A 114233-nucleotide genomic window follows, 5' to 3' on the forward strand; every position below is an offset into this window, starting at 1 on the left:
TCGTACGCGGTGTCCACGCCCTGCGCGATGTCCGGGGACTGCGACCCGATGGACACCGACACGCCGCAGGAGGCGCCGTCGAAGCCCTTCTTCGAGGAGTCGTAGCCGATGTCGAGGATCGCCTCGCGCACCAGCTGGGCGATGGGCGCGTAGGCGGTGGTGGTGACCTCGCCGGCGATGTGGACCTGGCCGGTGGTGATGAGCGTCTCGACGGCCACCCGGGCCTGCGGGTCCTGGGCGAGGAGGGCGTCCAGGACGGTGTCGCTGATCCGGTCGGCGATCTTGTCGGGATGGCCCTCGGTGACGGACTCCGAGGTGAACAGACGTCTGGTCGCGGTGCGGGTCATGTCAGGCAGCCTTCACAAGGTTCGTCTCGGCCTCGCGGGTGGCGCGCACCCCGAGGAGGGACCGGTACAGGAGCAGCGCGGCGACACCCGCGGTGGCGTACAGCAGGCTCATGCCGACGGCGGGGACGAAGGCTCCGAGCGTGACGCACAGGGCGGCGACGAGCAGGCCGACGCGCGCGTTGAGGGCGTAGGCGGCCATGTACTTGGTGCGTGCCCCGGGATCGATGAGGTCGGCCAGCAGGGCCTGGCGCACCGGGACGCTGGCGATCTCGCCGACGGTGAGCAGGACGGCGGCGGCGATCAGCACCCAGCCGGAGTTGCTGACGGCCCAGATCATGTAGCCGACGGTGAAGACGACGATGCCGCCGTACAGCCGGGTGCGTTCGCCGACCCTCCCCAGGAGGGTCTTGGCGGCCAGGATGAGGGCGACGACCAGGGCGGCGTTGACCGCGCGCAGGACGCCGAGGATCGCCGTGCCGTCGACGTCGAGGCCGAAGGACCCGAGGGAGAGGAGGGTCTGGCGGGGGAACTCGTCGGCGAGCCGGACGGCGATGTAGTAGCCGATCTGCATCTCGACGGCCGCGATCAGCGCGGCGGCGGCCAGCTGCCGCAGGAAGATCCGGTCGCGGGCGACGGCGAGATAGCCGCGGACCATCGCGGCCGGGCCGGACGGGCCGGGAGCACCGGTGGCGGGGGCGGTCTCGCTGATCCACCGCCACATCACCGCCGTGGTCAGCAGGCAGAGGACGGCGGCGCCGGTCAGCAGCTGGAGGAAGTGCCCGTCGTACAGGAAGCCGCCGAGCAACGCGCCGACGGTGAAGGCCAGGTTGATGGACCAGTAGTTGATCGTGTAGACGAGCGGGCGGTTCTCGGGGGTGGAGACGTCCACCATCATCGCGTCGGCCGCCGGGGTGGCCAGCTGCGAACAGCAGGTGTTCAGCAGGAACAGCCCGAAGGTCGCGGGTCCCGAGCTCCACCAGGGCGAGTTGGCGAGGGCGAGGAGGGCGAAGGTGACGGTGGCGCCGAGTTCGCCGGCCACCATGACCGGGCGCCTGCCGTGGACGTCGGCCAGGTGGCCGCCGAGGAAGTTGGCCGCGATGCCCGCCGCCGCCACGCAGACCGTGAGGGCACCCGCGACGGCGGCGCCGTACAGCCCCGCGAGGTGGATGACGAGCAGCGGCATCAGCATGATCGAGAGAAGCCGCTGGACGAAACCGACGCCGAGGCGGAGGCGGATGTTGGGGTGCAGGGAGCGCAGGGTGAGGGCGGACCGCGCGTCGTCCGCCGCTTCCTTCGCCTCCGCCGTGCTCATCGCAGGCTCCGCGGCGGTCGGATCTCGTCGGCGAGCCGGCCCCCCTTGCCCCAGTGGTCGGGAGCCACGTCCCGGATGATCACGGTGACGGCTTCGTCGGGGCAGCCGGAGACCCGGGTGACGACATCGGTGATGCCGGCCACGAGGTCTCTGCGGCTCTCCCGGTCGTTGCCCTGCCACCAGTTGACGGTGATCACCGGCATGTCAGCGGTCCTTTTCTGCAGAAGACGACAAAGAGCGCGGAATACTTTTCCAGGGTGCGGGCACAGGAGCGGCGGCTCGAGAATCTCCCGCCGTCCCCGGGTCGGCAAGCGGCGATCGCGCAAGCGGCACGACTTGAACAAGTCGTGGATTTCCTCGGGCCTTTTTCCCGTGGTAGCGGACGTCGAGTTGGTGAAGTCGCGGCGCAATTCCTGGATGTCTTGCCGTCGATTTCCGGCCGTGGTGTGATCAGCGCCGTCCTGCCCGGCCGGTCCCGTCCGATCGCCGCCGGGCGTTCTCCCGTGACGGGACGGCCCGGCGCGCCCGATGCCCGCGCGGCCCCGCCCGTCACGGGAGCACTGGGCTCCCGACCCGCTCGGAAGGAATGCTGGTGTCCCTCTTCGACCTACGCAGGATCGGCGGCAGGATCGGCGCGGAGGTGATGGGCGTCGACCTCTCCTCCGAGCTGTCGGACGCCGTCTTCCGGCAGATCCACGACGCGTTCCTGGAGCACAAGGTCCTGTTCTTCCGCGACCAGGACATCACCGACGCCCACCAGCTCGCCTTCGCCGCGAGGTTCGGGCCGCTCACCGCCCCGCATCCGATGATGCGGACGATCGACGGCACCCCCCAGGTGATCCCGGTCGACGGGGAGGACCAGCGTGCCGACCACTGGCACACCGACGTCAGCTTCACCACCGCCCCGTCGCTGGGCACGAGCCTGCGCAGCGTGGTGCTGCCGCCCTACGGCGGGGACACGATGGTCGCGAACGCGGCCGCCGGGTACCGGGACCTGCCGGCGGAGCTGCGCGCGATAGCGGACGGCCTGTGGGCCGTGCACACCAATCACGCGGAGCAGCCTCGGCTCGGCACCGAGCGCGGCGAGAAGGTCAGGGAGGCCTTCCTGGCCCGCCGCTTCGAGGCCGCGCACCCGGTGGTGCGGGTGCATCCCGAGTCCGGTGAGCCGAGCCTGTTCCTCGGCGGTTTCGCGCAGTGGCTGGTCGGGATGACCCCGCGCGAGTCGCGGCCGATCATCGACGTGCTGCAGTCGTACGTGCGGCGCCCGGAGAACACCGCGCGGTGGTCCTGGCGCCCCGGCGACGTGCTGATCTTCGACAACCGCGCCACCCAGCACTACGCGGTCAACGACTACGACCGCCATCAGCGGGTGCTGCACCGGGTGTCGGTCGACGGCGACGTGCCGGTCGGTCTCGACGGCAAGCGCAGCTACGCCCTGCGGGAGGGCGAGTGAGCACCGGGCCCGGGCAGTTCGCCGCGCGGCTGCGCCGCCGGGAGCCGATGGTCGGCTACTGGATCGCCCTGGACAACCCGGCCGGGACCGAGCGGATCGCCGGTCTCGGTTACGACTACGTCGGCGTCGACGGCCAGCACGGCGTGCTGCACCAGCCCGGCTGGCAGGCGGCGATGCTCGCGGTCGACGCCCGCGGCCGGTCCGCCGGGGTGATCCGGGTGCCGTCGCCCGACCCGGTCGCGATCGGCGTCGCCCTGGACACCGGGGCGCGCGCCGTGATCGTCCCCATGGTGGAGACCGCCGAGCAGACCAGGACCGTGGTCCGGGCCTGCCGGCACCATCCGGCGGGCACCCGCAGTCTGGGCGGTCCGGTCCGGGCCGAGGTGCGGCTCGGGTCGGTGCCCGCCGAGATCGACGAGCAGGTCGCCTGCATCGTGATGATCGAGACGGCGGCCGCGCTGAACGACCTGGAGGCCATCTGCGCCACCGAGGGGCTGGACGCGGTGTACGTGGGCCCCGCCGACCTGTCGGCGGCGCTCGGGGCGCGCTTCTTCGGCGATCCGGCGGCCGCGGACGCGCTGGAGGCGGCGCTGGTGCGGATCAAGGACGCCGCCCGTCGCAACGGCATCGCCTGCGGCATCCACGTCCTGGACGGCGAGAACGCCGCGAAGCGGCTCGCCGAGGGCTTCACCTTCGCCACCGTCTCCAGCGACATCACCCACCTTCAGCAGGCCGCCGCCGCACATCTGGCCGCGGCCCGCGGTCTCGGCACGGTCTGACCGCGCGGGACAGGAGAGGGGAAACCGTGACGACAGAGCTCAGCACGCCGGCACCGGCCGGGCCGGCGGGCGCACCGGCCGGGTCGGTGGACGACCTGGTCGGGCGGACGCCGCTGCTCGACGTGCCGCTGCCCGGACTCGGCGCGTCGGTGCGGTTGCTGGCCAAGCTGGAGACGGCCAACCCGCTGTCCAGCGTGAAGGACCGGGCCGCGCTGTTCATGATGCGGGCGGCCGAGGAGGCCGGGCTGCTGCCGCCGACCGGCGGCACCGTCATCGAGTGCTCCTCGGGCAGCACCGGCATCTCGCTGGCCGCGCTGTGCGCCCGGCGCGGCCACCGCTGCGTCATCGTGATGCCCGACAACGCCACCGAGGAACGCCGCCTGCTCCTGCGCGCGCTGGGCGCCGAGGTGCACCTCGTGCCGGCCGGGGACGGGCTGATGGCCGCCTGGGCGTACGCCGAGGAGCTGCAGCGGACCGTGCCCGGCTCGTGGGTCCCGCACCAGGACCGCAACCCGGCCAACCCGGCGGCGCACTACGCGACCACCGGACCGGAGATCTGGCAGGTCCTCGGCGACCGGATCGACGTGCTGGTGTGCGGGGTCGGCACCGGCGGCACCCTCACCGGCACCGCCCGCTACCTGAAGGAGCGCACCGCACTGCACGTGGTGGCCGTCGAACCGGCCCGCAGCGCCGTGCTGTCGGGCGGCCCGGCCGGGCCGCACGGCATTCCCGGCATCGGCGCCGGGTACGTCTCCGAGATCACCGACCTGTCCCTGGTGGACGAGGTCGTCGCGGTCACCGACGAGGCGGCCGCGGTGACCACCCAGGAGGTCACCCGCGCCACCGGCGTGCCCGTCGGCGTCTCCTCCGGGGCCGCCGCCTGGGCCGCCCGTACCGTGACCGCCCGCTCCCGCTGGGCGGGCGCGACGGTCGTCACCGTCTTCCCCGACAGCGGGGAGCGCTACCTGTCGACGGCCCGCTGATCCGTCGTCTCCTCACGAAAGACAGGCAGACATGTGTCGGATCTTCGGTTACTTCAACGCGGCGGCGACGCCGCACGAGATGCGCGCCGTCGCCGCCCTCCAGCGGCACGGGGGCCCGGACGCCACCCGGACCGCGCGGGCCCCCGGCTGGGGCCTCGGCAGCAACCGGCTCGCCGTCGTCGACCTGGACGGCGGGGAGCAGCCCTACGGCCGGGACGGCCGGGTGCGGGTCGTGTTCAACGGCGAGATCTACAACCACGAGGAGCTGCGCGCCCGCCTGGTGGCGCGGGGCCACGACGTCCCCGACCGCTGTGACGGCTCGGTGCTGCCCGCGCTGTACCTGGAGTACGGCGAGGGGTTCACCGACCACCTCGACGGCATGTACGCGCTGGCGCTGGTCGACGAGCGCGGCCCGGTGCCGCGGCTGCTGCTCGCCACCGACCACATCGGGATGAAACCGCTGTACCTGCGGTGGGACGCGGCGGGGCGCTCCCTGCGCTTCTCCTCCGAACTGCCCGCGCTGCTCGGCTTCGGCGGGATCGGCGCCCGGGTGCGGGAGTCGGCGCTCGACGCGTACCTGGCGACCAGGACGCCGTTCGGCACGCGGACCGTGTACGAGGACGTGGACGTCCTCCAGCCGGGCACCACCTGGGTGTGCGAGCTCGGCGGCACCCCCCGCGTGCGCCGGCGGTCCGCCGACGCGGCCGGGGAGCCGGTGCCGGACGGCTTCACCGCGGCCCGGCGGGTGCGCAGGACGTTGCGCGCGGAGGTCGGCCGGCTGCTCGTCGCGGACGTGCCGGTGGCCCTGATCACCTCCGGCGGTCTGGACTCCAGCCTGGTGACGGCGCTCGCCGCCGAGCGGGGCCCGGTGGACACCTTCAACATCGCCTACCGGGGGGCGTGGCCGTTCGACGAGCGGCACTTCGCGCGGGAGGTCGCCGAACGGGCCGGGGCGACGCACCACCAGGTGGAGATCGACCCGGCGGACTTCCCCTCGCTCCTCCAGGACACGGTGTGGCATCTGGGCCAGCCGAACGCCGACCCGATCGCGCTGAGCACGTACGCGCTGTTCCGGGCCGTGCGCGAGGCCGGTTTCACGGTGGCGCTGACCGGTGACGCCGCCGACGAGGTGTTCGGCGGGTACGAGCGGATGCGGGTGGCGGCGGAGCGGTCCGCCGCGGGCGAGGAGTGGGCCGCGGGATACCTGGACGCGCTGTCCGCCGCCCCGGCCGCGCTGCGGACGCGCCTGTACACCGCCGACTACCGGGCCCACGCCGCGGCCGATCCGGCACTGCCCTCCGGTGTCCTGGCCGAGCTGCTCCACGGTCCCGGCACGGTCCTGGACCGGATCACCCGGTTCGAGCTGGAGCAGCGGCTGCCCGCCTACCACCTGCGCCGGGTCGACCACTTGAGCATGGCGTCCTCGGTGGAGGCGCGGGTGCCGTTCTGCCAGCGGTCGGTGGTCGCGCTCGGCCGGGCGCTCGCGGACCACCAGCGGATCCAGGGCGGACAGGTCAAGCGGACGCTGTACGCGGCGGCGGCGGGGCTGCTGCCGGAGCGGGTCCTCACCCGCCCCAAGCAGCCGTTCACACTGCCGGTGACGGCGATGCTGCGGCCGGGCACCCCGCTGTGGGAGCACGCCCGGGACCTGCTGGCGGCGGACCGGCTCGCGCAGCGGGGCCAGCTGGACGGCGCGGCGGTCGAGGCGCTCTTCACGGCGCAGGCCGAACGGCCCGACGACGGCGCCGCGCTCGCGCTGTGGGCGCTGCTCGCCTACGAGGTGTGGCACGAGCAGTTCCGCCGCCCGGGGGCCCTCCCCGGGGCCTCGCCGGTGCTGCCGGACGCGCCGCGGACACTGGCGGTGGCGGCGTGATCGGCCATCTCGCGTACGCGGCGGGCAGTCCCTGCCCCACCTTCGTGCTGGACGCCGGACGGCTGCCGCGGGACGACGAGGCGCTTCTCGGGCACCTCGCCGAGGCCCGCCGCTACCTGGTGTCGGCGGGTGGCGCGCACGTGCTGAAGATCGCGCTGGTGGAGCCGTCCGCGCACCCGATGTTCGATCTGGACTACCGGTTCGTGCAGGCGCTGCCCGGCGCCCCCGACCGGTTCGACCTGCGGGGTTCATGCGGTCATTCGATCCTGTCGGCGGTGGTGGCCGCCGCCCGCTCGGGGATGCTGCCGCGGCTGGTGCCGGGGGCGCGGATCCGGGTCCAGGTGCTCAACAACGGCGACAGCGTGGTGTGCGAGGTCGACCGGGTGGAGCGGGACGGGGCGGCCTTCACGGTCACCTTCGTCCAGTCGGCGCCGGTGCCGTTCGGTGAGCTGCTGCCCGCCGGGGCCCCCCGCACGCCGCTGTCGGCGGGCGCCGACCGGACCGAGGTGTCGCTGGTCGCGAGCGCCAACGCGTACGCCTTCGTGGACGCACGCGAGCTCGGGGTTCCCGACCGGGCCGCGCTGTTCGGCGCGGGCGACGAGCTCCTCGGCCGGCTGGAGGCGCTGCGCGCGGCGGCGGCCGGCCGGCTGGGCTGGCCGGCCGACGGGGCCTTCCCGAAGATCGCTGCGGTACTGCCCGCCGAGGACGGCGGGATCGCGGCCCGGGCCGTGACGGTGCCGGGCTGGCATCCGTCGATCGCGCTGACCGGGGTGGTGTGCCTGGGGACGGCCGTACGGATCCCGGGCACCGTGCCGTGGCGGATCGCCCGCGAGAACGGGGCCGACACGGGACCGCTGGAGATCGTGACGACGGGCGGCCGCACGGCCGTCACGGCGGTCACGGCGGCACCGGGTGCGGCCGACGGCGAGGGCGCCCTGCTGTGGGCGACCGTCGCGCGCAAGAGCGTCACTTTCCAGGGTTCGTTCGTCCTGACGCCCCTGAGCCATCTGCAATTCGAGGAGGTCGCCCAATGCCTGGCGTTGTCGGGGGCGGCATGAGACCGCTGTTGACGGCCGAGCTGCGCGCCCGGTTGTCCGAATCCGCCGACACGACCGATCCGGCGGGTGAGCCGGACCGTCAGGTGCTGGCCCGGCTGCGCGCGAGCGGTCTGCTCGGCACGGCCGTGCCGGTCCGGCACGGTGGTGCGGGCGGGGACGCGGTGGCGGTCAACCGGATCGTCGCGGAGATCGCCGCCGTCAATCCGTCGGTGGCGATCGTCGCGTTCCAGCATTTCGCCGTGAGCGCCCGGATCGCCGAGTGGGGTACCGAGGAGCAGCGGGAGCGCTGGCTTCCGGGGCTCGCCGACGGCAGCGTGCTGGCGGCCTCGGCGTGGAGCGAGACGGGTGCGGGGGCGGCCAAGCGGAACCTGTCGAGCACCGGGACGCGGCTCGCCGACGGCCGGTGGCGGCTGGACGGCTCGAAGGCGTTCGCGACCGGCGCCGGGGTGGCCGACGTCTACCTGGTGCTGGTGCGGACGGCCGCCGAGGAGCCGCCGGCGGTGCCGGGCGGGTACGGATCGGACGGACAGACCTTCTTCCTGGTCGGGGCGGACGCCCCGGGCGTGGTCCCGGAACTCGGTTTCGGGCTCGCCGGGATGCGCGGTTCGGCGACCGGACTGGTCGCGCTGGACGGCTGCGTGGTCGCCGACGGCGACCGGCTCGGCCCCGCCGGCGGGGCCGCCTCGGTGATCGCGGGGGTGCGGGAGTCGGGCGCCAGCCTGGGCGCGGTGTCGGTGGGCATCGCCCAGGGCGCGTTCGACCTCGCCGTGGGGCACGCGGAGCACCACGGGCTGCTCGCGCTGCCGACCGTGCGGCACCGGCTGGTGGATCTGGCGACCCGGCTGGAGGCGGCGCGGGCCGTGGTGGACCGGGCGGGGGCGCGTACCTCGGCCGATCCGGGTCTGACGACGCTCCACAGCAAGCTCCACGCGAGCGTGGCGGCCGAGGAGATCTGCCTCGACGTGGCGCGGATGCTCGGCTCGGCCGGGTACCGCGACGGCGCGCGGATCGTGCGGCTCCTGGCCGACGCGCGGGGCATCGCGTTCATGGGTCCGACCAACGACCTGTGCCGGGACCTGGTGGCGGCGTCGTGGACGGGCTGAGCGCGGTGCCCGACCTCGTGGTCAGCGGCCGCAGGCTGGTGACGCCGGACGGGGTGCGCGCGGGCCATGTGCTGATCGCCGGCGGGCGGATCACCGCCGTGACCGGCGTGGACACCGCGCCGGCGCACGTCGAGCGGATCGACGCGGGCGACCACTACGTGCTGCCCGGTCTCATCGACTCCCACGTGCACTTCCGCACGCCGGGTCTGACGTACAAGGAGGACTGGGAGCACGGCAGCCGGGCGGCGGTCCGCGGCGGTGTCACCACCGTGATGGACATGCCGAACACGGTGCCGCCGACGCTCGACCCGGCCGCCGTGGCCGAGAAGGCCCGGCTGGTGGCGGGCCGTTCCCTGGTGGACCTGCGTTTCCACATCGGGCTCGACCCGGCCAGGCCCGAGCTGCTGGCGGAGCTCGATCCGGCGGTGGCGACGAGCGCGAAGGTGTTCATGGCGGGCCACCACACGGCGCCGACGGTGGTGCGCGATCCGGTGGTCCTGGAGCGGGCGTTCGCCGCGGCGGCCGAGGGCGGGGTGCAGCTGGTCCTGCACGCCGAGGACGACGGCCTGTTCGCGCTGCTCGACGCCTGGTGGGGCGATCCGGGGAGCTATCTGGAGTACGAGCGCCGTCGGCCGCGCACCGGCGGCATCGTCGCCGTCGCGAAGGTCGTCGAGCTGGTCCGGCGGTACGGCACCGCCGCGCACATCCTGCATCTGTCGAGCGCCGAGGAGGCCGACCTGGTCTGCGCGGCGCGGGCCGCCGGATACCCGGTGACCTTCGAGGTCACCGGCCACCACCTGTCGTTCACCGACCAGGACACCCGCAGGCTGGGGGCGCGCACCCGGCTCTCGCCCTCGATCCGCGGTCAGCTGGACCAGGACCGGCTGTGGCGGGCGCTGGTCGAGGGGCAGGCCGCGACGCTGGGCAGCGACCACGCGCCGCACACCGTCGAGGACAAGACCCGTTCGGTCGCCGACTCGCCGCCGGGGCTGCCCGGCGTGCAGGAGCTGGCGGTCGCCGTGTGGACGGGGATGCGCCGCCGCCGTCCCGACGAGGATCCGGACGTGGCGGTGACCCGTCTGGTGCGGCATCTGTCGCAGCTGCCCGCCGAGCTGTTCCGGCTGCCGGGCAAGGGGCGGATCGCACCGGGCGCCGACGCCGACCTGGTGGTCTTCGCGCCGGACACGCCGTGGATGCTCTCGGCGCACGACGTGGAGAGCAAGTGCGGCTGGTCGGCCTACGAGGGCTGGACGTTCACCGGCCGGGTCGAACGCACCCTGCGGGCCGGGCGGACCGTGTGGGACGCCGCGTCGGGGACGTTCGGCGCGTACGACGGCCGGCTGCTCGGGGCGGCCCCGGCCTTCGGGGACACGTGCCCCGGAGCCGCGGGCCCCGGGGACACGGGGCTCCGGTCCGCGACGACCTGGGACACGACACCGACGGCGGCGCTCGCCGCACGGGAGGGATGACATGACCAGAAAACGGTCCGTGGTGGTGGCGGGCGGCGGGATCGGGGGCCTCGCGGCGGCCGCGGGCATGGCCGCGCGCGGCCTCGACGTGACCGTCGTCGAACGGACGGGAAGGATCGGCGCCAGGGGCTCGGGGCTCGTCCTGTACCCGAACGGGGTGCGCGCGATCGACGCGCTGAGCGCACGTCTCGGGGCCCGGATCCGCGACGTCGGCCACGTCACCCGGCGCGACGAGGTGCGGATCGTGATGGAGGCGGACGGCACGGTGCTCGCCGAGGAACAGGTCGGCACGTCGACGGCGGCGCTGGGCGCCCCGCAGATCCCGGTGCTGCGCACGGCGCTGCACCGGGCCCTGCTCGACGAGGCGCTCTCCGCCGGGGCCGCCGTCCGCCTCGCCACCGCGGTGACGGGCTACATCACCGGCCCCGACCAGGTCACCGCCGTCCTCTCGGACGGGCACACCATCGACTGCGACGCGCTGATCGGCGCCGACGGCATCCATTCGGCGGTCCGGGCCCAGATGCTGGACGACGGGCCGCCGCACTACCGCGGCTACACCTCGGTGCGCGGCCGGACCGACGGCTCGGCGCTCGGCGCGCGCGGGCACGTGGTCAACGGCCGGGGCATCCAGCTGTTCGTCGCACCGGTGGGCGGCGACACCCTCTACTGGACCGCCAAGATCACCGCGCCGCCGGGGGTGTGGCCGGCACGGGGAGCGGACGGGGCCCGGGCGGCGCTGCTCGAGGCCATGGACGGCTGGTACCCGCCGGTCGTCGACCTGGTGCGCGAGGCCGTTCCCGAGGACATCGTCGTCACCGACATCCATGACCGCGACCCGGTCGACGGCTGGGTCGACGGCCGGGTCGCGCTGCTCGGGGACGCCGCCCATCCGATGGTCCCGGCCCTCGGCCAGGGTGCCAACATGGCCCTGGAGGACGCCCTGGTGCTGGCCGAGGCGCTGGCCTCGGCCGCCGAGGTGCCCGACGCGCTCGCCGACTACGCCCGCGAGCGCACGCCGCGCGCCGGGGCCGTCGTCCTCGCCTCCCGCCGTCAGGGCTCCCTCGACCAGGGCGCCGACCGGGCGGCCGAGGAGCGCCGCAACGCCCACGTCCGTTCCGCCGGCCGCAAGGACGTGGCCCTCACCGACGTCCTGGGCTGGCGTCCCAGGGCCCGGGAAGCCGAACGGCCCGCCGGGCCGGCCGCTCCGATGACCCCCCTCCGTCCGAAGAAAGGGCCCTTCGCCATGCCGGCACCGCACATCGTCCTGATCAGCGGATCGCTGCGCCGGGGATCCACCTGCGACCGGGTGGCCGACTGGTGCGCGGAGCGCTGCGCCGAGCAGGGCGCCTCCGCGCGCGTGTTCACCGGATCGGAGATCGACTTCCCGGCGTACCGGCCGGGCCTCGGCGCCTCGCACGCGGCGGTGGCCGGGTTCCTCGACGAGCTGCGGGCCGCCGACGGGGTCGTCCTGGTGTCGCCGACGTACCACGCCACCGTCTCGGGGCTGCTGAAGAACGCCCTCGACTACGTCAACGACCTCGACGGTCCGGTGCCGTACCTGGAGGGGAGGCCGATCGGCACGGTCGCGGTCGGCGCGGCGGCGCAGGGCGCGGTCTCGACGCTGACGACGCTGCGCACCATCGGGCACGCGCTGCGGGGCTGGCCGACGCCGGTGGGGGTGGCCGTCGACCGGGTGCCGGCGGCCGACGCCCCCGGCGAGGAGCCCGCGCCGGACGCGGCGCGGCTGGTGCAGATGGTGTCCCAGGTGGTGTGGCTGGGCGGCGCGCGGGCCGCCGAGCGGAAGACGGTCCTGGGGGCCGTCGCCTGAGCCGGCGCGAGGACCGGCGGGACCTCCCGGCCGGAGCGGCCGGGAACGGCGAGGAAGCCGAAGAGAAGCACAGGGAAGCACAGAGAGAAGGAGAGGGTCCGATGTCGTCGTCCCCCGAGTCCGGCGAGTTCCACCCGTTGCGCGTCCCGCTCGGGCCGGTCTGGCGTGACGCCAACGTCCGGTCGGGGCCGTCCCTGGACAGCCCCGTGATCCGGCTGCTGCTGCCGGACGCGGCCGTCGGCTACGAGGCCGAGGGCTGGTCGCCCGGTGACGAGGTGGTGGAGGACCAGCACCGGGACGGAGTGATCACCAGCGCCATCTGGTTCCGGCTGGCGATCGGTGGCTGGTCCAGCGCGGTCAACTTCGAGCCGGAGACGGTCGCGGTGGTCCTGGCCGACGCCGCACCCTCCCCGATCGGGAGCCAGGCTCCCTGACGGGGAGTCGGGTGCGGCGGCGCCACGGACCGCGCGACGTCGTCAGCCGGCCGGTGCTCAGGCGAAGGTGATCCGCTGGCCGCCGCCGACGCCCTGGGAGTCGCCGAGGCCGACCTGGCAGGCGGTGACGCCGCAGTCGACCGTGCCGGACGGGGTGCCCGCGGCACCCTTCACGGCCTGGAAGACCTTGTGCACGGTGAACTGGGTGCTGAGCTTGCCCTGGGCGTCCGCGGTGACGTCCACCACGGTCGCCGGGTCACAGCCGTAGTCGCCGGAGGCGACGATCTCGCACTGGGCGACGTGGTAGACGGCGCCCGGGGTGAGACCGGTGCCGGTGACGGTCACCGTGGCGCCGTTCGCGAGGCCGCTGGCCGGGGTCACGGAGACCACCGGGGCCGCGGCCATCGCGGCGGGCTGGAAGGCGACGGCCAGGCCGGTGGCGAGGGCGGCGGTGGCGCCGACGCGAGCGATGAGGCCGAGCTTGTTCTTGACGGTCATGCGAGAACTCCAGGAGGTGAGAAGGAGGGAAGCGGCCGCTCCTCTTCCGGCGGCCACCAACGAATTTAGCGATCTTGGGGGTCCCCCACATCTTCGAGGTTGCTTCATGCAACTCACTCAAAACGGTGCACAGTTGAGCGATACGGCTACGCGGCGGCCGTCGTCGCGCCGGAAGCCCAGCCCCGCAGCCGCACCCGGTCGGACTTTCCGCTTCCGGTCCGCGGCAGCCGCGGCATCACGCGGACCGCTCGCGGACGGGCGTGCGGGGGGAGCGCGCGGCGGCACGCCTCGGCGACCCGGGCGGCCACCGCCCGGTGGTCGGGATCCGCGCTCTCCACGAACGCCCAGACGGTGTCACCCCGGTCGCCGCGGTCGCCTCCGCCCCGGACGCCCACGACCGCCGCGTCCAGGACCCCGGCCGCGGCCCGTACCGCGTCCTCGACGACGGTGGGGGCCACGGTCTCGCCGTGCACCAGCAGCACTTCCTTGATCCGGCCGCGGACGGTGAGCCAGCCGTCGGCCGTGACCGCACCCGTGTCGCCGGTGCGCAGCCAGCCGTCGGCGGTGAACGGGGCGCGGTCGAGGCCGCCGGTGGCCGGGTCGAGGTAGCCGAGCATCAGGCTCGGGCTCATCACCTGGATCTCCCGGTCGGGGCCGTCGAGCCGGGCCCCGACACCGTCGAGGAGCCGCCCGACGGTACCGGGGCGCAGGTCGCCCGGGGCGTTGAGAGCGACGTTCGGGCCGGCCTCGCTGAGGCCGTAGCCGTCGTGCAGGGGCGCCCCGGTGAGGGCGAGGAAGTCGGCGTACAGGGCGGGCGTCAGCACGTCGCCGCCGCAGCCGCGGATCCGCAGCCCCGCGAGCAGCCGGGCCGCCTCCGGGTCGCGGGTGGCCTCGGCGGCGAGCATCCGGTACATGGCGGGCACCCCGTCCAGCGAGGTGATGCCTTCGGTCGCCAGCCGGTGCAGGGTGGTGCGCAGGTGGAAGCCCGACTCCGCGTACAGGTGGGCGCCGGTGGCCCGCCACACCCGCAGCACGCTGTAGCCGTAGGCGTGCCGCAGCGGCAGCGGGAGCAGCAGCCGGTCGGCGTCGGTGACCCGCATCCGGGCGGCGGTGGCCCGCCCCTGGTGGGCGAGGGCGGCGGCCGGGACGGCGACCGCCTTGGGGTCGCCCGAGCTGCCCGAGGTCCAGAAGACGGCGGCGACCTGGTCCGGTACGTCGAGCGGTCGCACGGCCCCGGCCGCGACGACGGGCACCCCCGAGCCGGTGGCGCGGATCCGGGCCGCCGGGGCGATGTGCCGGGCCGGGGCGGTGCCGTCGAGCAGCAGCGGGGCCCCGACCGCCTCGGCGGCGAGCGCGGCGACGACCGCGGCGAGCGGATGGTCGCAGGCGAGCGCCACCGCCCGCCCGGGCCCCGCCCCGGCGGCACCGAGCCCCCGGGCGACCCCGTCGACCAGCCGGGCCAGCCGGTCCTCGGGGACGGCCTCGCCGTCGACGCTCAGGCGCGGAAGGGCTCGGGAGGCCGAACGCGGCGCGCGCCGGGTGGAGTGGCCGGCGGCCGGGTCCGGGAGCGGGGCGGCCGGTCGGCCGGTGGTCGCGGCGGAGCCGTCAGGGGCCGGAGCGGGGGTTCCGGTGCCGACCGGTCCGGGAAACGGGCGGGGGCGGGCGGTCATGCCGCCGCTCCGGACGACGGGGACCCGGGGGCATCGGGAGCGGCGAAGACCCGGCGTACGCCCACCGGGACGTCGGCGTCGTGGACGGGGACCGTGATGACGGTGAGCCGGCCCTCGGTGTGCGCCTCGGACGCGGCGGCGAGCGCGGCGGCGAGTTCCGCCGGTGTCGTGCAGCGCACCGCGTCGCCGCCGAGGGCGCGGACGGCGGCGTCGGTGTGGGAGGGGGCGGTGAACCGGGTGAGGGCGTCGGGGGCCCGCTCCTCGGCGCGGACGAACCGGGGCCAGCCGTAGCCGTGGTTGTCCAGGACGAGCACGGTGAGGCCGAGCTTCAGTTCGGTCGCCGTGGGCAGCGCGGCGAGCCCCATCTCGAACGCGCCGTCGCCGCAGACCAGGACGGTCCTGCGGGCCGGGTCGGCGGCGGCCGCGCCGACGGCCGCGGGGAGCCCGAACCCGACCATGGTCTGCTCGCCGGGCGCGACGACCCGGGCCCCGTCGCCGACGGAGACCACCGGCCAGTGGTAGCCCCACATGTCGTGCAGCCCGTTCTCCTGGACGAGGGTGGCGTCACGGCCCACCGACTCCTGGAGCAGCCGCAGCGCCCCGGACACGGTCAGGCCGCATCCGTCCGTGCCGCCGGTCGCGTGACGGGCGCGCATCTCCTCCCGCACGGCGGCGATCCCCTCCCTGCGGGCGGCCAGGGCGGTCGCCTCCGGCGGCTGCGCCCGAAGGGCGTCCGCGAGCTGGCCCGCGACCACGGCGGCGTCGCCGAGCAGGGCGGCTTCGGGTTCCAGGGCGGCCAGGAACACCGCCGGGTCCACGTCGACGTGGACGAGGGTCTTGTCGTCGAGCCCGTCCCAGCCCGTCCGGGCGGTCTCCTCCAGGCGGGAGCCGATCGCGAGGACGACGTCCGCCTCGGCGAGCAGCCGGTCCGCTGGCGGCGTGGTGTAGAGGCCCACCAGGCCGCAGGCGAGCGGGTGTTCCTCGTCGAGGACGCCCCGCCCGGCGGCGGTGGTGAAGACCGGCGCGCCGAGCAGTTCGGCGAGCCGTCGCACGGCGGATCCCGCGCCCGCGGGCTTGCAGCCGCCGCCCACGACGACGACGGGCAGACGGGCGGCGGCGAGCAGCGCGGCGGCACGGCGGACCTCCTCCGCGTCGGCGGCGAAGCGCAGGCGGCGCACCGGCGGGGCGGGGCGGCGCTCGGGTGCCGGGGCGCGCAGCACCTCGTCCGCGATCTCGACCAGGACCACGCCGGGGGCGCCGTTGACGGCGAGGTGGACGGCGCGGCGCAGCGCCCAGGTCAGCTGGCGCGGGTCCTCCACCAGGAAGGTCCACTTGGTCAGCGGTGCGGCCATGGCGGCCTGGTCGGTGTGCTGGAAGGCGCCCCGGCCGATGCCGAGCGCGGGTACGCGGGTGGTGACGACGACGACCGGGGCGCCCAGCGAGTCCGCTTCGAGCAGGCCGGTGAGGGCGTTGGCGAAGCTCGGGCCGGAGTTGACGGCGAGGACGGCGGGACGTCCGGAGACGGCGGCGTGGCCGATCGCGGCGCAGGCGCCCGCCCGCTGGTCGCGGACCTTGACGACGCGCAGCCCGTCCACGGTCCCGGCGGCGTCCATCAGGCCGGGTTCGTCGGACGGCAGGCCGACGACGAGGTCGCATCCGGCGTCCGCGAGCGTTTCGGCGACGACGTGCCAGGGACGGTTCTCGGTGGTCGCGCTCACGGGGCGGCTCCTCAGCGGTTCGGTGGAACGGGGGCGCGCGTACGGGCGCGGGCGCGGGTGCGGGGCGTCGCGGCGGCCGGCGCGCGGGCGGCCGGAGGGACGGACGGTCAGGGTCCGGTGCGGCCGCGGGGGCGGGGACCGGTGCCGGCGGCGGGCGGGCCCGCCTCCGCGGACAGCAGCAGGGGGCGGCCGGTCACGGTGCCGTGGCGCCGGACGTTCCCGGCCAGCGGGCCGTAGCCGCCGAAGGGGCGGTTGCCGTCCTCGACGTCGAAGGTGACGCGCTCCTCGCAGACCACGCTGGTGGCGAGGCGGGACCTCCCGGCGAGGGCCGGTTCGCCGAACACCGAGACGTACATGCCGCGGGCGGTCTCCTCGGCGGAGCCCAGCCAGCGGGCGACCTGGCCGGGCGCGTCGTACGCCATGGTGAGGACGACGGGGGAGAAGAACTCCGGCGGATGGAAGTCCTCCCGCCACGGCAGGTGCAGCAGCGTCGGCTCGACGGTGTGCCGGGCGAGGTCGGTCCGGCCGCCGCGGACGGTGAACTCGCGGTGCGCGGCGAGGAAGGCGGCGGCGTCCTCGACGGCGTCCGGGTAGACCAGCGGGGCGACCCGGGCGGCGGGGTCGCGCCGGTCGCCGATCCGGATCCCGGCCAGCGCGTCGGCGAGCCGCGGCAACAGCGCGCGGACCTGTGAGCGGTGGACGAGGACGAGGTCGGTGCACAGGCAGTCCTGGCCCGAGTTGTACAGCCGGGCGTCGAGCACGGCGCGGCACACGGCGTCGGGGTCGGCGTCGGGTCCGACGACCACGGGGTTGGGCCCGGAGCCGAAGGAGAGCAGCAGGGTCGTGGCCGGCAGCCGGGCGGCGACGGCCGCCCCGTTCTCCGGGCGGCCGGTGAAGACGACCGCGTCGGAGCGCGCGCAGTCGGTGAGGAACTCCCGCTGGGTGCAGGGGGTCATGACGATCCGCCCGGTGCCGAGCCGGCGCAGCGGCGGGCCGAGGATCTCGTGGACGGCGAGCGCGGCGCGGGCGACCCGGGCCGAGGGGCGCAGCCGGATCTCTCCGGTGTAGAGCGAGGGGACGACGCCGAAGAGCACGTAGGAGTAGAGCAGGTTGTTCGACGGGAGGAAGGCGGCGAGGCGGCCGAGCCGCCGGGGGGAATTGCGGAGCAGTTCCCAGGGGGCGCCCGCCAGTGCTCTCAAGGAGCGCAGTATTTCGTCTCCTGCGGCCTGGGCGGTGGCGACCCCGGTGAGCACGGTGAACAATTCGTCGCGGTTCCGCAGAAGCACGTCGACGACTTTCGGAACGATGTCGGCCGCGGTGGCGTGAACCGACTCCAGGAAATCTGCCGTTCGACTGTGGTGTCGCGGCGTGAGTGCGTCCACGCTCGCCCCGATGACGCCGCTGTGCATGCGACCACCCCTTCGCACCCGCCCTGACCTTCGGGTTTGCTCGCCGAAGCCTCTCGCGGGCGACCGCTCCGACGCATCTCGGTTCGTGCTGCGTTCAGCCGTGTTCAATCGCGGAGAGGGCCACCGAGCATTCTCGGAGAAGGACGTCACAGCTTTGGCAAGTAGCATCTCGGACTACGCCGGGAACCCCCCGTACCGGCGCCGGAATCCGGTCGGCCAGAGGAGAGGAGGAGTGCTGTGAATACCGGAGAATTCCGTTCCACCGCATTCCTTTCGCTGTCTGTACCGGATTCCGGGACCCGCCCGTCGGGAGGCCGCCGCCGACAGCGGCCCGCCACGGGCTCCCGGACGCTCCGGCCCGACCGCCGGACCCGATTCCCCGAGGACGGGAGGCACCGATGACCCCGCACGGGCAGCTCACCGTCAGACGCCCGGCCGACATCCCGCCGGACAGCCTGGTCCGCCTGATGCGCACGCACGAGAAGAACCTCACCGGAGTGGCCACGTACACCCGGGAAGACGCCCTTCGGGCGGCCGGGCACCCCGGCTGCGAGGAGAACAGCTGGTGCCTGACCGGCCCCGGCGACGAAGTGATCGCCTGGGCGGCGCTGACCCCGCGCGGCGACGAGCTCGACGCGGTGCTGACCGCGTTGCCCGGCCGGCACGGCGTGAGCGCGGCCCGCACCCTGCTGTGCCTGCTCCTGGACCGGGCCGACGAGCTCGTCCTGGAGGACGGCAGACCGTACTCCGTCACCGTCGGCGGCGTGCTGCGCGGCGACCAGGTGGTCCCGGCGGTGCTGAAGGAGGCGGGTTTCGTCCGCGGCGCCACGACCGGCCAGTACGCCATCGACCTGACGGCGGACGCGCTGCCGATGGTGCTGCCCGACGGCGGTTCGCTGCGCGCGGCCGACCTCGACGACCCCGGCGACCTGGCGGTCCTGCACGCGCTGCATCTGCGCCGCGCGGTCCGGGGTCCCAGGACCGAGGAGCCGGCGGCCTTCCGCGCGGCACTGCGCCGGGCGCGGGACGACGGTGCGGCGGCTCTGCTCCTGGAGGTGTCCGGCCGCCCGGCCGGTCACGTCCTGACGCAGGGATCCGGCGACCAGGGCCGGATCCTGGAGGTCGCGGTCGCCCCGGCCTTCCGCGGGCTCGGCATCGGCCTCGCCCTGCTGACCGCCGGGTTCGCCGAACTGCGCGCCCGTGGCGCCGTACGCGCCCTGGCCACGCTGGAGACCGGCGACGTGCACAGGGCCGAGGCGTTCGTGCCCGTCTTCAGCGTGACGGGCGCGCGTTCCCTCACCCGTTTCCGGCTGAGCCTCACCTGACCCCTCCGGCGGCCGCCCCTGCGGCCGTCGGACGCCTCACCACCGCGGGGACGCACTCCCGACCGAGTCCGTCCCGATGTCTGACACGACGATACCGACCCGCCCCCGCGCCGGAAGACGTCCGCCGGGACTCGGCGCTTCTTCGTGAAGTCGCCGCCCCGCCGGACGGCGACGGCCCCGTGCCGAGTCACCGAACAGGCCCAGAACGGAGCCCCCGACATGACCCCCACCGGCGCATCCAAGCGGCTGCTGATGGTGATGCCCTACAGCCAGTTCGTCCGCAAGGCCGCCGAGGCGGGCTTCGAGGTCTGGGCGATCTGGGATCCCTCGCTGCGCGAGCGGGAGTACCTCGACGAGGTCGCCGAGCACGCCAGGGAGCTGCTGCTGACCGACTTCTCCGACGAGGAGGGACTGCGCACCCTGATCGCCGCGACGGTCCGCGTGCACGACATCGGCCACGTGCTGCACCTCGGCGCGGAGGAGTCGATGCCCCCGGTCTGCGCCGAGGCGGAGGCACTCGGCGTCTCGCCCAACCCGGCGGCCGCGATCGGGGTGCTCAACGACAAGGCCGCGATGCGCGGACTGCTCTTCGCGCACGGCCTCTCGGCGGTGCGCTCCGTCTCCGTCGCGACCGCCGACGAGGTGTCCGGCGCGCTGGCCGGCCTGCCGCTGCCCGTGGTGGTGAAGCCCGCCCGCGCCTCCGGAAGCCGGGGCGTCGCGCTGATCCGCGACGCGGCCGACCTCGACGAGTGGACCGACCGGGTCTCCGCGGCCGGGCTGCCCGGCCCCTACCTGATCGAGGAGTACCTGCAGGGGCCCGAGTTCAGCGTGGAGACCCTCTCCGCCGACGGGGTGCACCACGTCATCGGCATCACCGCCAAGCACACCACGGGCGCGCCGTACTTCGTGGAGACCTCGCACGTCCACCCGGCACCGCTGACCGACGCCGAGCGGACCGCGATCCACGCGGTCGTCATCGGTCTGCTCGACCTGGCCGGCTACCGCTTCGGTCCGGCGCACACCGAGGTCATCCTCACCGACCGGGGTCCGCGCGTCGTCGAGTCGCAGACCCGGCTGGGCGGGGACCGCATCCCGCTGCTCATCGAGACCGCCTCCGACTACGACATCGAGGCCGCGATCTTCCGGACGCTGGCCGGCGAGCCGGTGGAGCCGCCGCGGCCGAGGCACACCGCGTCCGTCGGCTTCTTCCTGCTGCCCGCCGGAGAACTGCGGTCGGTGAGCGGACTCGACGCGATCCGTGCCCTGCCCTACGTCCAGACGCTGCACTTCCCCCACTCCCCCGGGGACGACCTGCCGCCCACCACCAACTCGTTCACGCGCCACGGATACGTCGTCGTCGACGCCGAGTCGCCCGCCGAGGCCGCCGACCGGATCGCCCGGGTCCGCGGGCTGCTGCGCGTCGACGTCCGCGAGACCGCCCTGGCCGCCCCGAAGGGAACCCACCGATGAGCACCGCCGACCACACCTCCCCCGTCCCCTCCCCCGCCCCGGTCCCGGCCGCGCCGACCGGCCGGAAGACCGTGCTGCTGATCGGCGGCGTCGACGCCCATGTGGAGCGGTACGTGGCGCTCGGCGTCACGACCGTGCTGATCCAGCACCCGGACAAGGTCACCGAGTACCAGACCCGGGCCGCCGACGTGCTGCTCGTCGTCGACTACACCGACTGGGACACCGTCCGGCCGTTCGCCGAGGCCGCCCGCGCCGTGTACGGGGTGGACGCCGTCGTGTCGCTGACCGAGCCCGGGGTGACCCCGGCGGGCCGCCTCGGCGACCTGTTCGGACTGACCGACGGACGGCGCCACGAGGTGAGCCGCCGGATGCGCGACAAGTCGCTGATGCGCCGGCACCTCGCCGAGAACGGGCTTCCGGCGCCGCACGCCGCGCTCGTGGAGGGCAGGGAGTCGCTGGACGCGTTCGGCGAGCGGGCGGGCTACCCGTTCATCGTCAAGCCGGTGTCCACCACCGCGGGCTTCGGGCTGCTGCGCGCGGAGAACCGCGCGGACCTCGACCGGGTGTGGGCGCGGATCCGGGAGATGGACGGCGGCCGCACCGACCGCGGCTCCACCATGTTCACCGTCGACGGCTTCCTGATGGAGTCGTACATCGACGGGCCCGAGTTCAGCGTCGAGGCGCTGAGCTTCGCGGGCCGCCACGTCGTCGTCGCCGTCACCGAGAAGCTGACCAGCCAGGAGCACTTCGCCGAGCTCGGGCACGCGGTGCCCGCACGGCTCGACGCGGACGACCGGACGGCACTGACCGACGCGGTCGAGGAGTTCCTGACCGGGATGGGCGTCACCGACGGCCCCAGCCACACCGAGATCCGGCTCTCCTCGCGCGGCCCCCTCGTCATCGAGTCGCACAACAGGCTGGGCGGCGACAACATCGTGGAGCTGGTCGAGGCCGCGTACGGCATCGACATGATCGCGTACGGCACGGCTTGGCCGCTGGGCCTGGTCGAGCCGCTCACCGCCTCCCCCGAGCCGAAGGGCGCCGCGGTGATGCGCGTGGTGCTGCGCGAGCCCGGCACCGTGACGGCCGTCGCGGGCGTCGACGAGGTCAGGGCACGGCCCGACGTGATCGCCGCGCAGGTCAACGTGGGCCCCGGTGACACCGTCCGGCCGCTGCGCGACAACTGGGACCGGCTCGGCAGCGTCGTGGTCACGGCCGCCGACACCGACAGCGCGGTCGAACTGTGCGAGCGGCTGGCCGGCGAGTCCATCCGGATCGACGTCGAACCGGCCGCCGCAGCGGCCCCGGTCCTGGCCGCCTGAGCGACGGCCGCGCCGAAAGGAGCCGACCCCATGACCGAGGAAAACGGACTGCTGCGCACCCTGGCCGAGGACCTCTCCGTCGTCGTCGCCCGGGACCCGTCCCTCACCAGCCGCCGCGAGGCGCTCGGCCACACCGGACTGTCCGCCGTGTGGGCCCACCGCGTGTCACACCGGCTGTACGGCCGCGGGATGCGCACCGCGGCACGGACCGTCGCCCGGATCTCCCGGCGGCGGACCGGAGTGGAGATCCATCCCGGCGCGGTGCTGGGCCGACGGGTGTTCATCGACCACGGCGCGTCCGTGGTGATCGGCCAGACCGCCGTCGTCGGCGACGACGTGACGATCTACCAGCAGGTGACGCTGGGCGCGGTGGGCTGGTGGGCGGACAACCACCGCCCGCCGGGCGCCCGCCGCCACCCCGTGGTCGGCGACGGCGTGATCCTCGGCGCGAACGCGACCGTGCTCGGCCCGGTGACCATCGGCGACCGCGCCCTGGTCGGGGCGATGGCCACGGTCACCGAGGACCTGCCGCCGGGCGCCCGGGTGTACGCGGCCCGCTCCGTGGTCCGTCCGGCGCCGGGACCGCGGGCGGTGCCCCCGCTCGGGGCCGGTCCGGTGCCGGCGGCCCGTACGGGCGCCGCCGGTCCCGGCGTCCCGCCCGTCTCCGGCGGGCCGGCGGGCGCCGCCGCGGGCGACCGGCCGCCGCTGTCGGTCTCCGACGCCGTGCGGGAGCTGGCCTCGGCGGGCTCCTGGTGACCCCCGCGGCCGCCCCGGCACCCGTCCCTTTCCCGCTTCCCCCCTCTTCCCGTCCCCCGTCCCCCATTCCTGGAGCCTTCCGGTGACCCCCGATCTCCTCATCGCACCCACCGGGCGGCGCGTCGCCGCCGGTCTCGAAGAACTCGTCGGCAACACCCCGCTGGTCCGGCTCGCCGTCCCCGACGCCGCTCCCGGCGCCGAGGTCCTCGCCAAGATCGAGTCGACCAACCCGTTCGCCAGCATCAAGGACCGGGCCGCGCTCTCGATGCTGCGCGGCGCCGAACAGCGCGGTGACCTCGCCCCGGGCGGCACCGTCGTCGAGGCGACCTCCGGCAACACCGGGATCGCGCTCGCCGCCCTGAGCGCCCTGCGCGGCTACCGCTGCATCGTCGTGCTGCCCGACAGCGCCACCCCCGAGCGGATCGGGCTGCTGGCCGCGCTCGGCGCGGAGATCGTGCAGACGCCCAGCGCCGAACGGTTCGCCGGGGCCATCGCCAAGGCGGAGGAGATCGAGGCCGCCACCCCCGGCTCCTGGTACGTGCGCCAGCACGACAACCCCGACAACGTCCTCGCCCACTACGAGTCCACCGGACCCGAGATCTGGGCCGACACCGGCGGTCGGGTCGACGTCCTGGTCGCCGGGGTCGGCACCGGCGGCACCCTGACCGGCGCCGGGCGCTTCCTGCGCGAGCGCAACCCCGCCGTGGAGATCGTCGCGGTGGAGCCGGAGGGCTCCCCGGTGCTCTCCCTGGGATACGCGGGCACCCACCGGATCCCCGGTCTGAACGGCGGCTTCGTCTCCCCCACCACCGACGTCACGCTCATCGACCGGGTGCTGACCTGCTCCGACGACGAGGCGCTGGACACCGCCCGGGCGCTCACCCGGGAGCAGGCGCTGTTCGCCGGACTCTCCTCGGGCGCGGCCGTGCACGGCGCGCTCCGGCTCGCCAGGGATCCCGCCTACGCGGGCCGCACGATCGTCACGATCCTGCCGGACACCGGCGAACGCTACGTCAGCATCTGGAACGAAGGGGCCTCCTCATGACCACGCTCGTCCTGCACCGCGGCTCGCTGCGCGCCAACCCGTACGAGCGCTGGCTCGCCGACCACGGCGAGAAGATCGTCCTGCTGGGCTCGGCCGAACAGCTCGCCCTGTTCGGCGAGGAACTGCCCACCGAGGCCCCCTACCTGCACGCCGAGGCGCTGGCCGACTACGACACCGGCGCCCATGTGGAGCGGCGGGCAGCCGAACTCGTCGAGGAGTTCGGCGTCACCGACATCGTGGCCTGCCAGGAGTTCGACATCCTGCGAGCGGCCGCGCTGCGCGAGCGCTTCGGGCTGCCGGGCCAGCGGCCCGCATCGGCCCTGGTGTACCGCGACAAGTGGGAGATGAAGAAGCTCGCCACGGCCGCGGGGATCCCGGTCGCCGCACACGCGCTCCTGCGCTCGGCTCCGGAGCTCGACGCCTTCGCCGACGCCCACGGCCTGCCCGTCGTGGTCAAGCCCCGTCAGGGACTGCTGTCCGTCGGCGTGTCCGTGCTGCGCACGCGCGAGGAGCTCGCCGACTGGGTGCGGGGCGCGGAGCTGCTGCGTCCCGACGGCGAACCGGAGTGGCTGGCCGAGACGTTCGTCGAGGGCTCCATGTGCCACATCGACGGCACCGTCCTGGACGGCCGGATCGCGACGATGTGGCCGTCGCAGTACCAGTACGCGCTGGCCGACTTCCGCGACCGCAAGGGACGGGTCGACATCGCGCTCGACACCGCCGACCCGCTGGCGCGCCGGCTCGTCGCGTTCGGCGAGCGGATCCTGGAGGCGTTCGGCGGCCCCGAACACTTCGCCTTCCACATCGAGGTGTTCCACACCACCGACGGCGAACTGGTGCTGTGCGAGGCGGCCTCCCGGGCCGGGGGCGCGGGCGTGCGCGACGTGCAGCGGGCGCTGTTCGGCTTCGACCCGATGGAGTACCCGGTCCGCCGCCAGCTCGGCCTGCCCGCCCCGACCGGCGAGCGCGCGGACCCGGCACAGCTCGCCGGGCAGCTGCTCTTCACCAAGCGGCCCGGGGTGCTGGCCGCGCTGCCGGACCCGGCGACCCTGCCGGAGGGCGTCGTGAAGTACACGGTGTACGCGGAGGTCGGCGACACGGTCCGGGACGCCTCGCACTCCGGGGACTTCCTCGCCGCCTTCGTCGTCGCCGGCGCGGACCGGGCCGAGACGGAGGCCCGGATCCGGGCGGCGGAGGCCTGGTTCAAGGCGGGGCTCTGGTTCAGGGCGGAGTCCGGCGACAGCTGATCCGGGATGGTCCGACCGGCGCCCGGACCGGTCGGCGCGGGGCCCGACATGGCGAAGTAACCACCGTGTTCACGGCCGTACCGGCCGCGGAGCGGGGGTACGGACACCTCCGCACTCCAGGAGAAGCACGGCCCGGCCACGCGGTCGAACAATGTCCCCGTGAACTTCGAAGCGGCAGCACACCACCCGGGCGACAGACCCCCGGTGCACCCTCCCGTGTCCCCCCGATGCGCGGGATTCCGGCTGACGGGCGGCCTCGACCTGGCCGCGCTGCGCCGGGCCTGGGACACGACGGTGAGCACCCGGCCCGGCGACGCCGTGACGGCCGAGCCGCTGCGCTTCACCGACCTCACCGCCGTGGCGGTGGACGACGTCGACGCGCTGGCCTCCGCGCTGTGCGGCCGGTGGGCCACCGAGGCCCCGGCGGCCCGGGAGAACCGGTCCGCGCCGGTGGCCGCGGCGGGCCCGCACGCGCGGCTGCACGCCGCCCGGATCGCCCCGGCGGACGTGCTGCTGTTCGTGGCGGTGGACGGCGCCCTCGACGAGGCGCACGTCTCCCGGCTGCTCGACACCCTGTCGGCCGCGTACGCGCACGAACGCCACGGCGCCCCCGCCCCGTCCCCGGCACCGGCGGCGACGCCCCGGGAGACGGCGGCCCGGGAGGCGGTCGCCCGCACCCTCCGGACCAGGACCCACCGCTACGAGGGCGCCTCGCTGCCGTTCGTGTGGGACGGCGAGCTGGCCCGCCGGGTCGCCCGGGTCGCCGCGGAGCAGAGCGCGTCCCCGACCGGTGTCCTGCTCGCCGCGCTGCGGGCGCTGCTGCTGCGGCACGGGGGCCACGCGGGCGACGGGACCCTGCGCGCGCTGCTCGGCTTCGAACCGCACCCGCTGCGCGGCGACCGCGACCTCCCCCAGCTCGACGCCGTCTTCGCCGACCGGTCCGCCGCACCGGTCGTCGACCGGGTGGCGGGCCTGCGCGCCCGGCCCGTCGTCCCCGACCGGGTGGTGCTGCCGACCGGGCTCGTTCTCGTCGTCGACGCCGTGGACGACAGCGCCGACGGCGAGGCACCGCGGCTCTCGGGCCGTCTGGAGTACCGGACCGCGCTCTACGACCCGGACTCGGCCGCGAACCTGCTCGACGGGCTGCGCACCCTGCTGGGGGCGGCGCTGGACGCACCGGACACGCCGGTCAACACGCTGCCGCCGCTGCTGCCGGCCGCCGCGCTGATCGAGCGCTACGCGGCCCTCCCGATGTTCAGGCCGGTCGGCCACACCGAACCCCTGCCCCTGCAGGTGGCGGCGCACGCCGTCACCGACGCGCCCGCGATCGTCCAGGACGGCCGCACCACGGGCTACGCCGCACTGGACGCGGCAGCCCGCGACGTCGCCCGGCGGCTCGCCGCCGTCGGCGTGGCCGCGGGCGACGCCGTGGTGGTCCGGATGCCGGCGGGGCCGCTGCGGATCGCCGCGCTGCTCGGCGTCCTCGCCCACGGCGCCACGCTGTGCTGGCTCGCCCCCGGTCCCGCCGGTGAGCGCGGCCGCTCCGTGCTCACCGCCCTGCGGCCGGCCTGCGTGGTCGTCGAGGGCGACGGCCCCGACGACCTGCTCGACTGGTACCACGCCGAGTTCGGCGGCCGGGTGGTGGACGTGACCGCCGACGCGGCGGTCACGTCCGTGACCCCGGCGCCCGCCGTCACCCCCGGCGACACCGCGTACGTCGCCTTCACCTCCGGCTCCACCGGACGCCCCAAGGGCATCCCGCAGACGCACGCCGCGCTCACCCAGTTCACCGGCTGGCTCGGCACCCGCTTCGCGATGGGTCCCGGAGCCCGGGTCGCCCAGTGGGTCTCGCCCGAGCACGATCCGGCGCTCGCCGAGGTCGGCGCGACGCTCGCCGCCGGCGGCACGCTGTACGTCGTGCCCGACGAGGTGCGGGTGAACCCGGACCTGCTGGTGCCGTGGCTGGCCGAGCACCGCATCACCCACCTGCAGACCGTGCCCAGCTTCGCCCGCGACCTCCTCGACGTGATCGCCCGGACCGGGGCGGGGCCGCGGCTCGACGCCTTCGGCCACCTGCTGCTGATGGGCGAGGCGGTGCCGCCGGAGCTGCTCGGCGGCCTGGCCGAGGAGCTGCCCGCGCTGCGCGTCTTCAACCTGTACGGGCCGACCGAGGTCGTCGCCGCCACCTGGCACGAGGTCACCGGTCTGACCGAGGGCCCGGTGCCGATCGGCCGGGCCATCCCGGGGCGCCAGCTCCTCGTCCTCGACGAGAACGACCTGACCTGTCCGGTCGGGGTCACCGGCAGCATCGTGGTGCGCTCCCCCTATGTGACCTCGGGGTACCTGGGCAGTGCCGACCGTGCCCCCTTCCGCCCGGTGGAGTGGCTGGACACGCCCGGCGCCGAAGGAGGCTGGTACCGCACCGGCGACCTCGGGCGCCGGCTGCCCGACGGCACCCTGGAGTACCGGGGCCGCGAGGACTTCCAGGTCAAGCTGGCCGGCAACCGGGTCGAACTGACCGAGATCGAAGGATCGCTCGCTTCGCACGCCTCCGTCCTGGAGTGCGCCGTGGTGCCGGTCGCCGAACCGGTGTCGGGTCTGGTGCACGGACTGGACGTCCATGTCGTGCCGCGCCGGGACGCCGACGGCCGGTCGCTCGGCGCCGCCTCCGAATGGCGGGCGCACCTGCGCGGCCACTTCGGCCCGCTGACCCTGCCCGCGACGTTCCACGAGGCGCCGGGCCGCCTGCCGCGCAACGCCGCCGGGAAGGTGGACCGCTCGCGCCTGCGGGCGGCGACCGCCGCGGTCTGACCCCGCATCACCTGCCTTCATCCGATTCCACTGGGAGTGAGTACGTTGACGACAGTCGAGATTTCCGCCGTTCCGGTCGCGTTCGACGGCGAGAGCCTGACCATCGACTCGGTGCGCCAGGTCGCCGAGGAGGGCGCGCAGGTCGCGGTCCCCGGTGAGGCGATGGCGAAGGCCCGCAGGAGCAGGGAGATCTTCGAGGGCATCGCCGAGCAGAACATCCCCATCTACGGGGTGACCACCGGCTACGGCGAGATGATCTACATGCAGGTGGACAAGTCCAAGGAGACCGAGCTGCAGACCAACCTGGTCCGCAGCCACAGCGCCGGCGTCGGACCGCTGTTCGCGGAGGACGAGGCGCGCGCCGTCGTCGCCGCCCGCCTCAACACGCTGGCCAAGGGCTACTCCGCGGTGCGTCCGGAGATCCTGGAGCGCCTCGCCCTCTACCTCAACCTCGGCATCACCCCGGCGATCCCGCAGATCGGCTCCCTGGGCGCCAGTGGCGACCTCGCCCCGCTGTCCCACGTGGCCAGCACCCTGATCGGCGAGGGCTACGTGCTGCGCGACGGCAAGCCGGTGCCCACCCGCAAGGTCCTCGACGAGCTGGGCATCGAGCCGCTCCAGCTGAAGTTCAAGGAGGGCCTGGCCCTCATCAACGGCACCTCGGCGATGACCGGTCTCGGCTCGCTCGTGGTCGGCCGCGCCCTCACGCAGGCCCGTCAGGCCGAGATCGTCACGGCGCTGCTCATCGAGACGCTGCGCGGCTCCACCAGCCCGTTCCTCGCCGAGGGCCACGACATCGCCCGCCCGCACCAGGGGCAGATCGACACGGCCGCCAACATGCGCGCGCTGATGGACGGCAGCAACCTGACGGTCGAGCACGCCGACCTGCGCCGTGAGCTCCAGGCCGACAAGGACACCGGCAAGGACGTCCAGCGCTCGGAGATCTACCTGCAGAAGGCGTACTCGCTGCGCGCCATCCCGCAGATCGTCGGCGCCGTCCGCGACACCCTCTACCACGCGGTGCAGAAGCTGGAGATCGAGCTCAACTCGGCCAACGACAACCCGCTGTTCTTCGAGGGCCAGGACGAGATCTTCCACGGCGCGAACTTCCACGGCCAGCCCATCGCGTTCGCCATGGACTTCGTGACCATCGCACTGACCCAGCTCGGCGTGCTCGCCGAGCGCCAGGTCAACCGGGTGCTCAACCGCCACCTGAGCTACGGCCTGCCGGAGTTCCTGGTGGCCGGCGACCCCGGTCTGCACAGCGGCTTCGCAGGTGCCCAGTACCCGGCCACCGCGCTCGTCGCCGAGAACCGCACGATCGGCCCCGCCAGCACCCAGAGCGTGCCGTCCAACGGCGACAACCAGGACGTCGTCAGCATGGGTCTGATCGCCGCCCGCAACGCCCGCCGCGTCCTCGAGAACAACAACCGCATCCTCGCCGTCGAGTTCCTCGCCGCCGCGCAGGCCGTCGACATCTCGGGGCGTTTCGAGGGCCTGAGCCCGGCCGCCAAGGCCACGTACGACGCCGTCCGCGCCCTGGTCCCGACGCTGGGCGTGGACCGCTACATGGCCGACGACATCGAGCTGGTCGCCGCCGCCCTGTCGCGCGGGGAGTTCCTGGCGGCCCTGGACCGCTACACCGACGTCGTCCTGCGCTGACCCGGCGCGCCGGACGCCCGGCGCCCCTCGTCCACGGCACGCGAGGCCGGCCGCAGACCGCGGCCGGCCCGCCCCGCCCCCTGCCCGGCCCGCCGCCCGAAAGGACCCCGCACCCCATGACTGCCGCTCCGGTCGCCCCGCCGACCGACGCCCTTCCGCACGCCCTGCTCACCGCCTCGCCCGACCGGGCCGACGCGGAGTTCCTGCGGCTGACCGACGCGCTGTGGAAGGACGGCGTCGCCACGGCCGGGGCGCCGGCCGAGGTGCCCCGGCTGGTGGCCGCCCTGTCCGGCGCCGACGAGCTGCGCCAGGGGTACCTCGCGCTGCTGCTCGGGCTCCTGGCCGAGACCGAGCACACCGCCGGCGGCGGCCCGCTGACCGAGGCCGTACGGGACGGGCTCGCCGCGTACCTGCCGCTGCTCACCGGCTCCGAGCCGGGCGGCCCCACCCAGCTCGCCGCCCTGTACCTGCTCTCCCACCTCGGTGACGACCGGGAGCGGATCCTCGCCGCCGCGGCCGGCACCGAGCTCACCCCGGACGACCGGACCCGGCTGGAGCGCTGCCTGCAGCCGCTCGACCCCGAGGACGTCGTGCTGGGCCGGGTCTGGCCCTCGCCGTACGAGTGGCAGCTCGGCGCCGAGGAGCTGGCCTTCGACCAGGACTGGATCCGCGCCCTGACGCCGGAGCAGCTCGCGGCGACCTGGTCGAGCGACACCCGCTCGGTCCTCGCGTACACCGGTGCGAAGGCCGTGTGGGCCCTGCGCAACGGGCGCCCGACGGTGGTCCGTGACACCAGCGTCCACGCCGACGCCCGCCCGGCCGAGCCGCCGGCCCCCCGCATCGAGGAGTTCAGCCGCTTCGCGGACGTGCTGCGCTGCCCCGCCTGCCGCGCCGCGCTGTCGTTCGAGGCCACCGGCGCGTCCTGCACCGGGTGCGAGCGGAGCTACGCGCTGCCGCACGGTGTGCTCGACCTGTCCGCGGGCGCCGGCGAGCACGACGAGGACGACGTGCTGCAGAACGCGGCCGGTCTGCAGGGCATCGGCTTCCACTACGAGAACGTGCTGCGCCCGGCGTTCCTGCGGGTGATGGGCCAGAACTGGGGCGGGGCGATCAGCCCCGTCGACGAGGACGCCTATCTGACCGAGCAGCTCTCCGCGGTCGACGGTCCCGTCCTGGACGTCGCCGCGGGGGCGGGCCGCTGGACCGCCGTGGTCGCCGAGGCGGCCGCGGACGGCGGGGTGCTGGCCCTGGACCTGATCGCGCCCATGCTGGCCGGTCTGCGGGCCCGGCTGCCCGAGATCGCGACGCTGCGGGCGAGCGCCCTCGCGCTGCCGGTGGCGGACTCCTCGCTGGCGGCGGTCAACTGCTGGAACGCGCTCCAGGCGCTGCCGGACGCGGGCACCGCGATCTCCGAGATCGGTCGTGCGCTGCGGCCGGGCGGCCGGCTGACGCTGCTGACGTTCCGCTGGGCCTCCGACCCGGTCTACCGCTACTTCCAGGGCTCGCACGCGTTCCCGGGCAGCCCGGACGGCATCAAGCTGTTCGAGACCGGACAGGTCCATGCCTGGCTGGACGAGGCGGGGCTCTCGCCGGTGGCCGAGACCGGTCCCGGCACCTTCGTGATCATCACCGCGGAAAAGCGCTGACGGCACGTCCGGAGATTCCCGGAAAACACGGAAGAGCACGAAGATCCGGTGCTCGGCGAGGCCCGGCGGGCCTCGCCGGGGACCGGAATCCGCACTGAGCAACATCGAATATGGAACCGCCCTTTGCTCGGTGCAACGATCCTTTCGGCCCAACTCCGGTGACCGATTCAGGAGAATTCATGCAGACCATCGAGGCGCCGTCCCGCGAAGAACTCGTCCGCCGTGCGACGGACCTGATTCCGCTGCTCCAGCGGAACGCGCCGGTCGGCGAGGAGAACCGCAACCTGTCCCAGGAGACGGTGGAGGCCCTCACCGAGGCCGGAATTCTCAAGATGCGCGTGCCGCACCGCTACGGCGGCTACCAGTCGGACATGCGCACCGTGGTCGACACGCTCGCCGAGCTCGCCCGGGGCGACGGCTCCGCCGCCTGGACCGCCTCGGTCTGGGCGATCAGCTCCTGGATGGTCGGCCTCTTCCCCGACGAGGTCCAGGACGAGGTCTTCTCGACCCCCGACGTCCGCATCAGCGGCATCCTCAGCCCGACCGCGATGGCCACCCCGGTCCCCGGCGGCATCGTGCTCAACGGCAAGTGGTCCTTCAACTCCGGTGTCCTGCACAGCCACTGGAACACCAATGCCGCGATCCTCATCGGCGAGGACGGCGAGCCGCAGCCGGTCATGGTGGCCATCCCGGTCTCCGACCTGACCATCGTGGACGACTGGCACACCGCCGGCCTGCGCGGCAGCGGCAGCGTCACCACGATCGCGGAGAACCTGTTCGTGCCGCAGGAGCGGGTGCTCCCGATGGTGCCGGTGCTCATGGGGCAGCACCGTTCGGTGCTCAACGCGGGCTCCCCGCTCTACAGCGCGCCGTTCATGCCGACCGCCTGTGCCACCATCTCCGCCCCGGCCCTCGGTCTCGCCCGCGCCGCCAAGGACGCGTTCCTGGACCGGCTGCCCGGCCGCAAGATCACGTACACCGCGTACGAGAGCCAGGCCGAGGCCCCGCTGACGCACCTCCAGGTCGCCGAGGCCACCGTGAAGATCGACGAGGCGGACTTCCACGCCCACCGCGCCGCCGCGATGGTCGACAGCAAGGGCGCCGCCGGCGAGGAGTGGACGCTGGAGGAGCGGGCCCGGGTCCGCCTCGACCTCGGTGCCGTCACCCAGCGCGCCAAGGAGGCCGTGGACCTCCTCAACACCGCGAGCGGCGGCTCCTCGATCTACAGCTCGGTGCCGATCCAGCGCATCGAGCGGGACGTGCAGACCATCAACCTGCACGCGATCCTCCACCCCAACACCAACCTCGAGCTGTACGGCCGGATCGTCTGCGGCCAGGAGCCCAACACCGTCTACCTGTAGGCCCACCCGAGATCCGCCGGAGGACTTCCCGATGGAAAGCCGCTGCCCTGTCGCCCTGGACCCCCTGGGCGCCGACATCCACGCCGAGGGCTCCCGCATACGGGCGCAGGGACCGGTGGCCCCGATCGAGCTGCCGGGCGGGGTGAGGGCCTGGTCGGTCACCGGCCACGCCGCCGCCCGGGAGGTCCTCAGCGACCACCGCTTCTCCAAGGACGGCAGGCGGCACTTCGACGCCTACGTCGACGGCACGGTCGGCGAGGACTTCCCGCTGATCGGCTGGGTGCTCATGGAGAACATGACGACCGCCTACGGAGCCGACCACACCCGGCTGCGCAAGCCGTGCGCGCACGCCTTCACCCCGCGCCGGGTGGAGGCGCTGCGGCCGGCCGTGGAGGCGATCACCACCGGGCTGCTCGACGAGCTGGCCGCCCTTCCGGCGGGTGAGCCGGTGGACCTGAAGGGCCTGTTCGCCCACCCGCTGCCGGCCCGCGCCATCTGCGACCTGTTCGGGGTGCCCGCGGAGGCCCGCGCCGAGATGCTGCGCGGTGGCGAGGTCAACGTCGACACCAGCATCTCGCCGGAGGAGGCGGCCGCCAACGTGGCCCGCTGGCACCAGGAGATGCTCGACTTCGTCGACTCCAAGCGGCGCTCTCCGGGCGACGACCTGACCAGCGACCTCGTCGCGGCCCAGCGGGCGGACAGCTCGCTGCTGTCGGACGACGAGCTGGTCGGCACGCTGCACATCATGCTCGCCACCGGTACCGAGCCGGTGAAGAACCTCATCGCCAACGCCGTGCTCGCCCTGCTGACGCACCCGGAGCAGCTCGCCCTGGTCCGCTCCGGCGAGGCGACCTGGCAGGACGTCATCCAGGAGACGCTGCGGGTGGAGGCGCCGGTGGCGCACCTCCCGTTCCGCTTCCCCGTGGAGGACGTCGAGATCGGCGGCGTCACCATCCCCAAGGGCGAGCCGGTGCTCGTCAACTACGCGGCGATCGGCCGCGACCCCGAGGTGCACGGCGAGGACGCCGACCGTTTCGACATCACGCGCGCCGACAAGGAGAGCCTCTCCTTCGGGCACGCCATCTACCGCTGCATCGGCCAGCCGCTGGCCCTGCTGGAGGCCGAGATCGCACTGGCCTCGCTGTTCGAGCGGTTCCCGCACCTCGGCCTGGCCGTGCCGGCCGAGTCCATCGCCCCGCAGGGCACGTTCATCATGAACGGCGTCGCCGAGCTGCCGGTGCTGCTCGACGCCCGCCCGAGGACCATGAAGGCCGCCGTGGTGCCCGAGGTGGGTGCCACCTGGGAGCTGCGGGACGTCCCGGTGCCGCAGCCCGGCCCCGGTCAGGTGCTGATCCGGGTGCGGGCCAGCGGCCTGTGCCACAACGACCTCTGGCTGACCGACGGCCACTTCCCGTTCCCCGGGTTCGACCCGGTGGTGGTCGGCCACGAGGGGGCGGGCGACGTCGTCGCCGTGGGGCCCGGCGTCACCCACCGCAAGGTCGGTGACCGGGTCGGTGCGACCTGGGTGCAGGGCACCTGCGGGACCTGCGACTACTGCAGGCTCGACCTGCCGCTGACCGGCCAGTCCGGCATGAACTGCGCGGCGCCCGTGATGAGCGGTCTGACCGTCCCCGGCCACCACGCCGAGTACGTCGCCGTGCTCGCGGACTCGACGGTGCTGCTGCCCGACGAGGTGAGCTACGTCCAGGCGGCGCCCGTGCTGTGCGCCGGCTACACCTCGTGGAGCGCGCTGCGCGCCGCCGACCCCAAGCCGCACGAGCGGGTGGCGGTCCTCGGCATCGGCGGCCTCGGCCACCTGGCGCTGCAGTTCTCCCGGGCCTGCGGTTTCGACACGGTCGCGGTCACCCGCTCCCCCGACAAGCACGACCTGGCCCGCGAGCTGGGTGCCTCCACCGTCGTGGCCGACGGCGCGGAGCTGGCCGCCGCGGGCGGCGCCGACGTGATCCTGGTGACCGGCACCTCGTACGAGGCGGCCACCGACGCGCTGCAGGGGCTGCGCCCCAACGGCCGTCTGGTGCTCGCCACCATCGACCCCGAGGGGTCCTTCTCGATCGGGCCGACCAGCCCGGTCTGGGCACAGCGCCAGCAGATCATCGGCGCCACCCACAACGGTCTCGAGCAGCTCACCGAGGCGCTGCGGCTGGTCGCCGAGGGCAAGGTCGACCCGATCGTCGAGGTCTTCCCCAAGGAGCGGATCGCCGAGGCGGTCGCCCTGGCCGCCAAGGGCGAGGTCCGGTTCCGGGCCGTCGTCACCTACTGATCCGCCACCGATCCGTCGTCACCGCCGGGAGCAGGAGAGATGAGCACAACGATCGCGCGGGCGACCCGCGAGGGGGAGCGCTGGGACCAGTCGTCCCCGGTCTCCGACGTCTTCAACGAGGGCCAGGCGCACCTGAGCTACTGGTTCGGTCCGGACGACGACACCCCGATGGCGGAGGCGTCGCGCCGGCTGACCCGCAAGGTCGTCGACGTGCTCGGCGTACGGGCCGGCCAGCGGGTCCTCGACGCGGGCTGCGGGCCCGGCGGGCCGGCACTGCTGGTCGCCGAGGAGACCGGCGCCGACGTCACGGGCGTGACGGTCAGCGGCTTCGAGGCCGGTGCCGGCACGGAGAAGGCCGCCGCGCGCGGCCTGTCCGGCCGGCTCCGGTTCGAGCACGGCAGCTACGCCGAGCTCGGCCACCACGCCGACGGCTCGTTCGACGCCGTGATGGCGATGGAGTCGCTGCAGTACGCGCCGGACCTGGCCGCGGCGCTCGCCGAGCTGTTCCGGGTGGTGCGGCCGGGCGGTGCCCTGACGATGACCGACTACACGCTGGCCCCGGGCGTGCCGCGGGACGAGCGGGACGCGCTCGCCGAGAAGCTGGCCCTGCCGCTGCTCCAGCCGGTCGAGGAGTGGCTGGTGGCGCTGCGCGCGGCGGGTTTCCACGTCGAGGAGTGGACCCAGTGCGGCCCGCGCGTGTTCGGCATGGGGCCGAAGTACGTGGAGGCCGCCGAGGAGGGCCGGGAGACGCTGCGCGCGGCCTTCGGCGACGAGGCGGTCGCCGGGCTCAAGGAGGCGATGTCCGACTTCTTCAGCCCGGGCTCCGAGCGCATCGCGTACAGCATCGTCACGGTCCGCAGGCCTCGCGCCTGAACGTCCTTCGTCCCCGCGACGCGGGAGACGACGGAGGGGGCCCACCGCTCACGCGGTGGGCCCCCTCCGTCGTCTCCCGCGGGAGTTACTCGGCGCCGTCGTCGTGGACGACCTCGCGGACCTCCACGGCGGTCAGCTTCGCGTCGGGGATGAGGGCCGCGAGCTCGACGGCGCGCTCCTTGGAGGCGACGTCGACGACGTAGTAGCCGCACAGGAAGGATTCGCCCGGCACGTACGGCCCTTCGACGGACCGGACGGCGCCGTCCCTGACGGTGACGGTGGCGGTGTTCGCGGGGGCGTCGAGGGCCTTGGTGCCGACCATCTCACCGCTGGCGCGGATGATCTCCTGGAAGCGGTCGTGGCCGTCGAAGACCTCCTGCTGCTCCTCTTCGGAGAGCTTGTCCCACAGGACGGGGTTCATGTGCATGATGAGCAGGAACTTCACCTGTCGTCACTCCTGGTTCGGGGCTGAGGGGAAATCGGTGGGGGCCGGCAGCGGGGCGCCGGGGGCGCTCACCAGCTCGCTCAGGACGTCGCGGAAGCCGGCGACCAGACGCCGGACGGTGCTCTCGTCGTAGAGGTTGCTGCTGAAGCCGAGCTCTCCGATGAGCTCTCCGGTCGGGGAGACCTCCAGGCACAGCAGGGTGCCGTCGGGGATGTCCGAGCCGACGCTCTGCGAGAGCACCTTGCGGCGCACGGCGCGGTAGGCGAGCGGTCCGATCCGCTCCCCCGCCATCGTGAACGGCGTCTGGATGACCTGGAAGACGCAGGACGCCAGGCCGTCGACGCCGACCCGGGCCATGAGCTCGGGCGCCTCGTCCAGGACGTGCGCCAGCGGGATCTCCCGGGTGTAGGCGTCCAGGCAGCTCTCGCGGGTGCGGGCGAGCACGTCGTGGAAGGTGGCGCAGCCGGTCAGGTCGGTGCGCAGCGGCAGGAAGTTGAAGAAGGAGCCGACGGCGTCCTGGAAGCGGGCCTGGCCGCGGCCCGGGGTGAAGGTGGGCACCACGACGTCGGTGTCGCCGGTCTGCCGGTTGAGGAAGACGTTGAAGGCGGCGAGCAGCACGATGAAGGCCGAGCTGCGGGTGCCCGCGGCCAGCGTCGTCACCTGCTCGCGCAGCCGGGTGCCCCAGCCGAACCGGTGCCAGGAGGTGGAGAAGTCCGGTGCCTCGCTGCGGGTCCGGTCGGTGGGCAGCGCGAGGGCGCGGGCGCCGTCGAGCCTGGTGCGCCAGAACGCGCGGGCGGACCGCTCGGCCTCGCGGGCCTCGTCGGAGCGCTGCCAGTGCGCGTACTCGCGGTACTGCGGCGCGGGGGCGAGCGGCGGCAGGTCGGCTCCGGCGCGCCGGGCGTAGAGGGTGGCGAGGTCGCGCAGGATGACCTGCATCGACCAGGCGTCGACGGCGGTGTGGTGGGCGATCAGCGCGAGGACGGCGTCCTCGTCGTCGAAGCGGCCGAGGACCGCGCGCAGCAGCGGCATGCGGCGGACGCCGATGGTGTCGGCGGCGAGTTCGTTGAGCAGCTCCTCGCCGGCGAGGTGGCGGCCCTCCTCGTCCGCCGGGTCGGTCGCGGGCAGCTCCCGGACCTCCAGCGGCACCGGCGCGGGGGCGAGGATCCGCTGGTGGCGCGGCTCGGCGTCCCGGACGACGGTGGTGCGCAGCGCCTCGTGCCGGACGACGACGTCGTCGAGCGCGGCCTGCAGCAGCGCGGTGTCGATGCGGCCGGCCACCCGCCAGCCGTCGACGATGTGGAAGCGGGGGCCGAACGGTCCCATGTCGTCGCCCTTGTCCCACAGGCAGAGGAACTCCTGCTGGACCGCGAGCGGGAACCCTTCGGCCGGCGCGAGGTCGGCGACGGTCACGCGGCCCTGCTCTCCGCCGCGGCGCCGACGGCCTCGCCGACGGCCTGCCGGAAGGCGGCCAGGTCCGGGTCCTCGAACAGGACGCGGATGTCGAGCTCGGCACCGAGGTCCGACTCGACCCGGGCCACGATCCGCACGGCGGACACCGACTGGCCGCCGAGGGCGAAGAAGGTGCGCTCCTCCTGGCCCGCGGCCGGACGCAGGATGTCCGTCCAGATGCGGGTGGCGGTCTCCTCGACACTGTTCGTCACGGGTGTGTTCCCCTCAGTCACGGAACGCTTCGTTCCTGGTCTTCCTGAGCTCGTCGAAGGAGGAGAGGTCCGGGACGGTCCAGCCGTCCAGGTCGTACTCGCTCATGCAGTCGTCGACGAAACTCTTGTACTGGTCCAATTGGCCGCTGACGGTCTGGGAGAAGAGCAGCTCGACACGGGTGTTCTCGTGGCTTCCCGCGTAATTGCGCTCGTACAGTTCGTGGCGGCCGCCGAATTCGGTGCCCACCGCGTCCCAGAGCAGCTTCATGACCTTGATGCGCCCCTCGGCGTCCGTGCCGCCCGAGCCGCGCACGTACTTGTCGAGATAGGGGCGGATCTCGGGGTTGGCGAAGTCGTCGGCGCTGGAATTGACGTAGATCAGTCCGCTGGCGACGTCCTGCTGGACGATCTCCTTGATGCGCGGATAGCCGATCTGCATGAACCAGCGGTAGGCCATGCCGTACTCGGGATTGGGCAGCAGGGCGCCGTTCTTCCACTCCACGGGGTTGCGGGCGGCGGCGTCGGAGAGCCCCCAGAACAGGTTGCGCCAGGCGAGCACCTCGCCGAGGCGGCTCTGCACGCCGCGGAACTCGCTGGTGCCGGTGACCTCCAGGGCCTTGGCGAGGAGCCCGGCGAGGAACTCCAGCTTCACCGCGAGGCGGGTGCAGCCGTGGAAGGTGAACCGCTCGGGGAAGCCGGACTTGGCGGTGAACATCTGGACCTTGCCCAGGTCCCCGTAGATGAAGACGTTCTCCCAGGGGATGAGCACCTTGTCCATGACGAGGATCGTGTCGTTCTCGTCGAGGCGCGAGCTCAGCGGGTAGTCGAAGGGGGTGCCGGCCAGGGCGGCCGTGGCGGAGTAGGACGGGCGGCAGATCAGCTTCAGGCCGGGCGCGTCCATCGGAACGGTCGCGACCAGCGCGAACTCGCGTTCCTTGACGGGCAGCCCGTAGTGGGCGATGAAGTTGTAGTGGGTGAGCGCCGAGCCGGTCGCCACCACCTTGGCGCCGCTGACCACCAGTCCGGCGTCGGTCTCCTTCTCGACGTGCACGAACACGTCCTTGACCTGGTCCGGGGGGAGGTTGCGGTCGACCGGCGGGTGGACGATCGCGTGGTTCCAGTAGAGGACCTTCTCCTGCGACTCCCGGTACCAGCGCCGCGCGTTGTCCGCGAACGGACCGTAGAAGTCCGCGTTCGCCCCGAGCGTGCCGAGGAACGACGCCTTGTAGTCGGGGCTGCGGCCCATCCAGCCGTAGCTGAGCCGGGACCACTCGGCGATGGCCTTCTGGTCGGCGACGAGGTCGTCGACCGAACGGGGCGTGGTGAAGAAGCGGTGCGTGTAGCCGTCGCTGCCGGTGTCGGTGGGGGCGGTGAGGACGGGCCGGCGCTCCGGGTCGTGCAGCGCGTCGTAGAGGCGGGCGGTCATCCGGATCGGGTTGTGGAAGGCCGGATGCGTCGTGACGTCCTTGACCTTGTCCCCGTAGATGTAGACCTCGCGGCCGTCGCGCAGGCTCTCCACGTACTCATCGCCGGTGAACGGGCGTGTCCTGCGGCGCTCTTCAGCCATGGTGTTCCTCTCCTCGCCCAGGGCAGCGAGTCTGGCACCACGGACCCGGCGGGGCCTTATCCCAGATTGCCGCCTTGAGAGCACGGCAGAAGATGCAGGGCCCGTTCCGCTCGCGAAGAATGGGCGCCGACTGTCTTTCGCAGTTCCCCCGAGCGGAGGCCGAACCCCATGCCCGACCAGGTCGTTCTCGACGTCTGGCTCAACGACTACCCGGTCGTTCCGATGTTCCTGAGCGAGACCAGGGAACTGGCCGGGGAGTTCGAGCGGACCCACCCCGGGGTGCGGGTCGAGGTCCGCGGCGTCGACCACCTGAAGCTCCCCGAGGAGGTGGCCCGCGCCGCCCGCGAAGGGCGTCCTCCGGCCATCGTGCAGAGCTTCTACACCTCGACGCAGCTCTCCCGCGACCTGCTCGCGGCCGACGGCTCGCCGCTGTTCACCTCCGTGGAGCGGGCCATCGACGACCGCGACGAGATCCTCGGCGTGCCGGTGCGCCTCGACGACCTGGTGCCGGCCGCCCGGGACTACTACACCTTCGACGGCGAGGGACTCTTCGCCCTCCCTCCGCTGACGTCGACGACCCTGCTGTACGCCAACACCACCGTGCTGGAGGCCGCCGGGGTGCGCTCCGTGCCCCGCACCTGGGAGGAGCTGACCGCGGCCTGCGCGGCGGTGGCGCGCCTGGACGGCGGGCCCTCGCACGGGGTGACCTGGCCCAACCACGGCTGGCTGTTCCAGCAGGCGGTCGCCCAGCAGGGCGCCCTGCTCGCCACGCCCGGCAACGGGCGGACGGAGCGCGCCACCGCCGTCGAGGCCGACTCCCCCGCGGTGCTGCGCTTCGCCCGCTGGTGGCAGGGGCTGCACGCGGACGGCCACTACCTCTACTCCGGTCTGCGCTCGGCGGGCGACGACACCTACCCGGCGTGGGAGCGCAACTACCGCGCGTTCGCCGAGCAGCGGGTGGCGTTCGTGCTCAGCACCTCCGTGGAGGCCGACCGGATGGTGCAGGCGGGCCGCGACGGGGGCTTCGAGGTGGTGGCGGCGCCCATGCCGCACAGCGCCGAGGTGCCCTGCGCGGGCAACGTCATCGGAGGCGACTCGCTGTGGCTCGCGGCCGGGCTCGAACCCGCGGCCCGCGACGCCGCGCTCGCCTTCCTCCTGACCTTCCTGACCCCCCGCAACGCCGCCGAACGCCACAAGACGAGCGGCTTCATCCCCGTCACCGAGTCCGCCCGGGAACTCCTGGAGGACGAGGGCTGGTTCGAGGCGAACCCCCACCACCGGGCCGCCCTCGACCAGCTCGCCGCCGACGGACGCACGACCGCCGCCGACGGCGCGCTGGTCGGCGACTTCGTCGGGATCCAGGACACGCTGACCGCGGCGATGCACGACGTGCTCACCGCGGGCTCCGACCCCGCCGAGCGCTTCGCCCTCGCCCGGTCCGAGGCACAGCTCCTCCTCGACGACCACAACGCCCACTGCCTCGGCCTGGTGCCCGGGCAGCGCGGGCCGCACCGCTTCCGGGTCGGCTGATCCACCCGGCCCGCACAGGACTTCTCTCTGGAGGAAACACAGTGGCGCAGAACCTGGACACGGCTCCCCGTACGAGACCGGCTCCGGACGTGGTCGAGCCGCGCCCCGCGGCCAGGCGGTCCGCCGCCCCGGTGTGGTGGCGGCGCCCGTGGGTGCTGCCGCTCGGCGTCGTGGTGTTCGCGTTCCTCAGCTTCGTGTGGCCGCCGTACCTGGGCCTGGACCCGAAGGCCTCGCTCATACCCATCCGGCCCGACGCCCCGCAGCACTACCCGATGCTGGTCGCCCACATCGCCACCGGCACGATCGCGCTGGTGACGGTCGTGCTGCAGCTGTGGCCGTGGCTGCGCCGCAGCCACCCCGCCGCGCACCGGCTGATCGGCCGGGCCTACGTCTTCGCCGGCGTCCTGCCGTCCGCGCTGCTCGCCTTCTTCATCACCCCGCTGTCGATGGGCCCCTCGGTCGGCACCACCCTCGGCGGCGTGCTGTGGCTGTTCACCACCGGCATGGGCTTCACCCGCGCGGTGCAGGGGCGCGTCCAGGCGCACCGGATGTGGATGCTCTACAGCTTCGCCTTCGCCATCAACATCGTGTGGGGCCGGGTCTTCGTCGTCCTGCTGATGAGCCTCGGCGTGCAGAACCAGACGATCTGGGGGCAGGTCGCGGGCACCGCGCCGTGGCTCGGCTGGGTCATCAACCTCTTCCTCGTCCAGTGGTGGCTGAACCGCACCGCCGACCGTCCGCTGAAGGAAATCGTCTGAGCGGCCGCCGCCGGCGCCCCGAGGGACAGAAGGAACAGGGATCGAAGTGAGCGAACTGCTGAAGAACAAGGTCGTGGTGGTGTCCGGGGTCGGTCCCGGCCTCGGCCGGGCGCTGGCGCTGGGTGCCGCGCGGGCGGGCGCCGACGTCGTGCTCGCGGCGCGGACCGCCTCCGTGCTGGAGGAGACCGCCGCGGCCGTCGGGGAGACCGGCCGCCGCGCCCTCGCCGTACCGACCGACATCACCGACGAGGCCGCCGTCGAGGCGCTGGTCAAGACGGCCGTGGACACCTTCGGCCGGGTGGACGGGCTGGTCAACAACGCCTTCGCGGTGCCTCCGATGGCGCCGCTCGCCGACGTGGCGATCGACGACATCCGCTCCGGCTTCGAGACCAACGTGTACGCGGCGCTGCGGCTGACCCGGCTGTTCGCCCCGGCGCTCGCCGAGGCCGGGGGCTCCGTCGTCATGATCAACTCGGTCGCGATCCGGCACTCCAAGCCGCTCTTCGGCACGTACAAGATGGCGAAGGCGAGCCTGCTCGCGCTCGCCCAGAGCCTGTCGAGCGAACTCGGCCCGCAGGGCGTCCGCGTCAACACGGTCGCCCCCGGATACATCTGGGCGCCCGCCCTCCAGGGCTACTTCGCCCACCTCGCCGGCGAGCGCGGGGTCCCCGAGCGGCAGGTGTACGACGAGGTCGCGGCCGGTCTCGACCTGCGCAGGCTGCCCGAGCCGCAGGAGATCGCCGACAGCGTCCTGTTCCTGCTGTCCGACCTGTCCCGGGCCGTCACCGGGCAGTGCCTGGACGTCAACGGCGGCGAGTTCCACCACTGACCCGGTCGTCCCGGCCGGGACGCGACCACGCCCACCTCGAACCACCACGGGAGACCCCATGAACAGCGCTGCGGCGACCGCCCTGGCCGAGTCCGTCACCGGCGAGGTCGTCCTGCCGGGCGACGCCGCCTACGACGACGTGAAGGACATCTTCGTCCACAAGGGGCGGCCGGACGTCGTCGTCCGCTGTCACGGCGCCGAGGACGTGCGCCTGGCCCTCGCGTTCGCGCGCGAGCAGGGCCTGCGCGTCTCGGTGCGCAGCGGCGGCCACAGCAACGCGGGCCTGAGCACCGACGTCGGCGGCCTGGTCGTCGACGTCTCGCCGCTGGACGGCGTGGAGGTCCTCGACGCCGGGCGCGGCCTGGTCCGCGTCGGCCCCGGCGCGCAGTGGGGCCAGGTGGCCCGGGTGCTGGCGGAGCACGGCCTGTCCTTCTCCTCCGGCGACACCGACCAGGTGGGCGTGGGCGGCCTGCTGGTCGGCGGCGGCATCGGCTGGACGGTGCGCTCCACCGGTCTCGCAATCGACAACCTGGTGGCGGCCGAGGTCGTCACCGCGGACGGCCGGGTGCTGCGCGCCTCCGCCGACGAGCACGCCGACCTGTTCTGGGGGCTGCGCGGCGGCGGCGGCAACTTCGGCGTGGTGACCTCCTTCGAGGTGGCCGCCAAGCCGCTGCCGAAGGTGCACTTCGGCTCCATCGTCTACCCCGCCGCCGAGGCGGCCTCGGTGGTGAAGGGCTGGGCCCGCGCGCTGCGCGAGGCGCCCGAGGAACTGACCTCGCACGTGCAGCTGTTCCCGTCGTTCGGCGGTGACCCGGCGCCGGTGAACATCCTGGTCTGCTACGCGGGCGACGACGTCGCCGCCGCGGGCGCCGCCATCGCCCCGCTGCTCGAACTGGGCACGCCGGAGAGCAAGGACGTCAACCTGGTCGCCTACCCGGAGGTGCTCGACCAGGCGGGCGAGCTCCCGCCGGACTGGGAGCCGATGGTGCGCAACCGCTTCGCGCGCGAGTGCTCCGACGAGCTGGTCGACACCCTGCTCACCGGTGCGGCCGCCTTCGACAACCTCTTCGTGGAGCTGCGCAGCCTGGGCGGGGCCCTGGGCCGGGTGCCGGCCGACGCCACCGCGTTCGGACACCGCGACGCGGAGGTCCTGGTGAACACGGCCAAGCTCGGCCCGCGCGCCGACAACGAGGCCGCCCTGCCGGAGCTGACCGCGTTCTGGTCGGCGCTCGCCCCGTTCACCGAGGGGGCCTACAGCGGCTTCCTCAGCGAGCTGGACGCCGACGACCTGGCCGCCGTCTACCCGCCGCGGACGTACGAGCGGCTGCGGGCGGTCAAGGACGCCTACGACCCGGAGAACGTGTTCTCCCGCAATGCCAACGTCGCCCCGCACGCGCAGGCCTGACACGCCCACACGGGAAGGACACCCCATGACCACCCTCGTCGCCACGGACGTCCCGGGCGTCTGCGCCGCGCCGCCGGAGCCGGACCTCACCCCCGAGGAGGTGGTGCGCCGCGCCGAGCGGCTCGCGGCCGGCCTCGTGGCCCGGCAGGCGGAGACCGAGCAGCGCACCTACTACGCGGCCGACACCCACGAGGACTTCGCGCGGGCCGGTCTCTACCGGATCCTGGTGCCCCGCAGGTACGGCGGGTACGAGTTCGGCGCCGAGACCTTCCTCAAGGTCACGATGGCCCTGTCCCGGGGCTGCCCGTCGACGGGCTGGATGTACTGCCTGGGCGCGGCGCACTCCCTCGCCGTCGCCTCGCTGTTCGAGGAGCGCACGCAGGCCGAGCTGTTCGCCGACGGGGACTTCATCAGCCCGGCGACCATCACCCCGTCCGGCACCGCGCGGCGCGCCCCCGACGGCGGCTGGATCGTCGACGGCACCTTCCCCTACTGCTCCGGGGCCCCCTACGCCACGCACTTCATCGGGCACACCGTCATCGAGGACGAGGAGTCCGGCGGGGGCGCGGAGCCGAAGCTGCTGCTGTTCGTCGCCCCGCGCTCCGAGTGGACGATGCTGGACGACTGGGGCCGCCAGCTCGGCCTGAAGGGCAGCGGCTCGCACAGCGTCTCCTTCCGGGGCGGGCGGGTCCCGGCGCACTACGCCATCGAGGCCACCCACCTGAGCGAGGTCGACGTCAGCGCCGGCACGCCCGGCCGGGCCCTGCACGGCAACGGGCAGTACGGCGGCGGCCCGCTGAGCTTCATGCTGCTGGAGTCGGCCGCCGTGGCGGTGGGCATGGCGCAGGGCGCGCTGGACGCCTACGAGGAGCTGATGCGCTCGCGCACCACCATCTTCACCGGCACCTCGCGCGCCGAGGACCCCGACTACCAGTACTGGTACGGGCACGCCTCGGGCATGATCGCGACCGCCGAGGCGGCGCTGCTGCACGCCGTGCGCCAGTGGGAGGAGCTGTGCGCCGGGGCGCCGGAGGACTTCACCCGTGAGGAGGACCTGCGGCTCGCCACCATCTGCCGCGAGGTGCTGAAGCTCGCCTGGGGCGCGGTGGAGCGGCACCTGTTCCCGACCGCCGGGTCGAGCGCGGTGCGCTCCGGCGAGCGGATCGAGCGGATCTGGCGCGACATGTCGACCCAGCACAGCCACTCCGGGATCGGCGTGCTGCTGCAGAGCGTCGCCACCCGCGAGTACGCCAAGGTCCGCTTCGGCGTCACCGAAGGCTCCCCCTCGTGACCGCCCCCGCCGCCGCGGACATCCGGCCCGCGCTGCCCGGCGAGCCGGAGTACGCGCGTGCCGCGGCCGTCTTCAACGAGGCCGCGCCGGCCCGCCCCGCGGCGGCGCTGACCGCCCGTACGGTCGGCGAGGTGCGCGCGGCCGTACGGTACGGGCGCGCCGCCGGCCTGCCGGTCCGGGTGCACACCACCGGTCACTCCGCCGGGGCGGCCCGGCCGATGGACGGCCAGCTGCTGATCCGCACCGAGCTCGGCGGCGGGGTCCGGGTCGACCCCGCGCGCCGCACCGCCTGGATCCCGGCCGGCACCCGCTGGGCCGAGGTGGTGGCCGCGGCGGCCGTGCACGGCCTGGCCGCCGCGCACGGCACGTCGCCGACCGTCGGCGCCGTCGGCTATCTGCTGCGCGGCGGAGTGAGCCTGTACGGCCGCAGGACCGGCATCGCGGCCAACGGGGTGACGGCCGCCGAGGTCGTGACCGCCGACGGCGAGGTGCGCCGGGTCGACGCCGGCCACGAGCCGGAGCTGCTGTGGGCGCTGCGCGGCGGCGGCGGCGGACTCGGTGTGGTCACCGGGGTGGAGCTGGAACTGTTCCCGGCCGCCGGGGTGGTCACCGGGGCGGCCTTCTGGGCCGGCCGGCACGCCGAGCGGCTGCTCGGACGGTGGCTCGAGTGGGCCGCCGACGCGCCGCGCGAGGTGTCCACCTCGCTGCGGATCATGAACCTGCCACCGGTGCCCGAGATCCCGGTCGAGCTGCGCTCGGGGCCCGTGGTGTGCGTGGCCGGTGCGGTGCTCGCCCCGGCCGAGGGCGATCTGGCGACCGCCGGACGCCAGGCCGACGACCTGCTGGGGCCGTTGCGCGCCGTCGCCGCCCCGCTGGAGGACAGCTGGGCGCCCGGCGCCACCCCGGCGGTCGCGCAGGCCCACCAGGACCCGCCGGGTCCGGTGGAGGTGCTCGGCGACCACCTGCTCGTCGGCGACCTGCGCGGGGAGGGGGCCGAGGCCCTGCTCCACGCGGTCGGACCGGACTCCGCGTCGCCCCTGGTCGCCGCCGAACTGCGGCAGCTCGGCGGCGCGCTGGCGGAGCCGGCCCCGCACGGCGGTGTCCTCGACCATCTGCCGGCCGCCTACGCCGTCATGGCCGCGGGCCTCCCCGGCCTGCATCCGGCGCCCGCGATCCGGGAGCGCTGCGCGCGCCTGCGCGCCGCGCTCGCCCCCTGGGACACCGGTCGCACCGCGCCGGGATTCGTGGAGAGTCCCGACCAGCCGCAGGGCCATCTGGACGAGGCGGCCATCGCCGCCGTGGACCGCGTCCGTCTGGCGTACGACCCGGACGGGCTGTTCCGGTCCGATGCCATGACCGGCACGTCGGACCTCCTCTGACGGGCCTTCCCCCCACCCCGCACCACGCACACGAGGAAAGAGAGACATGAGCGACCTTCAGAAGCACGTGCAGACCGTGCTGGACGAGCTGACCGAGTCGGGTGCCGAGACCGGCCTGCAGGCGGCCGTCTACGTGGACGGCGAGCTCGTCGTCGACGCCGTCTCCGGTGTCGCCGACCCGGAGACCGGCCGCGCGGTCACCTCCGACACCCCGTTCTGGAGCGCCTCCACCGGCAAGGGCGTCACGGCCACCGTCGTGCACACCCTGGTCGAGAAGGGCCTCTTCGACTACGACACCCGCATCGTCGAGCTGTGGCCCGAGTTCGGCGTGCACGGCAAGGAGAACGCGACGGTCGGGCACGCCCTGACCCACTCCGCGGGCGTCCCCGGTCTGCCGGGCGACATCACCCCGGACGACCTGACCGACTGGGACAAGATGACGTCCATCGTCGCGTCCGCCGAGCCCTGGTGGGAGCCCGGCACCCAGACCGGCTACCACGCGGTCACCTTCGGCTACCTGCTCGGCGAGATCGTCCGCCGGGCGACCGGCAAGCCGATCTCGCAGGTGCTGCTCGAGGAGGTCTCGACCCCGCTCGGCATCTCCAAGGAGCTCTACCTCGGCGTCCCGCAGGCCGAGCAGGGCCTGCTGGCCCGCCTGGAGGACGCCCCGATCGACCCCGCCGCCTTCGGTGACATGCCGGAGGACTTCCCGCTGCTCAAGGCGGCACCGCCGGCCATCATGCCCAGCGCCTCCTACGGCAACCGCGCCGACATCCTCGCCTCCGACATCCCGGCCGGCGGCACGATGACCGCCCGCGGCGTCGCCAAGATGTACGCGGCCCTGCTGGGCGAGGTGGACGGGGTCCGCCTCGTCTCGCAGGAGCGTCTGGAGCAGATCAGCGCGGTGGCCGTCGCCGATCTCGACCAGGTCGTGTTCGCACCCTCCCCGAAGGGCCTCGGCTACTTCCTCGGCCGTCCGGGCGGCGACCCGCAGGAGTCCCTGAACGTCTTCGGCGCCCAGGGCATGGGCGGCAGCGGCGCCTACGCCGACACCCGCACCAAGGTCGCCTTCGCCCTCACCAAGAACCGTTTCAACCCGACCGAGGCGAGCGCCTTCGAGCGCGTCAGCGAGATCGTCACCCAGGCCGTCGCCGGGGTCTGAACGGACCGCCGGCAGAAAGGTATCCGTCATGACGAACGCAGCCCAGGCCGTCGCCGGGGCGAAGGCGGGACGACGCGAGTGGATCGGCCTCGGCGTCCTGGCCCTGCCGACCCTGCTGATCGCACTCGACATCGGCGTCCTGTTCCTCGCGCTGCCCCAGCTCAGCGATGACCTGGGCACCAGCGGCACCGAGCAGCTGTGGATCACCGACATCTACGGGTTCATGCTCGCCGGGTTCCTCATCACCATGGGAAACCTGGGCGACCGGATCGGGCGGCGCAAGCTGCTGCTGATCGGTGCCGCCGCGTTCGGCGCGGCTTCCCTGCTCGCCGCCTACGCGAGCAGCCCCGGCATGCTGATCGCGGCCCGCGCCCTGCTGGGCATCGCCGGTGCCACGCTCAACCCCTCCACCCTCGCGCTGATCAGCAACATGTTCCGCGACGACCGGGAGCGCGGCATCGCGATCTCGCTCTGGGCGACCTGCCAGTTCGGCGGGTCGGCCGTCGGTCCGCTGGTCGGCGGACTGATGCTGGACCACTTCTGGTGGGGCTCGGTCTTCCTCCTCGGCGTCCCCGTGATGGTGGTGCTGCTGGTGGCCGGACCGCTGCTGCTCCCCGAGTACCGCACGGGCCGGGCGAGCGGCCCGCTCGACCTGATCAGCGTGGGGCTGTCGCTGCTCGCGATCCTCCCGGTGATCTACGGCGTCAAGGAGCTCGCCGCGGGCGGCGCCCACAGCTCGACCCCGCTGGCGCTGCTGTCGCTGGCCGTCGGGCTCGGCGCGGGCGCGGTGTTCCTGCGCCGCCAGCGCACCCTCGCCTCCCCGCTCGTGGACCTGAGGCTGTTCGGCAGACCGGCCTTCTCCTTCTCGCTCGCGGGCATGGCCGTGGCCTCCGGCGCCTTCGCCGGCACCTCGTTCCTCACCAGTCAGTACATCGTGACCGTGGCGGAGCTGAGCCCGACCGCGGCAGGGCTCTGGCAGGCCCCGACGGGCGGCGGCATCGCCGCGGGCGTGCTGCTCGCCCCGCTGTTCCTGCGCTGGGTGAAGCCGCTGACCGCGATGGTGGGCGGACTGTGCGTCTCCTTCCTCGCGCTGCTCGGCCTCACCCAGGTCGGCGACGACGGCTCGGTCCTCGGGGTCGTCGTCTGCATCGCGCTCGTCGCCTTCGGCGTCGGCCCGCTGTTCGCGCTCGGCACCGGGCTCGTGGTGGGTGCCGTGCCGGTGGAGAAGGCGGGCTCCGCGGCCTCGCTGTCCGAGAGCAGCAACGTGCTGGGATCGACGCTCGGTCTCGCCTTCCTCGGCACCCTGGGCGCCGCGTTCTACCGGGACGAGATGGCCGGACAGGTCCCCGCCTCGCTGCCCGCGCCGCTGGCCGAGGCCGCCCAGGAGACCGTGGCCGGTGGCACCGCCGCCGCCCGCGAGCTGTCCGGCGGCACCGCCCAGGACCTGGTGACGGCGTCCCACGACGCCTTCACCAGCTCGCTGCACACGGTCAGCTGGGTCGCGTCCGCCGCGGTGGCCGCCGTGGCGGTCGCCGTCGCCTTCAAGCTGCGGGAGAAGGACCCGGCGGAACGGCCCGGCACGCCGGAGCCGGCGAGGACGGAGGCGACGGCCGCGGCCCCCGCGGCGGAACGCACCGAGGTCTGAGACCGGGGCCCGAGGGGCGCGGCGCCGAGCGCGCCGCGCCCCTCGGGCATGCCCTCCGAGCCTCCGTCGACTCCCTTCTCACGTGCGGTTTCAAACAAGCACGCAAGGAGATGCGCGGTCTGTCCCCAGCCGCGACGATTCCGACGACCGGTCCGGTGCGCCCGTCACGACCGGGGTGCCCCTGCCCCCGCGACGCCCGGCAGCGCCCGGCGCTGCCCACCCCGTCACCGCCGCCCGATTCCTAGGAGGCATCACCATGACCGCAGCACCGAAGATCCTCGCCATCAACGGCTCCGAGCGGGACGGCAACACCGCGGACGTGCTCCGGCACGCCGCGGCGCACGCCCGTGCGCTCGGCGTCGAGTTCGAGGTCGTCGACCTGCGGAACGTCCGGATGGAGCGGTGCGGTCCGTGCGGCGACTGCAACGACCGCACGGTCGTCTGCGCCGTGGGCGACGACATCCCCTCCGTGGTGCGCAGGATGATCGAGGCCGACGGCATCGTCTTCGCCGCCCCGGTGCACGGCTTCGGCACGGCGAGCCTCATGCAGACCTTCATCGAGCGGGCCGGGGTCGGCTATCTGCGCTTCGACCGCCCGCTGAGCAACAAGGTCGCGGGGATCATCTCCGTCGCCCGCCGCTACAGCGCGGGCGAGGTGTGGGCCCAGCTGACCGTCAACGCCCTGCTCAACCGGATGATCCTGGTCGGCAGCGGCTTCCCCGCGACCGTGCACGCGCTGCACCGCGGCGACGCCGCCAAGGACGAGGAGGGGCTGCGCAACGTCGAGCGCCTGGTCGACCGCATGTCCGACATGATCGCGCTGCTGCGCGAGCACCGCGAGCTGACCGGCCGTGACGCGCTGGCCGGCGGCGACCGCAACGAGCGGGTCGGCCTGCCGCTGAACGAGCTGGTGAGCGCCGTATGAGCACCGCCGCCCCACTCGCCGCCGGCGACCCGGGCCTGCCCGCCTTCTGGGAGTCGTACGAGCCGCTGTCGCGCGCCTTCCACGACGGCACCCTGGGCGACGAGGAACTGGAGCGCTGGCGGAGCGAGCGGCTGACCGCCGTCCTGCGGCACGTCACCGAGCGCTCGCCGTTCTACCGCCGCCACCTCGCCGGCGTGGACGTCACCCGGGTCACCCCGGCCACCCTCGCCGCGCTCCCCTTCACCACCAAGGACGACCTGCGCCGCGAGATGTACGACGTGCTCTCCGGCAGTCCGGCCGACGCGGCCGTCTTCTACGAGACGACCGGCACCACCGGGCCGTCCACGCCCTGCCCGCGCGGCGCCCGGGACATCGCGACCAGCAACGCGGCCGTGGAGGAGTCGTGGCGGCGCGTGCTGCGCGCGCACTTCGGCGACCGGATGCCCGTCGTCGGTCTGATGGGCCCCTCGGAGCTGTACGCCTTCGGCGACGTGTTCACCTCGGTGACCGCCGCGCTGGGCGCCTGCCACGTCAAGATCTGGCCGGAGTCGCCGCGCGTCGGCTTCCAGAAGGCGCTGCGCCTGATCGAGGACCTCGGCGTCGAGGTGATCGTCTGCGCCCCCGCGCTCTGTCTGAGCCTCGCCAAGGCCGCCCTGCACTACGGCTACGACCTGGCACGGCTGCCGGTGAAGCTGTTCCTCGTGCTCGGCGAGATCTGCACCCCCGAGTTCGCCGCCAACGTCGCCACGGTGTGGCCGCACGCCCAGGTCCGGCCGACGCTGTACGGCTCCCAGGAGTCGCTGTGCATCGCGACCGGCGCCGACACCGGGCAGCTCCACCTGTCGCAGCCCAACTACCTCTTCGAGCTGGTCGACCCGGACACCGGGGAGTTCCTCGGCACCCGGGGCGAGGGCGAGCTGGTCCTGACCATGCTGGTCGACGGCATCAAGCCGCTGATCCGTTACCGCACCGGCGACCTGGTCCGGATCGGCGGGGCGCCGCCCGGCGCCCCGCTGCCCGGCGACGTCGTCGAGGTGGTCGGCCGGGCCGCCGACCGCATCCGGCTCGGCAACGCCGTGCTCCAGCCCGCCGAGCTGGAGACCGCGGTCCTGGACACGGTCTCCGGCTGCCTCGGCTACCAGGTCGTCATCGACCACGACGAGGCGGGCGGCGACCGCGTCACCGTACGGCTCGACCTGCTGCCGGGCCACCCCGACCGGGACGGCACCACCGCCGGCGTCGCCGTCCGGCTGGGCGCGCTGACCGGCCTCGACGCGACGGTCGTCGTGGAGGACGAGCTGGACCCGGTGACCCACACCGGCTCCTTCGTCAGCTGGAAGGCGGCGCGCGTGCTGGACGACCGGGCCCCCCTGGACACGTCGGTGCTGGTGGCGCGTCAGGTCGCTCACCGGTACGCGATCACCACCTGAGCGGAGAGGATCCACCATGCCCGACCCCAGGCCGGAGCCCGCCGCGATCCGGGTGACCACCCGCCGCGAGGTCCTGCCGTCGTACCCGACGCTTCCGGTGCACCAGGCGCTCGCCCACCGCTTCGGCAAGGAGCAGGTGTACCTGCTCGAGTCGGCCGCGGGACCGGACCGCGACCGCAAGTACCAGTTCGTCGGCTTCGGCGAGCTGCTCTCGCTGTCCGTCACGGACAGCACCGTCAGCGTCGACGGCGAACCGTCCCTGCGCGAGGCGCTGTTGCGGCGGATCGCCCCGCTGCTCGACGCGACCGACGGCGAACTGCGGCTGCGCGCGCGCCGCGACCTGTGGCGGGTCCTGCGGGAGCTGCACGCGCTGTTCGACGCGGAGGGCTCGCCGAACCGGTTCCGCTTCGGTTTCCTCGGCTACTTCGGCTACGACACGGTCCGCTACATCGAGGACCTGCCGTACGTCATCGACGAGCGCCCCCCGCTGCCCGACGTCCACCTGGTGCTGCACCAGGGCTGTGTGGTGATCGACCTCGACAGCGGCGAGGGGGAACTCCTCCTGCACGAGTCCGACCACTGGCGGGCGTTCGACCCGGCCGAGGTGACGGCGCTGCTCGCCCGGGCCGAGGCGGAGCATCCGGTGCCCCCCGCGGGCCCCGTGCCGGCCTCGGCCGCCTCGGACGACACCGACCCCGACGCGTACCGCCGCGACGTCGAACGGGCCCTGAAGCACATCGCCGTCGGCGACATCTACCAGGTGCAGCTCGGCCACGAGCTGACCATCCGCAGCTCCGTCGACCCGATCGACGTCTACCAGCGGATGCGCACCCACAACGCCTCGCCGTACATGTACCTGGCGCACGTCCGGGGGCAGACCGTGCTCGGCGCGAGTCCGGAGCTGTTCGTCCGGGTCGAGGACCGCACGGTCACCATGCGCCCGATCGCCGGCACCGTCCCGCGCGACGGCGACGACGAGGCGGCGGGCGCCCGGCTGCTGGCCGACGAGAAGGAGATCGCCGAGCACATCATGCTGGTGGACCTGTGCCGCAACGACATCGGCCGGATCTGCCGCGCGGACACCCTGGAGGTGCCCGACGAGCTGATCGTCGAACGCTACTCGCACGTGCTGCACCTGGTCTCGACGGTGGTGGGCGAGGCCGAGCCGGACCGTGACACCTACGACATCATCGCCGCGCTGTTCCCCGCGGGCACGATGACCGGGACGCCGAAGATCCGGGCCATGGAGATCATCGAGCAGATCGAGCGCAGCCGCCGAGGTCTGTACGCGGGCGCGATCGGCGTGATCGACGTCGGCGGCTACACCAACCTCGCCCTGTGCATCCGCACCTTGTTCCACGAGGACGGCATGTACCGCACCCGGGCCTCCGCCGGCGTGGTCGCCGACTCCGTTCCGGAACGCGAATGGACCGAGACGCTAGCGAAGATGAGCGCCGCCTACTGGGCGGTGACCGGAAAGGGACTGCTGTGAGCGTGACCGCACTGAACAGCGGCGTCGGGCGGTCGGGCCCCGGGCCCCGGGTCCTCGTCGTGGACGCCTTCGACAGCTTCGTCGACATCCTGCGGCAGTACCTGATGTCCGCCGGGGCCGAACCGGTCATGGCGCGCTCCCACACCCTGAGCGAGCAGCAGGTGGCGGAGCTGCGGCCGGACGCGCTGCTGCTCGGTCCCGGCCCCGGCCACCCGGACGTCAGCGGGCACGTGGAGCTGGTGCGCGCCTTCGCGGGCCGGCTGCCCATCCTCGGCGTCTGTCTCGGCCACCAGGCGATCGGGCGGGCCTACGGGGCGACCGTGGTCCCGGCGGAGCACCTGATGCACGGCAAGACCAGCCGGGTCAGCCACGACGGCCGCGGCCTCTTCGAGGGCATGCCCGAGGGCTTCCAGGCCACCCGCTACCACTCGCTCGTGGTGGTCGAGGACAGTCTTCCGCCGGTCCTGGAAGTGAGCGCGACCTCCGTCGACGACGGCTACGTGATGGGGCTCCGGCACCGGACGCTGCCGGTGGAGTCGGTGCAGTTCCACCCGGAGTCCATCCGGACGGAGGGCGGCATGCGCATGATCCACAACTTTGTGCGCGCGACCGCGGCGTTCCCGTCCCGGCAGGACAGCGGCGTCGCCGCGTGAGGCGTTACCGGCTCACCGGCTTCGACGGCCCGGCCTCGCTGCGCGAGGAGAGGTGCGAGATCCCTCGGCCCGGCCCGCGCCAGGTGCTGGTCCGGATGCGGGCCTGGTCCCTCAACCACCGCGACCTGCTGATCGCGCACGGACGCTACAGCCGTGACATCGCGCCCGGCCTCGTACCGCTGTCGGACGGGGCGGGCGAGGTCGTCGAGACCGGCCCGGAGGTCACCGCCTGGCGGCCCGGGGACGCGGTCGCCGGGCTGTTCCTGCCCGACTGGCGCTCGGGACGCCCCCGGGTCGACCGGGCCCTCGGCGGGTCCGTCGACGGCGTCCTCGCCGAGTACGTGGTCTTCGACGAGGAGGCGGTCGTCGCCGCCCCCGCCCATCTCGGCTTCGCCGAGGCCGCCACCCTGCCGTGCGCCGCGCTCACCGCGTGGCAGGCGGTCGTCGAGGTCGGCGGGCTGCACCCCGGCCAGACGGTGCTCACCCTGGGCAGCGGCGGCGTGTCGGTGTTCGCGCTGCAGTTCGCCGCTGCGGGCGGCGCACGGGTGATCTCGACCTCCGGCAGCCCGGCCAAGCTGGAGCGGCTGCGCGAGCTGGGGGCGGCCGAAGTGATCGACCACGCCCGGGAACCCGAATGGGGCGCGCGCGCGGCCGTATCGGCCGGGGGCGGCGTCGACCACGTCGTCGAGGTCGGCGGGGCGGGCACCATGCGCCAGTCGATCACGGCGGCCCGGGTCGGCGGCCGGATCAGCGTCATCGGCGTGCTGGGCGGCGGGACCGGGATCAGTCCGGTCCCCCTGCTGCGCAAGGTGCTGTGCGTGCAGGGCGTCCAGGTCGGCAGCGCGGAGATGTTCCGGGCCATGAACCGGGCCCTGGAACAGCGGCGCATCCGGCCGGTGATCGACCGGGAGTTCCCGTTCTCGGAGGCCGGGGCCGCGTTCCGGCACCTCGAGGCCGCCGGCCACATCGGCAAGGTGGTGATCACCGCCGACTGACCCGGCCGCCCCGCGCCCTCCGCGCCCCCCGATGCCCCTGGTGAGCACACCAGGAGATGCGGCGGCGGGCCCGCGCCGAGGAGGATCCCAGGGGACCGTACCGGCGACGGAGGCGAAGTGGAGTACTGGAACCCCAAGGCAGAGACCATGCCGCGCCACGAACTCGAGGCGTGGCAGTGGCGCAGGCTACAGCGGGCGCTCCACCACGCCCGCGCCCGCTCGCCCTTCTGGCGCGAGCGGCTGCCCGGTGACATCACCTCGATGGAGGACTACGTCCGGCGCGTGCCGCTGCTGCACAAGGCGGACCTGCTCGCCGCCGAGCAGCAGGCGCCGCCGTACGGCACCTGGCCGTCGATCGACCCGGCGCGTGGCATCCGCCACCACCAGACCAGCGGCACCAGCGGCAATCCGCCGATCCGCACCATCGACACGGCGGGCGACTGGACCTGGTCGACGGACACCTTCTGCACGGCGCTGTACGCGATGGGCGTGCGCCCGCACCACAAGGGCATGGTGGCGTTCGGGTACGGCCTGTTCATGGGCTTCTGGGGGATGCACTACGGCCTGGAGCGGATGGGCTGCACGGTCGTCCCGGCCGGCGGCCTCGACTCGCGGACGCGGATCAAGCTCCTCGTGGACTACGGCATCGAGGTCGTCGGGCTCACCCCGAGCTATGCGATGCGCCTGATCGAGACCGCCCGGGAGATGGGCATCGACCTGGCGAAGGAGGCGAACGTCAAGATCATCCTGGCGGGCGCCGAGCCCCGGTCGAAGTTCACCACGCGCACCATCGAGGAGGCCTTCGGGGCGCGCGTCTTCAACGCCGCGGGCACCACCGAGTTCGGCGGCGTCTTCATGTTCGAGTGCCCGTCGCGCCGGGGCGCCTGCCACATCATCGAGCCCTCCACGATCGAGGAGGTGCTGCACCCCGAGACCGGGCTGCCGGTCGGCTACGGCGAGGAAGGGGTGCGGGTCACCACCGGGCTGTCCCGCGAGGGCATGCAGCTGTTCCGGCACTGGACCGAGGACGTGGTCGTCAAACGGCCCGCCGCCGCCTGCGGGTGCGGCAGGACCTGGGACTTCTACGACGGCGGGATCATCCGGCGGGTCGACGACATGCGCAAGATCCGCGGGGTGTCGGTCACCCCGGTGATGATCGAGGACGTGGTCCGCGGTTTCGACGAGGTCAGCGAGTTCTCGACGTCGATCAGCTCGGTGCGCGGTCTGGACACGGTCTTCGTCCGGGTGGAGCCGCGGCACGTGCCGGGCGGCGACGTGACCACGCTGGCCCGGCGCATCGCCGAGGAGTTCAAGCGGGAGATCGGGATACGGCCCGAGGTGGAACTGGCCCCCGAGGGCACTCTGCCCCGGCAGGAATGGAAGGCGGCGAGGCTCCGTGACGAACGCGCACTCGTTTCTCAGCCCTGAGCAGGAGGCCCGGCTGCTCGGCGCCTACACGGCCCTGAAGGAGCTGTCGGCCGACTGCCCGGTGCCCGCGGTGGGCGCCGCGGTGACCATGGCCCTGGCCGAGCTGCGCACGGCCCTCGACGGCCAGGGCGTGGAGTTCGACTACTTCTCCACGGTCTGAGGTCCGCACCCGCGACCCGTGCGAGGACCCGCGCCGAGAACCGTGCCGAGGTCCGTACCGGCACCGCCCGATCCCGGCGCGACACGGGCCGGTGCGCCACCCCCCGGGTGCCGCGCCGGCCCACGTCCGCGCGTGTTTCCCGTGTCCAAACCCGTTTCGGGAACACCGCATTTTCGAAGGTGCGGCGGGGTGGCGCCGACGCCAGCATGACTCGCGGCCCATCAGGTATCGAATTCCAAGGGAGCGCGAAACGTGGCATCTCGCAATGTCCGGACAGGCGCCGCCGAATCCCCCCAGAAGCGCAGAGTCCCCGTCCTCGACGGTCTGCGCGGACTGTGCGCGGTCGCAGTCCTCGTCTACCACGTCGCCTACACGGCGGGCGTGAGCAACCACTTCGCGGACCCGCGCGCCAACGTGTGGGGTTATCTCACCGAGGGCATGGGCGTCTTCCTGCCTCCCTTCTTCGTCCTGTCCGGCCTGATGCTCTACCGGCCCTTCGCCCGCCGTACCGTGACCGCCGAGGGCACCGCCCCGCGGGTCGCCCCCTTCTACTGGCGCCGCTTCGTGCGCATCGTCCCCGCCTTCTGGGCGCTGGTGCTCGCCTCGATCCTGCTCCTGGACTACGACAAGATCGACGGCGTCTGGTTCTTCCTCCGGCCGCTCCTGATGATCCACTTCTTCACCCGGGCCGAGTGGGTCACCGGTATCGAGCCGACCTGGACCGTTCCCACCGAGATGCTGTTCTACCTGGCGCTTCCGGTCATCGCCTGGGTCATCCACACGTTCGCCGTGCGCGGCACCACCCCGGCCCAGCGCGCCCGCCGGATGTTCGTCCCGCTCGTCGCCCTGGTCCTCATCGGCATGGCCTGGACCGCCTACTGCTTCCTGCCGTCCATGACGGCCGACGTCTGGTACCTGTCCTTCTGGCCCTTCGGCTACGTCGGCTACTTCGCCGGCGGCATGGCCCTGGCCGTGATGCTCTCCTACGCCGAGGTGGCACCGCGCCGGCCGGCTCTGTTCCGCTGGGCCGCCAAGTGGCCGATGGGCTTCTGGCTGGTCGCGCTGCTCGCCTACCTCGCCAACGTGCCGCACCCGTTCGGCGAGCCCGGCATGGGCGACTGGGGCGCGCTCACCCAGCAGATGGTGCTGCACACCCTGTTCTTCGTCTTCTCGATGTGCGTCGTGATCCCGCTGGTGGCGCCCGGCGCCCGCTCGAAGACCATGGACCTGGTCCTCGCGAACCGTCCGATGGCCTTCCTCGGCCGCATCTCGTACGGCATCTACCTGTGGCACGTGTTCTTCATCCACGTCGTGCTCCACAACGGCAGCATGTTCGGCAAGTCCGCCGTCAACTCGGGCATGCTGCGCGGCACCGTCGGCTTCGCCGAGATGGTGAGCCTGGTCCTGCTCGGCACCCTCGTCGCCGCACTGGCCAGCCACTACGTCATCGAGGAGCCGCTGAACAAGAAGCTGCGCGGCCTCTTCGACCGGCGCGCGAAGGGCCGCGAGGACGAGGTGTCCGCGTCCGGCCCGAAGGGCACCGGGGGCGACTCCCCGTCCTCGTCGGAGCAGGGCGTCCTGACCTCCGTCTGACCACCCGGCACGGCCCTGCCGCCGGTGCGACGGAGGGGCGGCCGGCTCCGGAAGGAGCCTGCCGCCCCTCCGTCTCGCACGGAACCGGTGCCCCGAGTCCGCCGCCTCCCGCGGACGTCCGGGAACCCGGGGCCTTCGTCGCACGACTTCTCCGGCGCAGGGGCACGGAAGCAGTGAGGGGCACGGGATGGGCGGACTGGACATACGCATGCGCGGGGTCTCCTGTCGTCACGGGCGCGCCGAAGCCGTGGCCGAGGTCGACCTGGAGATCGGCGCCGGCGAGCGGGTCGCGCTGACGGGCACCAACGGGTCCGGGAAGACGACGCTGCTGCGGGCGGTCCTCGGGCTGCACCGGCAGACCAGCGGCTCCATCGAGGTCGGCGGGCGCGGTGCGCGCTCGGCCGCCGAGTGGGCCCGGCGGCGCCGGTCGTGCGCCTGGATCCCGCAGAAGCCCGCGGCGGGCCGTTTCCCGCTGCGCGGCGACGAGCTGCTCGCGAGCAGCGGCGCGCCCGGCGAGGCGGTGCGGGCCGCGGAGCGGCTCGGGGTAGGGGAACTGGCCTCGCGCCCCGTGGGCACCCTGTCCGGCGGGCAGTTGCAGCGGATGTACCTGGCGCGGGCGATCGGCTGCGTCGCCGCCGGCGCCCGGGTGCTGCTCGCGGACGAGCCGACCGCCGCCCTCGACTTCGCGGGGCAGGAGGAGGCGGCCGGCGTGCTGGTCTCGCTGCCGGTCACCCTCCTGGTCGTCACCCACGACCGGGCCCTCGCGGACCGGTGCGACCGGGTCCTGGAGATGGCCGCCGGGCACCTGCGGGAGGTGCGGTGAGCGCGCTCGCGACGGCCGACCTCGGCGCCGTGCTCCAGCTCGTCCCGGTCCAGCGGGCCGGGATCGCGCTGCTCCTGGCGTCCGTCGGCCTCCCGGTGATCGGCGTCGTCATCGTCGGACTCGACATCATGCCGGTGCGGTTCGCGATGATGCACGTGGCGCTCCTCGGCATCGCGGTCGGGCTGCTGACCGGCATCGATCCGATGGTGTGCGCCCTGGTGGCGTGCGCGCTGTCGGGGGCGGGCGTCGCGCCGCTGGCCCGGACGCCGTCGGGGCTGTCGGGGGCGATGGGCCTGCTGATGAGCCTGGCGATCGCCGCCGCGCTGCTCGTCCTCGCCGTCTCCGGCGTCAACGCCTCGGGGGCCTTCGCCCTGCTGTGGGGGTCGATCCTGTCGGTCGGCACGGCGGACCTCGTGGTCCTCGGCGCGCTCGCCGTCGTCGTGCCCGCGCTGTTCTGGTGGCGGCGCCGCGAGGTGGCGCTGCTGCTGTACGACCGCGAGCTCGCCCAGTGCTCGGGCGTGCCGGTCCGGCTCCTCACCACGGTCCTTCTCGTCCTGGTCGCGGTCGCGGTCGCCGGCGCGATCAAGCTGACCGGGGCGCTCCTGGTCGACGCGCTGACCCTGTTGCCCGCGCTCGCGGCCCGCCGCCTGGGCCGCTCGCTGGGGTCGATCACGCTGTGGGCGGTCTGCATCGGCGTCGCGGTCAACGTCACGGGCTTCCTGCTGGCCCTGTGGCTGGACTGGCCTCCGGGCCCGGTCCTCGTCCTCACGGCGGGGGCCGTCGTCCTCGCCGCGCATCTCGTTCCCGAACGGAGAATCAGCCCATGGCGCGCATCCGCGTCCGTACCGCCCGTCTCGCTCCCCTCGTCGCACTGAGCGCGGCGCTGCCGCTGCTGGCCGGGTGCGGGGAGGACGCGCCGGCGTCCGGCACCGGCGCCCAGGGGGCGAAGGACAAGCCGGTGGTCGTCGCGACGACCACCTGGGAGGGCGCCTTCGCCAAGGCGGCCGGGGCCGAGGACGTCACGGTGATCGTGCCGCGGTCCGTGCACCACGCCCCGGACTACGACCCGAAGCCGTCCGATCTCGCGGCCGTCGCGCAGGCGGACTTCGTGCTGTACGCGCCGTTCGAACCGTACGCGGCGAAGATCAGGGAGGCGGCCGGCTCGAAGGCCAGGCTCGTCGAGGTGAACCTCGACAACGACCCGGCCAGGGCCAAGGCCGAGGTCGAGCGCCTCGGCGCCCTGTTCGGCACGGAGGACACCGCCTCGCGGTGGAAGACCGGTCTCGACCGCGAGGTCGCGAAGCTGAACGGCGAGCTGAAGGCCGCGTGGCCGGACGGGAGGAGCCCGGCCGTCGTCGCCCAGGTCTTCACGGCCTGGGCGGCCGGTCTCGCGGGCGCCACGCCGGTGGGCACGTACGGCCCCGAGCCGGTCACCCCCGCGCAGCTGCTCTCCCTCTCGGCGAAGAAGCCCGCCCTCGTCCTCGACAACGCGCACATGTCGACCGGGACCGTGCTGCCGGACTCGGGGGCGCGGCAGGTGCCGATCGTGAACTACCCGGGCGAGGACCTGGATCTGCTGGCGGTGTACCGCGACGCGGCGGCCGGGCTGAAGAAGGCGATGAGCGGCTCCTGACCGCGGGACGGAGCGAGGGGGAGGGGCGCGGCGGCCCTCCCCCTCGTCGTCACGCCCGGGCGGGAGCGGCCCTGCGGTCCTCCGCGATCCGGGTCCGCAGGGTGGCGCGGTCGGGCTTCCCGGCGGCGGTGAGCGGCAGCTGCGGCAGGACGAGGAGGTGCTCGGGGTGCTTGTACCGGTCGATCCCGCGCTCGGCGAGGTACGCCCCCAGCTCGGCGAGGGAGGGGGCCGCCGGCCCCTTGGCGACCAGGCAGGCGGCGAGCCGTTCGCCCATGAGCGGGTCGGGCACGCCCACGCAGACCGCGTCGCGGACCCGGGGGTGGGAGGCGAGCGTCCGCTCGACCTCGGCGGGGCTGATGTTGGCGCCGCCGCGGATCACCACGTCCTTGAGGCGGCCGGCGACGTGCAGGACGCCGTCCTCGTCGAGGAAGCCGAGGTCTCCGGTCCTGACCCAGCCCTCGGGCGTGCGGTAGCGGGCGTCGAGTTCCGGTGATCCCACGTAGCAGAGCGGGGTCATGGGGCCGCGGGAGACGATCTCGCCGATCCGCCCGTCGGGCAGCGGCTCGTGGGTGTCGGGGTCGGTGATGCGGATCTCGGCGACGCGGGGATCCGGGCGCCCCGCGACGACGCCGGAGCGGTCGGTGGGCGGCACGCCGTGCCGGAGCCCGGTGTGGCAGTTGACGCCGTCGGCCGATCCGTACAGGTTGACGACGGGGCAGCCGAAGGCGTCGGCCGCCGCCCGCGCGGTCGCCTCGTCGAGCGGGGCGCCGCCGAGGACGAGCGCGGTGGGGGCGGGCAGGGGGTCGTCCGTCTCCTCCAGGGCCTCCAGCATCATGCGGATCATGGTGGGCACGCCGAGGACGTGGGTGGGCCGGTGGTCCCGTACGGCGGCGAGGGCGGCCTCGGGGGTGAAGTGGTCGAGCAGGACCAGCGTGCCGCCGTGGCGGGCGAGGGCGACGGCCGTGCCGTTGGAGCCGAAGGCGGACGCCAGGGGGACGAGGAAGAGGCAGCGGGGCGGGGTGTCGTCGGGCATGAGGGAGGCGAGGAAGTTGCCGCGTCCCCCGGCGAGGGCGTTGTGGGAGTACGCCACCATCTTCGGCTCCGCCTCGGAGCCGGACGAGACGAGGATGCGGGCGGCTGCGTCGGGGTCGGGGCGGGCCGGTACAAAACCGGTGGGGTCGGTGCGCAGCAGCCGGGTGAGCGGAACCGTTCCTTCGGGGGCGTCCCGGCCGGCGGCGACGACGTGGCGCAGGGCGGGCAGTGCCGGGGCGAGGGCCTGGAGGCCGGCGGCATGGGACTGTCCCCGGTGTTCCACCGCGGCGATGACGGCGACGGCCTCCGCGCGGCGCAGCAGGGACGCGGCCTCGGCGGCGCCGCGCCCGACCGGGAAGGGGAGGGCGATCGCGCCCAGGGCGGCGAGGGCGAGCTCCGCCGTGACGGCGTTGCGGCCGTCGGGCAGCTGGACGCCCACGACGTCCCCGGCGCCGATGCCGAGCCCGCGCAGGCCCTCGGCCAGACATCGGACCTTGCGGTCGAGGGCCGTGTAGCAGAGCTCGCCCTTCGCGTCGATCACGGCGGTGCGGTGCAGGTCGGCGATCTGTCGGGCGCGGTAGAGGCTGTAGAGGTCGAGGTCGGGGCAGGTGCCGTCCATCGCCCAGGAGCGGCGGAGTCCGGCGGGGAGCAGGTCGGTCAGGGCGAGGGTCACGCGAGGCTCCAGGGGTCGGGAACGACGGGGGCACCGTGCGCGTCCCGGCCGATCGGGCCGGACAGGCGCGGGTCGTGGTGAAGGGCGGAGAGGTCCGTGGTGACGGCGGTGACGGTGAGGCCGCGGCCCCGCAGACGGTCCAGGGCGTCCTCGGTGCACAGGCCCGTGACGTCGTGTGCCGCCGCGGCGGGCGCGCTGGCGTCGGCGGGGGCGATCCAGCCGTCGGAGGTCCGCAGCGGTCGCCGGAATCCGGCGGGGCGGCGGTGACCGGTGCCGGTGGCGGCCCGTCGCAGGGCGGGCGCGAGGAGGGTGTCGGCCGCGCCGAGCAGGGAGGAGTCGACCCGCACGCCGTGGCCCGTGCGCTCGCGCAGGAGCAGGCCCGCGAGGACGGCCTCGGCGCCGTGCAGGCCGCCCAGGACGTCGAGGAGCGTCATGAGGGAGGGAACGGGCGGCTCGCCGGCCGGATGGACGGCCTCCCCCACGCCGGTGCGGGCCTGCACCATGAAGTCGGTGCCCATCGGCGCGTCGGCGATCCGGCCGGCCCAGCCGCCCGTGTACGCGTAGACGAGCGACGGGTTGACGCCGGTGAGGTGCTCGGCGTCGAGCTCCAGCTCCGCCGCTTTCCCCGGCGCCCAGTTGTGCAGGAACACGTCCGCGCCGGCGACGAGTTCGCGGAGCCTTCCGCGGTCCGCGGACGCCTTGATGTCGATCTCCACCGCCTCCTTGCCCCGGTTGAGGGCGAGCCAGCGGGCGGAGATCCCGTCGCAGGCCGGCGGCATGCCCCGGAGCGGGTCGCCGCCCGGGGGCTCGATCCGGATCACCCGGGCGCCGAGCAGGCCCAGCAGGTGGGCGGCGAGCGGCGCCTGGATCCGGCGGCCCGCCTCCAGGACGGTCAGTCCGGCCAGCGGCCGGGCCGCCGTACCGGCCGCGGCGCTCGCCGGGCGGCCCGGGCCGAGCGTGCGCAGGGACCACGGATCGGCGCCGTCGTCCTCGCCGGCGCGCTCGGCGAGCGTGCGCAGTCGGCACACCTCGGCTCCGGAGAGCGCGGCGGCCTGCCGGATCCCCGTCCACGCCTGACGCCGGGTCACCTCGTGCAGCGCTGCCGGGAAGGGCGCGCAGGCGGTGGCGTACCGGAACTGGAAGGGCCGCCAGCCCGTCCGCACCGCGTCGGCGGGGGCCTCCAGGGCGCGCCAGAACGCCGCCCAGGCCCCCGGATCGAGCGTCTCCAGCTCGAACAGGACTCCGTCGGCGGAGGTGAACGGCGGTCCGCCCGGGGCGGGTTCGACGGCTTCCGGCTCGTCGGCACCGGCTGCGGCGAGGTACTGGGAGACGGTGAGCAGCCCGGCCCGGTCGGCCGTCGTCCGCACCCGGACCGGAGGCAGGCCACGGGCCTGCCCGACGAGCCCCGCGAGCAGGCCCTGCACGGTGAGCACCCCGGTGGCGGTCGCCAGCCAGTCGACGGCGAGGCCGCGCGGGACCCCGTGGCGGCGGCCGTGGACGGCCATGACGCCGGTGACGGCCTGGGCGGTGGCCTCGTCCTCGATCCCGGAGCCGGCCGCCCCCCACGCGGTGCGGGCCGTGAGGGGCGCGAACCCCCCGCCGCCGAGCGTGATGTCCCGCGGGGCGCCCTCCCGCACCGTCGCCCCGAGCCGTCGCAGGTGGTCGGAGACGACCCGGGTCAGGGGCTCGGGACCGCCGGTCTCACACCGCAGCGCGTCGAGCGGACGGGCTGTGCCCGGCGGGCGGCCGACCGTGGTGCGCGCGGTCGCTGATGACGCCATGCCTCTCCTCTCCTGGCGCGTTGGCGGTGGCCGCCGCGCGGGGACTTCACGGTCGCGGGAACCGGCGGGCGGGTGCGCCCGACCACTTCCACGGGCAGGCAGTCGGACGCGTGTTCTGCCTGGTTCCCGAGACGGAGGAAACAGTGACGGATCATGAAGTGGCGGATGTCGATCCGCTGCGGGAGCGGGTCGCCTCGTTCGTCCGCGACCGCGTGTTCCCCGCGGAGGGGGTGCTCGACGCCGGCGGGCCGCCCGCCCGGGAACTGCGCGAGCGGCTGCGCGAGGAGGCCCGCGCGGCCGGCCTGTGGGCGCTCCCCCTCCCCGCCGGACTGGGCGGCGGCGGTCTCGGCCTGCGCGCGTACGCGTCGATCGCGGAGGCGGAGGGGTCCAGCGACCACGGCCCCGCGGCGCTCGGCTCCGCGCCCCTCCTCGACGTGACCATGCTGGCCCGGCACGGGTCGGCCCGGGTGCGCTCCGCCTACCTGCGCGGTCTGGTCTCCGGTGATCTCCGCACCTGTTACGCGATGACCGAGCCGGACACGCCCGGCACCGAGCCGGCGCTGACGGCGACCCGCGCGGAGCGCCTGCCCGGCGGCGGGTGGCGCGTCACCGGACGGAAGTGGTTCGTCTCCCACGCGGGCGACGCGGACCTCGTGGCCGTGCTCGCCCGCACCGGCGGATCGCCCGGGGACCGCACCGGGCTCTCCCTCCTCCTGGTGCCGACCGCCTCGCCGGGGTTCCGCGTCGCGCGGGAGCTGCCCGTCCTCGGCGCCACCGGGCAGTACGAGATCGAACTCTCGGGTGTCGAGGTCGACGCCGACCACGTCCTCGGCACCACCGGGCAGGCCCTGGCCATCGCGGGCGAGCGTCTCCAACTGGGCCGCGCCCTGCGGGCGCTGCGCTGGATCGGCCAGGCGCAGAGGGCCTTCGACCTCCTCTGCGAGCGCGCGGTGGAACGCCGGGGCGGGCGGGCGCCGCTCGCGGACCGCCAGCTCGTCCAGCAGCACGTCTTCGAGGCCCTGCTGGCACTGAGGACGGCGCGGCCGCTGGTCCACGAGGCGATGGAACGGGTCGCGGACGGACGCGACGCCCGCGTGGAGGTCGGTCTGGCGAAGACGGCCGCGGCCCGCACCCTCCAGGAGGTCGCGGACCGGGCGGTCCAGGTGTTCGGCGCGGCCGGGCTCGGGCCCGACACGCCCCTGCCGGCGCTCCTGCGGACCGGGCGGACGGCCCGGATCCTCGACGGACCGGACGAGCAGCACGTCTCCTCCGTGGCCCGGCGCGTCCTGCGGAGCCGTCGGGCCGCCGCCGTCACACCCGCCTGAGGTCGACCCGGCCGAGCAGCGCCGCCAGCCCGAGGGCGAGGAAGAAGTCGCCCCAGACGAGTTCGTGGCGGACGGCCGTCCCGCCGTGCGCGTCGTAGCAGCCGTCGAGGAGCATCCCGGCCGGACGGGTCCCCCGCGGCCGGGTGAGGTGGTCGCGCGCGAGGCGGCGCAGCACCTCACCGGCCCGGGACGCGCACGCCGCCGCCCAGGGGGCGTCGGGGACGAGCGCGAGCTTCAGGCAGGCGACGGCGGTGACGGCGGCGGCGGAGGTGTCGAGCGGGCCGCCGGCGCGGTGGGCGTCGGCCGGCGGGACCGGGGGTCCGACGAGCATCGCGCACTCCGCCAGGAGGTGTCCGGCCGCCCGGACCAGCCGGTCCGTGGACGGCAGGGGGGCCCGCGCGAGCAGCAGAGCGTCCGCGACCGCGAGGAGGAGCCACGCCTCGCCCCGCGTCCAGCCCGGCGCGGGATCGGTCTCCGGCAGCCAGCCGCCCGTCCGGTCCAGCCGCCACGCGGGGACCGGACGGCCGGTGCCCCCGCCCGGCAGGCACAGGTCGAGGTGGCGGTGCAGGTGCCGGGCGGCCACCGCCCGCCCCTCGGGCCCCGCCGAGGCCAGCAGGGGCACGAGACCGGGGACGCCGTCCACGCGGGCCCGCAGCCGCGCGCCCCCGAGGGCCGAACCCCACGGGACGAGACCGAGTTCCGGGTCGAAGGCGCCGGCCGCCGCCCGCGCCGCCCGCTCCCGAAGGGCCCCGGCCGCGGCGTCCCCGGGGGCCAGGGCCGTGCCGTACCAGAGGATGAGGCCGCGTGCCGCGGTGTCCGCCTCGGCCCACGGGGCGAGCCGGGCGGTCACGGCGGCGGCGGCCGCGCGGTCCGCGTCCCGCCCGGTGCGGCCGGCCCGGAGCCACAGGAGTCCCGCCCAGAAGCCGCCCGTCCACGACCCCCGTCCCGTCGTCGTCCACCGGCCGTCGGCGGGGTCGGCGTACAGGGGGAAGCGGTCGCCCACCAGATCCGCGGTCCGTGCCGCGCGGCGCAGCACGAGGCCGAGGGCCTCGTCGGCCCAGCCCGTGCCGGTCACCTCGGGGCCTTCGCGCGCGCACGGCGGTCCCGCACCGCCCAGACGAGCGCCACGGCCGCGGCCGCGGCGAACTCCACGGCCACCAGGGCCCAGCCCTGCCCGTACCGCCCGCGCTCCGCGAACAGCCCGAACAGGGGCGGGCCCACCGCGAACCCGGCGAAGAAGCCCGCGGCGACCAGGGCGGAGTCCTGTCCGGCCCGGCCGGGCGCGGAGCGCTGCATCACCAGCACCATCGAGACGGCGTTGCCGGACACGGCGAACACGCCGACCGCCACGGCGGCCACCCACACCAGCGGACCGATCCGGACGGCGGCGGCCAGCAGCAGCGCCGCTCCCACCGCCCCTCCGGCGAGCAGCCCCGGGAGCCACGCGGCCCGGTCGGGCGTGGCCGCCCGCGACCAGCCGACACGGCCGGCGATCCCCGCCACGCCGAGGACGGCGACCAGGGCGCCCGCCGCAGTGGGCCCCATGCCGAGGCTCCGGGAGCCGAACAGGGCGAGGTAGGTGTTGACGGAGGCGATCCCTGCGCCGAGGAGGAGCGAGAAGGCCGCCAGCCAGGGAACGGGCCCGCCGCGCCGGGCCGGCGCGGCACCGCTCGCGGGGCGCCCCGCCGGCCGCGCCGCGTCCGCCGGCAGCGCTCCGCGGGCCCAGGCGGCCGCGAGGAGCGCGGCACCGGCGGCCGCCCACACCGCGCCCCGCCACCCGATCACGCTCGCGGCCACCGCGAGCGGCAGGCCCGCGACGAAGGCGCCCAGCTGGACTCCCGACTGCTTGACGCCGGTGACGGCCCCTCGCCGCGCCGCCGGCACGGACGCCAGGATCGCCTTGTTCGTCGCCGGATTGGCGAGCGCCTGGGGCAGGCCGCCGAGCGCGACGGCCACGAGAAGGAGACCGGGACCGGGCGCGGCACCGATCAGACCCAGCGCCACCGCGGCGAGCACGAGCAGGGCGACGAGGGCACGGCGGGCGCCGACGCGGTCGACGAGCCGGCCGCCGACGGGAGAGAGCACGGCCGCCGTCCCGAAACCGACCGTGGTGGTCAGCCCCAGCACGGTCTCCGAGACGCCGAGCCCGTCCACGAGCCGCGGGCCCAACGCGCCGAGCAGGAACAGCTGCAGCATCGAGAAGGCCATGGCCGTCGTCAGCAGCGCGGTCAGCCCGCGGGCCGTCCCTCCCCCGGTGCCGGCACCCGTGTCCCCGCTCGTCACCGCGCGTCCCTCCCCGTTCGGCGACCGGACCGGATGCCGTCGCCCCCGAGGAGTCGCGGCGGCCGTCCCGGAAGTTCCCGAGGCGCTTTTGTGGGCCGCGTCACAGTCGCGTGCCCATGTGCCGACAGGCCGAGGATCCCGACCGCTGGACCCGTCCGATGGACCCGTCCGATCCGCTCCGTGCCTCCGGGGAGGGGTGCAAGGATGGGCGCGCCATGACACCAGGCCGATGTGCGCGAGGGCCGAGGGCCGCGACGTTCGCGGCCCTCTGCGTGCTGCTCGCCGCCACCGGCCACATCCTCATGTCGGGCCACGGCCTGCCCGCCCGGACGCTCGTCCTCGCCTCGGCCGCCACCGCGGCGGTCGCCTGGCTCCTCGCCGACCGTGAGCACGGCCTCCTCGCCGTCACCTCGGCGAGCGTGGTCGCGCAGAGCGCGCTCCACACGGTCTTCTCGTGGTCCCGGCCGGCGGGCACGCCGATGTCCCCGCCGATGCGCGACACGTACGCGGCACACGCCCACGTGTCCCCGACGGCCATGGGACACGACGGCACGGTCCCGCCCGTGGGGACGGTGTCCGGGGGCGGAGGCGGGCACGACATGACAGACATGTCGTCGTCCTCGGGGATGCTCTCCGCGCATCTGCTGGCCGCCCTCCTGAGCGGGCTGTGGATGGCGTACGGCGAACGGGCGGCGTTCCGGCTGCTGCGCGCCGCGTCCCTGCGGCTCTTCCGCCCCCTGTGCCCGCTGCTCGCGTCCTTCGTCCCCGCCGTCTGCGACCGGCCGGGGCTCCGGCCCGCGCGAGCGGGTGACGAGCGCGCTCCCCGGCGGCTGTTCCTCGCGCATTCGCTCATCTCCCGAGGTCCTCCCCCGGCACCCGCTGTCCTCTGACAGCCGACTCCCCGAGCGCGACGGTCCGGTTCCGTCCCTCGGGCATCGGTCCTGCCTCCGCCGGCGCCCGCCGGGGCGGGGCCGTACCCGTCACCGGCCACGGCGCCGACCTCGTCGGAGCGCCCCGCCGGCTCCCCCTTGCCCCGTAAGGACCTGTGGCGATGACCCATGCCCACGACACCCTCCTTCGGCGTCCGTCCGGAGCCTCCCGCCCGACGCGCGCCCCGGATCCCGAGACCGACGCCGCGACCACCCGGCTCGCGCTCGCCGCGCGGGACGGCGACCCGGTCAAGGCCGACCTCTTCGTCCGCGCCCTGCACCGCGACGTCCGCCGCTACGTGACGTACCTCAGCGCCGACCGCCAGGCGGCCGACGACCTCACCCAGGAGGTGTTCCTCCGCGCGCTCGCCGCGCTGCCCGGCTTCCAGGGGCGCTCCTCGGCCCGCACCTGGCTGCTGTCGATAGCCCGCCGGACGGTCGTCGACAGCCTGCGGCACGCGGCCGCCCGTCCCCGCCTGTCCGACCGCGACGACTGGCAGACGGAGGCCGAGCACACCCAGCCCCGGGGGCTTCCCGGCTTCGAGGACGGCGTGGCGCTCGCCGAGCTGCTCGCCGCCATCCCGGCGGAGCGGAAGGACGCCTTCGTCCTCACCCAGCTGCTGGGCCTGCCCTACGCCGAGGCCGCCGAGGCCATCGGCTGCCCGATCGGGACGGTCCGTTCACGGGTCGCACGGGCCCGGGCCTCCCTGGTGGCCCTGCTCCGGGGCGCCGAGGAACCGGACACGCCGACGCCGCCCGCCCCGCGGGAGGACGCGGTGGCGCCCGAGCCGTGCACGCGGGCGCCGGCGCTCGCGTGAGAGTCCGCTCGGTGCGGGTGTTCGGGCGGACGACGGAGGGGGGCGGGACCGCGGCGGCGCGCTCCCGCGCCTTCCGCCCCGCCGGGAACCGGACCGCGCGACCGTCCGACTCCTGAGGAAGGACGGCCCGGCCCCACCGGCGCCGCAGGGGTTCCGGAGAGGCAACCGATGGAGAGACCACGCGCGTCCTCGCGCTCCGGGGAGGCGAGGGGGCGGTTCGCCTCCCCTCCCTTCGTTCTCGGGGGGTTCCTCCTCCTGCTGGTCCTGGTCTTCGCGGGGTCGTACGCCCTGGGAGCGGCGGTGGGGCCGATCGGACCCGCGTCGGATCCGCCCGCGCGGCCCGCCCCCTCGCCCACGACGCACGGTCCGCACCACGGCGGGCACTGACACCGCGCCGGGGAAGCGTCCTAGAGCCTGTCTGACAATTGGCGTCGGATCAGGCCGGGTCGTCCGGTGCGTGCGATCGGCGTGCGGCCGGGGCGCCCGCGTAGCGGAGCTACTTGGGCGTTCCGGCCGTGCGGCGAGCGTGCGTGCCGGGCGGGCCGGACCCGGCGAGAATTGTCAGACAGGCTCTAGCCCCGGCGCAGCGGCCGGACGAAGGCGCGGACGTCCTCGACGAGCAGCGCGGGCTGTTCGAGGGCGGCGAAGTGACCGCCCTTGTCGAACTCGGTCCAGTGCGTGAGCGTCGGCAGCAGGGGGTCCGCCCAGCGGCGGATCGGCAGCGCGGCGTCCTCGGGGAAGACGGCCACGCCGACCGGTGCCTCCAGCGGCCAGGGGCCGCCCCAGGTGCGGGCGAAGGCCTCGTCCCCGTGCGCGGACTCGTAGTAGAGCTGGGCGCTGGAGCCCGCGGTTCCGGTGAACCAGTAGAGGGAGACGTTGGTGAGCAGGTGCTCACGGCTGACCGCGTCCTCCGGGACCTTGTCCGCGGCCGTCCACTCCTTGAACTTCTCGACGATCCAGGCGAGCTGGCCGACCGGCGAGTCGGTGAGGCCGTAGGAGAGGGTCTGCGGCCGGGTCGACTGGATGCGCTGCCAGCCCATCCCGTCCTGCTGGAAGCGCCCGGCGAACTCCAGGCGGCCCAGGTCGGTGGCGTCGAGGCCCTCGAAGGCGGCCGGGTCCTGCGGCGGGAAGGTGACGAACATGTTCACGTGCACGCCGGCGACGTGCTCCGGGTCGGCGAGACCCAGCTCCAGGGAGATGGGCATGCCCCAGTCGCCGCCCTGCACGAAGTAGCGGTCGTAGCCGAGGCGGCTCATCAGCTCGGCCCAGGCGCGGGCCACCCGGCGGGTGTCCCAGCCGGCCGCGCGGGTGGGGCCGGAGAAGGCGTAGCCGGGGATCGAGGGGATGACCACGTGGAAGGCGTCGGCCGGGTCGCCGCCGTGCGCGGCCGGGTCGGTGAGCGGGCCGATGACGTCGAGGAACTCGGCGACGGAGCCCGGCCAGCCGTGGGTGACGATCAGCGGCTTCGCGTCCGGCTCCGGCGAGGTGACGTGCAGGAAGTGGACGTCGGTGCCGTCGATCTCGGTGATGAACTGCGGGTACCGGTTCAGCCTGGCCTCGGCGGCCCGCCAGTCGAAGCCGGAGCGCCAGTACTCGGCGAGCTCCTTGAGGTACTCGACCGGGACGCCGCGCGACCAGTCGGCGTCCGGTATCTCGCCCTCGGGCCAACGGGTGCGCGCGAGGCGCTCGTTCAGGTCGTCGATGTCGGCCTGGGGGATCTCGATGCGGAAGGGGCGCATGGCAGCCTCTCGTGGTACGCGTGCCGGAGCGGGCGCGGTGGGCGTCAATGGGGTGCGGCGGCGGCCTGCGGCTGCCGGCGCGGTGCGGTGGTGGCGGGGCCGGTGCGCCGGGCGGCGCGGGAGGCCCGCAGGACGCGCAGCATCAGGCGGGGGCGCATCAGCGCCTGCGGCGGGTCGACGAGACCGGCGACGCGGATGAACGCGTTGCTCAGTTCCGGGTCGTGCTCGGCGGCGGCCTGGAGGCGGGCGACGTAGGCGTTGGCCATCCTGACCTTGAGCGTGCGGCGCCCGGAGACGCCCGGGTAGCCGAGGTCGGAGCCGGCGGCCAGCTCCCAGGGCGCCTTGACGGCGGCCGCGACGTCCTTGAAGTACGCGGCGGCTTTCCGGCCGGGGGGCGCGGCCAGGTGGCGGCGCAGCGCCAGCGACTCCAGGGCGGCCACCGTCATGCCCTGGGCGTAGACCGGGTTGAAGCTCGCCACGGCGTCGCCCATCACGAGCAGTCCGTCGGGGAACCGCGTCAGGCGCTCGTAGTGGCGCCAGACGCTCGCCGGGTAGCGGAACTTGACCGGGTCGTCGACGGGCTCGGCGTCGGCCACGGCGTCGTACAGGTGCGGGATCGGCAGCGAGCGCATGAACGCCTCGAAGCCCTCGGGGTCCGTGGGGGCGTGGTCGCCCAGGATGCCGGTGAGCGACAGCTCGTAGACGTCGTCGTCGCCGGGCAGCCGGTAGAACAGGCCGCCGCGCGGGTGCTCGGGGGTCGCCGCCGGGATGATCGCCTGCGCGTCGCCGAGCGGGTCGTGGTCCAGGCGGTAGTGGCGCGTGGTGTAGGCGAGGTCGATCTCGACCCGCTCCTCCTCCGGCCCCGGGTAGCCGAGCTCGGCGAGCCAGACCGGGGTGCGCGAGCCGCGGCCCGTGGTGTCGACGACGAGGTCGGCCTCGATGTCCCGCGGCTCGCCGCCCGCGTGGCGCGGCTGGATCCGGGCGCCGGTGACCCGGGTCCGGTCGGTGGTGGTGCGGAGCCCGAGGATGTCGTGCTCCTCGAGGAAGCGGACGTTGGGCAGCTGCTGCACCCGGCGGCGGACCTGCTCCTCGAGGACCGGGCGGCCCGCGGGGACGGAGACCAGACCGGTGTCGGCGGCGGCGATGCGCCGGCCGTTGAAGTACCAGTGACAGGCGTGGCCGAAGTCGTCCGGGGGGGCGCCGGCGGCCGCGAGGTCGTCGGTGAGCCCCGGGAAGTGCTCCTCCAGGATCTGCTGGCCCCGGGCCACCAGGCCGTGGGCGTGCCGCCCGTGCGGCACGCCGCGCCGCGGACCCGAGACGTCGACGAGCCGGTCGCGGTCGACCAGCAGGACCTCCGCGTAGGTGTCGGCGAGCACGCGGGCGGCGAGCAGTCCCGCCATGCTGCCGCCGAGCACCACCGCCCGGTGTGCGGCTGTGTGGGCCACGGTGTTCTCCTCCTTCGGGCCGGCGCAGGTCACGGGGTGTTGCGGGGGGTGTTCTGGTAGGCGGCGATGAGCCACTCGCCGTCCTGCTTGGTCAGCACCCAGATGGCGCGGACCTGGCGCTCGGGGGCCGGCTCGGTCTCGCCGGGGGCGAGGACGCCGCCCTGGGTGACGACGACGGCGTTGTCGGGCGAGAGGAACTTGACGGCGAGCGGCGTGCCGGTGACCTGGGTGCCCTTGTACGGTCCGGCGAACGCCTGCGTCATGAAGCCGGCGATGCGCTCGCGGCCGGTCTCGTGCACGCCGGGCAGCACCATGGTGCCGTCCTCGGTGAAGACGTCGCCGAAGGCGGCTCCGTCGTGCGCGGCCCAGGCGGCGACGATGCGCTGCGGCACGGCGGCGACGGCGGTGGTGTCCTCGGCGAGGGCGGTGGCGGTGGTCGTGGCGGTCATGGGGGATCTCCCTGTGTCTCGTCGGGTGGGTAAGGCTGCGGGCCGCCGCGGGCGCGGCGGCGCCGGCCGGTCAGGAGGGCGGTGCGACGGAGAGCGCGTGGCGGAAGACGTTCCGCGGGTCGTAGCGCTTCTTCACCCGCTGCAGGCGCGGGTAGTTCTCCTTGTAGTAGAGGACGGCCCAGTCGGTGCCGGAGGTGTTCCAGGCCGGGTCGGCGAGGTCCACGTCGGGGTAGCTGATGTACGAGCCGTCGTTGACGTCGCCGGGTTCGGGGACGCCTCCGGTCTCGGCGTACACGTCCTGGTAGAAGCGGCGCACCCAGGCGATGTGCAGCTCGTCCTCCTCCGGCGCGGTCCAGGCGCCCGCGGAATAGGACGCCTTGAGGATGGAGTCGCGCTGGGGGACGGCGGTGGCGTCGGGGGCGACCGCGTTGACCTGGCCGCCGAAGCCGGTGAGGACCAGACAGGCCATCGGGTTGTCGTAGCCGGGGTCGGTCAGGTGGCGGTGGACGGCGGCCAGCTGGTGGTCGGTGAAGCCCGCGCGCAGGTATCCGGCCTTGTTCTTGTACCGGCCGCGCGGGTCGCTGGGCCAGCTGTAGGAGGGCATCCAGGTGTCCATCCAGGACACCACCTGCTCCTCGACGTGGGCCGGCGCGGCGCCGCCCGGGCCGGTGAGCGCGGCCAGCTGCTCGGCCATCAGCCCGGCGGCGCCGGGCACGTCGTCGTCGACGACGGAGTTGAGGACGAACGATCCGGCGGAGCGGTGCAGGACGATCAGGTTGCTCCAGATGTGGCGGCCCGGGGAGTCCGGCGCGCTGTTCTTCTCGTGCCAGTCGGTGTAGGCGCGCAGCAGCGCCGTGAGGCCCTGCTCGTCCAGGGTGTCCCAGGACCAGACGACGTCGGCCCGGCGGATCCGGCGCGGTGCGCGGGGCAGGGCCTGCTCGGGGGCGGCCGGCCGGGGGCCGGCGGAGCGCAGCCAGAAGCGGGTGACGACGCCGAAGTTGCCGCCGCCGCCTCCGGTGTGGGCCCACCACAGGTCGTGGTGCGGATCGTCCGGCTCGCGGGTGGCGACGACCGCCCTGGCCCGTCCGGTCTCGTCGGCGGTGACGACCTCGACGGCGTACAGGTGGTCGACGACCAGGCCGTCGCGCCGGGAGAGGTGTCCGTAGCCACCGCCGCAGATGTGGCCCCCGACGCCGACCTCGAAGCAGGTCCCGGCCGGGACGGTCACGCCCCAGCCGGTGTGCAGCTGTTCGTACAGGCGGTCGAGACGGGTGCCGCCGCCGACGGCGAAGGCCGCCATGCGCTCGTCGTAGGAGACGGCGGACAGCGGCGAGAGGTCGATGAGGACCTGGATGTCGGGCGAGGCGGTGAAGTCCTCGAAGCAGTGGCCGCCGCTGCGGACCGCGACCCGGCGGCCGGTGTCGAGGGCGTCCTGGACGGCGTCGACGACGTCCTGGGTGGTGGCGGCGAGGCGGACCGCTTCGGGTCGCCCGGTGAAGCGGTGGTTGTACCCCTCCACCAGACCGGGGTACCGGTCGTCCTGCGGGGTGACGGTCATCCCGCGCTTCTCTTCCGACATGGACGGCTCCTCCTGCGGCGGTCGTGCCCAGAGCCTGTCCGGCGGATCACGGCCGGGTCATCTCCTGGTTTGCGGAGTTGCCGGAGCCGGGTCCCAGTCGTCGGTCAGCTGCCGTTCCAGGGCACTCTCCAGGGGGGTCAGGGGAAGCGCGGTCAGCCGTTCCGGATGTCCGGGGGGCGGCCCCTGCAGGGCGGGGCCGTGGTCGGGCGGTGCGCTCGGGGTCGTCACGCCGATCCACACCCAGCCGTAGTCGGAGAGGGACCAGTAGGCGGTGGTGAAGAGGCGCTTGGCCAGCCGCAGGGCGGGGGCGGGCAGGCGCAGCACGCCGCCGCGTCGCGGCTCGGGCGGGGGCGAGGACGTGGTGACGGTCACCCCGCGACCGTCACACCCGGCCGGCGGCCGACGCATCTCTCGGCGTGCGCACGTCTCCGGTGCCGTCCAGGGCCGCCTGGCCGCGCCTGCCCTCCTCCAGGGTGAGGGCGAGTTCGAGCGGCGCCGACTCGTCGCCCTCGCGCAGGATCGCGGCGGCCCGGCTGAGCTGCCCGGCGATCCGGTCCAGGACGTCGGCGACCGGGCCGGCGTTGTGGGCGAGGACGTCGCCCCACACCCACGGGTCACCGCCGGCCGTGCGGACCGCGTCGCGCAGGCCCTGCTCGGCGAGGCCGAGGAAGCCCAGGGAGCTGTCGGCGAAGCGGCTGGAGAGGACGGCCGCCACCAGGTGCGGGGCGTGCGACAGTTCGGCGACGACCCGGTCGTGGATCTGCGGGGAGAGGTCGAGGCGCTGTGCGCCGCAGGCCTCGATCAGCGCGTCGAGCGTCCGCAGCGCCCACGCGGGGGTGGTCTCGTACGGGCACAGGGTCCAGATGCGGCCGGTGAAGCGGGTGGCGTCGGCGTCGGCCCGGCCGGGGGCGTCGGGTCCGGCCAGCGGGTGTCCGGGCACGTAGCCCTTGAGGTCGCAGCCGCGCAGTTCGGCGTCGGAGACGATGACGTCCTTGGCGCCGGCGGTGTCGGTGTAGACGTGCCCGAGGCCCTGGCTCTGCGCCCGGTACAGGGCGTCGACGACGGCGGACGGCGGGGTGGCGACGACAACCAGGTCGGCGGGCGGGTGCTCGGGGGTCCAGGCGGTTCCGGCGCCGAGCGCCACGGCCTCGGCGGTGGCGCGGGGGTCGTCGTCGAGGAGGGTGACCTCGACGCCCGCGCCGGTGAGGGCGAGGGCCACGGAGGTGCCGGTGGCGCCGCAGCCGATGACGACGGCGGTGCGCAGCGTGGCGGTGGTCATGGGAACTCCTGGCGGCTGGGGCGGGGGGACGGGCGGGCCGGTGCCTGGTGGGCCTCGGGGCAGGGCGGTCGGGGTGCGGTGCGGGACCGCGGGCCGTGCGGTCATGTCCGCTCAGTGCTCGCAGTGGGCGTGGGCGAACTGGCCGGGGGTGCGGCCCTCGCCGGCGGGGCCGCGGTATGCCTGGGCGATGTCGAGCCAGCGGTCGGCCTCGGCGCCGGTGGCGACCAGGGCCAGGTCGTCGCGGTGGCGGCGGCGGGTGACGAGCAGGCAGAAGTCCTCGGCGGGGCCGGTGATCTTGTCGGTGGCGTCCTCGGGGCCGTAGGCCCACAGCTCGCCGTCGGGAGCGGTGACCTCGATGCGGAAGTGCTCGGTGGGCGGGGTCAGACCGCGCGAGAGGTAGCCGAAGTCCCGGGTGAGGAAGGCGAAGAAGACCAGGTGGCGCAGGCGCTCGGTGGGCTCGCGGCGCACGCCGAGGGCGTCGGCGATGTCCTGGCCGTGGCCGAAGATCTCCATGATTCCGGCGGAGGCGAGGACGGCCGCCGGGAGCGGGTTGACCAGCCAGGGCACGACCTGGCCCTCGGGGACGGCGGCGAGGGCGTCGACGGAGTTCTGGCCGAGGGCGCGGAAGCGGGCGAGGAGCTGGGCGGGCGGGAAGCCGTTGAACTGCTTGAGGGCGGCGTTGACGGCGCCGTCGAAGTCGCCCGCGGCACCGGCGGCGAGCTCGGCGAAGCCGTCGGGGTCGGAGGCGGCGGTGCCGGCCAGGTGGAAGATGAAGGTGAGGTGGGCGATCTGGTCGGCGATGCTCCAGCCGGTGGCGGGGGTCGCGGTGTGCCAGGCCTGCTCGTCCAGTCCCTCGACGAGGCGGGCGGTCTCCTCGATGTCGAGGGCGAGGGCCTTGAGGACGTCGTTCGTGGCGGTCATGGTGGTGTCTCCTCGGGAGGGAAGCGGAAGGGAAGCGGGGGAAGGGCGGTACGGGGGGTCGCGGTTCAGTGGGCGGCGGCCGCCGCGGGGCGGGGGGCCCTGCCGGGCGCGGGGAGCCGGGTGCCGATGTCGACGGCGGCGGTGAGCGCCGCCCAGGAGGCGAGCTCGACCAGTTCGCGGTCGCCGGGGTGTGCGGCGCGGAAGGCGGCGAGGTCCGCGTCGGTGATCTGGTGGGGGTTGAGGGCGATCAGGAGGGCGAGCCGCCCGGTGGGCAGGTGCGCCTCGTCGAGCGGGGCGGTCGCCTCGGCGAGCCAGCCGCGGCCGGGGCCGGGCACGACGCCGTCGTACGAGGCGAGGACGGTGTGCAGGAGTTCGCGGACGGCTTCGGGGACCCAGCGCTCGGCGGCGTGGTCGACGGAGGCGACGGCCCGGCCGAGGGCCTCGGCGATGGTGGGGCTGGCCTTCGCCCAGTCGAGTCCGGCGGGCAGCGGGGCGGCGGGCAGCAGCGCCAGGGCGGCGCCGGGCGTCACCGGTGCGCCGCGGTCGGCCCGCATGGCGCGGGCGACCAGGCGCATCACCGGTCCGCGGCCGGCGGCGGGGGCCGCGTCGGGGACGGGCGAGTCCGGCAGGAAGAGCCGGACCATCCGGTTGAGGTAGTGGAAGGTGACGGCGGTGCCGAGGATCTCGGGGGCCTCTGCCGCGTCGAACGGCGGCTGCTCCTGCCCCTGTCGCCCGGTGGCGGCGGCCGTCGCCCAGACGGCGAGCGGACGGTGGGTGTCGGTGCCGGGCAGGGTGGCCCGCTTGGCCTCGTGGACCTCGACGCAGTAGGAGCAGTCGTTGGCCCGCGACACCCCGGTCGCGACGGCCTCCTTGGCGGCCCGGGAGACCCGGCCCTCGGCGAGGAGGGTCTCGCGCAGCAGCAGCCAGGAGGCGGCGAGCGTCTGGGGGGCCGGGGAGTGCAGGGCCAACGGCGGGGCGACGACGCCGAACTCGCGGCGGGCCTGGGCGTAGACCTCGGCGACGGTGTCCTCGGCCCGGGCGGGCGGGACGGCCGCGATGTGCCGGATCTGCCGGAGCGAGCCCTTCAGCATGAGTCGTACGAGCGGTCGCATCGCCGCCTCCTTCTGCGCGTCCGGGTTGCGTGGTGCAACCCACTGGTCATGGGGTTGGTTTTTTGAAGCAACTCACTGGCCGGCGAAAAGCCGTCCGGGCGGATCACACGGTGACCAGGCGCTTCTGCTTCAGCAGCGGCAGTACGCCGTTGCGTCCGTTCTTGTAGCCGGTGGGGGCCGGGGCTCCGTAGGTGACCGCGACTCCCCTGGCCTGGGCGGCGGCGACGATGTGCGGCACGGCGCGCTCGGCGAGGGCGGCGATGGTCATCGCCGGGTTGACGGTCAGGGCGCCGGGGACGGCGGAGCCGTCGGTGACGAAGATGCCGGAGTGGCCGCGCAGTTCGTTGGTGTCGTCGAGGGCGGAGGTGGCCGGGTCGTCACCCATCCGGCAGGAGGCCAGCGGGTGGACGGTGTAGGCGCCGACCAGGTCGTTGGTCCACGGCATCACCTTGGCGAGGCCGTCCTTCTCCAGGATCTCCTTCACGTCGGCGTCGGCCTGGTTCCAGCCGTTCCAGGTGTTCTCGGTCGGCTTGTAGGACAGGTTGCCGCGGCCGAGCATCTGCTGCGAGATGCGCATCGAGTTGCCGGTGGCCGGCGGCGGGCCGAAGACGCCCTCGTTGTCGTCCTCCGTCATGCAGAAGATGGTCAGCCAGGACTTCCAGTGCTTGAGGATCTCCTTCTTCTCCCGGCCGAACCAGGTCGGCCCGGAGGCGTCCGGCACCTGGGCCAGGATGGTGCCGAGGCCGGGGGGGAAGTAGAGCTGCTCCAGGGAGTAGCGGGAGTACTCGGGCAGCGAGCCGTCGAGCTTGTCCCAGCTGGCCACGGTCGGGCCCTTGCCGATCGCGTTGGCGCCGTACGGGAGGTTGCCGTCGCCGCGGGTCAGGCCGAGGATCTCGGCGGCCTTGTCCTCGTTGATGATGGCCGTGTTGAGGCGCTCGCCGTTGCCGGAGAAGTAGCGGCCGACCGCGTGCGGCATGGTGCCGAGGTGGGACTCGCTGCGCTGCAGGATGACCGGGGTGGCACCGGCGCCCGCCGCCATCACGACGATCTTGGCCTCGATGACGCCGGAGCCGGTCTGCAGCCGGTAGTCCTCGTCGTCGACGATGTTGTAGTGGACCCGGTAGTCGCCCTCGGGGGTCCGCGTCAGGTGCTGCACCTCGTGCAGCGGGCGGATCTCGGCGCCGTGGGCGAGCGCGGCCGGGAGGTAGTTGACGGTGAGGGACTGCTTCGCCTCGAAGCGGCAGCCGGCCATCATGAAGTTGCAGTTGACGCACTTGGAGTTGTCGATCGCGGCGGCGAGCGGGTTGGCGGTGCGCCCGGCGTGGTCGCAGGCCGCGGCCCACAGGCCGCCCGCGTAGGAGGCGTCCTCCCAGCCCTGCTTGCTGACCGAGAGGGACTCCTCGATCCGGTCGTACCACGGGTCGAGGGTGTCCCTGCTGACCGCCTTCGGCCACATCCGGCGGCCGATGCTGCCGTGCCGGTCGAAGACGAACTTCGGGGCCCGCGGCATGGCCGCGAAGTACACCACGCTGCCGCCGCCGACGCAGTTGCCGCCGAGCACGCTCATCCCGTCGCCGACGACGAAGTCGAAGATCCGGGTGTAGGAGGAGCCGAGCTTGTAGTCGTGCTCGAACTCGTCGCTCTTCAGCCAGGGGCCGCGCTCGAGGACGGTGACCTTCGCGCCGCCGGCGGCCAGGTGGTAGGCGGCGATCGCCCCGCCGAAACCGCTTCCGATGACCAGGACGTCGGTCTTCTCGATCGTGGTGCTCATGCTGGGCTCCCGGAGAGGGTCGTGGCGGGGTGGAGGTCGGCGAGCTGCCGGCCGTAGCCGGCTTCCTGGAAGCGCCACAGCCCGTCGGCGTCCGGGGCGGTGATGCCCATGGCGGTGAGGCCCGGGTGACCGGCGGCGAGCGCGTCGTCGGTGTGCACGTGGGCGGCGGAGTCGAAGGCCATGTTGCAGAAGAGGGAGAGCAGCACCCAGAAGTCCTTCTCCGGGTGGCCGATGGCGGTGAGCTCGACGATCAGGGCGACCCGGTCGTCGTAGCCGAGGGCCACGAAGGGCGGGACGTCGGCGTCGAGGGTCAGACCGGCCTTGGCCGCGTAGACCGCGGCGTGCTCGTTGACGAGCCCGGCCAGGTCCTCCAGGCCGTCGTGGATGCCGGTGGCGTCCCAGCGCAGGAGGTCGAGCGCGCCGCTGGTGACGGCTCCGCCGCCGGTGCTGACGCCGGCGATCGCCCGGTCACCCGGCCAGCGCTTCTCGCCCGGGACGATGGTGTCCGCGTAGGCCTCGAGGGTCAGGGTGGCTTCTTCCCCGATGTCGACCCTTCGCTCGGGGATTCTCCGTGCTCGGTGCAACTCGTCCTCCGGTGGGTGGGGTTCCTGGTGGCGTGAGAAGAAAGCTAGAAGCATCGAGTCTTTTCAAACAACCAACCCGATCCGCGTTCGCGCGAACATCGGTCCTCTGATGCAACTAACCGGAGTCGCATTGTCTCCGGGCCGACTCGCGGAAAAAAACAGGTCGTTCGCTATGCTCATCCCCAATGCACAGTTCTCCGCGGTGGTCAGGGCCTTTTCCATGGAGTTTGAGGGGACGGCCGGACGCACCTCGATCTCACCGGGGGAAGGGGAGAGGTGGACCGCGACGAAAGAACTCTGACGCTGCCGGCCCGCTTCACCCACCGGCTGCCGATCGAGGCCCTCCTGCCCGCCGACTCGCCCCGCCTGAACGGCCTGGACGAGGAGCACGTGCGACGCCTGGCCGGCATCTACGCCTCGCTGCCGCCGGTCCTCGTGCACCGGACCACGCTGCGCGTGGTCGACGGCATGCACCGGGTCGCCGCCGCCGCGCACCAGGGGCTCACCTCGGTGGAGGTGCAGTACTTCGACGGTGCCGATGAAGAAGCGTTTCTTCGCTCGGTGACCGCCAACATCACCCACGGTCTTCCGCTCTCCGTGGCGGACCGCAAGGCGGCGGCCGAGCGCATCCTGCGCTCCCGGCCCCACCTGTCGGACCGCTCCGTCGCCTCCTGCACCGGCCTCGACGCCAAAACGGTCGCCGCCATCCGTCCCCGTTCGACCGCGGACAATCCGCGCTCGAACATACGGATAGGCGCCGACGGCCGGGCCCACCCTCTGGACCGCACGGCCGAGCGGCTGCGCGCCGCCGAGCTCATGACCCGGCGCCCCGACCTGCCGCTGCGGGCCATCGTCAAGGAGACCGGACTCTCCCTGGGCACCGCGCACGACGTGCGGCGACGGCTGCTGCGCGGCGAGGCCCCGGTACCCGAGGGCCGCCGGACCGCGGCCGCCCGCCGCGCCGCCGCGGCGCTCACCGCGCCCGCCGCCTCCGATCCGCCCGCCCGCCGGCCCCGGGCCGGTCACTCCCCCGCGCCCGCGCCGGCCGCCGCCGCGACCGCCCTCGCCCCGGCACCCGGCACCGGCGGCTCCCGCGGCTCGATGGAGCTGCTGCGACGGCTCGCCGGCGACCCGTCGCTGCGGCACTCGGAGTCCGGCCGGCACTTCCTGCGCTGGCTGCACACCCACGTCATGGTCGACGAGGCCTGGCGGCGACAGGCCGCCGCCGTACCCCCGCACTGCACGGACACCGTCGCGGAACTGGCCCTCCAGTGCTCCCAGGTGTGGAAGAGGTTCGCCGAGGACCTCGCCCGGCGGCGGCTGACCGACGCCGCCCCCGATCCGTCACGACACGCGGCTTCCGCCTCTCGGCAGGGAGCATGATTCAACGACAGGGAGAAACGGTGACCACCACCGCCATCGAAGCCGCTGTCCTCCGGGTGATCGATGAAATGCACGCGAATCTCGGCCAGGAACTCACGATCGACGACATGGCCCGCACCGCCATGTTCAGCAAGTTCCATTTCACCCGGGTTTTCCGGGACGTGACGGGTACGTCCCCCGGGCGCTTTCTCTCCGCCCTGCGGCTTCAGGAGGCGAAGCGTCTCCTGCTCGAAACCGAATTCAGCGTGGCCGACATCAGCAGCCAGGTCGGATACAGCAGCGTCGGCACCTTCAGTTCCCGTTTCAAGGCCTGTGTCGGCGTCTCGCCGAGCATGTTCCGGGAATTGGACGGATTCACCGGGGAGATCGGGTCCGACCCGGCCGCCACGACCGAGGTCCCGACCGTGCACGGCGCGCTGCGCGGGCGGGTGCACCTGCCGGAGGACCGGGAGCCCGGCCACTGCTTCGTGGGTCTCTTCCCCACCCCCGTCCCGCAGGGACAGCCGGTGCGCTGCGTCGTCCTGGACGGCCCCGGCTCCTTCGAACTGCGCGACGTGCCGGTCGGCACCTGGCACGTGCTCGTGCACTCCGTCCCGTACGGCCTGGAGCACATGCCGTCCGGCACCGGCGACGCGGACGTCGTCTCGGTCGGCAGCTACGGTCCGGTGACCGCGCACGAGGACACCCTGCTGATGCCCGCCGAGATCACGCTGCGCCCGCTGGACGCGCTCGACCCGCCGATCCTGATGGCCCTGCTGGACCTGCGCACCGACGCGCTCGACCGCATCGCGGGCTGACCCGGCCCCGGGCCGTGCCCCCGCTTCCGGCACACGACGGGAGGGCCGGCCACGATTCCTCGTGGCCGGCCCTCCCGTCGTGTGCCGGGGCGGACGCGTGCGCTCAGTCCACCGGACGGACCGTCATCGGCAGCCCCCCGCGCATCCGCAGCGACATCATCGGCTCCGCGACGCCCTCGTGCCCCGGCACCACGGACAGGTCGAGGTCCCGGGTGACGAGCGCGGTGACGAACACCGCCTCCATCATCCCGAGGTTGCTGCCGACGCAGAACCTCGGTCCCGCGCCGAACGGGATGTACGCGTACCGCGGCCGGTTCGCCACCCGCGACGGGTCGAAGCGGCCCGGGTCGAAGCGCTCCGGGTCGTCCCACAGGTCCGGGTGCCGGTGCATCGTGTAGGGGCAGACCAGCACGTCGGCCCCGGCCGACACGGTGAACCCGCCGACCTCGTCGGCCGCCTGGGCGATCCGGGGCAGGATCCACACCGGCGGGTACAGCCGCATGGCCTCCTGCACCACCTGCGTCGTGTACGACAGCTTGTGCAGGTCCTCGGCGTCCGGCAGCCGGCCCCCCGCGAGCACCGCCCTGGCCTCCTCGCGCACCAGGTCCCGCACGTGCGGGTGGCGGGCCAGGAGCAGCAGCGTCCAGCCGAGCGTGCTCGCCGTCGTCTCGTGCCCGGCCAGCAGCAGCGTGACCAGCTCCTCCTGGAGCAGCCTGCGCCCGGTGGCCGGGTCCGGGTGGGCCCGGGCGGCGAGGATCATGCGGGCGAACGCGTCGTCCGCGCCGTCGTCCGCGCTCATCCGGGCGCCCCGGTCGGCGACCAGCTCGTCGACGGTCCGGGTCAGCTCCCGGCGGGCGGCACGGAACCGGCGCTGGGTGCCGAACGGCACCCAGGTCGGCACCAGGCCCTGCGAGACCATGTCGAACATGGCCTGGTCCTGCACCGCCTCGAAGGCGTGCGCGATGCCGTCGTGTCCCTCCAGGGAGGTGTCCATCAGGGTCCGGCCGAGCACCCCGAGGGTGAGCCCGGTGACCTCCTGGAGGACGTCGACGGGGGCGTCCCCCGCGCGGCCGCGCAGCAGCTCCACGAGCCGCCCGGACTCCTCCGCCACCGCGCCGGCCTGGGCGGCGACCCGCCCCGGCTTGAACGCGGGCTGCACGGTGCGGCGCTGCTTGCGCCACAGCTCGCCCTCGCTGGTGAGCAGCCCGTCACCGAGCACCTTGCGGGACTCCACCAGGCCGATGCCCTTGTGGTAGTTGGCCGCGTTGTCGGCGAGGACGTGCTTGGCGTAGTCGGGCCGGTTGAAGATGTAGAGCTTCTTCGGGCCCATGTTCACGCGCACGGCGTCGGCCAGCTCGGCCGCCTCCCGCATCATGCCGAGCCGGTCGACCGCCAGCTTGCGCAGCAGCCCCGGCAGCGCCCGGACCGGTGGGCCGGGCGGGTGGACGCTCATCGGTTCCCCCCCGGCTGCTGCGGCACGACCTGCCGGAAGCGGCCGCCGTGGAACACCAGCGGCTCGCGGCCGGGAAGTTCGTCCAGGGCGAGCACCCGGCCGACGTGGATGGTGTGGTCGCCGCCGTCGTACGCGCGCCACCGGGCGCACTCGAAATGGGCCGCCGCCCCCGCGATCACGGGGGCGGCGGTGGCCTGGCCCGGCAGCCAGTCGACGGCGTCGAACTGGGCCGCGCCGAGCGGTCGGGAGCGGTCGGCGAAGTGCCGGGCCACGTCCTCCTGGCCGGCGCCGAGCACCGACACCGCGAAGGTGTCGGCCTCGGCGAGGACCCGGTTCATGACGGCGTCGTTGCCCACGCACAGCAGCACGAGGGCCGGGTCCAGCGACACCGACGTGAAGGAGTTGGCGGTCATGCCGCGCGGGGTCGCGCCGCCGACCGTCACGACGGTGACGCCCGTCGCGAAAGACCCGAGGGCCCGCCGCAGCCGCGCGGGGTCGCCGGTGACGGCGTCCCGCGGCGGCGCGACGGTCAGGGTGCTCATGCGGTCCGCCCCGCCAGCGCCCGGCTCTGGGCGCCGTACGGCTCCAGGGCACGGGCGAGGCCGTCCGGAATGCGCGAGGGCACCGTGTTGGTGTTCGGGCCGCGCATGCACGCGATCCGCTGGCGGCCGCGGGCGATGAGCACCTCGGCCCCGCCGGTCACCTTGACGTAGTCGAAGGTGAACTCCAGCTGGGTCTGGCCCAGCTCGGACAGGCGCATCCGGATGGACAGCTCGTCGAAGGCGGTGATCTCCGCGAAGAACTCGCAGTCCACCTTCAGCGTGAACAGCTTGAGGTCGGCCTGGACCTCGGCCAGCACGTCCGGCGCCTTCTGCTGCAGGAACAGCTCCCGGCAGCGGCCCTGCCAGCGCAGGTAGTTCACGTAGTAGACGTTGCCGACGAGGTTGGTCTCCTCGAAGCCGACCGTGTGCCGGTACTCGAAGTAGTCGTCCGCCATGATCTAGGACCGCCCTTCTGCGAGAGGTGTCTCGTGGGTGAGGAAGGCGAAGACGGCGGGCTCCAGGGCGTCGCGCAGCGCGGTGACGAAGGTCGCGATCCGCAGGTCCCCGGCGGCGAACACCACCCAGGCGTCCTTGCGGCGCGGCAGCACCGTCAGCGGGGCGCCCGCCATGATGCCGGCCTTGCGCAGGCACTCCACGGCTCCCCACACGCGGGTGGCCGCGGTGTCGGGCGCCTCGCCGGTCTCCTTGGCGACCAGTTCGGCGACCGGCGCGTGGTCCCCGAGGAGCCCGCGCCACTCGTGCGCCGAGCGCATGCTGACCGCCTCGATGTCGCAGGCGACCTCGGTGTCGGAGACGGCGCTGAGGGTGACCCCCAGACCGTGCGCCGCCGACATCGACATGTGCCGTCCGGGCTCCAGCTCGGGCCGTCCGTCCGGACGGTGCCGGACCGCGACCGGGCTGCCGAGGGCCCGCGCGGCGGCGTCGGCGGTGAAGCCGCGCCGCTGGGCGACGGAACCCGCCGGCGCGTCCCCGTGCGGCTCGACGGCGACCGCGACGCGGCTGCCGACGACGTCCTCGAGGGAGCGCTCCAGGTACGGGCCGAGCAGCGGCGCGACCCACGGGCCCGACCCGTCGCTCTTGCGCACCGCGTGCAGGGTCAGTCCCTCCCAGCGTTCGACGACGGTGCCGCCGGCGTCGCGCACGGCGATGTCGTACACATAGGTGTCGCCGTCCCGGCTGCGCTCGACCGCGGTGTAGCGCAGCTGGTCGGGGACGTGCGAGCCGGCGCCGAGGGTGTGGATCCGCTCCACGCCCGAGGGCAGCAGCGTGGCGTCCGGGACGCACACCTGGTTGCCGTGCATGAGCGCGTCGCGCATGCCCGGGTCGGCGAGCAGCAGTTCGCCCGGAAGGAAGCCGGCGAACCAGCCCTCGGGCTGCCGCTGGACGGCGACCTCGGCGTCCACGTGCCGCGCGGCGGCCCGGTGGAAGCGGCGCAGCCGCTGGAAGCGGGCGCCCTGGAACAGCACTCCGCCGTACAGGTCGACGGCCGGGTCCAGCGGGACGACCGGGGTGTCGTCGGGCACCTGGAGCGGCGGGCCGTCCGGCGCCGGGGTCCCGCCGAAGATCAGCCGGGCCCGGAAGTGCTCGGCGACGAAGCCGGTGTCCTCGGCGTGGATGGCCACGTCGACGGTGTCGGTGTCGGTGACGGTCGCCGCGATCCGGATCCGGGTGCTGCCGTTGGGCGGCACCACGATCGGGCGCAGGAACTTGGCGCCCTCGATGACCGGGGCGGTGCCGGTGCGGCCGGTGACGGCGGACGCGACCTGGGTCATCGCCTCCATGCCGATGACGGCGGGCAGCAGCAGGTTGCCGTCGAGCAGGTGGTCGGCCAGGTACGGGTCGGTGCCCGCGTTCAGCTCGACCTCGGTGACCAGTTCGACGCCGTGGTAGCGCACCAGCGGGTCGCCGGTGAAGCGCAGCATCGGCAGCGCGGGCAGGTCGCGCCGGACGGTGTCGATGCCCTCGGTACGGCCGCTGATGACCGTGACGACGGGGGCGTCCGGGTCCTCGATCAGCCGCAGCAGGATCGCCACGCCCTGGTCCGGGGAGACCGGCACGATGCCCTCGCGGGAGAGGGACTCGACGACGGAGAGCTTCTCGCCCATGCCGACGCCGGACCACACCGACCACTCCATGCAGCGGGCGCGGAGGTTCGGGTGGGTGCGGGCCACGTCCTCGGTGAGGTCGGCCAGCCACTCGTTGGCGGTGGCGTAGTGCGCCTCGCCGCGCAGGCCGGCCCGGCCGATGATGCTGCCGAAGCTGACGAGCAGCTTGAGCCGCTCGGGGCCGACCGCGTCCAGGACCGTGCGGAGTCCGTCGACCTTGGGCCCGAAGGTGCGGTCGAAGTCCTGGGCGGTGAGACCGGTCAGCGCGCCCGGCTGGTTGAGCCCGGCGCCGTGCAGCAGGCCGGTGATCGGGCCGAGCGTCTCGGTCAGTTCGGCGACGGCGGCCGTGACCTGCTCGGGGACGGTGACGTCGGCGCGGGCGTAGTGCACCCGCACGCCGCCGGCGCGCATCCGGTCGAGGTTCTCGGCGAGCTCGGTGTCCTGGGCCGGGTCGGAGCGGCCGAGGACGGCGAGCGCGGCCCCGGTCTTCTGGGCCACGGCGAGGGCGCACTCGGCGGAGATGCCCTTGCCTCCGCCCGTCACCAGCATCACGTCGGTGTCGTCGAGCGGGACGTCGGTGCGCTCCGGCCTCACGGGCAGCGCCCGCAGCGTCGGCACCCGGCGCACCCCGGCCCGGTCGTAGTGGACCTCGGCGAACCGGGTGGTCGCCGCCACCTCGGCCACGACCCGCTCCACGACGTCCTCGGTCTGCGGGGTGTGGACGACGGTGGTGCGCAGGTGCGGGGCCTCCAGGTGCAGCGTCTTGGCCAGGCCGGCCGCGCCGCGGCCGTCCTGGACGAGGACGAAGCGGCGGCCCCGGTCCCCGGCGAGCGCGCTCTTGGCGGCGGCCAGGACCTCCTCGACCTCCTTGCGGGGGCAGCCCGCGGCGAGGACGGCGAGCACTCCGGAGCCGAGTCCGGCGGTGGCGAGCGTCGACCGGAGCCGCTCGGCGTACGGGTGGTCCGCGGAACCGAACAGCTCCCAGGAGCCGTCGGTGCCGTCGGTGACGCCGTACGGCCGGGTGACCTCGTCGAGGTCGACGGCGAACGGCCGGGCCCAGGGGGCCGCGCCCGCGACGACGGGCGTCTCGGACTCCGGGGCGGCACCGCCGGTGCTGACCAGGGTTTCCAGCGCCTCGGCCAGTTCGGCGAGGTTGGCGGTGGCGAAGTTGGTCGGCACCTGGGCGGCGGGGATCCCGAGGCGGGACGCCGCCTGGTTGACGATCTGGCCGACGGTGATGGAGCTCATGTGCAGGTCGTCGAGGAGCCGGCTGCCCGGGTCGACGAGGTCGGCGGGCAGCTCGGCGCGTTCGGCGACGAGGGCGCGCAGGACGTCGAGCGCGTCGACGCCGTCGGCGGCGCCCTCCCGCGCGGGCTCCGCCGCGGTGTTCGCGGCCGTGTCGGCGGTGTCCCGGACGGCGGTCCCCGGCGACGCCTTGGCCTTGGCCTTGGCGGTCCGCTCGGCGCGCGGTGCGCGCTCGGTCTGCGGGAGGTCGCGCGGGGCCTGCTCGCAGGGGTTGGCGAGGAAGGAGAACTCCTGGCCGACCTCCAGGGGCCGGATCAGCCGGTCCTGGAAGAGCCGCTCCAGGTCGACCGGGGCGCCCGCGACGTAGGCGGCGCCGGCCACCTGCAACAGGCTGCGCAGGGACTCGTCGTCGGTGTTGAGCGCGACGGCCGGGACGCCGGTGGTGGCACGGGCCAGCGAACTGAGCACCCGGCCGGGGCCGACCTCGACGAACAGGTCGATGCCGCGGGCGGCTTCGCTGACCGCCTGGGTGAACCGGACCGGGCCGGTGATCTGCTCGGCGAGCAGAGTGGACAGGTCGGTGGCGGAGGTCAGTTCCTCGCCGGTGACGGTGGAGACGACCCGGCCCGCGACGGTGCCGACCGGGGCGTCCGCCAGCCAGCCGCCGAAGGACGCGGCGGAGGCGGCGACCAGCGGCGAGTGGAAGGCGTGCGAGACGTTGAGGCGGGTGCAGGGGATCTCGGACCGCTCGGCCCGGCGCTGCACCTCCTCGATCTCGTCGACCGGTCCCGCGACCACCGTCTGCTCGGGTCCGTTGTATCCGGCGACGACGACGGAGAGGCCCTCGACGAGCTGCTCGGCCCGCTCGGGCTTCACGCTGAGCGAGGCCATGGTGCCGGAGGAGCTGTGCTCGGCCATCGCCTTGCCGCGCACCCGCGCCGCCTCGAGGAGGGTGTCCTCGTCGAGGGCGCCCGACCAGTGCAGGGCGGAGAGTTCGCCGAGGCTGTGGCCGACGGCGACGGAGGCCTCCAGGCGCAGCGCGTCGAGCACCCGCAGGCCCGCGGCCGAGCCGGTGGCGATGCGCGGCTGGGCCACGTCGGTGGCGACCATGTCGCCGGTGGTGGGCAGCGCGGCCCGGTCGAAGACCTCGGCGGCCTCCGGGAAGCGCCGGCGCAGCGCGCCGCCGCCGGTGCCGTGGCCGGAGCCCTGCCCGGGGAAGAGGAAGCCGATCCGGGCGGGGCCGGAGGCGCGGCCGAGGAAGCTGCGGCCGTCGGCGGCGGTGTACGCCGTCTCGCCGGACTCCAGCAGGTCGGCCAGGTGGGTCAGCCGGCGCTCGGCGTCCTCCGGGGAGGTGACGACGACGGCCGCGCGGTGCGCGAGGCCGCGCAGTTCGCGCTGCAGGGTGGCGGCGAGGTCGGCGACCTGGCCGTAGGAGACCTGCGCGGCGAAGGCGGCGACCTCCTGGAGCCGGGCGCGCAGCGCCTTGGCCGACTCGCCGTCGACGACGAGCAGTTCGGCGTCCTGGAGGGCGTGCGCCAGGGTGGCGGAGCGGCGGCTCGGCGCCGTACGGCGCCGTCCGGCGGGCTCGTCGAGGACGACGTGGGTGTTGATGCCGCCGAAGCCCATGGCGGTGACGCCGGCGCGCCGGGGCGCGTCCTCGGGCCAGGCCTCGGCCTTGCGGAGCGCCTTGAGGTTGGCCTTCTCGTCGCCGAGCAGCTCGTGCGGGTCGGTGGTGCCGATCGCGGGCGGCAGGGTCTGGTGGTCGACGGCCATGGCCGCCTTGATCAGACCGGCGACGCCGGCGGCGGCCTTGGTGTGGCCGATCATGCCCTTGATGGACGTGATGGCCGCGAGCGGCGCCTCGGGGTCGGCGGCCCGGCGGGCGCCCATGAGGGCGGTGAGCTCGGTGGCGTCGCCGACGGCGGTGCCGGTGCCGTGGCCCTCGAAGAGCCGGACGGTCTCGATGCCGAAGCCGGCCTTCTCGTAGGCGCGGCGCAGCGCCAGCTGGTAGCCGCTGACCTCGGGGCGGGTGATGCCGCCCTGGCCGTCGGAGGAGACGCCCCAGCCCGCGATGGTCGCGTAGATGCGGTGGCCGGCCGCGAGGGCGTCCTCCTCGCGCATCAGCACGATCATGCCGCAGCCCTCGCCGGGCCAGAAGCCGTTGGAGCCGCGGTCGTAGAGCTTCATCTCGCCCTTGGCGAGGGCACCGGTCTTGGCGAAGCCGATGATCTCGAAGGGGTCGATGGACAGGTCCACGCCGCCCGCGACGGCGACGTCGAGGTCGCCGTTGACGAGGGCGGTGCCCGCGGTGGTGACCGAGAGCAGCGAGGACGAGCAGGCGCCGTCGACGGTGTAGCCGCCGCCGTTCAGGTCGAAGTGGTTGCAGATCCGTCCGGCGATGGTGTTGGCGAGGCCGCCCGCGAGGGTGTCCTCGTCGATCGCCGGGAACGGCTCCTTGTACGCGAGTTCGACGTCGTCCAGGAACTCGGCGATGCGCCCGTCGTCCCAGATGTCCTGTTCCTTGAGCGCGGAGGCCATCACCCGGCGGACGTAGGGCCAGCGCAGCCGCATCACGTTGGCGCGGGAGAACTCGCCGGTGAGGGTGTTGCCGACGATGACGCCGGTGCGCTCGCGGGGTAGGCCCTCGCCGCCGGCGAACCCGGCGTCGGCGAGCGCGCGGCCCGCGGTGTCCAGGGCCAACCAGTGGGTGAGGTCGGTCGACCGGAAGGTGCTGCCCGCGATCTTGTGGGCGATCCGGTCGAACTCGTAGCCCTCGATGACCGCGGCGTTGCGGGCGTAGAAGGTGTCGGGGGTGGTCGGGTCGGCGTCCCAGTAGTCGTCCAGGTTCATCCGGACTTCGGGCAGCCGGCGGAACGCGCGCCGTCCGGCGACGGCGTTGTCCCACAGCTCATGGGGGTTGGTGGCGTCGGGATAGCGGCATGCCATGCCGACGATGGCGATCCTGGTCATGCGGTCACCGGTATCTTCTCGGTCTCGGCGTTCGCGGGGGCGGGGCAGGCGCAGGCGCCCGGGGGGCACGCGCAGCCGGCCTCGTCGGAGGAGTTCGCGGGGGCGGGGCAGGCGCAGGCGCCCGCGGGGCACGCGCAGCCGGCCTCGTCGGAGGCGCTCGCCCCGGCCCGGGCGGCGTCCGCCTGGGCCTGCGCGGCGGCGTCGGCCTGAGCGACGGCGTGGGTCACGGCGGCGAGCGCGAGGGCCTCCTCGGCGCGCTTCTTGGACACGACGTCGGCGGTCCACAGGAAGGCACCGCGGATGGCGCAGACGAGGGCGGTGGCGAAGAAGATGCCGTAGGCGATGCTCATCGCGGTGAGCACTCCGTACAGGGCGGCCGTGCCGCCGCCGAAGGCGATCTGGCCCCACTTGGACGACGGCGTGGTGCCCGGGTCCGTGATCATGTAGTTGGTGAAGAGGACGAACGCCACGCCGGACATCATCGCGAGGCCCGCGGGGATGGAGGTGTCGAACAGCAGGCCGCGGACGATCGCCTGCAGGGCGAATCCGCCGACCCAGGCGAGGATCAGCCACATGCGCTCGGTCAGCTTGGCGTTGAGCATCGTGCCGAGGGTGATGATGATCGCCGGGACGAGCCAGTCGAAGCCGCCGTCCAGGTACTCGGTGAAGTGGTACGGCGGGGCGATCGATGCCCACGGGAAGAGCAGCAGGATGACGGCGATGCCGAAGTTCGACGGGTTCATGAAGTGCCGCAGGCGGCCCTTGACCGGGGCGCGCAGCACCCACTTGGTGCCGACGGCGACGATGACGCCGAACACCATGACCCAGACGAGGTCGTTGACGTAGGTGAGCATGTTCACCGCGAGCGAGGTGATGTGGGCCGGGAGGAGGAACTCCATGAAGCCCTTGACCCCGCCGCCGGCGAAGCGCGGCGCGCGGCCCTCGGCGCGGGCGCCGAGGATCTCCAGCGCGATCTCGGTGATGTAGCCGGTCGCCAGGGCGATGAAGGGCCAGGTCCAGGGCTGCTCGAAACCGAGGACGGTGTAGCCGAAGATGTTGAGGACGGAGATGGAGATCGCGAAGCGGCGGAGCGCGGTCACGACCTTCGGGTTGTGCCGTGGGGCAGCGGCGGTCTTCGTTGCGGACATCGTCACTTCTCCTTGACCTCGGTGCCCAGCTCGAGGCTGTGCCAGCCCGGCGTGAGCTTCAGCTTCTGCTCGTGGATCTGGCCGGCCCGGTCACGCCAGGTGACCATGGCGGGCACGGGGCCCCGGACGTCCTTGCCCAGACCGAGGTGGACGTCGGTGCTGCGCTTGCCGGAGTGGCCGCCGCCGCCGTCGAGGCGGGTGATGCGCTTGGTGCCGTCGGGCAGTTCGACGCAGACCTCGGCGCCGACCACGGGAGCGCCGTCCGGGTGGGTGAGCTTCAGGCCGAGGTACGCGCCGGGGTTCTTGGCGGTGTTGTGCAGGAAGATCGGCTCGCCCCACTGGCGGGCGACCGCCAGGTCGAGCCGGCCGTCGCCGTCGACGTCGCCGGTGGCGAGGCCGCGGGTCGGGATGGGCTCGCCTATGCCGAGGGCGACGGAGAGGTTGTGGTACTCGCCGGTCTCGCCGTCCTTGGCGAAGAAGCGCATGCGCTGGTTGCCGGCGAGGTCGTCACCGTGCTTGACGTTCGGCCACCAGACGGGGTTGGCGACGAGGGCGTCGTTGGCGGTGGCCAGCTCCTGGAGCTGCGGCCAGCGGTTGTTCTTGCCCTTGACGAAGCCGAGCGCCTGGGTGATCTCCAGGTCTCCGTTGTTGTCGAAGTCGCCCGTCTTGACGTCCCAGCCCCAGCCGGACCAGGCCAGCTTCAGGTCGGTCGAGCGGTCCTTGAACGGCGCCTCGCCCTCCTTGAGCCGGGCCTGGACCTCGGAGCGGGAGTCGGCGGTGTCGATGAACGCGAAGTTCGACTCCTGGATGCCGAAGGAGGTCGTGATGTTGCTGACGAACATGTCGTACAGGCCGTCGTTGTTCAGGTCGCCGAAGTCGACGCCCATGCCCTTGAAGGAGCTGCGGCCCAGCTCCTTGGACTTCGGCACGGTGCCGCTGTGCACGGCCTTGACCTCGGAGAACTTGATGTTCCCGGGGGTCGAGGTGTTGTAGAGCAGCGCGGAGGTGCCGAAGTCGTGGGCGAGGAACAGCTCGGGCAGGTGGTCGCCGTCGAGGTCTGCGGCGGACGCGCCGAGCGACCAGCCCTTGTTCAGGTTCTGCGGGACGGCGGCGTCGACCTTCTCGTAGCCGTCCTTCGTCCACCGGAAGATGTGGGCCCCGCCGCCGTTCTGGGCGTGCGAGAGCGACGCGTTCATGGTGACGTCGCCGTCCTTGGACGGGTCGAGGACCGGGCTGTCGGGGAAGTAGTTGCCGATCAGGATGTCGTTGTGGCCGTCGCCGTCGAAGTCGGCGACGGCGGCGGCGTTGGAGTTCCACAGCGGGCCGGTGTAAGTGGCGCCGGACTTGCCGGGCAGCAGCTCGGTGGGGGTGAAGGAGGCGGCGGTGAGCGGCTTCCCCTTCTCGCCCTTGTTCACGAAGATGACCGGGGTGCGGCCCCAGTAGTAGACGAGGAGGTCCGTGCGGCCGTCCTCGTTGTAGTCGCCGGGCATGCAGCCCATCGGCGCCATCGTCTTGCTGGTGCCGAGCGGCGCCGGGTCCAGCGCGAACGGCGCGTACTTGTCCTTGCGGGTCGGCGCGGGGGTGACGACCGCCTGGTCGATCCGCACGTCGTTCACGCACAGGTCGTTGTCGAGGCCGTCGCCGTCGAGGTCGTTGATGGCGATGCCGGCACCGACCGAGGAGATCCACGCCTCGATGTGCTGGTACGCCTTGTTGACCTTGCGGACCTCCTGCTTGTCGAATCCCGCGGGCATCGCGATCGACATCGGCTCGAACGCGAAATTCTTCGCCAGCTTGCCGATCTCGGCGGCGGAGGAATCAGGCAGCCGGACGCCGTAGAACGTGCCCACCATGACGGCGAGAGCGACGATCCCCGGTGAATTCCTGCGGATCCAGTTCTTTGTGACCGTCACTGGTCGGCACCTTTCGAGATGAGCGAGTCAGAAGCGAGTTCCGCGGCGATGTCGCGCCGCCATTTCTCGTAGGCCGGGGAAGCGCCCCCGACGGTCGCGGCGGGCCGGGTTTCCCGGCACACCTGCGAGGCCCGTTCGGCGGTCGTGCCGCACACGACACGGGCCGCGAGGTGGGTGTGGTCGATGATCGTGCCCGCCTTGACGCGGGCCTCGGTGGCGAAGGCCGCTCCCTGGGCGAGCGCCCAGCGGTGCTCGCCGGCGCCCTCCACGAAGCGGGCGAGCTCGTCCTCGGTGACGCCGCCCGCGTAGGAGCAGGCGAGTCCGGCGCCCGCGTACAGGTCGCTGTGGCGGCGCTCGTCGTAGGACCGGATGAGCTCGGTGACGACGTCGGGGTCGGTGCCGCCGACGAACCACAGCGCCCGGCCGATTCCCTGGTCGACGGCGTTCGGCGTGTAGTGGTTGTGCCCGCCGTTCCAGCGGAAGGGGTGCTGGATCTCCGGGGTCCGCACGTACGAGGCGGTCTTGAAGTACGCCTGGTGGAATCCGTATCCGTCGAGCGCGAGCCAGCGCAGCAGCGGGTCGGTGGAGCGGATGTCGGGCCACAGCGGCTTCGGCAGCCGGGCCATCGCCCAGCCGACGCCGACGTAGATCATGTAGTCGTGGTGGCGTCCCTCGCCGGCCAGCAGACCGGTGAGCCGGCCACCGTGGCCGGGCAGCGCGTCGTGGACCACCGCGCCCATGCCTGCGCCCTCGTAGGCGAAGCCGCGCATGTCCCGCGGGACGGTCTCCAGCAGTTCCTCCGCCTCGGCGGGCGAACCGGCCTCCACCGCGTACGCGTAGCCCTGGAGAAAGACCTCACCGATGTACTCCAGCCTGGCCTTTGCCTCCGCGTTCTTCACATGAAAGCCACGGACTTCCATGGTCGTCTCGGAAACAGGTGGCGTGAGCAACCGGCGTCGGAATGCACCAAACACACTGGACACGGCAGTAGACCGCCCCTCTCGAATCCCACTCGAATCCCTGGATTTCCCCCAGCGAATCGAATCTAGCCAGCGGGCCCGGAGGGGCGTCTACTTCAGATGTGCTCAAACAACGAGGGCGCCGAGTTGCGTCCGGACATTCCGCCGCCAGACCTCGTAGGCGGGGCCCGTGCCCTGCTCGGCATCGGTGGCCGCGCAGTCGTCGGCGAGCCGGGCGACCGCCTCGACGGTGCGCCCGGTGAACGCCGCGACGGCCGCCTCGCTGTGCTCGGGGACGAACCCGGCGTGGTGGCGGGCCTTGGCGGCGAACACCGAGCCCTGTGCCAGGTGGTCGGCGTGCTCGCCGGCCTCCGCGCGCAGCGCGGCGAGGTCCGGGGGCGTGCTGCCGCCCGCGAAGGTGGCGGCGAGGCCCACCCCGCTCCACAAGTCGGCCCTGCGGTCCCCGGCGAACGCCCGCACCGCGGCGGAGACGTTGCCGACGTGTCCGCCGTGGATGAACCACAGCGCGCGGCCGACGCCCTGGTCGAAGGCGCGCTGCCAGTAGGAGGCGTCGCCGTCCCAGTCGTAGGGGGCGTCCTGGCGCTGTCCGCCGACCCAGGTGCCGGTGTCGAAGTAGGCCCGGTCGAAGCCGTAGCCGTCGACGCACAACCAGCTCATCGCCGGGTAGAGCGCGGGCTCGGTCAGGGTGGGGACGAGCTTCTTCCACAGCGGCCTGGGCAGCTTGGCCATGGCGAAGCCGATGCCGATGTAGTTCAGGAAGATGTGCGGCCGGCCGCCGCCGCGCAGCAGGTCGGCGGCGCGGTGACCGCCGGGCCCCATGGTGTCGCGGATGGCGCAGGCCATGGTGGCGCCCTCGTAGGCGAAGCCCCGGTTGAGCGGGTCGACGAGCGCGAGCCGGCGCTCGGTGGTGGCCAGGTCCTTGTCCTCGATGCCCCACTCGAAGCCGGTCACCACGGCCTGCGGCACGGCCTCCAGCTGCTTGGTGAGCGGGGTCGGTTCGACCGTGAAGCCGCGCCCGGCGAAGCTCACGTCGTCCAGGGACGGGGCCATCAACAGCCTGCGCAGCGCTCCCAGTGCGGGCACGGACGCCTCCTCGTACGCGCCGCTTTCGGTCAGGGCGGCGGGGCTGTCATCGTGGGCGGGCCGGACGTCCGGCGGCATCTTCCCCGTTGCTCTGCCGCCCCGGTGTTCAGCGGATGCGGCGCACGTCCACTTCCTCGTCGTGCACGGCGCGCCCGCAGGAGCCGCAGTGCAGTTCGACGTGGACGACGCCGTCGCAGCCGATGTGGTCGGCGCGCCGCGGCGGGCCCAGTTCCTGCGGCAGGTTGCGGTCGCCCCACTGCATGAGGGCGATCACGGCCCGGGTCAGATCGCGACCGACCGGGGTGAGCCGGTACTCGTAGCGCACCGGCTTGTCCTGGTAGGGCACCCGCTCCATGATCTCTTGCTCCACCAGGCGGGCCAGCCGGCTGGAGAGCACGTTGCGCGCGATGTCGAGGTGGGCGAGGAACCCGTCGAAGCGGGAGGTGCCGAGCAACGCGGAGCGGATGATCAGCAGGGTCCAGCGCTCGCCGATCACCTCCAGTGAACGGGCGAGGTTGCAGTCCTGTCCCTCGTACGTGTGCTTCAGCATGCGCTCACTCTAGGGCGGGGCGGGTTGCGTGAAGGAACCCGAGTTGGCGAAGTCGTTCCGGGTTCTCCTCGGGTCAGGCCGCCACCCTCATCCGCTCGCCGCCGCCGGTCGGCTGGTGCGCGCGCTGGAGACTGCTGTAGCCGTACGTGGCGGAGACCAGGGTCATGTGGTGGTGCCAGCCCGGGAAGGAGCGGCCCTCGAAGTCGAGCAGTCCGAAGTCCTCGCTCATCTCCCGCACCGACTCCTCCGCGTGCGCGAGGGTCCTGGTCAGCGCGAGCACCGACTCCATGCGGGTGTGGGTGAGGCTGGTCAGCCACAGCTGGACCGGACGGCGGCCGTTGTCCGGCCGGACCGCGAACAGCCGGTAGGTGCGGTGGATCCGCTCCCCGCCCGGACCGGTCTGAGGCAGCCGCACGAAGCTGGACATGACGGTCAGGTGCCGGCCGCGCCCGCCCCAGGGGATGACCTTCTCCATCCGGGTCAGGCTGCCGGCTTCGAACTCGAACAGGCTGCGCGCCGCGAGCACCGGGGCCTGGCTCTCGTCCCTCTGCTGCGGACGCTGCACCCGCAGGTGGCGGCCGACGGCGACCTGGAGCGTGTCGGGGACGGCGACGACGAAGTCACGGCCCCGCAGGGCCAGTCCGTGCACCAGGGCGGTCGCGCTGGTGCCGCCGAGGGCTTCCAGGTCGGCGACGACCGGCAGCGGGGCGGTCCTGCTGACGTCCCAGAGGGTGTCGACGAGGTCGAGGGCGTGCTGCTCGACGGTGCGCGGTCCGACCTCGGCGGGAATCCGGGTGCGCTCGCGCCGCTCGGGGTCCTTCGCCCAGGAGCCGGGCAGCAGCAGACGCCAGTCGACGGGCTGCGCACGGTCGTAGGAGGAGAGGAACATCCCGACGCCGACCTGGCAGGTGACCGACCGGCCGGTGGAGGCGAGGAACCTGCGGTGCACACCGCAGGAGTGCTCGCCGCGCTTGCGCAGCACGGCCTGGCTGATCACCCAGGCCCGCGGGGCCATCTGCTGCTCGGCCCAGCGGGTGAGCTCCGCGCGGACCGGCATCCAGTCCCAGGGGCTGGCGTTGACGAACTGGTGCAGCGACTGGGAGGCGGCCGGAGAGGCCGAGACCGCCGCGGCGAGGTTGCGCACCGACTTCTTGCCCGGTGTGGTGAGCAACCCCTGCATGTAGGTCTGGGCCCAGCGGCGCTGGTCGGCCCTCGGCAGGCACTCGAAGATTCTCTCGGCGAACACCGGCACCGACGTGCGATGCATCGTCAGGGCGTACGCGGTCATGGCTCGTTCCCTCCCCTGCTCTCGGCCTGCGGCTGCCGACCACGCTAAAATAATAGCGAACGCCCTCTTTTTTTTGTGACTCAGGAGAGTTGCCGCATGCACTTCGGCAAGTCGGTTCCCCGACGGCCTCGTGGATCGATCGGCCGCACCGCCGTGACCTGCGGAAATCCAAGACAGCTTGGGCAACTCGGCCTTGTCCGCCAGGAGGGAAAGAGGCAAGCCTTGGACAGGAAGGTGGTCATGAGTCCCCCACGAGACAGCCCTCTTCGGGAGATGGTGTGGTGAAACAGGAGAGGGCCGTGCGTACGCGGCAGGCCCTGATGAAGGCGGCGGCGACGGAATTTGACCGCTACGGGTACGACGGCACCTCGCTGTCGGCGATCAGCAAGGCCGCCGGCCTGTCGATAGGCGCCGTGACCTTCCACTTTCCGACGAAGGTCCATCTGGCCGACGCCGTGCAGGAGGAGGGCAGGTCGGTGACCGTGGCGGCGCTCGAACGCCTGGCGGCCGAGCCGATGACGCCGCTGCGCATGGTGATCGACCTGACGCTGGAACTGACCCGGCTGATGGAACAGGAGCCCGCGGTGCGCTCCGCGATCCGGCTGAGCCGGGAGCGGCCGGCCACGGTGTCCTGGTCGGACGCCTGGCTGCCCACGGTCCGCAGCCTGCTGGACCGGGCGTACGAAAGCGGTCAGCTCCACACGGACGCGCTGCCCGCGGACGTCACGACGCTGGTGGAGCACCTGACCAGTGGCGCCGAGGCGTACCTGCGCAGCCGGATGGGTTCCGACCCGGCGTTCGAGAGCGCGGTCGCCCAGCTGAAGCGGGTGTGGCGACTGGCGCTCGCGGGCGTCTCCGCCGAGGGGCCGGCCGTCCCGCGGCAGACGGGCTCCCCGGAGAACCCCGCGTAGCGGAGTCGGACGCCGTAAGGGCCGGGCAGCCGTCGTCATCGGGCTGCCCGGCCCTTGAGCAGGTTCCGGTACCGCCGTGCCGGCGAGGGACGTCCTCCCCCTCCCCCGCCCCACGGGGCCCGCACGGCGCGGAGGCGTGCGGCGAGTGCGGGAACGGCCCACCGTCCGTCCGTCCCGAGCACGCGGCCGGGCCGCGGCACGCGCGCCCCGTCGCAGCCTCCCGCGTGCGTGCCCGGATCCGCGAGACCGGCGTCGGCCCACTCGTCGGCGCCGGAAGGTCCGGCGCCGGCGAGTGGGCCGACGCCGGTCGGGGCGGAGGACGGACGCCGTCCCACCGCCCGGGCGGCGAAGGCGTCACCGCTCTCCTCGCGCAGGCGGTACGGCTCCCGCGAAACGGCCGGCCCGATGCGTCCGACGGCCCTCGTTAACACCGCGCGGTCGGTTCTCATGCTGCGAACTTCTGTACGTCCCGGGGAAACCGGAGCTCGGCGATGGCCTGCGGAGTGGCGATCGCCGGCAGCAGGTAACGCCACATCGAGGCGAGCCGCGAGGGGAGGTCGGCCCGCCCGGAGGCGACGTTCGAGAACACCTGGATACCGCTGTAGGCGCCGACCAGCACGTTCGCGAACTCCCGCTCGTCGACGCCCGGCAGCAGCTCCCCCCGCTCGCGCGCCGCGCACAGCAGTCCGTGGAACTGCTCGACCCACTCCTGGTAGGCCGTGTCGTCCCGCATCCCGAAGTCGCCCTGCTCGACGGCGAGCCGGACGCTGGCCCGGAAGACTACGTTGGTCTGCAGCTCGCGGGCGAGGAAGAAGTTGAGATCGATGAGGAGCTGCAGCCCGTCATGACCGGTCGGCGGGAAGTGCACGAAATCCTGCTGGTGCGCCAGCACGGCCTGCGCCAGGCCCAGTTTCGACTTGAAGTGGAAGTACATCCCCCCCTGGGTCACCTGGGCGCGCTCCATGATCTTGCTGATGCTGGCGCCGCTGTACCCATAGGTGTCGAAGACCTCAGCGGCGGCGCGCAGGATCGCCTCCCGCGTCTTGACGGCCCGGTCCTGCTTCGGCTCGTCCATCGGACTCGACCTGCCTCTCTCGACAAAAAAAACGAACGCCCTTATTTTACAAGTCGGCTCCAGCAACCGAAAGCCCGACCCGGAGCCCTTCACATACGCACGCCCCAGGGGAGAGGCATGCTCATCACATCGGAACGTCCTGCCGTGCCACGCTCAGCGCTGACCACGACGGTCGCCAAGGAGTACGTGCACCGCGCAGCTCTGTCGGAGGTGTTCCTGACGGGATGGAACAAGGTTGGCCAGGACACCTTCACGGTCAGTGCCCAGTGGCCCCGCAGCCACAGCTTCTACGTGCCCGAGCACGGCATGCACGACCCGCTCCTGCTGTGCGAGACGGTGCGGCAGACGTTCCCGCTGCTGACGCACGTCGCGTACCACGTCCCCTTCGGCCACCAACTCAGCTGGTCCCGGCTGCAGTTCGCGATCAACCCGCAGTCCCTGTACATCGGGCGCACTCCGGCCGACCTGCAGATCCACGCGGTGGTGTCGGACATCCGCTACCACAAGCAGCTCCCGGCCATGATGACCATGCACCTGGAGGTCGTCCGCGACGACTCCCTGGTCGCCATGGTCAGCACCCGGTTCGGCTGTCACTCCCCGGCCGTCTACCAGCGGATGCGCGCCGGACGCAGCGACATACCGGAGGTCTTCGCAGCAGCCCCCCAGCCGCCGGAGCCCGTCTCGCGCAGCAGTGTGGGCCGGCTTCGCCAGCAGGACATCGTCCTGTCGCCCACCGAGGAACGCCGCCGCTGGCAGCTCCGGGCCGACACCAGCCACCCGGTCCTCTTCGACCACGCCGTGGATCACGTGCCCGGCATGGTCCTCCTGGAGGCGGTCCGCCAGGCGGCCCACGCGACCCAGCCGGTGGGGAGAGCCGCGATACCCACCTCGATGGACATCTCGTTCAACCACTACGTCGAGTTCGACGAGCCGTGCTGGATCGAGGCGGAGCCGGTCGACGGCTCCGAGGCTTCTTCGGGTCGTCGTTCTATCCGCGTCAACGCCCTTCAGGGCGGCGCGTTCGCCTTCAACTCGACGGTCGAGGTCATGGACGTCAGCGCGCTCTGAGCGCGCGGGGCATCCCTGGGGGAAGGGAGGACGAGGGAAGAGGAACAGCAGGAGACATGAGCGAGAACGCTCCCTCAGTGAGCCACCACTGAGGACCGGGAGTTGTCGCAACACCGCCCGCCGAGCGCCAACTCGACGGGCGAAGCCCCGTTCTGGGTGCCACCCCAGAAACGTCCACAAACAGGTTCTGCCAGGAACCAACAAGCCGCAGCACAGCGGCCTTCTTCGACGAGTCCCCCACGAGCCGGGAGACCAGCTCCCAGGACCGTGCGAAGAATCGCTCTCCTCATCGCCCGACGAGGAGACCCCCTCACACCATGACGAGGAGTCCCCCTCATGATGAAGCAAAACGCTGCGATTCTCCAGCCCTTCACGGGGCTTTCTGAGGTCCAACACGGCTTTGATGGCCATATCTCCCCTGCTGATTCCAGCCAAGTTCAGCCGGGAACCACTCTTGCCATCCCCGATCTCCTCCACCGCGGACGCGTGAAAGTGCCGATGCGGCTCGTCGAGTCCGCGTACTACTCCGACGCCGCCCTGACCGTCTACATGAAGATCAAGGCGCTCGGCGCGCGCAAGGAGGCCTGCACGGCGGGCCTCGCCACCCTCGCCTCGTACCTCGGCCTCTCCGTCTCGACCGTGCAGCGCGGCCTCGCCGAGCTGCGCTCCGCGGCGCCCGACGGCGTCGTCGAACTGCCCGAGAGCCGCCGCCGGACCCTCCGCGGCGGCACCGGCACCACCGCGCGCCGCAAGGTCCGCGACATGTGGCCCAACGAGCGGTTCATCTGGCTGCCCGTCGTCGCCTCCGAGCGGCTGCGGCCCCGTCTGCTGCGCGCCTACGCCGTCATCGCGTTCGCCGTCGTGCAGAACGTGCCCCTGACCGAACACGAGCTCGCCGGCCACCTGAGGCACCATTCCGGCCTCAGGGCGGGTCGGCCGATCACCACGGAGGCGGCCGGGCGCATCATCGACGAACTGGCCGAATCCCGCTGGATCACCGTCGACCGGCGGGCCGGATCACGGGGACGCCACCTCTTCGGCATCCTCGTCGAGGAGACCTCGCCGTCCTCCGCTCCTGATGACCTGTCCGGTTCCGATCCTGACGACCGATCCCTCGCGTATAAGGAAGACCTGAGGATTGACCGACAGGAGAACGAGCCGACGCCCTGGTCACCCGCCGTAGGCGAACCCCTGGTGGAGGCGCGTGCGCACGAGCCCGCCGGACCGCCTCGCCCCGTCGCTGCCTCACCTGATCACGCGCTGCGCGCGGACGACGAGACCCCCCGCCCCTCCCCCGACCGCGACGGCGCCGGCCCGCCCCCCTACCGGGGCCCGCAGCTGACGTTCAGCCCCCGGCTGCACGCCGTCCTGGAGCCCGTCCGCTTCCTGCTCACCGGGATCGGCACCTACGTGCAGCGGCGCATCGGCCAGGAGGTCTCCCGACAGCTCGACCAGGGGACCGAAGTCCCCCGGCTCCGGGCCCGGCTCACCCACCGCCTCGCCCGGACCCTCGTCGCGGACATCAGGGACCCCGGCCGCTGGCTGCTCGGCGTCGCACTGCCCCGCTGGGGCTGCGCGAACCCGGACTGCGAGGCGGGTGTGCTCTGGTCCACGGGCGTCGAATGCCCGTCCTGCCGTGAGGTGGTCGCCGAGCGCGCGGCACGCCGCCGGTGCACCCCGCCACCCGTCGCACCGCCCTCCCCCACCGGGTCGTCCGCCGAGGTCGGGCTGCGCATCGTGGAGTGCTGCCCGGAGTGCGAACGGCCCCACCACCGGGGCAACTCGGGACTGTGCGCGGAATGCCGGCCCCGCCCCGCACTCGTCCCGGTACCCGCTCCTGCCGCGCCGCTCGGCATCCGCTGCCCGGGCCTCGGGGGAACCTGCGGACGCCCGGCACCGCGCGGCCTGTGCCGGCGCTGTCGGACCCAGGAGAGAACCCCGCTGTCCCCGGCCCTCGCCCGGTCCGTCCCGGCGGGCACACCATGAGCCCCGCACCGCCCGAAACGGGCATGCGCATCGCGGAACTCGCCCGCACCTGTGGCGTGTCCACGCCCACCATCAAGTACTACATCCGCGAGGGCCTGCTTCCCGCGGGCCGCCTCACCAGCAGCAACCAGGCCCGCTACACCGAGGGCCATGTGCACCGGCTGCGCCTGATCAGGGCTCTGGTCGAGCTCGGTGGCCTGTCCGTGGCGAAGGTCCGGGCCATCGTGACCGTGCTGGACGGCGAGGCCGACCCCCCACCCTCCGGCAGGCCGACCGCCCGGACGGACGCGCTGGAGGTGCTGGCGGCCGCCGCCCCTCAGGAGGGACCGCTCGCGATCCTCGCGGCGGACCCCCGCACCCTGGCCCTGGTCGGCGCCCTCGCCGAGCGTCGCGGCTGGCACGCGCCGGCCGACGGCCCCGAGGTCGCCCGGGTGGTCGAGATCCTGGACACCCTGGGGGATCTGGACCAGCACCACTTCGCCGACCGGATCGACGCGTACGCCGACGCCGCGGAACGCGCGGCGGCGGCCGACGCGGAGCTGCTGCGCTCCCCCACCGGCGGTACGGGCCCGGCGGAGCGCCTGGTCGTCGCGGCTGTCCTGGGCGACCAGCTGCTGTCGGCACTGCGCCGGCTGGCCCGTACGACAGGGACGGCCGGTGCGGGGGGATGACACACCGCACCGGCCGCCGGGACGCGAAAAGGGGGAGGGACCACACCGGGTGTGGCCCCTCCCCCACGTTCGGGTCGGTGCGCTACGAGCGGCTCACCAGCTCCCGCTCCCGTACGGGCTCCGCACCCCGAACGGAGTGCTCCGCAGAGTCGGAGGCCTGAAGGAGGGGGCGGTCCCCGGCGGCGGGCTCGGGCAGGTAGCCGTCCTTGACCGCCTTCTTCTCCTTCCACAGGTGGAAGAGTGCGGCGGCGAGGATCGCGGTGCCGATGAGGTTGGCGACGAAGTGCCACCACACGCGGTACGTGACGAGGGCCGGGCCCGGGTCGATGGCGCCGAACCAGGTCGACAGGCCGATGGCGCGGCTGGCGCCGAGCGCGACCGACAGGGTCAGCACGATGTGCTCGATGCCGTGGATGCCCTGCATCCAGACGCCCATCTTGGCCCACTTGCGGGCCTTGAGGGCACCGGTGGCACGGCGGGTGATCTGGACGATGCCGACGAGTCCGGCGAGGAAGATGAAGTTGCCGGTGAGGTGGAGGATCTCCATGCCGAGAGCGGGCTTGGTCGGGTCGACCTGCCCCATGCCCCGCGCGATGCTGTTCGCCCACGGGGTCATCCAGGCGGCGGAGTACGGGTTGGCCACCCAGTAGCCCGCCTGGACGACGTGCTCCTGGAAGTGCCCGATCTGCCCGACGACGCCGAGACCGATGACGGCGACCGAGGTCCTGAACAGCCAGGGCCGTACCGGACCCCGGTTGGCGTACGCCACCACGACCACGGCAGCCCACATGACAACGGCCCATCCGATGAAGAGGACGGCGGCCCAGGTGTCCAGGGTGGAGACCGCGCCTCCCATCTCGTGGCCTGCAGGGCCTGCGGGCCCTCCGTGCGGGTGGTCCATGGGCACCATGGATGGGCTCCTTGTCCGGGTCTCAGTCAGACGTGTCGTACATGACGGTTCCGTCACGCTACGGATGCGGGTTTCCGGGGAGCCACTTCCAGAGTGCTGACCTTTCCGGGCATGACGGGGAGGAGGTCCCGAAGCCCCCGCGGACGCCCTCCCCGCCCGCCCCGCCGACGGGTGTCACGGCCCCGCCTCGCGACCACGACGCCGTACCTGACAGGGTCCGGGCCGGTTCCGTGCCGGCCGGGGCGATCGTCCCCGCGTGCTCGCCTCCCGCTGCAGGAGCCGGCCTCCCTCCGGGACCACGCGGGACCTGGGCATACGCCCCGCACCCTGAACACCTCGACGGGCGCGCCCCGTCGGGCGGACCACCTGAAGGTGCAGCGAGTCCCGATCCGGCCCTGCCGTGCCGCCGGTCGTTCCCGTACGGTCGAGGCCGAACGGCTCGTCCGGGTCGTTCGGCAGCCACAGGCACTCCGCGGAAAGGGCCGACACGGGTGGGCGAGGACTGGATCGAGAACGCTGTCTGCCGGACGGCCGACGCCGAGGACCTCTTCGTGCAGGGGACGGCCCAGAATCAGGCCAAGACCATCTGCACCGACTGCTCCGTCCGCACCCTGTGCCTCGCCTACGCCCTCGACCATCGCATCGAGTACGGGATCTGGGGCGGCACGACCGAACGGGAGCGCCGCAGGCTCCTGAAGCGCAAGCCCGCCGTCACCTCCTGGCGCCCCCTTCTGGAGTCGGCGCAGCAGTCGAGGACCAAGCGCTCCCAGGCGCCCGTTCTCGCCGGCCCTGCCGCAGGCCCCGGTTCGGCAGGGTGAGGCCCGGGGGCAGCCGCCGGGCGCTGCCCGGAGGCCATGGGCGAAGCGGAACAGCACCGGTTCGCGCGCGCTGACGTTCCGCCCGAGCCGTGGGGTGCGGGTCGGGGCCCACGTGCTGCCGATCACGATGCCGTCGGTCCGGCCGAAGCGAGCACCGACGACGGCGGCCGGGCGTCCCCTTCCTCGGCTTCGGCGGTCCGGGCCCCCTCGGCGGGCCCTGCTCGTGCACGGCACTCCCGGCACGACGGGCCTCGGTGCCGAGCACGCGAAGGACAACACGGCCCGTCGATCGCCCTCGGTCCCGGGCCGGATCCACGAGCCGACGGTCAGACCGTCCCCCGGTCAGCCGGGGAATCGCGGCACGCATGCCCACGGACGAGTGCCTCCCCCACGGCCACGGCGGCCTGACAGCCCGGTCCGGGCAGCGGGCGGAGGCGATGCGTGACCCCCACGGCGACGGGGGACGGGGCCTTGCGATCGCCGTGCGGCGGGGCACGATGCTCACCCACGCGTCCGGACCCACGACCGCCTCGGGCCGAGCGTCCCACCGGTCCTCGTCCTCCCCGCACGGGCCGGAGCGACGTCCGCCGGATCGGGGCAGCGGGACGCGACGTGATTACGGCGTAATCACGCGAGCACGAGAAAGAGCCTCCTTTCTATCGCGGCGATGCTTGAACCGATCTTGGAAGTTAGTAAGGTATCGCCATGACTCAACCCCTCGGCGACCGCGAGAAGGTCGTCTCCAAGCTCCCCGCCGAGCTGCAACGGAACCTGAAGGTCCGAAGCGCCCAGCACGGAATCGACATCCAGCACGCCGTCGAAGCCGGCATCACGGCCTGGCGAGGGCTGGGATCCAACCTCCCCTCCGTCGACACCGCAGGAGCCAGGTCCTTCTCCACCTGGCTGCCTGACGGGCAGTGGGACGCCTTCCGCGCCGACTGCGCCGCCCGCGGAGTCTCGATCGTCCAGGGCCTCTCCCAGTCCGTCACCCTCTGGCTGGAGAAGAACCCCGCGCCCGCCGTGGTGCGCCCCCGCTTCCCCCGCCGCATCGTCGTCTGCAACCAGAAGGGAGGCGTCGGCAAGACGTCCATCACCGCCGGCCTCGGCGAGGCCATGGCCGAGGACTCCGACCGCCTCCACCTCATGCGGATCAGCAAGTACTTCGCCGCCTTCCTCGACGGTGAGGGGGACGCCCTCGACTACGAGGAGCTCCCGGGACCGGGCCTGAAGGTGCTCCTCGTCGACTTCGACCCGCAGACCCACCTCACCAAGCAGCTCGGGCACGCTCCCATCCCGATCGACCCTCAGCGTGACAGCCTCAGCAAGCACATGGCCGGCGAGGCCGTCGGCCCGCTGGCCGACATGATCGTTCCCGTCGAGACGGAGGACGGCCGCTTCGGCGACAGGCTCCACCTCCTGCCCGCATGCACCGATGCCTTCCTCCTCGACGTCAAGCTCTCCAGCGTCCGCGCCCGGGAAGCCGCCCTGGAACGCGCGCTTCAGCCCGTCGAAGCCGATTACGACGTCATCGTCGTCGACTGCCCCCCGAGCCTCGGCCTCAGCATGGACGCCGCCGCCTACTACGGCAGGCGCCGGCCCGAAGAGGAGCCCGGCAACTCCGGCATCCTCGTCGTCGTCCAGGCGGAGGACTCCTCCGCCGACGCGTACGACCTCCTCACCGGTCAGATCGAGGACCTCCGCCGCGACATGGCCCTCGAACTCGACTACCTCGGCATCGTCGTGAACCAGTACGACGGCCGCCGCGGCATCATCGCCACGACCTCGCTCCAGGGCTGGATCGACATAAAGGACCCCCGCGTGGTCGGCGTCATCGGCGACCTGAAGGAACAGAAGGAAGCCGTCCGGGTCAAGGAACCCCTGCTTGCCTACGCCCCCAACTGCGACCAGGCGGTCGGCATGCGCGCGCTCGCCCGGGAGATCTCATGAGCAAGGCAGCACGACTGGGCTCCGGTTCGTCCTTCCAGAACGCTCGGCCGGTCAGCGCCCGCCGACAGGCCATCGAAGCCGCCACCGCCGCGCCCACCGACGGAGCGGCCGACCCGACGAGACTCCCCCTCGAGCAGATCAGCCTCAACCCCGACAACCCCCGCTCCGACCTCGGCGACCTCACCGACCTGTCCCGCAGTCTCCGCGACCACGGGCAGAAGACAGCGGTCAGCATCATGAGCCGCTTCGCCTACCTCGAAGCGAACCCCGGTCGTGAGAACGACCTCGAACCCGGAACCCGATACGTCGTCATCGACGGCAACTCCCGCCTTGCCGCCGCACGCGAAGCGGGCCTCCAGGACATCCGGGTCATGCTCGACGACGGCCTCGGCGCCGACAGCGACTCCATCCTGGAGTCCGCGCTCGTCGCCAACATCCACCGGCAGGACCTCGACCACCTGGACGAGGCCAGGGCCCTGCAGAAGCTGCTCAAGATCCACGGCACTCAGCGTGACCTGGCCGCCCGTCTCCACCGTTCCCAGGGCTGGGTGGCCCAGCGGCTCGCCCTGCTGAACCTGACCCCCGAGCTCCGACGGAAGCTGGAGGAAGGAACCGAGTCCGTCGACCTCCTCCGCCGCGTGGGCAACCAGGCTCCCGAGAAGCAGCAGGCGCAACTGGACGAGCTGAAGCGCAGGAAGGAGGAGGAGCGCGCCACGCGTGCCGCGGCCAGGACCACGAAGAAGGCCGCCGCCCCTTCGGTACCGGCTCCGGAACCTCTCCGACCGACGACGGGGGGCAACGGTGATTACGGCGTAATCACGAGCGGCGCCTCGGCCGCGCTCGGCCCGGGCGGCGTGCCCGACCCCCGAGCGGCCAACGGCGCTTCCTCGGCCGACACACCTCTGCGGGAAGAGGCGCAGCCTCCCACCGCCCCGGAGCGACCGGCCCGCGGCGCCCTGCTCGGAGCCGGCCTCATCGCCCTGCCCGACGCCGAACGTTCCTTGCTCCTCCACGAGTACGTGCACCATGCCGGCAGCGTCGAAGCCGTGGTCGCCGACCTCTCGCGAGGGCTGCCCGAGGACAAGGTGCTGCACCTCGGAATGATCCTGCGTGATGTGGCGAACGAAATGCTCCACCGAGCCGACGCACCGTCGTAGCGGACGGCTCGCCCGTGGCCTACGACGGGTGCGCGGGGAGCATCGAGCGCGTCTGCTCCGGCAGGGGAGTGGGTCACCGGCTCTTGCGGTAGACGTCGGGCCGGACGCGCTCGATGGTGCCGTTGCCGACCAGGAAGTCCAGGACGTGGGAGAGGATGCCGTCCTCCAGACCGGTCAGGATGAAGACGATTTCCCTGTGGACCTCCTGGCCCGGCTGATCGTCCAGGACCGCCAGGACCGAGGCGTCCGGTGAGAGCAGGGGCGGCACAGGCCCTACCGCCCTGCTCGGCTCGCCCGCGGAGAGACCGAGGCGGAACACCCACTCCGCGGTCTGGGGGTCCTGCCACTGGCTTCGAAGGGTCACGGAGTAGCGGGCACGCAGGATTCCGACGGCCTCGAGACACGCCGCGCGGCTCCCCGATACCTCGGCGGCCAGGGCGGCGCGGCAGCCGCAGTCCTGGCCGGACGAATGGCCACCCAGGGCTCCGCAGTCACAGAGGGGCTGGAAGTCGATCGGCTGCGCCGCATCCATGGGTTCCATGAATCCATGGTGACGCAGCCGGGTCCACCACGCCCAGAAGTCGCCGGCCGCCGGAGCCGGTTCAGGCAGACGTGCGGGACAGGAGGTCGAACACCACCTCCGTCTCCCGCGATACAGGCCTCTCGACGGACCTGCCTCGGCCACTCGCCTCCCGCCGATCAGAAGGACGCCAAAAGGACGTCCGAGTCGTTCGACGCGAGCGGCTGCGACAGGCCCACGCCCTGACGGCCGACGAGGTCGCGGCCGCGCTGAAGGCGAGGACGGCCAGGTGCTGGAGGTGCCCGCCGGCGAGCACAGCTGGACCCGCGGCCGCCGGTCTTCACCCTTACCCAGTCCGACGGGCGACGACCTCCTGGTCTCCGGACAGCGGCACCCGGATGGGCACCGGCAGCGGCTCCGGGGCGGGGGACGTCGTCACACCCCACCGTACGGCCGAGCGCCGGACCCCGACGATCGGCGGAGCTGCACGGGCCCGGCCTCCGTCCACGCGGTAGGTTTCCACCCTACCCGCCGCGAAATCGGCAAAGGCTCAGGGGAAATTCCTCCTCACGCGGACAAAGAAGTCGACCAAGGCTCTGACGGAGCGCCCGGGCGTCTCGCGCCGCACGGCGGCGCACTGCGTTCCGGGGCGCTGCCGACCCCACAGAAGCGCTTGAGGGCCGCCGTGGCGGAGAAGACCCCATCGGAGTTGAATCCGCAGCTCAGAGCGTGGAACGGCAGCGGGCGAGCACCTCGGGCGGCATGATGGTGCACACCGTCGCGCACTTCGGCCTCACCTCCTCCGACTCCGACAGCGGAACATCTCCCCCACGCACGGCAGAACCTTCAGCTCCAGGAGGTCAGAGCGACGGAGCAGGAGCTGCATCCACGCGTGGAGCAGGCCGTCACCGAGTCCTATTTCACCGACCGGGGCAACCCATGTGCTCGCACCAAAGCACCTTTCACAGACGTCCGGTCAATGAAATTCTTTTTATTGCAAGTGAAATTGTTCACCCGCAATAAAACATGTCCGTGAGCCGAGGCACGGTAGTTGTCCCCCAGGCGGGCTTGTTGTCACCGGTGCCTGGGCGGGTGCTTCGGCCGTGGGTGCGTGTCCTGTAGCCGTGGAACCGTGGGTTGTCACTTGGTTTCGTTGGTGCCGGCGAATGCTCGGCACCCGGTCCGGTGTCCTACTCGGAGCCGCGGCTTTGGAATGTCTCGGCGTGAGCAGTGGCCCACTGCGCGAAACTCCGGGGAGGGCGGCCGGTGACACGCTCCACCGAAGACGTCACATCGGCCACTGTGGTGGGCACCGTTGCCCACATGCGCAGCATGAAGTCGATGCCCTCCTCCGGCCATCCCTGAGCCCGCCACAGCTCGCGCGCCTGCCCGTCCGTCAGGTGCGTGAAGTGAATCTCGCGTCCGGTTGCCGCCGCGAGGGCGGCGGTCTTGTCGGCCGGGCTGAGAGCCTGAGGGCCGGTCAAGACGTAGCGATGACCTGCGTGTCCGCCATCGGTCAGGATGGCGCTGACGACGTCCGCGACGTCCACCTCGTGCACTGAGGCGGTTCGCCGGTCGGCGTATGGTTCACGGACCCGCCCCTCGGTGCGGATGGTCTCGGCCCACCCCAAGGCATTGGCCATCAGGTCGACCGGCCAGAGGAAGGTCCATTCCAGACCGCTGCCCCGCACCGCCCCGTCCAGCTCCTGCCCGTCGCCGGGCGACAGGACCGTGATCCGGCGCACGCCCGCCTCGGCGGCCATCGTCAGGATCTCGCCCCCGGTCCGCAGTGGTGCGTGGTCCGCCCCCGTGGTGCCGAGCAGGTGCACGGCACCGACGCCGTCCAGCGCCGCGGCCAGGGACGACGGCTGCTCCAGGTCGCCTTCCACCACCTCGACGCCCGTCGGCAGCCGGGCGACGCCCGCATCGCGGGTCAGCGCGCGGACCGTTTGGCCCGTGAGCAGCAACCGCTCCACGATGTGACGGCCCAGGCGTCCCGTTCCGCCGGTCACCAGAATCGTCATTCGAGGCTCTTTCCTGTTGAGTTCCGCAGGCGTTCCTGCCGAGAACGAACGCTAGGAGGCATCTAGGCCGGTACATGACCTATCTCCCGGGCCCGGAGGTGGTCGACGGGCTGGACACGGCTTGCCGGAACATCGGCCCGGGGCGCCCCGAGGATTGCGGAGGCCGTCAAGAGCCGAGATCCGCCCACCCCGCCGAAAGGGCGCAGCAGGCTTTCTCCGGAGCTGCCGGGCAGCCCAGGCAGAACGCAGGAACCGGTGACACCAACCTTGCCTCGTGCGCTGCTGGTGACAGGCGGTGTGCCGACCCGGTGAAAACCGCCCTGCTTCGTCTGGTCGAAATCGCAGTCAACGGATGTCGATGGTGACAGCTATCGTGCTTGGGCTCAGTTCGGCGGGCCGACGCGGAAGCGCTCTGGCGTCGGCCGCCGCACATCCGGACGACGAAGACGAGACCGAGGATGACCACGCCCTGGACCGCGCCCTGGCCGTCGTCTCCGTCGACCCCGAGGCCGGCGAGCCGGTCCCCAGTTGCGCGAGTACGCCGACGAGATCGAGCGCGTGCGCTTGTCGTACTGGGTCACGGCCTTCAAGACCCTCGTCGTGGTCGCCTGCCTCGCGGTCTGACCCGCAACGTCCTGGACCAGACCGACCGCGGCTCCGCTCGCGGCCCGTCTGGCGGGGGAGTGGACGTTCATCCGCCCGGCGGACCAGGACGCCATCACTCTGGACGAGCGAGGGGATGCCCCCAGCTGTCCACGCGCGGCCCGCTGGACCGGGCCGGCACCGGGAACGTGATCGGCGCTGCCCCGTGGAGGGCGCAGCGCCGATGCCCGTGGTGAGGGTGCTGACGGGTCAGCTGACGGCGTGCAGCGAACCGCGCCTCTTGGCGGCCGCGGCCTTCTTGGCGGCGGCCACGGCCGCGCGCTTCTTGCGCTGCTCGGCGAGCTGGTCCTGGTAGGCGGCGACGGCCCGGTGGTAGTCCGTCACGTAGGTCTTGCTGTCCAGCCGGTCCGCCTTGGGCATCGCCTTGACGGCGTCAAGGGCGTCCTCTGGGGAGTCGTAGCCGGCCAGCATCGGGTTGATCTGGTAGACGCCGTTGCGGACCTTCCTGACGAGCTTGGCCAGCTCCAGCTCCCGCAGTGCGGCGTTCACGCTGGGCCGACTGAGGCCGAGCAGCTCGCCGAGGGTGGCCTGGTCCATGGCGATCCGGCCGCCCGCCTCGCTGCGCGCCCGGAGCTTCAGCAGCGCCCGGTAGGCGGCGGGCGGCAGGTCCAGGTCGGCGAGAAGACCGTCGGCGTTGGTCGCCGACCACTTCAAGGTACTCACTGGGCTGATCCCTCCTCCTTGCGCTGCGCACGCGCCAGTCGGCGTGCAGCGCGTTCCTCGGCCCGCTTCTTGCGCAGTTCCTCGATCGCCTCGCGCATGTGCTCCAGCGAGGGGAACCTCACCAGATCCGGCAGGCTCTCGTCCCTGCGGATCCTCACGATCGTCTTTTCCTGATCGACCTGTACGTACTCGGCTTCGACCAGCTCCGTGCCCGGGATGAACTCGGCTACACGGTACGAGTAGGGCGGGTTGAACTGGTAGACACCACGGCGCACCTTGAAGACGATGCCATGGCTCATGACCTCCTGAAGCGCCTCATTGGTCTTCGCGCGGGGCACGTCCAGGACCGTCGCCATCTCCTCCTGCGTCAGTCGGATCTGTCCTCCGGCCTTCTGGCAGGCGATCAGCAACAGGATCAGCCGCAGCGGCAGGGCCTCGCGAAAGTACTGCGCGATGAGGAAGAAGAACTCCAGCGAGTCCATGGAGAACGCCTTGGGGCGCTCCGGGGTGTCGTAGAACTCCATCGGCTTGCGCTCGCTGCTGAGCGAGAGCTTCCGGCGCGGGTAACGGCGAGCGACCGAGTCGAGGTCCTCAACCGGCTGGACCGGCCTGGACCACGCCTGGATCTCCTCACCGAGGGGCAGCTCCGTACGGCGCGGCGCACGTTTCGGTGCGGGACGGCGGCGCTGTGGCTCGGGTGTCACGAGGCTGCTCTCCACTTCGCTGATCTTGTATGCCAGCAGTATGTCAGCCACGCCGACATATATGTCGGCGTGGCTGACATACCGGCGTGTTGTGTCCCCCCAGGGGGGACAGATCTCACCCCTGCTCGCGAGTGCGGACCTCTCGACGGAACCCGCAGCAAAACGTCAGCACCGCTGACGTTTTGCGCCTGAAAACGTCAGCCTGGCTGACATTTCACCGTCGATGTGACTACTCAGGAGGTACACATCGCAAGCGTTATGTACCTCCTGAGGTGACAGAACGCCGGATGTACAAGCCTCTGACCAGCGGGTTCTTGATCTGCGTAAGTATTAGGTGGCTGAGGTCGACTCGCAGCCGCCGGCCGAACCCTTCGTGGCTGAGGCAGGACCGCGTGCGGGCTGATTGGCCCGGACAGAGCGAGGGCGGCGCCAGGGGCTCTGGGTTTCAGGTGCTGCCGCCCCTAAGCCACATGCACGAGGAGGGGGACCGACACCTGTGGTGTGTTCCGCCGCCTGGCCCCGGGCAAGGCGGCTCAACTACCTCCGCACGCCGGAATTTCAACTTTCCCATTTCCGGAGCAACGTTCTATGGCTAAGGTCCAGGCCCCCAGTCCCTACTTCCCTGGCTAAATGATAGGCCCGTTATCAGAACTGACGCATCCTCAAAAGCTGCGCTCTGCCCGGTCAGTCTGAGGATATCCTGTCTTTCTGCCAAAGGTACATGCTGCATCAATTTGATGCGCTAACTACAGTGAAAGCTGTGAACGAGCATCCCGCTCCATCCAAGCCCACACCCCCAACTTCCACGCCCTAAAAGAAGGAACCGCACCTCTCCCTAGCGAGCCACCCCCGAAGCGGGCTGAGGAGGTCCGGAGGCCAAGCCAAAAGGGTCCATCAAGGTGGGGGAGCGCAGCGGACCCACCCCACATGAAGGGCTGCGCAGCACCCCGGACTCGCGCCACGTGAAGGGCTGCGCAGCACCCCGGACTCGCGCCACGTGAAGGGCTGCGCAGCACCCCGGAATCGCGCCACGTGAAGGGCTGCGCAGCAGCCCTTCATTCTCGGTGAGCGCAGCGAGTTCGTGCTTCGGGAGCGCAGCGAGTTCGTGCTTTGGGAGCGCAGCGAACGGAGCATCACCAAGCCTGCGGAGCAGGCCGCAAGGGCTCCTGAAGCGAAGCGTAAGGAGCCCCGCCTTCGCGCAGCGAAGGGAACACGGCTGCGCAGCGGGACACGGCTATGGAGCGGAACATCCCGCGCAGCGGAACATCCCCGCGCAGCGGAACATCCCCGCGCAGCGGGACACGCCCGCGCAGCGGGTGTGTTCACCACGCCTGCGAAGCAGGCGTGTTCACGAGGCCTGCGAAGCAGGCCAGCCTGCGCA

General features: G+C 73.4%; 93 protein-coding genes. 52 read left to right on the forward strand and 41 right to left on the reverse strand.

The features are described from left to right. The 3 genes from IE287_RS30940 to IE287_RS30950 all read right to left on the reverse strand — a co-directional run. A partial coding sequence (locus tag IE287_RS30940; protein ID WP_308436898.1) for an S-adenosylmethionine synthetase N-terminal domain-containing protein occupies window positions 1-347 on the reverse strand: 347 nt, incomplete at its 3' end. Window position 348: 1 nt separating this feature from the next. Then, window positions 349-1659, reverse strand: coding sequence for an MFS transporter (locus IE287_RS30945; protein ID WP_189852541.1), 1311 nt, complete (start codon window positions 1657-1659; stop codon window positions 349-351). After that, complete coding sequence (locus IE287_RS30950) at window positions 1656-1862, reverse strand: tautomerase family protein (RefSeq protein WP_189852542.1); 207 nt, start codon at window positions 1860-1862, stop codon at window positions 1656-1658. Before IE287_RS30950 ends, IE287_RS30945 begins: the two co-directional genes overlap by 4 nt. A gap of 389 nt (window positions 1863-2251) precedes the next feature. Here IE287_RS30950 and IE287_RS30955 point away from each other — a divergent pair, with 389 nt between their 5' ends. The 9 genes from IE287_RS30955 (at window position 2252) to IE287_RS30995 (ending at window position 12639) form a co-directional block, all read left to right on the forward strand. Next, the gene (locus IE287_RS30955; RefSeq protein WP_189852543.1) at window positions 2252-3112 is read left to right on the forward strand and encodes a TauD/TfdA dioxygenase family protein; all 861 of its coding nucleotides are present in this window, start codon (window positions 2252-2254) and stop codon (window positions 3110-3112) included. A gap of 47 nt (window positions 3113-3159) precedes the next feature. Then, the gene (locus IE287_RS30960; protein WP_229883856.1) at window positions 3160-3891 is read left to right on the forward strand and encodes an HpcH/HpaI aldolase family protein; all 732 of its coding nucleotides are present in this window, start codon (window positions 3160-3162) and stop codon (window positions 3889-3891) included. A 26-nt stretch (window positions 3892-3917) separates the two neighbouring features. After that, on the forward strand, window positions 3918-4874 hold the full coding sequence (locus IE287_RS30965) for a PLP-dependent cysteine synthase family protein (protein ID WP_189852545.1): 957 nt from the start codon (window positions 3918-3920) through the stop codon (window positions 4872-4874). Window positions 4875-4905: 31 nt separating this feature from the next. Next, the gene (gene asnB / locus IE287_RS30970; RefSeq protein ID WP_189852546.1) at window positions 4906-6747 is read left to right on the forward strand and encodes an asparagine synthase (glutamine-hydrolyzing); all 1842 of its coding nucleotides are present in this window, start codon (window positions 4906-4908) and stop codon (window positions 6745-6747) included. Next, on the forward strand, window positions 6744-7805 hold the full coding sequence (locus IE287_RS30975; protein ID WP_189852547.1) for a PrpF domain-containing protein: 1062 nt from the start codon (window positions 6744-6746) through the stop codon (window positions 7803-7805). The genes asnB and IE287_RS30975 overlap by 4 nt, the downstream gene beginning before the upstream one ends. Continuing rightward, window positions 7802-8908: an acyl-CoA dehydrogenase family protein gene (locus IE287_RS30980; RefSeq protein ID WP_189852621.1), complete on the forward strand. Its 1107-nt coding sequence runs from the start codon at window positions 7802-7804 to the stop codon at window positions 8906-8908. Before IE287_RS30975 ends, IE287_RS30980 begins: the two co-directional genes overlap by 4 nt. Then, window positions 8896-10377, forward strand: a complete 1482-nt coding sequence (locus IE287_RS30985; RefSeq protein ID WP_229883838.1) for a dihydroorotase — start codon at window positions 8896-8898, stop codon at window positions 10375-10377. Before IE287_RS30980 ends, IE287_RS30985 begins: the two co-directional genes overlap by 13 nt. 1 nt (window position 10378) lies before the next feature. Then, window positions 10379-12205, forward strand: coding sequence for an NAD(P)H-dependent oxidoreductase (locus tag IE287_RS30990; RefSeq protein WP_189852548.1), 1827 nt, complete (start codon window positions 10379-10381; stop codon window positions 12203-12205). 101 nt (window positions 12206-12306) lie between these two features. After that, a complete protein-coding gene (locus IE287_RS30995; RefSeq protein WP_189852549.1) occupies window positions 12307-12639 on the forward strand; it encodes a hypothetical protein in 333 nt (110 codons plus the stop codon). Between the two features lie 57 nt (window positions 12640-12696). On the opposite strand, the gene IE287_RS31000 is transcribed toward IE287_RS30995, so the two are convergent. The 4 genes from IE287_RS31000 to IE287_RS31015 form a co-directional block, all read right to left on the reverse strand. Further along, a complete protein-coding gene (locus tag IE287_RS31000; RefSeq protein ID WP_189852550.1) occupies window positions 12697-13137 on the reverse strand; it encodes an enediyne antibiotic chromoprotein in 441 nt (146 codons plus the stop codon). Between the two features lie 146 nt (window positions 13138-13283). Further along, window positions 13284-14807, reverse strand: a complete 1524-nt coding sequence (locus IE287_RS31005; RefSeq protein WP_189852551.1) for a class I adenylate-forming enzyme family protein — start codon at window positions 14805-14807, stop codon at window positions 13284-13286. Next, window positions 14804-16525: a thiamine pyrophosphate-binding protein gene (locus IE287_RS31010; protein WP_189852552.1), complete on the reverse strand. Its 1722-nt coding sequence runs from the start codon at window positions 16523-16525 to the stop codon at window positions 14804-14806. Before IE287_RS31010 ends, IE287_RS31005 begins: the two co-directional genes overlap by 4 nt. 107 nt (window positions 16526-16632) lie before the next feature. Further along, window positions 16633-17811 (reverse strand): aldehyde dehydrogenase family protein, encoded by a 1179-nt coding sequence (locus IE287_RS31015; protein ID WP_229883839.1) that lies wholly within the window; start codon window positions 17809-17811, stop codon window positions 16633-16635. Window positions 17812-18332: 521 nt separating this feature from the next. On the opposite strand from IE287_RS31015, the gene IE287_RS31020 reads away from it, so the two are divergent. The 12 genes from IE287_RS31020 (at window position 18333) to IE287_RS31075 (ending at window position 35733) form a co-directional block, all read left to right on the forward strand. Next, the gene (locus IE287_RS31020; protein WP_189852554.1) at window positions 18333-19259 is read left to right on the forward strand and encodes a GNAT family N-acetyltransferase; all 927 of its coding nucleotides are present in this window, start codon (window positions 18333-18335) and stop codon (window positions 19257-19259) included. 219 nt (window positions 19260-19478) lie between these two features. Beyond that, on the forward strand, window positions 19479-20729 hold the full coding sequence (locus IE287_RS31025; protein WP_189852555.1) for an ATP-grasp domain-containing protein: 1251 nt from the start codon (window positions 19479-19481) through the stop codon (window positions 20727-20729). Next, window positions 20726-22051 carry an ATP-grasp domain-containing protein gene (locus IE287_RS31030; protein WP_189852556.1) on the forward strand — a complete coding sequence of 442 codons (1326 nt, stop codon included), beginning with the start codon at window positions 20726-20728 and terminating at the stop codon, window positions 22049-22051. Before IE287_RS31025 ends, IE287_RS31030 begins: the two co-directional genes overlap by 4 nt. 30 nt (window positions 22052-22081) lie before the next feature. Continuing rightward, window positions 22082-22807, forward strand: coding sequence for a serine O-acetyltransferase EpsC (gene epsC / locus IE287_RS31035; protein WP_189852557.1), 726 nt, complete (start codon window positions 22082-22084; stop codon window positions 22805-22807). 82 nt (window positions 22808-22889) lie between these two features. Next, a complete protein-coding gene (locus IE287_RS31040; RefSeq protein ID WP_189852558.1) occupies window positions 22890-23852 on the forward strand; it encodes a PLP-dependent cysteine synthase family protein in 963 nt (320 codons plus the stop codon). Further along, window positions 23849-25099: an ATP-grasp domain-containing protein gene (locus IE287_RS31045; RefSeq protein ID WP_189852559.1), complete on the forward strand. Its 1251-nt coding sequence runs from the start codon at window positions 23849-23851 to the stop codon at window positions 25097-25099. Before IE287_RS31040 ends, IE287_RS31045 begins: the two co-directional genes overlap by 4 nt. 216 nt (window positions 25100-25315) lie before the next feature. Continuing rightward, window positions 25316-27910, forward strand: a complete 2595-nt coding sequence (locus IE287_RS31050) for an AMP-binding protein (protein ID WP_229883840.1) — start codon at window positions 25316-25318, stop codon at window positions 27908-27910. Between the two features lie 45 nt (window positions 27911-27955). After that, window positions 27956-29572, forward strand: coding sequence for a tyrosine 2,3-aminomutase (cmdF, locus tag IE287_RS31055; protein ID WP_189852561.1), 1617 nt, complete (start codon window positions 27956-27958; stop codon window positions 29570-29572). Window positions 29573-29688: 116 nt separating this feature from the next. Further along, complete coding sequence (locus IE287_RS31060; RefSeq protein WP_189852562.1) at window positions 29689-31218, forward strand: class I SAM-dependent methyltransferase; 1530 nt, start codon at window positions 29689-29691, stop codon at window positions 31216-31218. Window positions 31219-31397: 179 nt separating this feature from the next. Continuing rightward, the gene (locus IE287_RS31065; RefSeq protein WP_189852563.1) at window positions 31398-32579 is read left to right on the forward strand and encodes an acyl-CoA dehydrogenase family protein; all 1182 of its coding nucleotides are present in this window, start codon (window positions 31398-31400) and stop codon (window positions 32577-32579) included. 31 nt (window positions 32580-32610) lie between these two features. After that, on the forward strand, window positions 32611-34860 hold the full coding sequence (locus IE287_RS31070; RefSeq protein ID WP_189852564.1) for a cytochrome P450: 2250 nt from the start codon (window positions 32611-32613) through the stop codon (window positions 34858-34860). A 39-nt stretch (window positions 34861-34899) separates the two neighbouring features. Next, entirely contained in the window at window positions 34900-35733 is an 834-nt protein-coding gene (locus IE287_RS31075) for an SAM-dependent methyltransferase (RefSeq protein ID WP_189852565.1), read from the forward strand. Window positions 35734-35818: 85 nt separating this feature from the next. Here IE287_RS31075 and IE287_RS31080 read toward each other — a convergent pair whose 3' ends face one another. The 4 genes from IE287_RS31080 to IE287_RS31095 are packed head-to-tail and all read right to left on the reverse strand — an operon-like array spanning window position 35819 to window position 39406. Then, window positions 35819-36178, reverse strand: a complete 360-nt coding sequence (locus tag IE287_RS31080; RefSeq protein ID WP_189852566.1) for a YciI family protein — start codon at window positions 36176-36178, stop codon at window positions 35819-35821. 6 nt (window positions 36179-36184) lie between these two features. Beyond that, window positions 36185-37588, reverse strand: coding sequence for a condensation domain-containing protein (locus tag IE287_RS31085; protein WP_229883841.1), 1404 nt, complete (start codon window positions 37586-37588; stop codon window positions 36185-36187). Then, on the reverse strand, window positions 37585-37839 hold the full coding sequence (locus IE287_RS31090; RefSeq protein WP_189852567.1) for a phosphopantetheine-binding protein: 255 nt from the start codon (window positions 37837-37839) through the stop codon (window positions 37585-37587). Before IE287_RS31090 ends, IE287_RS31085 begins: the two co-directional genes overlap by 4 nt. Before the next feature lie 13 nt (window positions 37840-37852). Then, window positions 37853-39406: a 4-hydroxyphenylacetate 3-hydroxylase family protein gene (locus IE287_RS31095; RefSeq protein ID WP_229883842.1), complete on the reverse strand. Its 1554-nt coding sequence runs from the start codon at window positions 39404-39406 to the stop codon at window positions 37853-37855. A gap of 168 nt (window positions 39407-39574) precedes the next feature. On the opposite strand from IE287_RS31095, the gene IE287_RS31100 reads away from it, so the two are divergent. The 19 genes from IE287_RS31100 to IE287_RS31190 all read left to right on the forward strand — a co-directional run bounded on the left by IE287_RS31100 (window position 39575) and on the right by IE287_RS31190 (window position 60537). After that, window positions 39575-40936 carry an extracellular solute-binding protein gene (locus tag IE287_RS31100; protein WP_189852568.1) on the forward strand — a complete coding sequence of 454 codons (1362 nt, stop codon included), beginning with the start codon at window positions 39575-39577 and terminating at the stop codon, window positions 40934-40936. Window positions 40937-40977: 41 nt separating this feature from the next. Then, window positions 40978-41694, forward strand: a complete 717-nt coding sequence (locus tag IE287_RS31105; RefSeq protein ID WP_189852569.1) for a DUF2306 domain-containing protein — start codon at window positions 40978-40980, stop codon at window positions 41692-41694. Window positions 41695-41740: 46 nt separating this feature from the next. Continuing rightward, window positions 41741-42523 (forward strand): SDR family oxidoreductase, encoded by a 783-nt coding sequence (locus IE287_RS31110; RefSeq protein WP_229883843.1) that lies wholly within the window; start codon window positions 41741-41743, stop codon window positions 42521-42523. 58 nt (window positions 42524-42581) lie between these two features. Then, a complete protein-coding gene (locus IE287_RS31115; protein ID WP_189852570.1) occupies window positions 42582-43928 on the forward strand; it encodes an FAD-binding oxidoreductase in 1347 nt (448 codons plus the stop codon). Window positions 43929-43953: 25 nt separating this feature from the next. Beyond that, window positions 43954-45219, forward strand: a complete 1266-nt coding sequence (locus IE287_RS31120; RefSeq protein ID WP_189852571.1) for an acyl-CoA dehydrogenase family protein — start codon at window positions 43954-43956, stop codon at window positions 45217-45219. Beyond that, window positions 45216-46598, forward strand: coding sequence for an FAD-binding protein (locus IE287_RS31125; RefSeq protein ID WP_189852572.1), 1383 nt, complete (start codon window positions 45216-45218; stop codon window positions 46596-46598). Before IE287_RS31120 ends, IE287_RS31125 begins: the two co-directional genes overlap by 4 nt. 46 nt (window positions 46599-46644) lie before the next feature. After that, a complete protein-coding gene (locus tag IE287_RS31130; protein WP_189852573.1) occupies window positions 46645-47760 on the forward strand; it encodes a serine hydrolase domain-containing protein in 1116 nt (371 codons plus the stop codon). Between the two features lie 28 nt (window positions 47761-47788). Continuing rightward, window positions 47789-49405 carry an MFS transporter gene (locus tag IE287_RS31135; protein WP_189852574.1) on the forward strand — a complete coding sequence of 539 codons (1617 nt, stop codon included), beginning with the start codon at window positions 47789-47791 and terminating at the stop codon, window positions 49403-49405. A 256-nt stretch (window positions 49406-49661) separates the two neighbouring features. Further along, entirely contained in the window at window positions 49662-50330 is a 669-nt protein-coding gene (locus tag IE287_RS31140) for a flavodoxin family protein (RefSeq protein ID WP_189852575.1), read from the forward strand. After that, on the forward strand, window positions 50327-51760 hold the full coding sequence (locus tag IE287_RS31145) for a phenylacetate--CoA ligase family protein (RefSeq protein WP_189852576.1): 1434 nt from the start codon (window positions 50327-50329) through the stop codon (window positions 51758-51760). The genes IE287_RS31140 and IE287_RS31145 overlap by 4 nt, the downstream gene beginning before the upstream one ends. 16 nt (window positions 51761-51776) lie before the next feature. Continuing rightward, entirely contained in the window at window positions 51777-53252 is a 1476-nt protein-coding gene (locus IE287_RS31150; protein ID WP_189852577.1) for an anthranilate synthase component I family protein, read from the forward strand. Further along, window positions 53249-53905: an anthranilate synthase component II gene (locus IE287_RS31155; protein WP_229883844.1), complete on the forward strand. Its 657-nt coding sequence runs from the start codon at window positions 53249-53251 to the stop codon at window positions 53903-53905. Before IE287_RS31150 ends, IE287_RS31155 begins: the two co-directional genes overlap by 4 nt. After that, a complete protein-coding gene (locus IE287_RS31160; RefSeq protein ID WP_189852579.1) occupies window positions 53902-54900 on the forward strand; it encodes a zinc-dependent alcohol dehydrogenase family protein in 999 nt (332 codons plus the stop codon). Before IE287_RS31155 ends, IE287_RS31160 begins: the two co-directional genes overlap by 4 nt. A 117-nt stretch (window positions 54901-55017) precedes the next feature. Next, window positions 55018-56328 (forward strand): phenylacetate--CoA ligase family protein, encoded by a 1311-nt coding sequence (locus tag IE287_RS31165; protein WP_189852580.1) that lies wholly within the window; start codon window positions 55018-55020, stop codon window positions 56326-56328. Then, the gene (locus tag IE287_RS31170) at window positions 56297-56488 is read left to right on the forward strand and encodes a DUF6052 family protein (RefSeq protein WP_189852581.1); all 192 of its coding nucleotides are present in this window, start codon (window positions 56297-56299) and stop codon (window positions 56486-56488) included. Before IE287_RS31165 ends, IE287_RS31170 begins: the two co-directional genes overlap by 32 nt. Window positions 56489-56740: 252 nt before the next feature. Next, on the forward strand, window positions 56741-58081 hold the full coding sequence (locus tag IE287_RS31175) for an acyltransferase family protein (RefSeq protein ID WP_189852582.1): 1341 nt from the start codon (window positions 56741-56743) through the stop codon (window positions 58079-58081). Window positions 58082-58268: 187 nt separating this feature from the next. Continuing rightward, entirely contained in the window at window positions 58269-58904 is a 636-nt protein-coding gene (locus IE287_RS31180) for a metal ABC transporter ATP-binding protein (RefSeq protein WP_189852583.1), read from the forward strand. Then, window positions 58901-59779, forward strand: coding sequence for a metal ABC transporter permease (locus IE287_RS31185; protein ID WP_189852584.1), 879 nt, complete (start codon window positions 58901-58903; stop codon window positions 59777-59779). The genes IE287_RS31180 and IE287_RS31185 overlap by 4 nt, the downstream gene beginning before the upstream one ends. Further along, window positions 59728-60537 (forward strand): metal ABC transporter solute-binding protein, Zn/Mn family, encoded by an 810-nt coding sequence (locus IE287_RS31190; protein WP_189852585.1) that lies wholly within the window; start codon window positions 59728-59730, stop codon window positions 60535-60537. The genes IE287_RS31185 and IE287_RS31190 overlap by 52 nt, the downstream gene beginning before the upstream one ends. A gap of 49 nt (window positions 60538-60586) precedes the next feature. Here IE287_RS31190 and IE287_RS31195 read toward each other — a convergent pair whose 3' ends face one another. Both IE287_RS31195 and IE287_RS31200 read right to left on the reverse strand, forming a co-directional pair. Beyond that, on the reverse strand, window positions 60587-62242 hold the full coding sequence (locus tag IE287_RS31195) for a class I adenylate-forming enzyme family protein (protein ID WP_189852586.1): 1656 nt from the start codon (window positions 62240-62242) through the stop codon (window positions 60587-60589). Continuing rightward, window positions 62239-64023, reverse strand: a complete 1785-nt coding sequence (locus IE287_RS31200) for a CoA transferase (protein WP_189852587.1) — start codon at window positions 64021-64023, stop codon at window positions 62239-62241. The genes IE287_RS31195 and IE287_RS31200 overlap by 4 nt, the downstream gene beginning before the upstream one ends. A gap of 158 nt (window positions 64024-64181) precedes the next feature. On the opposite strand from IE287_RS31200, the gene IE287_RS31205 reads away from it, so the two are divergent. Continuing rightward, window positions 64182-65348 (forward strand): acyl-CoA dehydrogenase family protein, encoded by a 1167-nt coding sequence (locus tag IE287_RS31205; protein WP_229883845.1) that lies wholly within the window; start codon window positions 64182-64184, stop codon window positions 65346-65348. Here IE287_RS31205 and IE287_RS31210 read toward each other — a convergent pair. Both IE287_RS31210 and IE287_RS31215 read right to left on the reverse strand, forming a co-directional pair. After that, window positions 65335-66423, reverse strand: a complete 1089-nt coding sequence (locus tag IE287_RS31210) for a sugar ABC transporter permease (RefSeq protein WP_189852589.1) — start codon at window positions 66421-66423, stop codon at window positions 65335-65337. The two genes, IE287_RS31205 and IE287_RS31210, sit on opposite strands and share 14 nt — an antisense overlap. Continuing rightward, on the reverse strand, window positions 66420-67631 hold the full coding sequence (locus IE287_RS31215) for an MFS transporter (protein ID WP_229883846.1): 1212 nt from the start codon (window positions 67629-67631) through the stop codon (window positions 66420-66422). The genes IE287_RS31210 and IE287_RS31215 overlap by 4 nt, the downstream gene beginning before the upstream one ends. A 215-nt stretch (window positions 67632-67846) precedes the next feature. On the opposite strand from IE287_RS31215, the gene IE287_RS31220 reads away from it, so the two are divergent. Beyond that, entirely contained in the window at window positions 67847-68521 is a 675-nt protein-coding gene (locus IE287_RS31220; protein WP_189852590.1) for a hypothetical protein, read from the forward strand. A 161-nt stretch (window positions 68522-68682) separates the two neighbouring features. After that, window positions 68683-69378, forward strand: coding sequence for a sigma-70 family RNA polymerase sigma factor (locus tag IE287_RS31225; protein ID WP_189852591.1), 696 nt, complete (start codon window positions 68683-68685; stop codon window positions 69376-69378). Window positions 69379-69950: 572 nt separating this feature from the next. Here the strand turns inward: IE287_RS31225 and IE287_RS31230 are convergent. The 10 genes from IE287_RS31230 to IE287_RS31275 form a co-directional block, all read right to left on the reverse strand. Next, the gene (locus tag IE287_RS31230) at window positions 69951-71117 is read right to left on the reverse strand and encodes an epoxide hydrolase family protein (protein ID WP_189852592.1); all 1167 of its coding nucleotides are present in this window, start codon (window positions 71115-71117) and stop codon (window positions 69951-69953) included. A gap of 44 nt (window positions 71118-71161) precedes the next feature. Beyond that, window positions 71162-72562, reverse strand: a complete 1401-nt coding sequence (locus IE287_RS31235; protein WP_229883848.1) for an FAD-dependent oxidoreductase — start codon at window positions 72560-72562, stop codon at window positions 71162-71164. Between the two features lie 29 nt (window positions 72563-72591). Then, complete coding sequence (locus IE287_RS31240; protein ID WP_189852594.1) at window positions 72592-73011, reverse strand: SgcJ/EcaC family oxidoreductase; 420 nt, start codon at window positions 73009-73011, stop codon at window positions 72592-72594. A 70-nt stretch (window positions 73012-73081) separates the two neighbouring features. Beyond that, window positions 73082-74590, reverse strand: a complete 1509-nt coding sequence (locus tag IE287_RS31245; protein ID WP_189852595.1) for an FAD-binding oxidoreductase — start codon at window positions 74588-74590, stop codon at window positions 73082-73084. 57 nt (window positions 74591-74647) lie between these two features. Further along, on the reverse strand, window positions 74648-74962 hold the full coding sequence (locus IE287_RS31250) for a DUF6059 family protein (RefSeq protein WP_189852596.1): 315 nt from the start codon (window positions 74960-74962) through the stop codon (window positions 74648-74650). Between the two features lie 10 nt (window positions 74963-74972). After that, a complete protein-coding gene (locus IE287_RS31255) occupies window positions 74973-75869 on the reverse strand; it encodes a prephenate dehydrogenase/arogenate dehydrogenase family protein (RefSeq protein WP_189852597.1) in 897 nt (298 codons plus the stop codon). A 111-nt stretch (window positions 75870-75980) separates the two neighbouring features. Next, window positions 75981-76790, reverse strand: coding sequence for a TIGR03084 family metal-binding protein (locus tag IE287_RS31260; RefSeq protein ID WP_189852598.1), 810 nt, complete (start codon window positions 76788-76790; stop codon window positions 75981-75983). A 65-nt stretch (window positions 76791-76855) separates the two neighbouring features. Next, window positions 76856-77902, reverse strand: a complete 1047-nt coding sequence (locus IE287_RS31265) for a carboxymuconolactone decarboxylase family protein (RefSeq protein ID WP_189852599.1) — start codon at window positions 77900-77902, stop codon at window positions 76856-76858. 103 nt (window positions 77903-78005) lie between these two features. Beyond that, on the reverse strand, window positions 78006-79673 hold the full coding sequence (locus IE287_RS31270; RefSeq protein WP_189852600.1) for an FAD-dependent oxidoreductase: 1668 nt from the start codon (window positions 79671-79673) through the stop codon (window positions 78006-78008). Next, on the reverse strand, window positions 79670-80257 hold the full coding sequence (locus tag IE287_RS31275) for a DUF5987 family protein (RefSeq protein WP_189852601.1): 588 nt from the start codon (window positions 80255-80257) through the stop codon (window positions 79670-79672). The genes IE287_RS31270 and IE287_RS31275 overlap by 4 nt, the downstream gene beginning before the upstream one ends. 276 nt (window positions 80258-80533) lie before the next feature. Between IE287_RS31275 and IE287_RS31280 the strand changes: the two genes are divergently transcribed. After that, window positions 80534-81640, forward strand: coding sequence for a ParB/RepB/Spo0J family partition protein (locus IE287_RS31280; RefSeq protein ID WP_229883850.1), 1107 nt, complete (start codon window positions 80534-80536; stop codon window positions 81638-81640). A gap of 20 nt (window positions 81641-81660) precedes the next feature. Then, window positions 81661-82437 (forward strand): helix-turn-helix domain-containing protein, encoded by a 777-nt coding sequence (locus IE287_RS31285; RefSeq protein ID WP_189852602.1) that lies wholly within the window; start codon window positions 81661-81663, stop codon window positions 82435-82437. A gap of 103 nt (window positions 82438-82540) precedes the next feature. Here the strand turns inward: IE287_RS31285 and IE287_RS31290 are convergent, their stop codons facing one another. The 10 genes from IE287_RS31290 to IE287_RS31335 all read right to left on the reverse strand — a co-directional run bounded on the left by IE287_RS31290 (window position 82541) and on the right by IE287_RS31335 (window position 97735). Continuing rightward, entirely contained in the window at window positions 82541-83890 is a 1350-nt protein-coding gene (locus IE287_RS31290) for a cytochrome P450 (protein ID WP_189852603.1), read from the reverse strand. Continuing rightward, window positions 83887-84432, reverse strand: coding sequence for a flavin reductase family protein (locus IE287_RS31295; RefSeq protein WP_189852604.1), 546 nt, complete (start codon window positions 84430-84432; stop codon window positions 83887-83889). The genes IE287_RS31290 and IE287_RS31295 overlap by 4 nt, the downstream gene beginning before the upstream one ends. Beyond that, window positions 84429-84887, reverse strand: a complete 459-nt coding sequence (locus IE287_RS31300; RefSeq protein WP_189852605.1) for an acyl-CoA thioesterase — start codon at window positions 84885-84887, stop codon at window positions 84429-84431. Before IE287_RS31300 ends, IE287_RS31295 begins: the two co-directional genes overlap by 4 nt. Window positions 84888-84890: 3 nt before the next feature. Continuing rightward, window positions 84891-90773 (reverse strand): type I polyketide synthase, encoded by a 5883-nt coding sequence (locus IE287_RS31305; protein ID WP_189852606.1) that lies wholly within the window; start codon window positions 90771-90773, stop codon window positions 84891-84893. Continuing rightward, entirely contained in the window at window positions 90770-91921 is a 1152-nt protein-coding gene (locus tag IE287_RS31310) for an enediyne biosynthesis protein (protein WP_189852607.1), read from the reverse strand. Before IE287_RS31310 ends, IE287_RS31305 begins: the two co-directional genes overlap by 4 nt. 2 nt (window positions 91922-91923) lie before the next feature. After that, the gene (locus IE287_RS31315) at window positions 91924-93774 is read right to left on the reverse strand and encodes a CRTAC1 family protein (RefSeq protein WP_189852629.1); all 1851 of its coding nucleotides are present in this window, start codon (window positions 93772-93774) and stop codon (window positions 91924-91926) included. 56 nt (window positions 93775-93830) lie between these two features. Next, window positions 93831-94817, reverse strand: coding sequence for a DUF1702 family protein (locus IE287_RS31320; RefSeq protein ID WP_189852608.1), 987 nt, complete (start codon window positions 94815-94817; stop codon window positions 93831-93833). Between the two features lie 102 nt (window positions 94818-94919). Next, on the reverse strand, window positions 94920-95897 hold the full coding sequence (locus IE287_RS31325) for a DUF1702 family protein (protein ID WP_189852609.1): 978 nt from the start codon (window positions 95895-95897) through the stop codon (window positions 94920-94922). A 106-nt stretch (window positions 95898-96003) separates the two neighbouring features. Further along, window positions 96004-96447, reverse strand: coding sequence for a winged helix-turn-helix transcriptional regulator (locus tag IE287_RS31330; protein WP_189852610.1), 444 nt, complete (start codon window positions 96445-96447; stop codon window positions 96004-96006). Window positions 96448-96520: 73 nt separating this feature from the next. Further along, a complete protein-coding gene (locus IE287_RS31335; RefSeq protein ID WP_189852611.1) occupies window positions 96521-97735 on the reverse strand; it encodes an IS701 family transposase in 1215 nt (404 codons plus the stop codon). 299 nt (window positions 97736-98034) lie between these two features. On the opposite strand from IE287_RS31335, the gene IE287_RS31340 reads away from it, so the two are divergent. Beyond that, window positions 98035-98646: a TetR family transcriptional regulator gene (locus IE287_RS31340; protein WP_229883852.1), complete on the forward strand. Its 612-nt coding sequence runs from the start codon at window positions 98035-98037 to the stop codon at window positions 98644-98646. Window positions 98647-99091: 445 nt separating this feature from the next. Here IE287_RS31340 and IE287_RS31345 read toward each other — a convergent pair whose 3' ends face one another. Then, window positions 99092-99721 carry a ScbR family autoregulator-binding transcription factor gene (locus IE287_RS31345; RefSeq protein WP_189852612.1) on the reverse strand — a complete coding sequence of 210 codons (630 nt, stop codon included), beginning with the start codon at window positions 99719-99721 and terminating at the stop codon, window positions 99092-99094. A gap of 144 nt (window positions 99722-99865) precedes the next feature. On the opposite strand from IE287_RS31345, the gene IE287_RS31350 reads away from it, so the two are divergent. The 3 genes from IE287_RS31350 (at window position 99866) to IE287_RS31360 (ending at window position 103446) form a co-directional block, all read left to right on the forward strand. Continuing rightward, window positions 99866-100789, forward strand: a complete 924-nt coding sequence (locus IE287_RS31350; RefSeq protein ID WP_229883853.1) for a ScbA/BarX family gamma-butyrolactone biosynthesis protein — start codon at window positions 99866-99868, stop codon at window positions 100787-100789. A 486-nt stretch (window positions 100790-101275) separates the two neighbouring features. Further along, window positions 101276-102775 carry a helix-turn-helix domain-containing protein gene (locus tag IE287_RS31355; RefSeq protein WP_189852614.1) on the forward strand — a complete coding sequence of 500 codons (1500 nt, stop codon included), beginning with the start codon at window positions 101276-101278 and terminating at the stop codon, window positions 102773-102775. A 23-nt stretch (window positions 102776-102798) separates the two neighbouring features. Then, window positions 102799-103446: a MerR family transcriptional regulator gene (locus IE287_RS31360; RefSeq protein WP_189852615.1), complete on the forward strand. Its 648-nt coding sequence runs from the start codon at window positions 102799-102801 to the stop codon at window positions 103444-103446. 82 nt (window positions 103447-103528) lie between these two features. Here IE287_RS31360 and IE287_RS31365 read toward each other — a convergent pair whose 3' ends face one another. Next, window positions 103529-104347: a DUF6008 family protein gene (locus IE287_RS31365; protein ID WP_229883858.1), complete on the reverse strand. Its 819-nt coding sequence runs from the start codon at window positions 104345-104347 to the stop codon at window positions 103529-103531. A gap of 500 nt (window positions 104348-104847) precedes the next feature. Here IE287_RS31365 and IE287_RS38845 point away from each other — a divergent pair, with 500 nt between their 5' ends. The 3 genes from IE287_RS38845 to IE287_RS31380 all read left to right on the forward strand — a co-directional run bounded on the left by IE287_RS38845 (window position 104848) and on the right by IE287_RS31380 (window position 108278). After that, window positions 104848-105174: a WhiB family transcriptional regulator gene (locus tag IE287_RS38845; RefSeq protein WP_229883854.1), complete on the forward strand. Its 327-nt coding sequence runs from the start codon at window positions 104848-104850 to the stop codon at window positions 105172-105174. A gap of 705 nt (window positions 105175-105879) precedes the next feature. Further along, window positions 105880-107121 carry a ParA family protein gene (locus IE287_RS31375; RefSeq protein ID WP_189852616.1) on the forward strand — a complete coding sequence of 414 codons (1242 nt, stop codon included), beginning with the start codon at window positions 105880-105882 and terminating at the stop codon, window positions 107119-107121. Further along, window positions 107118-108278, forward strand: coding sequence for a ParB/RepB/Spo0J family partition protein (locus IE287_RS31380; protein WP_189852617.1), 1161 nt, complete (start codon window positions 107118-107120; stop codon window positions 108276-108278). Before IE287_RS31375 ends, IE287_RS31380 begins: the two co-directional genes overlap by 4 nt. Before the next feature lie 73 nt (window positions 108279-108351). Here the strand turns inward: IE287_RS31380 and IE287_RS31385 are convergent, their stop codons facing one another. The 4 genes from IE287_RS31385 to IE287_RS31400 all read right to left on the reverse strand — a co-directional run bounded on the left by IE287_RS31385 (window position 108352) and on the right by IE287_RS31400 (window position 112903). Next, window positions 108352-108819 (reverse strand): hypothetical protein, encoded by a 468-nt coding sequence (locus IE287_RS31385; RefSeq protein WP_189852618.1) that lies wholly within the window; start codon window positions 108817-108819, stop codon window positions 108352-108354. Between the two features lie 1169 nt (window positions 108820-109988). Further along, entirely contained in the window at window positions 109989-110822 is an 834-nt protein-coding gene (locus IE287_RS31390) for an NmrA family NAD(P)-binding protein (protein WP_189852619.1), read from the reverse strand. Window positions 110823-111674: 852 nt separating this feature from the next. After that, window positions 111675-112148: a helix-turn-helix domain-containing protein gene (locus IE287_RS31395; RefSeq protein WP_189852620.1), complete on the reverse strand. Its 474-nt coding sequence runs from the start codon at window positions 112146-112148 to the stop codon at window positions 111675-111677. Beyond that, window positions 112145-112903, reverse strand: a complete 759-nt coding sequence (locus IE287_RS31400) for a hypothetical protein (RefSeq protein ID WP_229883855.1) — start codon at window positions 112901-112903, stop codon at window positions 112145-112147. The genes IE287_RS31395 and IE287_RS31400 overlap by 4 nt, the downstream gene beginning before the upstream one ends. Between the last annotated feature and the right edge of the window lie 1330 nt (window positions 112904-114233).

The sequence above is a fragment of the Streptomyces omiyaensis genome (assembly GCF_014650895.1).
GTDB classification, from domain to species: domain Bacteria; phylum Actinomycetota; class Actinomycetes; order Streptomycetales; family Streptomycetaceae; genus Streptomyces; species Streptomyces omiyaensis.

Coding starts and splice junctions, on each gene's coding strand:
- IE287_RS31290 (WP_189852603.1), bottom strand. CDS start 83,890: ATGAGCGTCCACCCGCCCGGCCCACCGGTCCGGGCGCTGCCGGGGCTG.
- IE287_RS31330 (WP_189852610.1), bottom strand. CDS start 96,447: ATGCTGAAGCACACGTACGAGGGACAGGACTGCAACCTCGCCCGTTCA.
- IE287_RS31255 (WP_189852597.1), bottom strand. CDS start 75,869: ATGACCACCGCCACGCTGCGCACCGCCGTCGTCATCGGCTGCGGCGCC.
- IE287_RS31230 (WP_189852592.1), bottom strand. CDS start 71,117: ATGCGCCCCTTCCGCATCGAGATCCCCCAGGCCGACATCGACGACCTG.
- IE287_RS31300 (WP_189852605.1), bottom strand. CDS start 84,887: ATGGCGGACGACTACTTCGAGTACCGGCACACGGTCGGCTTCGAGGAG.
- IE287_RS31225 (WP_189852591.1), top strand. CDS start 68,683: ATGACCCATGCCCACGACACCCTCCTTCGGCGTCCGTCCGGAGCCTCC.
- IE287_RS31005 (WP_189852551.1), bottom strand. CDS start 14,807: ATGACCGCCCGCCCCCGCCCGTTTCCCGGACCGGTCGGCACCGGAACC.
- IE287_RS31070 (WP_189852564.1), top strand. CDS start 32,611: ATGGAAAGCCGCTGCCCTGTCGCCCTGGACCCCCTGGGCGCCGACATC.
- IE287_RS31130 (WP_189852573.1), top strand. CDS start 46,645: ATGAGCGACCTTCAGAAGCACGTGCAGACCGTGCTGGACGAGCTGACC.
- IE287_RS31095 (WP_229883842.1), bottom strand. CDS start 39,406: ATGGCTGAAGAGCGCCGCAGGACACGCCCGTTCACCGGCGATGAGTAC.
- IE287_RS31180 (WP_189852583.1), top strand. CDS start 58,269: ATGGGCGGACTGGACATACGCATGCGCGGGGTCTCCTGTCGTCACGGG.
- IE287_RS31060 (WP_189852562.1), top strand. CDS start 29,689: ATGACTGCCGCTCCGGTCGCCCCGCCGACCGACGCCCTTCCGCACGCC.
- IE287_RS31360 (WP_189852615.1), top strand. CDS start 102,799: ATGCGCATCGCGGAACTCGCCCGCACCTGTGGCGTGTCCACGCCCACC.
- epsC (WP_189852557.1), top strand. CDS start 22,082: ATGACCGAGGAAAACGGACTGCTGCGCACCCTGGCCGAGGACCTCTCC.
- IE287_RS30980 (WP_189852621.1), top strand. CDS start 7,802: ATGAGACCGCTGTTGACGGCCGAGCTGCGCGCCCGGTTGTCCGAATCC.
- IE287_RS30960 (WP_229883856.1), top strand. CDS start 3,160: ATGGTCGGCTACTGGATCGCCCTGGACAACCCGGCCGGGACCGAGCGG.
- IE287_RS30990 (WP_189852548.1), top strand. CDS start 10,379: ATGACCAGAAAACGGTCCGTGGTGGTGGCGGGCGGCGGGATCGGGGGC.
- IE287_RS31045 (WP_189852559.1), top strand. CDS start 23,849: ATGACCACGCTCGTCCTGCACCGCGGCTCGCTGCGCGCCAACCCGTAC.
- IE287_RS31150 (WP_189852577.1), top strand. CDS start 51,777: ATGCCCGACCCCAGGCCGGAGCCCGCCGCGATCCGGGTGACCACCCGC.
- IE287_RS31295 (WP_189852604.1), bottom strand. CDS start 84,432: ATGAGCACCCTGACCGTCGCGCCGCCGCGGGACGCCGTCACCGGCGAC.
- IE287_RS31065 (WP_189852563.1), top strand. CDS start 31,398: ATGCAGACCATCGAGGCGCCGTCCCGCGAAGAACTCGTCCGCCGTGCG.
- IE287_RS31000 (WP_189852550.1), bottom strand. CDS start 13,137: ATGACCGTCAAGAACAAGCTCGGCCTCATCGCTCGCGTCGGCGCCACC.
- IE287_RS30950 (WP_189852542.1), bottom strand. CDS start 1,862: ATGCCGGTGATCACCGTCAACTGGTGGCAGGGCAACGACCGGGAGAGC.
- IE287_RS31025 (WP_189852555.1), top strand. CDS start 19,479: ATGACCCCCACCGGCGCATCCAAGCGGCTGCTGATGGTGATGCCCTAC.
- IE287_RS31375 (WP_189852616.1), top strand. CDS start 105,880: ATGACTCAACCCCTCGGCGACCGCGAGAAGGTCGTCTCCAAGCTCCCC.
- IE287_RS31135 (WP_189852574.1), top strand. CDS start 47,789: ATGACGAACGCAGCCCAGGCCGTCGCCGGGGCGAAGGCGGGACGACGC.
- IE287_RS31075 (WP_189852565.1), top strand. CDS start 34,900: ATGAGCACAACGATCGCGCGGGCGACCCGCGAGGGGGAGCGCTGGGAC.
- IE287_RS31245 (WP_189852595.1), bottom strand. CDS start 74,590: ATGTCGGAAGAGAAGCGCGGGATGACCGTCACCCCGCAGGACGACCGG.
- IE287_RS31190 (WP_189852585.1), top strand. CDS start 59,728: ATGGCGCGCATCCGCGTCCGTACCGCCCGTCTCGCTCCCCTCGTCGCA.
- IE287_RS31200 (WP_189852587.1), bottom strand. CDS start 64,023: ATGGCGTCATCAGCGACCGCGCGCACCACGGTCGGCCGCCCGCCGGGC.
- IE287_RS31115 (WP_189852570.1), top strand. CDS start 42,582: ATGAACAGCGCTGCGGCGACCGCCCTGGCCGAGTCCGTCACCGGCGAG.
- IE287_RS31390 (WP_189852619.1), bottom strand. CDS start 110,822: ATGACGATTCTGGTGACCGGCGGAACGGGACGCCTGGGCCGTCACATC.
- IE287_RS31220 (WP_189852590.1), top strand. CDS start 67,847: ATGACACCAGGCCGATGTGCGCGAGGGCCGAGGGCCGCGACGTTCGCG.
- IE287_RS31335 (WP_189852611.1), bottom strand. CDS start 97,735: ATGACCGCGTACGCCCTGACGATGCATCGCACGTCGGTGCCGGTGTTC.
- IE287_RS31365 (WP_229883858.1), bottom strand. CDS start 104,347: ATGGACCACCCGCACGGAGGGCCCGCAGGCCCTGCAGGCCACGAGATG.
- IE287_RS31315 (WP_189852629.1), bottom strand. CDS start 93,774: ATGGTGGGCACGTTCTACGGCGTCCGGCTGCCTGATTCCTCCGCCGCC.
- IE287_RS30945 (WP_189852541.1), bottom strand. CDS start 1,659: ATGAGCACGGCGGAGGCGAAGGAAGCGGCGGACGACGCGCGGTCCGCC.
- IE287_RS31240 (WP_189852594.1), bottom strand. CDS start 73,011: ATGACCGCCACGACCACCGCCACCGCCCTCGCCGAGGACACCACCGCC.
- IE287_RS31380 (WP_189852617.1), top strand. CDS start 107,118: ATGAGCAAGGCAGCACGACTGGGCTCCGGTTCGTCCTTCCAGAACGCT.
- IE287_RS31385 (WP_189852618.1), bottom strand. CDS start 108,819: ATGGAACCCATGGATGCGGCGCAGCCGATCGACTTCCAGCCCCTCTGT.
- IE287_RS31100 (WP_189852568.1), top strand. CDS start 39,575: ATGCCCGACCAGGTCGTTCTCGACGTCTGGCTCAACGACTACCCGGTC.
- IE287_RS31030 (WP_189852556.1), top strand. CDS start 20,726: ATGAGCACCGCCGACCACACCTCCCCCGTCCCCTCCCCCGCCCCGGTC.
- IE287_RS31260 (WP_189852598.1), bottom strand. CDS start 76,790: ATGACCGCCACGAACGACGTCCTCAAGGCCCTCGCCCTCGACATCGAG.
- IE287_RS31140 (WP_189852575.1), top strand. CDS start 49,662: ATGACCGCAGCACCGAAGATCCTCGCCATCAACGGCTCCGAGCGGGAC.
- IE287_RS31145 (WP_189852576.1), top strand. CDS start 50,327: ATGAGCACCGCCGCCCCACTCGCCGCCGGCGACCCGGGCCTGCCCGCC.
- IE287_RS31265 (WP_189852599.1), bottom strand. CDS start 77,902: ATGCGACCGCTCGTACGACTCATGCTGAAGGGCTCGCTCCGGCAGATC.
- IE287_RS30995 (WP_189852549.1), top strand. CDS start 12,307: ATGTCGTCGTCCCCCGAGTCCGGCGAGTTCCACCCGTTGCGCGTCCCG.
- IE287_RS31020 (WP_189852554.1), top strand. CDS start 18,333: ATGACCCCGCACGGGCAGCTCACCGTCAGACGCCCGGCCGACATCCCG.
- IE287_RS31270 (WP_189852600.1), bottom strand. CDS start 79,673: ATGAGCACCACGATCGAGAAGACCGACGTCCTGGTCATCGGAAGCGGT.
- IE287_RS31120 (WP_189852571.1), top strand. CDS start 43,954: ATGACCACCCTCGTCGCCACGGACGTCCCGGGCGTCTGCGCCGCGCCG.
- IE287_RS31345 (WP_189852612.1), bottom strand. CDS start 99,721: ATGGACGAGCCGAAGCAGGACCGGGCCGTCAAGACGCGGGAGGCGATC.
- IE287_RS31310 (WP_189852607.1), bottom strand. CDS start 91,921: ATGTCCGCAACGAAGACCGCCGCTGCCCCACGGCACAACCCGAAGGTC.
- asnB (WP_189852546.1), top strand. CDS start 4,906: ATGTGTCGGATCTTCGGTTACTTCAACGCGGCGGCGACGCCGCACGAG.
- IE287_RS31305 (WP_189852606.1), bottom strand. CDS start 90,773: ATGACCAGGATCGCCATCGTCGGCATGGCATGCCGCTATCCCGACGCC.